Origin of the sequence: Salinigranum halophilum (genome assembly GCF_007004735.1) — an archaeon.
GTDB classification, from domain to species: Archaea; Halobacteriota; Halobacteria; order Halobacteriales; family Haloferacaceae; genus Salinigranum; species Salinigranum halophilum.
On sequence record NZ_SSNL01000005.1, the window covers coordinates 110558 to 223088 of the forward strand.

Below are 112531 nucleotides of genomic sequence, written 5' to 3' on the forward strand. Positions count from 1 at the left end.
CGACGCCGTCACCGCCAGGGAGGGCGCTGCGGGGTGGGCGGCCTACCAGCGGTCGAAGCTGGCGAACGTCCAGTTCAGCGCCGAACTCGCCCGGCGGCTGTCGGCCCGGGAGTCGACCGTGACCGCCAACTCGCTCCACCCGGGCGCGATTCCGGGCTCGGGCTTCACCAGGTTCCTCCCGACGCCGCTCTCACAGGGCGCGAAGCTCCTCAACGCCGTGCCCGGCGTCACCTCGGTGCGAGACGGGGCGGCGGCGCTCGTCTTCCTGGCGGCGTCGGACCGCCTCAACGGCGTGTCCGGGCGGTACTTCTCGAAGCAGCGCCAGGCCGAGCCCTCGGATGCTGCCCGGGACCGTACAGCGCAACAGCGGCTGTGGGAGCGGAGTGCGGAGCTGTTGGAGATGCAAGAGCCGCTGGCGTCGGATGCATCCCCCGACTAGCGACCCGTCCGAAGGGCGGGCCGTCCACCGAGCCTCGTAGCCCACACTCCGACGTCGACGTTCCCCACGACCCGATAGAGTGTGCCGCCGTGGTCGGCGGCGGCGTGGGCAGGCTGATTCGTCCCTCCTGGCGTCGCGTCCTCGTCTACGGGGGACGGGTCACTCGCCGTCGAGCGGACTGCCGCGCCGAGAGACGCGTGTCGCCGGGAGGCCGGCACGCTCTGCGTGTTCGCGGACGGCGTCCTCGTCCTCCGCCCGATAGTGACAGAAGGTCCCGGTGACCTGCCCCTCGTCGTTCGTCATCACCTCCGAGTCGACCCACGTGATACCGACGCCTTCCGCTCGGAGCGTGCGCAGCGTCTCACCGGACTGCTCGGCTGCGGCGTCGAGTTCGGCTTCCGAGATCGGTTCGTCGAGGTCGCGAAGAATCAGGAAGTCTTCCAGCTCTGTGTGAGCCATCGTGACACCTGTTCGAGTTCCCGTGTTGGAAGCGACATAAAAGTTGTCCGGCGCTCGGTCGCGAGTAAAGTATAAGACCTAAGATAGTTCATTATGTCACATGAACAACTACTATGTATTGAATGTGCTTAAACGGCCTAAAGCAGATAGAGACGGGGGGCGAAACTCGCTGCGAGGAGGCCTCGTTTGCCACTTGGGATGCGAGGACGGGATTCACGCGGTCGTGACGGACCCTCGTCTTGGTAGTTCGACGTACTGATGGACCTCAAACAGCTCGTATCCGAGTACTTCGGGCTCTGTCTCAGTCCCGTCTGCGTCCGGCGAATCGTTCTCACTGCGGTGTTTGCTGCAGTCTCGACCGTCATCTTCGGAGCCGAGATTCTCTTCTGGATCTTCCTCCCGATATTCGTCGTCGTACTCGTGGTATCGTGTCGGCTGACGAGCCTCCAACAACGATTTCTCGACAACATTGCCCACGAGGAAACAGAGCTGGACGCCTACGCGTTGACGCTGGAGCAACTCCGTAACAGGGAAGATACGAAATCGAATGTGGTCCTGATCGAACAGACGCTCCGCCACGTGAAAGGCGCGCTCAAAGAACTCGAGGAGGCGAAGGCGGCGACCTACCGGCGCGACAACGTGAGTGTACTGGAATCGCTGTACTCCGCGAGCCGACAGGAAGTGTGGGTATACCGGATACTGGAGCGAGAATACGACGAAGAGGCGAAGAGACACGAAACGCGTACTGTGAATCTGGCCCGCCGAATCCTGTCGGCGGCCGATGAGCTACCCGCTCGGAAACGACAGCTCGTCAGGGAGTATCTCACCACCGAAAGTGACGGCACATTGAATGAGGACGTCACCACAGCAGAGTTGTACTCCGCAGTCCGCGTGGTCCAAGAGTGGAACGTCGAAGTGTACGAGAGCGCCCAAGAGGTCAAGCAGTATCTACAACTCGCCATTATTTTCGCAGTCGCCATCCTGTTCACGTTGTACTCAGCATCCGTCATCACGGCGTTCTTTTTACCAGTACCGTCGACTGGGCTGGTGAGTTCAGCGGCGCAACAGTTTGCTCCCTCGATAGATCAAGTCTCGCTCTTTCTCGCCGTCAGCCTCCTCGGCGCTCTCGGCGCGACGTTCAGTATTCTCGTTAAGTTCTCCAGCGACTCCTATCAGGTAGAAACCGCGGACCCCGACATCCCGAACCCCAGTTACCTCGTCGAAGCCGTCACCGTTCGCGTGCTGATCGGAGTCGTCTCGGCACTGGTTCTCGTCGTGCTGTTCCAGTCAGAGATTGGTTTCCAAGTGTTCAAAGCGGACATACGCGATAACCCGCTGATGCCGCTGCTTCTCGCATTTGTCGGCGGGTTCTTCGAACGGCTCGCCAAAGAGCGGCTCGGCGGGTTCGCCGAGAGCATCAGTACGAGCGAATCGGATGCTGACGCAAATCGAGAAGCGACCGACAGATGAGACGAACGAGGGTGTACCTGTCGTGACCCCAGGATGTCTCGAGTCACCCGAGCGAGCGTTGATCTCACCGGTGATGAAGCAACGAATACCACCGGAGCCACCAGCCAGAAAGGCTAGTATATGAATGGTACTTAAACTGTGGAAATACCCGTATATACAACGAGTTTAGTTATTGGACAAATTTGGCAGTATGATAGTATTTCCCGATAGTATTATGTCTTATATCGCGGAATAGTTGAATATATGTTGGAAAGAGAGACCGACAGCAATTCGAGAACGTTCTCCGGAGAGGGCAGTTCTCGTGAACGAGCGACGCGCACGTGGGATGTACTGCGGAACCGGTGTGAGCGGTTCGGACAGAAAGTCGTCTTCGGTATTGTCGTTCTCAGCCTAGTCGCGGTGGAACCCGCCCTGGCACAGAACGCCGTCTGTGACGCAACGGGCCTCCCGAACATGGTTTCAGGCTTCTTCCAACTCACGACCGGAATCGGTCTCATCGGAGTGGTAGTGGTCTGGCAAGCGAACTCGCTCGCAGAGATGTTCACACTCGGCCCCGACCAGCGAGAGCGACTGAAGCAATATCGACGACAGGCACTCAAATCTGGGGTCGTCTTGGTCATCCTTGGGCCGCTGTACAGCGTTGCTGGTGCGATGATGGGACTGCCTCTCGCCTCCTGCATCGACCTTACGCCGTTATAATCGCCACCAGAAAGCCGTGACTGCGTCTCGTCTCATCAACGTCCTCGTCGCGCTGGGGGTTACTGCCAGCGTCCTCACTGCGGGAGTGACGCCCGTGGCCGGCCAGTTCCAGTCAGCGGAAGGGACGACTGTCGAAGATGGCGATGTACCAGTGACAACGTCGTCTGTTTGGGACACTTCACCGTCGTTGAACGAGACGAACACGTCGACAGGTCAGAGCTGTCAGGCAGCGTCAACGACGCAGCTGCACAACACCACACAGTTCCTCGCCGCGTTCGCGAATTGTACGAGTGTTTCATATCGCAACCCACCCGAAACAGCGGCCACAGCAACAGCAGCGCATTTCGAGACACTCGAACCGGGAGATCACTCCACGTCGCGATATCCACCGGGAGCGAACCTCACCCAGACATCACGTATCGCTGATGCACATGTGACGATTCACGGGGCACACCCGTCGACACGAGTGCAGACGACCGAGAACAATTCGACACTCCTCATCGCACCAGCCGGCGTACTGCGGGCGTTCATCGATTACCGCCTCACGGACACAGCGGTTCGCACTCACCGTGTCGACATAGTCCGTCTCCTACATAACGAAACGGTAATCGACGAACACCAAGCGGCTACTCAGACACCTCAGTTCAGATACAGTGACCTCCCCCCTGGGCCAGCTGTGCTGACTGTCGAAGCGACGATTCGGGTCGTCTACGAAGAGACATCAGCGTCGGTGTCACAGACGCTGAGCGAGACGAACGTGACCGTGGTTGACCAGCGTCGTGTCGTCGTCACGAACGTCTCTCGGGAGTCAATCCGAATCAGACAGGTCCGATACGATTCCGAAGAGATGGCGATCGCCGTCAGTCACCCGTACTGGAATCAGCTCTCGGTGACGTCGAGGACAACCGAGTCACAACCGCAAACGGCACACGTAGCCATACAAGCCAGCAACAACGCGACTGTCCGTGTCCAGAACAGCTGGCGATTCAAGATAGAGCCCGACGAGTCGTGGAGACACCTCACCACGGCGACAGCCGTGGAGGCCACATCCACGCGGATCGAGACGCCCCCGAAGTATGTTCATGCCGTACCGACGCGAGAGGGTACGGCCTCACTGTCTGCTGGTTCCACGTCTGTGGGCAGCGCGGACGTCTTGCGATGGGAAGAAGAACCATCTCAGTCTTCAGGAGACAGTCAGTCGAGTCACCACGCGGTCGATGCGAACTCGCCGTCGACCTCGGGGGTAACGTTCCGAATCCGAGAATCAGATGGAGAACGACTGCTCCACGTGGCTGGCCTCGTCCGGGGTACTAACACGAGTATCGATCTGCGGGAGTTACCGGTGGAAAAGAGCCGACGACCGAATCTCTCGGTGAGCGTTCTCTCCCAGAACGAATCCGTCGCGATACTCAGTGTCCGCCTTCGCGACCCGGAGGGCGACGCACCAATCGTAGTCTCAGACGCAGAGGGTGCTGAAGCGTCACCTTCGAGCGGTGCGGGGCCAGTCCTGGTTGTCAACGGGCAGCCGGTCACGACAGACGAGAACGGGCACGTGGCCATCGTCGTAAACGAGTATGGCCCCTACAGTGCACGGTTCCACCCAGGACCGGTGACCACGATGAGTGGACAGCCAGCCTACAGTGACGTCACTACAACCGTGTCGTGGCATCCACTGCTGACCGTCGCAGGTGTGACGACGTTCGCGACGACCCTGCTCAAATGGCTCGTGTTCAGCCTCTTGTTGCTGTACGCAGGCCGCCGCCTCGGCCGCTTCCTCCATCCAGGTAATCAGCTATGACGAATCACATCCCACAGAGAAGCAAGCATCGTTGGCCGTGTGTGTACCGGACGCTGCGGGCAGCACGAGACAGACACGAGCCGCCCCCGAACCCGAGTGGAAATGCGTCAATTCCGTCGCCCCAATCGAGGGGGTGGTGGTGTGGCTGAACTCTCACTCGGAGAACTGGGTGTCAAATGGTTCGAAGACGCGGTCCGGCTCGTGACGGGCTGGTTCCGAACGGGACTCAGTGAGGGGTATCAGACCATCACCCCGCTGTTGTTCGGCACGCCGACGCCGACGACGAAGGGAGCGCTCGTCTTCGGAATGCCGACGAACGCCCCATGGCCGATGCTACACGACGCGCTCGTCGGCGGCGAGATCACCATCCTCGCATTGCTCACACTCGTCGTCTGTGTCCAGGGCCGACACGCAGTCCGTATCTTCAACGTCGGGAGCGCCTACGAGGATCGGCGAACGAAGCGGACCGCATGGACTGGTGCATTCCTCATCGTCATCTGGTACTGGCTCGCTGCGGTCATTCTGATGCTCGTCGAAGGGTTCACACTCGCCCTCCTGCCCGACATCGAGGTGCTCATCGGGGCGATGCAGCAGTTCCTCACCGTCTCACTCGTCAATCCTGCGCTCGGCTTCCTCATGGCGAGTCTTGGCGGTGCAGCGATGTGGGTCCTCCAGGCGCTGTTCTTCGTCAGGAGTATCCTCATCCTCGTGTACGTGTACGGGATGCCGTTCGGCATTGCACTCGCGTTTGCGAACCTCCCCGTCATCTCACAGATCGCACGGGGACTGTGTCTCAGATTCGTTCCGCTGGCGATGCTCCCCCTGCCAATCGCGCTCTTGTTTGCGGGCTATGGGTTCCTGTTCGGCGGGGGTGAGATAGGACTCCTGGCGCTTCCGAGTGCATTCCTCCAACTCCTCGTGGCGACATCACTGCCTGTCCTTGCCGTGTGGGTCGCGTGGAAGACGTTCGGGTACGCGACACCGACTGTCGCACGCCTCACCGGGTCGATCGGCCGGACAGCTGTGACCGCAGGCGCGATAGCTGGTGTGAGCACGGTTGGGGGTCCGGCTCTCGCAGCGGCCGCGAGTCGTGAGGGCCCACGGACAGCAGTCCGAGCTGCCGCTGCGAGGCAACTTGCAGCGCAGACCTCGAACGAACCGACAGACGAACACGCGGTGCGCGACGCACACGGACAGACGGGCGTCCCCTCGTACCGACGAACCGAAAACGACCCAGGATACTACTGATGTCACGAGACACGAACAGCGCAGACCGGCGAATCATGGACATGATCGGTGAGCAGACACGCGTCCCGATCTTGAATATCGAAGAAGGGGACCTCTACGTCCTCATCGGACTCCCGATTGTAGGGCTTCTCATTGGAGGACTCAGTGAGTTCGATGCAATCGTGCTTCCACTCGCCGCAGCCGGGTTCGTACTCGGTGTCGCAATCGTCTTTGCAGCACCAAGTCACCTTCCGGCGACGACGTGGCTCGGGGACGTCTATCGATACTACCTCACCCGCCCGCGCCGAACCTACGCGTCACCGAAAGAGACAGCCGGGCTCAGTACCGAGGCCGTCCGACGAACCGACGGCGGACTCGCAGCATACCACCCTTTCTCGGTCGATGAGCGTACGCAGGACCTGACCAGTGTCGAGCGCGCCTGGCCTGGAGCGGGCGCAATCGAGCGGACGGACGGTGCAGTCGTGGGGATGCTCGAACTCGACCCAGCGAACATGGACTTCGCGATGTCAGGCGACTGGGCTCACCTCCAATCAGTCGGCGAGGCGTTCGCGAACAACGACCTCGACTTCCCGCTCACGGTCCACGCGACGACGCGTCGCTTCCCTGTCGATCGATTACTCGAGAGTATCTCCGACCGACTCGATGATTCCGACGTCACGCAAGCGCCCATCTTCCGTACGCTTCTCGAAGAGTATCGGGAGACGCGTCCCGAGGAGATCAGCGGCACGCAGCAACTCCGCTACTTTCTCGCCGTCGAGGTACACCCGAGAGACGTCTATCGGCGGCATCAAACAGAGCCGTCACCAGCTGAGCGCCTCACCAAGATTCCAGTCGTCGGCCTCTTGCTGACGCCGTTCGTGACGCGACGGACACCGTTGACCGAGGGCGACGTACGCGCGAAGCTGTTCGAAGAGCTCAACCGTCGCTGTCGGACTATCGACACCGGTCTCGTGACGAAGGCACCTGGCTGGACGGCACGCCGCGTCAGCACGACCGAGTTGTTCGTCCTCACGATGGAGTTCTGGAACGGCGAAGCACACGAGTATGGGAGACCAGATGCTGCGGTGCGGTCGCTTCCGGTACTCGGCTCGTCTCCGGACCAACTGAAGAGTTCATCGATGGGAGTCAGCCGGAACGGATCGGGTAACGTCACTAACGCCACCGCGGGGGAGAAGCGATGAACAGCATTGTTGGAACCCTTGGGAGGCGCTCGACAGCGAGCTCGTCCAGTCAGATCGCACAGCTCGACTGGCAGGTCTTCGAGACAGCTGCTGAGGCACCGCTCGAAGCGACTCTCATCGGTGTCGGCTTCATCATATTCGGTCTCGTCAGCCACGCCCTCTGGCGTCGCTACACCACCGAGGAACCAGAGTTCGATCTCTCGGCAGTGTTCGACGAAGCACTGCTCGATGCGGGAGAAACAGAACACGGCACACTGACGTCGCTTTCGGAGACGCACAAGCGTGCAGTTGCACCAGCCGCAATCGACTGGGAGACCCGCGCCGCCCAAGTTGGTGAGCAGTGGACGACGACACTCTATATCGCGGATTATCCGGACTACCCCGCAGATGGCTACCTCAACGAACTCTTCACGTTGACTGACATCGCCTTCGACTGCACAGTTCGGCTCCATCCGAAAGATCAGTCACGGGCACGGTCTGACCTACAGAAGGTCGCAGACGACCTGCAGGTCGACGCCGACCTCACCCAAACGGTTCGCGGTGCGTATCTCCAAGAGCGCGCACGAGAAGCCGCAGCGACGTATACGGCAGTCGAAGCCGGCCAGCGGGTGTTCTCTCAGTCGATGTTCATCACCGTTCGTGCCGAGACGAAGACAGACCTCCGTGAAGCCGTCCGAACGGTTCGGCGTCGCTTACGCGATTATCCGGCGAACCTCACACCGAAGACAGCGATCGCCCGTCAAGACCTCGCGCTGCAAGCTGCCGCACCGCTCGGTCCGAGTCGGTATGGCCGAGAAGCGATTGCACTCGGAGGAGCGGCCGGAGCACTGCTCGCATCGTTACACAATCCAACGATACTCGAGCCGGATGGCATCGAGTTCGGCGTGCATCGACAGACCGAGGGGCCAGTCGTCATCAACGCGTTCGCCCGTGAGAACGGCTATGCGATGTTCACTGTTGGCGACCCCGGCTCGGGGAAGTCGTTCGGAGCGAAGCAGAACTTCCTCCGGACGATTGCACAGTCGGAAGACCGGATTGGAATCATCCTCGAGCCGCTCAACGATTGGGCCGGTGTCGCTGAAGCACTCAATGCACAACGGATTACGGTGGGTGGGTCACTCGGATTGAACCCTCTCGAAATCAAGCCGATTCCAGCACACGTCCGTCGAACGCTCGGAGAGGACGCAAGTCCGTTCAACGAGAAGAAAGACAGCGTGTTGAGCTTCCTGACGAATTTCTTTGCCCTCCGTGGGGTGACACTCGATGATCGCCGCACGACGCTTGAAGCAGCGATTGCTGCGGCCTACCACCAGAAGGGAATCACGGAGGACGTAGAGACACACGCAAACGAGAGCCCAACGATGCGGGACGTTCTCGACGTCCTCGAAGCGATGGTCGAAGACCCTGAGCCGTATGTGGTTCGAACGGATGCAGAAGGGGAGAAGCTCAGTCACGATGCGATGTGGCTTATCGACCAGCTCCGCCCCTTCGCAGTGGGTGGTCGCTATGAGAATCTCGGGCGCTCCTCGGAGTTCGATATCCGTGATGAGAAGATCATCTATCTCGATCTCGGCCAGCAAGAGGGGTCACTCGGTGGCTCGACGAGTCTCCTGATGCAGTTGCTCATCTCGCTCGTGTACGAGCGGGCAAAGGAGACGACCAAGGAGGTCGTGTTCGTGATCGACGAAGCTCGGTACATCATGCAAGACGCGGCGAGTCTCTCCTTCTTGGAGACCGTGTTCAGACATCATCGCCATCACGACCTCTCGATTCGCCTCGTGACCCAGACGGTTGATGAGTTCTTCCGCCATCCTGAATCGGAAGCCATCCTCGACCAGTGTGCGATCAAGCAGTTCCATCGGCTCGACGGGATGGACGGACAGTGGGCAACGGAGTTTGGCCTGAATCACGCCCAGATGCGGTTCGTCCAGGAGGCGACGCCGGGGAACGACAAAGCAGGGTACTCGGAAGCGTTGATCGGCGTCGACGGAGAGTGGCGCGGGGTTGAGGTACGAGCGATGCCGAAAGAGAAAGCAGTTATCGATCACAATCCGAGTGGAGAGTTGAGAAAGCGGCCAGTCAGGCCAGAGACAACGAGTCAGAACCCGTGGACAGACCACCAAGAGCCAATCTGAGACAGGGGTTGTCCATCAGCTAGGTGGTGATTTAGGTGGTGGTTTTCCGGAAGAGATCGGCCAGGCACCCGGACAGCTGGTCTCTCGTGACGAGTTAGTACGGGTCGTACTTCGCAACTGGAAGGACAGATTGTACGTCCGGTTTCCAGAAGTGCTTTTCAGCAGTCGCGAATGTGCCCCCGTGTTCACGAGCGTTTGCGGCAATCAGTGCGTCCGGATGGTCAGCCGGGACGCCAACAGCCATCAACTCTTCTTGAAGCGATGCGGCTTCGTTCGCCGTCTGCTCTGTAACGTCAAGAACGTCCATCGACATCGTGATTGCCTGTCTGATGGTTGATGGAGAGCCACCGATGTATCCGTGAATACTCCCCATGTAGGCCTCATACAGAACGATTGAAGAGACAGCCCAGGATTCTTCTTCATACTGTTCGAGAAACGTCCGAGCCGCTTGTTTCCCATCGAGATAGTCGCTTAGGAGATTATTATCGAGGACGAGCATTCAGTTCTCGATGTCCTCGGTAACGCCCTCACGCATCGCTTCCCGCATTCGTCCTAGCCCCTCTCGCGTGTCCGTCGACGTCTCAGACTCAGAGAGAACGCCGAAGCCGGCCCACTTGTCGCGCTCGGTGAGTCGCAAGATGACGTCCTCGTAACTCTCTCCCTCTCGTTTGAACCGGTCGAGTCGAGCCTTGGCTTCTTTTGAAAGTCGAATCGAGGTACTCATAATGTATGCACATACGTATGCGTATGCAATAAGGTTCTCGCTAGGAGCACAGCGAACGGCTGTGAGTGAAGTACCTCGGGGGGACAAATCCCGAGGCACTCGCTTTGCACCACCTGTAGATTAGTCGTGATCGTGCCCGAAGCGCTCTCGGAGGAGTGCTTCACGTTCCTCGAACGACGCTGCCTTTGAGCGAACATCCGCACTCACACGCTCGATCTGTGCCAGTGCAGCCTGACTTTCTACACCCGTTTGGCCATCGCTGTTTGTCTCCGATACTGCCTGCCGTTCGTAGACTTGTTCCACAGTCGTGAGGGTCGCCTCCGGGTTGAACAGCAGGTCGTTCGCCGTCCGGACGTACCCATCGAGTGCGGACCCCTCCTTTCCGGTGAAGAAGTGCGTGAGCGCGTACGTCGCACCCGAATGCAGCGTCCAGAAGTCGATCTCGAACGGGTCTACTGCGTTCGCCTGTGCGTCACTCGCTGCTTGCTTCGAGAGATAGTCGGGGAAGTCCAGAAGTGAGTACAGTTCCTCAACGCTGAACGGCATCTGCGAGAAGTCAACCGTAATCTCCTGGGCGTCGGTGATGAACTCGTAGAGGTCGTTGGCGATGAATGCGAGTTGGTCCAGAGTGTCCTCCCACCAGCCTTCGAACTCACCGATATCGCCGACGTGCTTGATCGTCTCGCGGTCCGTCAGCGACCGAATCGAGTTCGCACAGGTGGTGTCCCGAGCGAACCCCTCGACGTAGACTGCGTGGCCACCGAAGAAGTCATACCCTGAGGAGAAGCCCATCGTGATTGGGTCGCGTCTATCGGGAAGCTCGACAGAGAGCCCATCGAACATGAGGTCCATATGAACCTCGCCGCCGCCTCTGTACTGCCGTATCTCGCCGAAGACCACGTCGCCGAGTGTACGGTCATCGATTGTCGTCTCACGAAGGACGTTCTCCAAGGGTCCGAAGGCATCGACCGGGTTGATCACCGAATACGATCTGGTCGGGATGTGGAAGAGCGCATCCGTAGCCGTCGTGGGTGAGGCGTCTGTGGTCTCGACAGCCTCGACCCCACCATCGGGCTCGATGCAGTCAGGTCCACTCGTTGGTGCGAGTCGTGATGGCTCGACGAGGGCGTTGAACCGCGAGGTTTCGACCCACTCATGTCGATACGGATTGTAGTATGCGACTGCTGTTTCGACCGCCCGCGGGAGCGACCGAATCGCTTCTGCGAACGAGACGGTTTCTGTCGAGTCTACGGATGTCTGTCGTGCGTACCAGTCTGGGAGCTGTGTGTCTGAGCGCCCGTCGACGCCTGCGAACACGGTCGTTGTTTCGAGTTGTGACATAGGTCTCTACGAGGCACATCTCTCTGCGCCCCGCACCCCACAGGGGGCGATAAAACGCACTCTTCGACGCATGGGCTCAGAACTCCCACGTTGGCCTCGTCAGTTGTGTCGACGACGAACGCCCGTTTACAATCAGCCAGAGGAGTCCGATTGGCCACCGGTCTCGGCACGCGAGTCGGGTTGCTCTGCCGTAGCAAACGCCTGGACACGCCGTTCGTGTTCCGCAGAGAGACCAGTCTGTCGAGCGCTTTCCAGTTGCGAATCGACGAGACGGCTCTGCTGAGGACCCCATACTTCTGGTGGTTGTTCTCGAATATACGCGACCCACCGTTTGATACCAGCTAATCGGTCCTGACGGTTCTGCCCATGCTTTTGTTTCAGCCGATCAGAGCGATGTATCTCCGAGGCCGTTCACCCATGATTCAAGCTCTACAGTGCTATGGTTTTCTTGACAGAGCAGATTCAGATGAGCTGTATCTTCCAAGTCTTTCTGTCCGCTTAGGTGACATCCTCCCCGTCGTAAAAGTAGATGCCAAATCAAATCGAGGCCGGAAGAGGTTCGTTTCCTTCGACAGCTCCGCGTCGAGTTGTCGAAGGTTGTAGAGCAGCGATTTCGCGAGTGGGTTCCGATCCGTCGACGTCACGTCGACCGACTCGGACCGGTCCAGTTGGACGGTCTTGCCGCCCGTGTTCGCGAACTCTTGATTGAAGGCGATTCGAGAGAGGACTTGCTCGAAGTCCTCTCTCGTATAGGTTCCACACGGGGTGGTCCCGAAGTCTAGTGCCGGATAAAGAAGGGTTGAGGCGGTGCGTTCAGTCTGCCGTGTGCGCTCGAAGCTCCTCACATCGCGCCCGAATGGTTGTTGGCGTCGTTCCAGCCATTTCCGCGAGGTCCGTCTGTCTCACTGGACGATTCGACTCCTTTAGCGCCACATAGAGGCACGCTGCCGCCACCCCCGAGGGACGACGGCCGTTGGCGATTCCGGTCGATTCTGCTCGACAGACCAGTTCCTCCGCACGTCGTCGCACCATCGGCGAGAGCGGGAAGTCGAGGTCCGAGATGAGTCGAGGCAGAAGCGTTCGCGGACGGATGATTGCAGTCTCCAGGCCGAGTTCAGTGTTGATGACTCGATAGGCGTTCTTCACTCTGGACTCGCTAACGCGAGCGTTCGAGGCGACCTCTGCGAGCGTCCGCCTGCTTCCCGTACACCGACAGACAGCATACACACTTGCTGCAGCCATCGCCTCGATGGACCGCCCACGAATCAGGTCGTCGGACATCGCCTGACGATAGAGCGTACACGCTTGTTCGCGCACGTCCCAGCCGAAATCGAGGGCGCTCGCCAATCGGGCGATCTCCCCACAGGCGAACGCGAGGTTCTGTCTCTGCTTCGTCGTGTATCGCGCTCTGTTCTGATGATGACGAAGCCGACGAAACTGCCGTCGAGTCCGCCCGGAAAGCGCGTTCCCATATCCGTCTCGCTTGTAGCCTATCTCGGTCGAGAGGCCACGGTCGTGACGCGTTGCCGTCAGCGGTGCGCCCGTCTGCGCTGACGCAGTCTCTGCATCGGGATACGACTGTGCGGTCGCCGCGTGGTCGATCCAGTACTCGTTCACGATGAGTCCGCAGTCACCGCAGGTGACCTCACCGCCGTCAGTCTCGATTCGGCCACTGCATTCGGGGCACTCGGTGGCCGACATCGTCTTTCCACACGCTTCGTCGAAGCTCGTTTCGTAGGTATCTCTGAGCGACATCGGTTCTCCACGAGACGCGTCTGCTCACGCCCCGCACCCCCTCAGGGGGCAATAAAATCTGGCTGGCGTCGACAGAGAGTCGGTAGCGATTTGCTGTTCGGCCGGCTCTCACAATCGTGTCTCGCCGCTCGATACTCGGACCGCTCATGCTTGTCTTCGTCATGTTACTCGCAGGGTGTACCACAGGGGTAGCTCCGAGTGATTCGTCGACAGAAGGAGCAGCGACAAGTGGAAGCCTCGAGCAGGGTCTCTCCGTCACCGTCGTCAAGGTCACTGACGGCGACACGATGGATGTCCGCTTTTCCAACGGGCGCACAGAGACCGTCCGACTCCTCGGTGTCGACACACCGGAGGTCTACGCAGAGAATCGACCGTCAGAGTGGGATGGGGTTCCACAAACAACCGCGGGGTCGGAGTGGCTCCACTCCTGGGGAACACGGGCCAGCGAGTTCGCAACTGAGAAACTCAGCGGTGAAACAGTGACGATTCGAACCGATCCGCGTGCGGACCGACGTGGTAGCTACGGGAGACTGCTCGTGTATCTCTCTGTACCGGATGAGAGCCAGTCGTTCAATTGGCAGCTTCTCAACCGCGGCTACGCCCGCCTGTACGACACACCCTTCACACAGCGCGATGAGTTTGCAGCGACAGAGCGGCGCGCACGGGACAGCGGAACTGGCGTCTGGGGGTTCAGCGGGGAAGCGTCTGACGAGCCCACAGTAGCCACCGAAACAGTCTCACTCGCGCTCGTCGAGGTCAACGCCGACGCTGCAGGCAACGATAACGAGAACCTCGACGACGAGTTCCTCGTGTTCGAGAACACCGGGACAGAGCCACTCGACCTCTCAGGGTGGACGGTCTCAGATTCGGCAGGGCATACGTACAGGCTGCCAGAAGGGCTCGTCCTCAACCCCGGCGACCGCCTCCGACTGACGACCGGGCCGGGAACGACCACTGAGACGACCCTCTACTGGGGACGCACGAGCGCAGTCTGGAACAACGGTGGCGATACGATCATCGTACGGACGTCCGGTGGCGAACTCGTCCTTCGCGAGTCGTACTGAGCTGGGACGAGTGCGCCTCGCTTGATTGAGAGACGAGAGTATGTTGGCTGGAAGCGAAGGGGTCCTTATCCGTCCAACCGCCGAAAGCACTCCCAACACGGGGGATCGTCGAGTACACCGTCGCAGTCACACGGGTCCTCGGAGTCGTCATCTATTCTATGTGGGTCCACTTGCCCGTCACCCGGAGCGAGTTCATACTGTTTGATGTCTGCTGAAGGCAGCGTCGGTGAGTGACTACCGTCACTCTGAGTATCCATATCAGCCGGTTGGCCACCATCGGTGACCGCCTGCATCCGACGAACAGTCTCGAGGAGGACATGCCGCATCGCAACTGCAACACGGTGTTTACAAGCCCCCGCAAATCGCTCATCGGCAGGGCAGGTACAGCTGAGGGGGACGCCGCTTCTGACAGTCACTGTGTATTCGTGGTTCTCGGGGTCGGCGTAACTCCTGTTTCGAACACTGACGCCCTCGGGGACGAGTGTAAACTCGAACGCTTCGTACTGGGCGCGCTTTCGGACGCGACTCGAGAACTCAAGCTGAGCAAGTGGGTGAATCGTCTGTCTTGGTTCGGGCATGGTGGTTCCGCGAGACTCCCACGCTCACCGTCAATAACGGGAAACCGCACGTGGAGCCCCGCACCCCCTGTGGGGCGCATAAACTGTCCATGGACGCGAGGAGACGCCACTTCATCTGCACTGATTCGGGTCCAGTTAGCGCATACGAGGACTGGGAAGTTTGGCCGACTGGTTCTTCGCCCAGAGAATATTGAACGCGTTCAAGTACGAATGAAGCTTGATTACAAGGTATGGACCAACAAAGAGAGCATAGAGGCTTACAACCCAGAGGCTAGGAAGTGCAGGCGGTGTTTTTATTCAGCCAATATAATTTTAGACAAAAGTCGTCGGGGGGCAGAGTCAGAGCCGGCCCAATCACAGAGCAAAACATCGAGATGTATTGGAATTTGAACACTTCAATGTATTATGAGTACTATCCTCTGGCCTTGATGTGAGATAACTGATTACGCTGGGCGAATTTCTGGTCAATTTGTTTTGACCACCCTAGATTAACAGCAACAAACAACGCTACCAAATCCACTGAAACTGCACACCATTACTAACTTTGCCCACGTTTGAATCTACAGAATCGCGTGAGAGCGTTGACTCGCGGTACGAAGCGTACCGAACTCTCCGGCACGAAAGGCCACCCGTTTAAAAGAAACCCGATGCTGTCTGTTGAGTTCGGAACGATACGAAATGGGACGGACCCGACGGGAATTCATCATAGTGTATGACGATCCTGAATTAATCGCCGCGCTGTCCGGCGATTACGAATTCAGAATTGGGTCGTCGTTGACGCCGGTTTGCATCGACACAGAGCCATGGCACTCGAACCCATCCGACCCGACAAAGCCGTCGAACTGTACCTCGAAGACCGCAAGAGCGAACTAGCGAAAGCAACCCAATACGCGCACTCCTCCCGACTGGGACATTTCATCAGATGGTGTGACGAACAGGGTATCAACAATCTGAACGACTTGACCGGACGCACGCTGCACCGCTACCGGCTGTGGCGTCGTGCAGATGGCGGCCTCGCGCCACCCTCCGAGAAGTCACAGATGGACACGCTCCACGTGTTTATCCGATGGTGCGGAACCATCGACGCCGTTCCGACCGACCTCTGGTCCAAGGTCGTTTCACCGAGCCTGTCTGATGGTGAAAACTCTCGTGACGTCATGTTGGACTCTGAAGTTGCTGACGGGATTCTCGACTACCTCTCTACCTACGAGTACGCATCTGAACGCCACGTCACCTTTCTCTTGATATAGCACGCACTCCTCCGACGTGGGGCTATCCACGCACTGGATGTAGGTGACTATGATCCACAGGAGATGTCACTAGATGTGTGGCATCGTCCAGAGACAGAGACCCTGATTAAGAACAAATTCAATGGAGAGCGATTTGTTGCACTCTCGCCAGAGACGTGTTCTGTGCTGGACGCGTGGGTTGCGGACCGCCGACCGGATTCAGTCGATGAGTACGGTCGGAACCCCCTCGTTTCCACTGCCCAAGGTCGGGCACATCTCACCACGATTCAGAGCCACGTGTACTCAATGACCCGACCCTGTGAGTTCACTGGCGGGTGTCCACACGACCGAGAGATTTCAGACTGTCAGGCTGCAATCGACAGGAGTCAGTCGTTCGCCTGCCCATCATCAGTATCACCGCACGCTGTTCGCCGCGGAGCGATTACGCACTGGCTGAGCTCTGATGTTCCAGAACAGGCGGTGAGTGCGAGAGCGAACGTCTCGACAGCGGTCTTAGATGAACACTACGACCGACGGACGGAACGTGAGAAGATGGAACAGCGGCGAAAGTATCTTGACGACGTCTAGTTAGTCGTCATCTCTCTTGGTTTCATCTCCATCGACTGTCGATCATATCTGTGAGCGGGCGTTAATTATATTGACTCTAATCTCGTGCTAGTCTGTATGAACACCTCCGACGACGAACGTGGCCCGTCCCCCTCAGACTTCTCGGAAGACCTCGGTGAGCGACTCGAGAACGCTCCGGCGGACGAACGAGTGTACCGGACCGCACTCGAACTCTACACGCCGACCCGTGTCGTGGAGGTTGCAGAGCGAGCAGACTGCTCGAAGAATTCGGCCCGGAGACACCTGCGACGACTTGCAGACATCGGCGTGTTGACGCGGGTGACAGAAAACCCAGAGACCTTCGAGCGGAACGAGTCGTACTTCGAGTGGCGGCGACTCAATCGACTCTCGGAACTGGACGACGACGAATACCGGGACCGGCTCGGTGAACTGCTCTCCGAAGACGAAGCGTATCGTGAGACGTACGATGTCGAGACACCGGACGAGATTGACCCACTAGAGTACGGTGAGTACGGCGACGTGGAGACCGTCTGGCTGGACCTGAACAACTGGGCTGCGGTTCGGAGAGAGATCCGTGACCTCCGGCGCTCCCGACAAGATAACCCCGTCGGCGAAGGAGTCGCCTGACGGTGAACGGCCAGCACGACCGAACACCGAACCGGGCGCTCCTCCGAGAACTCGCGTCGTTGTTGGCGTCCGAATCCTGGGTCGACAACACGACGGTGTTTCCGGTGAACCGTCCCGACTCGATTGTCATATCCCTCGAACGGCAATACTACCCTCACAAGTACGTCTCGGAAGCGTACATCGAGGTGCAGTCGTACACGAACGGCGACTTTCACATCTCGTACGTTGAAGATCATCATGGCGAGAGGTGGTTGTGCCGATGGGATAGACACGACAGTGAAGACTACACGCGAGACCATTTTCACGCACCGCCGGAGGCTCGTCACGAAGACGGTGAGAATCGGGAGTACCCGACTTCGGTGTGGAGAGTGATTTCTCGAGTGGTTGCACCATGGGTGTACGAACGAATGGGAGCGGTCTGGGACGAGTTTGACTCCTAACGAATCAGCAGTCCCGTGACGTGCGTTCGTGAGATATTCTCCGAAACGCGTACAGGGAGGATACCGTGACGAACACAAAGTGAATTCGTCATTCGTGCGGCTCGTTTCTGCATTAGGCAGCAAATCGGGCCGATTTTACGCTCCTCAGTAGGAGAGTTCGTCATAGTTCATGACGAACCCGAATTAAAATTTCGAGCTAATTCCGCCGCCTTCTTGCGATTAGAAGCCACGGACCCGACGGGATTTGAACCCGCGACGTCTTTGTACGGGTCCACATCAGCTGCTTGGTTAAGTTTGGTACACAGCACGTTGCATTTCATCCAATCTAACGGGTAAGGTTGTGGCTGCGCGCGCAACGAAGTGAGCACGGAGCGGTGGGTGGGGAGGTGGGGTGGGGCTGGCCCGGCACACAGCAAAAAAGCCCGCGACGACTAACTCTGTTACTCCCACCACCGACCGCGCTCAGGGAACCTCACGTCCGACCAGCCCGTCACGGCCAGGGATACACGGCCCTGGTACCAGTTTCGCGCTGCCCCGTGAATCCGCACGAGTTCGCCCTCTCGAATCCGAGGTGCCTCCGACCGCTTCCAGATGGTCACGCGCGTCCGTCCACTGTCATCCGCGACCAACCCCACCTGGGCGATACTCGGGTGGGAGGGCACCCACAGCGTCTCGACGCGACCTTCGATACTCACCTCTCGACGACGCACGTCCTCCAGCGCTCCGATTGGCACGACCCGACCCGGCTCGGTCTGTAACTCCTCGAACGTCCCGACGACGGCCGTCATCATCTCCTGTCCGCTCACGACCTTCTCAGCCAGCCGCCGACTGATCGCCGCTCGCGACCATTGCTTCAATCGCCCGGCCATCCGCATCGACTCTCGGTTCACTATCGCCAGATCGTCTCGAGAGAGTTCTTCACGGGGGTCCACCTTCTGACCGAACAGCGAATCCACAGCCGCCGCCCGTTCGTCGAACTCATCACGTCGCCGCGCACTCATCGCACCCACCACATCGGACGTCCGCTGTGCTCGCCCCTCCTGGGTTCCGAGCGTCGCCTTCGCACTGATGTACGCCAGTTCCGCCTCTCTTGCGTTGATGCGCTCTTCTTGAGCCAGGGTCGCACCGTAGATTCGCTCTTGGCCAGTTTCGACCATCCCCTCGGGGTGGTTCGCATCAACCTTCGCCTGGATCTCCATCTGCACCGTCGCTCTGAGTTCGGGCGTCTCGTCGACGACCTCAAAGCCGTCTTCGTCGACCACCGGCTCGTTCACCTGTTCGTACGCCTGTTCGTCAACCGAAACTTCTTGTCCGAAAACGTTCGTACTAGACATTGCGTTAGCTCTGAAGGCGCTCACTCGGCGTCTTCACTACCCACTCCACGACTCTCCAGCCGCGGCTCTGCTCTCATCGACAGACAACCACTCAACGCGCTCTCGCTCGCGCCTTCGTGAGCGCCCCTTGGGGCGCGAGCGAGAGCGCTCAGAAGGGGAGAAGAAACCAGCCGCGCGCGCCGCGGGCGGGGACCTGAGCGGCCAGCGCCAAGGTGGTTCGCGGTCCGTCCCGTTCTGCGGGTTCGTGTCCAGGCCGACTGTCGCGAGCACGGTGGCGCGCCGACGAAGGAGGTGCGCCAGCGCGCACAGCGGCACCAAGGGCTGGAACGCGAAAGCCCGCAAGGGGCGAAAACCGCAACCACACTTGGCTGCTGGCGCACCGGGAGGGTGCGAGCGAAGTGAGACGCGAGCACCGCGAGCGTCTCAGTAGTCCCCGCCCCGGGGAGGCGATGCGCGGCGAGGCGTCACAGGAACAAAAAAGAACGCGGCGACGGCAGGAACAGCCGTGAGACGAACACTCGGTCAGCCGGGCACAGTGACAGCCAACACAGATTGGGTGGGAGTGAACGGGGCCGGGCGGTCGTGAGGCGAGACGACGCAAGGACCGCAGCCGGAGGCGAGGACCGCAGCGAGTCGCAGTCCACGAGCGCCCGGGGGCGTTCGAGACGCATGGAGACGGTGACACAGGGTCCACACGACAGTCGATGATGAATACGTTCACAAGAGTTAACCAACAAACGCCGACAGTAAGCTTCACTTGTTGGTTAACCCAGCTGGGTCGGTGGGACGCTGATGCCCACGAGAGAGCAACTGGTGAGACTCGTGAAGCGTTCCCTGCCAGCGTGTTCCATCCACGATATTTCCTTCCGTCGATAATTCTCAAAAACAATACCATATAGTTATCGTACTGTTTTTCGTCACAAGAAACAGCAGGCGAGCAGCATGACGGGCGATGACGCACACCGAAACAGAGAGAGATCAGATGAGAGAACGGCGGCATCAGAGGCCGCGGAGACAGCCGACACCACATCGACGCAATCGAACCAGCGAGTCGGACGGGAGTACATCCAACTCACACCGACGGCGACCGATCTCACTCACCAGTCGGTCGAGTCGCAGTTCGTCCGGCTCTTCGACCTCGCCAGGTATCACCCACCGGAGCCGAACGGGTTCACAGAGCGGCTGTTCCGAGCGGTCGGTGGGCCATCGGGACCCGCACAGTCGATCGAGTGGTACGTCGTCACCGAGGGAAAGGCCGACCGACCAGTGCGGTACTACGTCGGCCTCGACGGGGCTGAAGACACCAGCGGAGATGCCCATGGCGAGGCTGGCCGTACAGATGGTGGGACGAGTGCCTCCACAGCGTCGCCGTCGGTAGGCGCACACGCCGAGGCGATAGACGAACTGTCTCGACTGATTCGGGCAGTGTTCCCGAACGATTACCGTATCGAGTGCGTCCGCTGGGACCCCGCGTGGGTCATTGGTGACGACCGCTCCGCCTCGACGGCGCCATCCGACGATACCACGGCCGCGCCACCGGTCGAACACGAACACGAACCGGAACACGAACAGGACGACAGTTCAAACAGCCCATCTCCTGAAAATACGTACAACGCCGTCGAGTACGTCGCCCAGGCCACACGCCGTCGTGACTGGCAGACGGGACTCAAGCCGATCGAGACGTGGCTTGCAGGAGACGGTGAGGCGCGACCGCCGCTCAACGACGTCGTGGCGGCGTTCGCGGACAGTGACGTCCCGATGGTGTATCAGGTGCTCCTCAAGCCCCACGCGTCGTGGGCGGAGGCAGCCGCAGACCGCCGCTTCGACCTGCTCGAGGGCCGGGACACGCTGGCTGCGACGGTCGCACGCGAGATGGGCCTCGGCAGTGCGGAGTACGCGACGAAGAACCGCGAGAAACTCGAGAAACGACGCGGCGACGATGACGACCTCTTAGCACGTGCGAAGGGAGGCAGGGGCTCGCCGATCCATCGAATCCGTACCATCGAGGCGCGTGACACAGCACACTCGTTCGTCGTGAACGCCCGCGTCATCGCCTGCGGCCCGGCAAACGTCGTCGAGACGCGCTGTCGGAATCTCACGGGCGTCCTCGGTGGGCTCTCTGGGCCGTATCACCGCATCGTCGGTCGTCACCGCATGGGGAAGGCCGCACAGACGGTTCGCGACGACCTCTGTACACGGCAGCTTCACGAACCCGCATACGAACGCACGCGGACACGGATTCCCGGCGTCGCGAGCACGAGTCGGGGAATCGTCGCCGACGCGCGGGAAGCGCCCGGGTTCTGTCTCGTCGATGGCGGGAGTCTCACACCCGAGGCGATGGAGGGGGTCGCATCGACGCCCGGTGAGCGGGCACGACCGTACGGTCCACCGCCATCGCGCGACCTCCTGGCGCGCTATCGGGTGCCAGGGCTGACGCTCGGTCGATTCAAGCCGGGGTGGACGACAGGTATCGACCGAAATGGGGTCGGCTATCACGCAGACAGCCGCCAGGAGGATTCGTTCATCGTTCGGCTCCCGCCGGATCTCCAGCGGTTGCACATCGCGTGGTTCGGCAAGACGGGGGCGGGGAAGACCACGGCTGGCATCATTGGTCGGCTCGATGATCACGAGGCGACAGCGGGTGCGACGATTATCCTTGACCAGAAAGGCGATGGGATGGCCACAGAGTTGAGCCATGTCCACTACGCCCGCACGGGAAGTCTCGATGATGTCATCCACTTCGATTGCTCGCAACTGCTTCCGGCGGTCTCTTTCTTCGATATTCGCGACCAGCTCGCCGCAGGTGTGCCACGTGAGACCGCCATCGAAGACGTGGCCGCTCATTATGCCGAGATTCTCGCCCACCTCCACGAAGACTATCACGCGGCAGGCGTCTCAGTGAAGGTCATCGAGGCGACGGTGAAAGCGCTGTTCGACCCTGTGCATGGCCAAGACGCGTTCACGCATCGCCACGTCCGCGAGACCCTGTCGTGGATGGCCGAACATCAAACCACACCTGCGGTCGCGGATGACGACCTCGAGGCCGTGCTCACCGAAACCATCACCGGGTCGGCCCGAGACTTCGGGAACGTCATGAGGGGGGTGACGAACCGTATCCACGAGGTCACGTTGCAAAAGCAGCTTTCGACGATGCTGAATCACGTGCATCCGGAGGCGTCGACCGAGGCCACACAGAAGAGTGAGAGGGGAGATGAGAGCGAGTCGATGAACGAGGCGATGATGGACGAAAGAGAGACGGGTAACGTGGAGGACACGGTGTCATCGGCGCCACGGTTCGATCTCCTCGACCTTCTCGACGAGGATGTCATCATCGTCTTCGATATGGGTGGGCTTCGTGAGAAGGCCCAGCACGCAACGACACTGCTTCTCCTCTCGAGTCTCTGGACGGCGCTTCGCCGTCGAGTTCACCACCGTCAGCAACTGTATGGGCGAGCCGAATCAGGGTCAGGGTCGGGACCGAGAACCGACGCAATAGATGATGCGTCACGAACCGGAGGGGAGGACACTGACACTGACACTGACACTGACACTGACACTGACACGGATATCGACGTCGACGTCGACGCCAACACACTCCCGCTCGTAACGCTCCACGTTGAAGAGGCGTCGAAAGTAGCGGTTTCGGGGGTGTTCAGCGATCTGTTGAAGCAGGCGCGGTCGTTTGGCTGTTCAGTCACGCTCTCGATGCAGTACCCCGCCCAACTCAAGCAGGTCGATACAAAGGCGTATCATGAGGTGCTGAACAACGTCTCGACCATCGTCACGGGCAACGTCCCGCTCGACCGTGACCTTGCCGCACGCCTCGCGACCGAAGATATGGAGCCACAGGAGGTGGCGAATCGACTCCGAGCACTCTCACGCGGGGAGTGGTTGTGTTCGCTTCCAGCGGGATTCGGTGAGCCTGAGCCACGACCGTTCGTCGTCGAGTCCGCGCCGTTGCCGCCAGGACATCCGGAGGGCCCACAGCCGTTGACTGTGTCGGAGGAACTCCACTATGAGGTCGCCCGCGTTCGCAGTCAGGATCGGGTCCGACGGGAATACGGCCTCACAGTTTCAGAGCCCAGTACAGCCGACCGCGATGATGAGACCGGGCACGAAGACGAAGCAGGAAATGGAGAAGGAGATGGGGTCGGTGACGGAGACAAGCCTGGAGCGACTGACGAGGAGGTGGTTCGACGTTCGCGCGTCGATTCGGCGCTTCCCTACACGCTGCGGCTTCCTGAGACGGTTGCGTATGCACCAGCACAACACGCACTCGACTGCACCGAGTGTGGGAACCGGTACAATCCGTCTCCCGAGGGAATGATTCGTGCGATCAACTGCTGTGCGTCGCTCTCGGACGTCGATCCAGATGATATCCCGGTGACGGGGGTGAACCTCAAGCTCTCGAAAGAGGAGAGAGTCGAGACGGGGCTCTCTGATATTCGGTTGATGCTGTTGCAGGTGATCTACAACGCACAGCAACTGCGCTACAACGCCCCGGAGTATGACCTGCTGTTCGACTCGATGATCCGTCTCTTGGAGTACGTGGGGGCAACGAGTGAGGACACGCAGGCGCTCATCGATGCGGGCTATCTGACCCACGATTCTGACCACCCGCATCGGCTATACTCTGTCACCCCTGCTGGTCGGAAGGTGCTGGGAGAAAGCTATCGCGAGGGGGTCGATTTCGGGCATGGCCAGGGCGATCTTGAGGAGACGAGCGCCCACGTGCTGATGATCGAGGCGGCACGCCGCTATCTCGTCGAGAGCTACGTCCCTGATCCAGATTCTCCCGTGGTGCGTGTCGTTCCGTATTTCGAGACCAGTGATGGCTCTCGGCTCGACCTTGCAGGTCTTGACGCCGATGGCGAGGTCGTCGTCGCAGTCGAGGCCGAGCGGGTGAATCACGATATCGCCCGTGCTGTCCCGAGTGATTACGACAAGATGGCGGCGTGTAACCCAGAGGAGGCTCTCTGGGTCGTCATGACGACCGGTGCGACACATGACGTTATCGAGGCGCTTGCCGACCCGATCGAGGGTGCCCCGCGTGTTGAGAAGTCGTACAGCCGAACGACGGCACCGACAGAGTTCCGATTCGACGCCCTAGGGCTCACGGATATCTTCCCGGTCAAGCACCTGCTCAACGAGCTCAAGTCTGATACCACTGAGTGAACCGGTCGGGCTTCGACTCGAACCGGTGTCCGTTCCTCGATTCGAACCGATATGCGGTGGCTCACGGGTGCGGGTGGAGGCGGGAATGTCACCAGAGGTGTGGGCAGATATATCAGAATGCATAGAGAGGCATTGAGGCGATAGACAGGAGTACCTGACAGAGAGTGCGGCGAAATCCGTGAGTGGTGGAGGGGCGGGCGTGAATTCGAGGGCCAAACTCGGCTCTACTGGCTCTCTGTGGTCGATACGGGGTGTCGAGTGGTCTCGGGGTGTCCTGTAGCTTCCAAACATGGCGTTTTCAACCGCAAGAACACCCCTCTGTAGCGTTTGTGAGGTGAGTTTGGGGTGCGCTGCAAGAGATGGCTCTCTGTGTGTGCAATGGTCGACATCGAGGAAGGGTGGCCAGGTGTGGTCGAAATCACGAGACGGCAGCGGTGTCAGTGTGCTAGTGAGGGCTTACTGGCATCGACGACGAACCCCGTGTTCGGCACTGGTTCCTGTTTCGAAAATCGCATGACTGCACCCATGTTTGGATGGATTCTCCCCCCGTCGAGACCCCCGTTTTGGCTCACCGTCTCGCCCTCGATTCGTCTCTCACAACCCCTCTCGACTCCGATTTTCGACGTTTAGCCCGGTGTTTACTACCTCGCGTGTCCGACCCTAACTCTGTTCGTCAATCCCTGTACAGTGTCTTCTTGCGGATGTTGAGTCCGATTTTGGAACCGCCGTAAGTGTCTCAGAATTTCTTAGAAGACCTTAAATTTTCATAGAACCGTTTTTGGTGCGTTTGGAAACCGTGTTTGGAATCGTGACGCCTCAGTGACTCATCTCCAATAGGTTATTGCAGTTGTTCAATTGACTAATATGGAAGTGATGAATCACAAACGTGTCTGTTTTGGTGCCAAAACAGTAGCGGGTCCAGAGAGCTCGGGTGAGGCGGTTGCAAGCAGCCCCACCCAACCCCCGAAGTTTCGAATCAGCTACCGTTTTTCGTCGGCATGATTATGTGCAGTTCTCGCATAGCGAGTATACAGAGTGCGGTGATAAGGACGCGAGTGTATGAGTGAAGAATTGACTACAGATGACCTCCCAGCGGCCCTCCTCGACTACGACCAATGGGTGTGCTGGCAGACCGAAGAACGAGACGACAAGCAGACAAAAATCCCGATCAATCCGACGTCGGGCCGGTACGCGTCGACAACCGATTCCACCACGTGGGCCGCGTTTGAGGAGGCCCGTCAATATGCTGTCGGCACAGACAACATCGAAGGCCTCGGATTCGTCTTCACCGACAACGACCCCTTCGTCGGCGTCGACCTAGACAACTGCCGAGACGACAGTGGCTCACCCAAATGGGCGACAGACATCATCGAGCAGCTCGATGCCTATACGGAGATAAGCCCTTCTGGGACAGGATACCACCTCATCGTCACAGGTAAACTGCCCTCAGGTCCGAACCGTCGGGATGACGTGGAATGCTACGAAACAGCGCGATACTTCACCGTGACTGGCAACAGCGTCCACGATCCCCCACGCCCAGTCGCCGAACGAACGGCCGAGCTTGCAGCAGTCCACGCCGAGTACGTCGCGGGCGATGAGTCGAAGAACGAGCGAGATGTATCGAAGCCACCCCAGCGAGCGTCAATGCAGGCCACAGTGAGGACGAGCACGCTGGACGACGAGACAATCATCGAGAAGGCACGGGCAGCGTTGAACGGGTCGAAGTTCGAGCGCCTGTGGAACGGCTCGACGAGCGGGTACGACAGTCACTCGGAGGCCGATATGGCACTGTGTTTCATGCTGGCGTTCTGGACCGGTGGCGATGTGGTGCAGATGGACCGGCTCTTCCGTCAGTCTGGGTTACTCCGTGGGAAATGGGACGAAGTACATTTTGCCGATGGGAGCACGTACGGCGAGAAGACGCTCGAGCGTGCAGTCGCACGCGTCGACGAGTTCTACGAGCCACCAACACAAGACGCACAGCGAACGGAGTCCGCGAAGCCGCCCACGCCTGATCCAGCCGTCGGTGCGGACAGGAAACACACCCCTCAAGCACAGGATTCGGGAAGAGAGCAACACGAGCGGCGACTGATGGCTACAATCGACCGGTTAGAGGCCCGTGTAGACGAGCTGGAAGCAGAGAATGACGCTCTCCGGGACGCCCTTGACGAAGCGCGTGAAGCGCGTGAGAGACCGCAGGGGACGTCCAAGGAGAAGCAAGCGGAAACGCCGTCGCTGTGGACACGGGTGACGGCACGGTTCGGTAGCGGCCGTGACGATTGATTGGGGGAGAGAGGAGGTTTATCAGCGAAAACGGAGCCAACCCCTCGTAGCAGCCATGTCCGAGCCATCGTCTCACACGGTCGCGAGTCCAAGTTTTAGTTCCAGTTCCAGTGATACTGATGCGGGTGGGTTCACCCCAGACACCGAAGTGCTCACCACGAAAGGCCCGGTGAAAATCGCTGACCTCTCCGTTGGAGACCGAGTGTATGCACTCAACGAAGCAGTCGGTCTGGTGAAACCGAAACTCGTCCGTCGCATCGACACGGCGCCGTTCGAAGGTGAGCTCGTCACGATTACAGGGAAGCGCATCGACTTCCGGTTACACCCGGCACATCGAGTCCTGTTCCAGACGAAAGGACTGCCAATTCCGCGCACCAGACCGGCTGGTGAATTACATGAGACTGAGTACTATCGGTTCGTCAATACGTGGGAGACTTCAGGAGGGGCGCGCCTCGAGACAGTCGACATCACCGACTTCGTAGACGAGTTCGAGGCGAGAGCGACGACGGATGTCCATGGGCACACGTTCCGCGCTGCACTTCCCGATGGGTGTGACCCCTCGTACGTCAACAGCCACTCAGGGTATCACTTCGACCCGGCAGTGTTCAAACGATACCAAGCAGCAATCGAATCAGTCGCCGATGAGGTGTCGATTCGACGACGGCGAAGACAGCGGACACAGCCATATCGTTTTGATGGCGATGACTTTATCGAGTTAATCGGCTGGTTCGTCACCGAAGGAAGCGTGTACTGGGGGTCAGCAAAGCAGACAGCAACGGTGCAGATCGCACAAGAAACATCGGTTAATCGGCGTCGGATCACATCGCTCTTCGAGCGGATGGGAATCAGCGTGAGCGTCAACGACCGAAAATTCCGGTTCAGCTCGGAACTGTTCGGCATTCTGTTGGAATCGCTGTGTGGGTCGTCCAGCCAGACGAAGCGACTCCCAACCTTTGTCTGGCGGCTCCCAACAGATCAACAGCGCCTTCTCTTGGAGACCCTCTTGCGTGGTGATGGAAACGAGCATCGTACCTACGTTACAGCGAGCGAACGCCTCGCCCGAGACGTCCTTCGGCTCTGCGTCGAAGTCGGCGTGAAACCCCGATATTCGCGCCGATTCAAAATGTGGCGTCTCTTTTTGAGTCGAGGGAACGACGGGTTTCGAGCGTCGGTGAACGTCTCAACCACACCGACACAGACCGTTCTCTATCGGCTCACAGTGGCGGATTACGGGACTGTACTGGCCGGCCGAAACGGTCGCTTCCAGTGGATTGGTGTGAGTAACATCTCGTAGTGGTTTGCCGTCTCGGGAGTCTTCAAACATGCCGTCGACTAGAATAAGAAAAGTAGCCATAAAAACCGGCGAAAATATCTTTAAGCTACTGAATTATGTTTTCTTCCACCAAAGCATTGAATAGTATCGAGATAATGCAGATATATGTGCGAAACTCATGAGCGTCATCGGAAAGCTCCTCTGTGACCACCAGTTCGAGCCGATGGCACTGTACGACGAGGAGAACCTCTTCATCAAGCAGTGCCGAAAGTGCGGTCGACAGATCGAAGAACAGCTCTCACACGAGCCGACAGCGTAGCCCCACAGCGACAGCGGTCCAGCAGTTCCCCCACCCCCGCCACCACGTCACCGTTCCCGTCCCTGCCCTCGCTTCCGGTCCCCGCCCTCGCTTCCGGTCCCCGCCCTCGCCTCCGGTCCCCGTCTCCGACCTCGTCTCGTCGCCATCACAGACACCAGCGGAGACGACGCTGTCCTCACCTCGGGTCGACGACTGCTCACTCCAGCAACACGGAGAACCCCCACGTCGCCGACTCCTGTTGCTCGGCCGCCTCCGAGACGACCGAGATGGTCGTCTCGAAGCGGAACTCACCGACGGGGAGGCAGGCGTCCTCGCCAGGAGTGGCGTAGAGGTCGACGAGACGCGTACTGGGCTCGTCGGCCGAGACTTCGAGTATCTGGTACTCCTCGGTCACGGCGATGCCGTCGGTGAGTCGCCAGCAGCCGGGTTCGGCGGGCCACGCCTCGCCGCTCGGGAGCAAGAGGAGCTGGGTCATGTCGTCGTAGACGTACTGGAAGTGGACGGCGCGGCCCTCACCCACCTGCACGGGTGCGTCGGTCGTGTTCGTGAGCGTCGTCCGCAGCTGGGGTGGGTGGTCCGCCGTCGCCGCCTCGCGAGTGAGTTCGACGCTCGGCTCGACAGGGAGGTCGGGCGCGTCGTCGACGGAGACGATGGTCACGCCGGGGCCGCCCGTACCTTCGGGACGCGTGCCGCCCGCATCCGAATCCGTGCCGTTGTCGGGGAGGCCGCCGTCGCCGTCGCCGTCGCTGTCGCCGTCGCCGTCGCCCGCACCGTCGTCACTCTCGCCGCCGTCTGCTCGCGGAGCCGCGCCGGTACAGCCGGCGAGCGCGCCGGCGAGCGTGAGACCACCGAGGCCGAGGACCGTTCGTCGTGTCAGGGTCATAGCCAGTACGTGGTCAGCGACGGACATATCGGTAGCGGAGACACAAGCGCCCGTTTGTGTGATTCGGCGTGAGGGACGAGGTGGCGGGCGGGTCAGTTCCGACGCACTCGACCGCCACGGACGGGGGTGCGCTCGCTGACAGGGTGGGAGTTGCGGGGAGCGAACACACCGGGAATCGGTCGAAAGGCGCTGTTGAAACCCTCAGGAATAGACAGCCACACTGTCTCGAATGAATTGGCTCGAGTGGCTCTGGACGACGATTCCAATCGACTTGCGCCCTCTGTTCGGTTCGGTCGAGATGAGCTACCTGAAATCGGTCAGGGGGTCAATTGCCCTCTCGTTGCTGTTGTAGTGTTGCTTTTGCGCGTGCGACGTATGAGTTTGCAGACCAACTTCGGGCGTCGCTCATCTTCTCGAGAAACTGCTCCGCAGAATCGGGAGAGAGCACGTCGTTCCGCACGAGGGCAGTGAGTAGGATTGGCGTCGTCACGAGACGAGTGTCAACGAGTGATGCATGGATCACTGCGAGCCGGTTGAACTCGTCGCAGAGGAGTTGAACCGCGTTCACTTCGTTCGCCAACGTGACTGCCGCGTTCTCGCCATCGTCCAGTGGAAACGTTTCGTCCAATTCGACAGGACGGGTATCGAACGCGTTCTTACGGTCAAGCACGGCTTGTGCTGCCTCTCCAGAGGCATCGTCGTAAGATGCTGTTTCAGCCAATTCTTCGAGAACGTGCTTGGGAAGCAGGAGTTTGTGTGACTCGAGAAGTATGTCGAGTGGGTTTGTCGTGGCGTCCGCAGCGGTTCCCAGACTAACGAGAGCGGAAGCATCAGCGACGATGCGCATCATCTATGTGTCGGCTAACTCTTCTGCCACGTCGTCAACGAATGCCTCGCTCAACTGCTGTTTCAGGAGACGAAAATTTGCGGCCTCCTCGTGACCGACGAGAGATTGTAACTCCTCAAAGGTAATGGCGTCGTCGTAGTACGCTTCTGCGACCTCCTGCTTTACTTCGTCAGAGTGCGCTGCGTCCCGAAGATACTCACGGAGAGCTGAGATGAGAATGTCCGTCCGGTCTGTCTCGAACACCGCTGCGAGAGTGTCAGCCCGATCCACCAGCCCTCTCGGTGCTCGGAACTGCACTCGCTTCTTCTCCGATTCGGAACTCATGTGTGTACATTGTGAGTGCGATTGTAAAATACTTGTCTCGCACAGCCGTCTGACCGTGTTCAATTCACCAGACCGTTTTGACCGACTCGCGCTGTGTATCCAGCACGGCTCAGACAAACTATCAGCAACCGAGGATTGCAACACGGCCGGTCGAAAAAACGTGGCCCGCTGGGGTGACGAGCGTTCAGAACGGCGGGTCGTAGTCCTCGTACTCTTCCATCTCCTCCATCTCGTCGATCTTCGACGGCATCACCGCGGCACGGGGGCCACCTGCGCGGACGACCTCCACCTCGGAGAGTTCGTCGATGCTCTCGGGGAGACGGCGCTCGATGGCTTTCATCGTCATCGGGGCGATGCCACAGCCGGAGCACGCACCGCCGATGGCGACGGTCACCCGTCCAGCCTCCTCGTCGACGTCGCGAATCTCGAAGTTGCCACCGTGCTGTTGGATCTGTGGGACGTTGTTGCTGAGGTAGTTCCGCGTTCGTCGTTCGAGGCCTTGAGCGCTCATTACAGGTTCACCTATGGCCCAATATATCATAAATCTGTTTGTTTAGGTGGTCCTAAAATCAGCGTCTACAGGCCACGAGACGACATATCTATATATCTATATCTAACTCGTACCTGATTTCTGGTATTTTTTCGTACGGCCTAAAACTCCGACGCGACCGGGTGCCGTGAGACGGCACGCGTGCGTGGGCGTCACCCCCATCCAGCGCGCAGGCCGCCCGAGTCCCGACGCACAGTGACACCGAACGACCACAGCCGTCGGTCCGCGGTCGTCAGGGCCGGCCCGAACAGCACCACCTCGCTCCGCCGCTCGAATCGCCTCGGCCGTCGTTTTTAGGAGTGCCTAAAAAATCGGTGGAACTATATTGTTTTAGGTGCGCCTAAAGTGCATGAGCCCGAGGACACGCGAGCACCGTGTCGCCACGTCGACGACGCTCGTCATCGGCTGTGCCGACCGGGACGTCGCGGGCAGCGCACGGATAGACGAGTCGCCCCCGCCAACAGCGCGACCTGTTGGGGCCGTCGACGGCGCGGTGGCTCCACGTCGCGGTCGAGTCCCCGGCCGTCCACCCGTCGTCGATGGCGACCGCCATCGCCCCGACGGCCGGGCCTCGACCTGCCGAGCGTTCGGTACCCCGGAGGAGTTGCGGTAAGATGGCGCTCGAAACACACGTCCATCAGGCTCGGACGCGCGCGCAGGCGGAGTGGGAAGCGGTCGACGCGAAGGTCGACGCGTACGACGCGTTCATCGGTCGAGTGACGAACCTCCCCACGGCCCCCGCGCCATCGGCCACACCGAGAGCCACGGCCGCTGCGGGGACGCTCGCTCGGGGTGGGTCCGCGACCGACGACCGGTGTCGCAGGGTCCGGAAGGCGTTCGCCGAGACGGTGCGGCCCCACAGCATCGACGACGTGGACGGCCCCGAATCCGTCCTCGAGACCGTACAGTCAGAGTTCTCGGATTCGGTCGCGGCCGCGCTTGCACCGACGACCGAGACGTCGTTCACTCCCGAGCTCAAACGGGTTGTCGTCTCGGTCGCCAGCACCCGCCGGACGGAGACCAAAGTCCTCCGCCGGGCGCTCGCTCGGGAGGACGACCGACTCGAGCGTGCCGGCGAGACGGTGGACGGCGTCGTCGAGTGGATCACCCGTGCGAACGAGACGCCGTTGAGCGACCTCGGGTTCGCGGCGCTTCGGCGACGCCACGAGTCGCTCGCCCAGCACCGCGAGCGGTGTGAGCAACTCGCCCGTCGCCGTCAGGAGTTCGTCCGGGGGACGACGAACGAGGGCGTCGACGCCGGCATCCGCCACCAGCGTCTCGTCTCGTACCTCTACGAGGACTTCCCCGTCGCGTTCCCCGTCTTGGCGACGGTCGCCCGGCTCGACACGGTGTGTGCAACGTGCCAGCGGGCGGTTCGACAGCATCTGGTGCGGAGGGTCTGAGACGGTGAGACGACCGTCACGCCAGCGACCTGGGCGTCCAAAGGCGAACGACCGTCTCCCCCGCGTCGGCAGGGGCAGCGACGCGACGGGCGGGGCGGCGATTGCAGACGAGTCGGGCGGCCGGGACGGGCCGACCGGACAGGGTGAGTAGACGGTGGGCCGACGTCGCCGAGTCGTCCCCTCGACACGGACGAGCCGGTGTCCGAACCGACCGGATGGGGACCGATGAGTGGGGCACCGCAGTACCTCCTCGTGTTATACCTCGTCGAGCAGACCGACTCCGACCCGGTGGCACCGGGCGTCGTCGCGGACGCGCTCGACCGGTCTCCCGCCGCGACGACCGAGATGCTCCAGCGACTCGCAGCGCGCGGACTGGTCACGCACGAACCGTACGAGGGAGCGACGCTGACGCCCGACGGACGCGAGGACGCCGAAGAGCTATACGAGACGTACGTCACGCTGTCGCGGTTCTTCGACGAGGTGCTCGGACTCGACGACGCCGAGGAGGAGGCGATGCGACTCGCGGGGAACGTCAGTCCGGTCGTCGCCGACCGCCTGGCGACGAGCCTCCTCGAGGACCGCGACACCGCCCCCGAAGACACGGTGACCCGACCGTCGTTTCTCCACGTGAACGAGCGCTGAACCCGTCCGCTCCGCGACCGCTGTGGCCACTCGGTGCGAGGCGCGACAGCGGCGTCGACGGCTGGCCGGAACGGTTATGTCGAGACACCCCAACGGACATGAAATGCGAACGACACTCACGGTACTGGTTACCGCACTCGTCCTCCTGAGCGGCTGTTCCGGTATGGGCGGTACGACCACCGACGCGCCGTCGACGGCCGCGCCGACAGCCACGGAGGCCCCGACGGCGACGCCGACACCGATGGCAGAGACGACGGAGGCGTCGGACGAACAGACGGCGCACATGGGCTGTCAGCCCGGCGAGGTGAACAAGAACGGCACCTGCACGGTCGCGGTGTCCGGACAGAACGCCGAGATATTCAGCGCCGAGAACCTCTCGGCCATCACGGCCGAGGAGACGACCATCGGCGGGACGCCCGGCTACCTCGCGCGGCCGGCCGACAACGGCACCTACCCCGCGGTCGTGATGGTTCACGAGTGGTGGGGACTCAACGAGAACATCAAGCACATGGCGGACATCCTCGCGGGCCAGGGCTACGTCGTCTTCGCGGTCGACCTCTACGACGGCGAGGTGGCCATGAACTCCTCGGAGGCGGGCCGGCTGTCGGGGCAGGTCAGAGAGAACCCCGACGTGGCCGTCTCGAAGATGAGCGCCGCCGTCTCCGGACTCCGAGACCGGGCGGACACGACGAAGCAGGTCGCGAGTCTCGGCTGGTGCTTCGGCGGGGGCCAGAGCCTCCAGTTGAGCCTCAGTGAGGCCGAGTTGAACGCGACGGTCATCTACTACGGGACGCTCGCGACGGACGAGGAGACGCTCCAGCGCATCGACGGGCCCGTGCTGGGCATCTTCGGCTCCGAGGACCAGGTCGTCCCCGTCGAGGACGTCCGGGCGTTCAACCAGACGCTTGACGACCTCGGCGTCGAACACGAGGTGTACGTCTACGAGGGTGCGAACCACGCCTTCGCCAACCCGAGCGGACAGAGCTTCGAACCCGAGGCGACACGCGACGCGTGGTCGAAGACGCTCGACTTCCTCGACAGGACGCTGAAGCAGGAGTAGCCGACCCCACGCAGGATTAACCACGGCGACGGCGTCGGAGCGTGTCGACGACCTCACTCGGGTCGTCCGCAGCCGTGAACTCGTACTCGTAGCGCGTCGGCCACGGGAGCCCCCGGTCGATTCGGAGCACCCCCTCGACGGTGGAGACGCGTCGGACGCGACGCCAGGGGACGACACTCGCGCCGAGTCGCCGCTGTGGGACGACGACGAGGCCGCGGTCGAGGACGTAGACGTCCAGCGCCCGCGAGTCGACGAGGGCTAATCCGATTCCGGTCCCGACGAGGACGCCGACGAGCGTCGGTGCACCGATGGCGTCGCCGGCGAGGAACCGGACGACGACGACGCCGGAGAGCGCCGAAGCGAACGCGAGGACGGCGCGCCGACGGGCGGATTCGGTCACGACCAGATGAAGCCGGACCGTCTCGCGCGCTCGGAGGAGGCGACACCGGCGACTCCGTCCGGTCTCGGTGACCACCAGGCCGACGAGCGACAACGCGAGCAGCGGGAGCGTCAGTCGCTCCGGGAAGACGGCGCGGCCCAGCGCGTCGCCGACCAGCGAACCGACGAGCGGCAGCATCACGACGCCGCCCACGACGAGGTGCGCCCGTGCCTCGACGGCCCGGTCGACCGCGTCGGGAACCTGTTCGAGGAGCACCCACGTGAGGAGGGCGACGAGGACGGCCGCGCCCCCATCGACCGCGGTTTGGTCGACGAGCGGGAGGGCGACCGCGGCGATGCCACCGGCGAGGAGTGCAACGGTCAGGCTGAACGAGTCCGCCGAGGGGGTTCGGAATCGTGTCGGCATTCGCGTCTCCCTCAGGCCGCCCCCGGTCGAATCGCCCGATAGAACGCCGTCGAGAACGCGGCGAAGAAGCCACCGAAGAGCGCGGTGGCGACCACGAGGACGATGACGAGGCCGACGGTTCCGGCGATACCGACAGACGGGACCGCGACGGGGAGGTGACTGGCGGCCGGTGTCGAGGTGGGGACCGCCGCCCCGGGAGACGCCGGCGACGTGAGCAGCGAGAAGAGGCCGCCGACCAGTCCGAAGACGGCACCGCCGACGGCCGTGAGGAGCGTGTATCCGAGCACGGCCAGCAGGTTGTGGCGGACACACCACGCGCTGCGTTTGATACTCGCGACGGCGTCGAGGTCGTCGACGACGATGGCGTGGCCGAAGAACTGGATGGTGACGGCGACGAGGAGGTAACCGAGCAGGCCGAGTAGCGCGATTGCGCCGACGGCGACGAGGAGGGCGGTCGACTGCCCACCCGTGTAGACGACGACACCGCCGATGATCGCGCCGAAGACGAGGACGAAGCCCAGCACGAAGTTGACGGCGAACAGGCTGAAGTAGACCACGAGAATCGAGAGGTAGTGTGCGTTCCCCTCGCTGACGAGCGTCCCGAACGAGGTCCGTCCGTCGAGCGCCTCGTTCGCCATGCCGATGAGGCCGCCGAAGAGAAAGGGCATGACGAACAGCGAGACGGCGCTGAAGCCGAGCGAGATGACGCCCCCGACGAGTGGGGCGGCGAACTGTGCGAGTACTCCGGGGAGTTGCAGCAGGCTGGCCGCCGCGGCGACGACGAACAGGATCGGGTTGCGTTTCACTGCGGCAGCGGCTGAGTGGAGGGCTTGGAGGACGACCACACTGAGTGAGACGACGGGAGGCCCACAAAGAACTACTGGTCAGCGGGGTCGGCAGTCCGAAGCGTCGTCACGAGGAGGGCGAGAAACGGAGGCCGGCGGTGTGGACGACGCCGACCAGGAGCCCCACGCCGACCCACCGGAGGGAGGCGCGGACGTCGGCGGGGAAGGTGTGTGTGCAGTGTTATGAAATCTCGGGGAGCAGTCGCTTCGCTTCGAGGCGTACCCGCACCTCGGGGAGGAGCGACTGCCAGTCGTCGCCCCCGTCCTCGTCGCCGACGGCGTACTCGAGGATGGGCGGGTCGAACTCGCCGCGGACGAACTGCACGCCGGTGTCGGTGCCGCCGAGGCTGTCGCCGTGAAGTTCGTATGTCTCGCGGACCCGCTCGCCGGCGTCGAGTGTGCGGACGAGCGGCGTCGACGTGGTGCCGTAGTCGCGGCGACTCGTGGCGTCGACGTGTGGGCTCTCGGCGTATCGGGGCGTCCAGAGGATGGTACCGGCGGCGGTCACCGCATCCACGGTGTCGACGAGTTCGAGGAGGCCGAACGGCCAGATGCCCGTGTTCCGCACCCGGACGGGTGCGTCCCGCTCGTTCGTGAGCGAGAACGTGAGCCGCGCGGGGTGCTCGACGACCGCGTCGGGGTCGGTGACCGTGACCGAGAGGGCAAGCGGTGCCGGGACGTCGCCGACGGTGGCGTCGACGACCGTGTACTCCGTCGCCCCCATGCAGCCGGCCAACCCGACCAGCGACGCGCTCGCCGCACCCAGGAGGGTCCGCCGTCTCATCGGTCGGCCTCCCGAGAGAGTGCCGAGGCATCGCCGTCGGTGAGCGAGACGAATATGGACTCCATCGTCGCGTCCGGGCCGACGTCTGCCGTCTCCCGGAGGGCGTCGACGCTGCCGCTGGCGACGAGTCGACCCTCGTGGAGCACGCCGACGCGGTCACAGACGAGTTCGACCTGTCCGAGGACGTGACTGGAGAAGAACACCGTCGCCCCGCGGTCGTGCTCCGCGTGGACGATCTCGCGGACGGTCCGGACGCCGTGGGGGTCGAGCCCGGTGAACGGCTCGTCGAGGACGAGCAGGTCGGGCGAGCCGACGAGCGCCATCGCGAGGGCGAGCCGTTGCTCCATCCCCTGTGAGAAGGTCTCGACCGGCTGAGACCGCGCGTCGCCGAGGCCGACGCGGGAGAGGACCGACGCGGGGTCGTCGTCGGCCCCCTTCGTGTCGATGACGAACGCGAGATGCTGTGTCGCGGTGAGCCCCGGGTAGAGACCGTACCGGTCGGGGAGGACGCCGAGTCGGTCGTGGACCGCCACGACGTCCGCCCGTGGGTCGCGACCGAAGACCCGCACCCGGCCGCTGGTCGGGCGGACGTAGTCGAGGAGCAAGCCGATGGTCGTCGACTTCCCGGCACCGTTGGGGCCGAGGAGACCGAACACCTCCCCGCGGTCGACGACGAGGTCGAGGGCGTCGACGACGGCGGTCTGCCCGTACCGCTTCGTGAGGCGCTCGGCGCGGACGGCGGGCGCGCTCACACCACGTCACCCCGAACGAACCGAGAGCGAGCAACGGCGAGCGGCACGACGAGCCACCCGAGGAGGACGACGAGCCCGAGCGACTCGTGGAGATACCACGGGACCGCGCCGGACGGGAACGTCGCCTCGACGACGAACGCGTTCGTCGAGACGTTCGGTCGGAGCTGTGTCAGGACCTGACTGTACAGTTCGGCGGCGTTGCCGACCCCGAGGAGCCAGTTGGTGACGACGTGGTACGCACCCCCCGGAGAGAGACGGAGGAGGACGAACAGCGGTCCCGACGCCGGCGGGTTGAACGCGTCGACGGGGACGCCGGTCACGCGGGTGAAGACGCCCGTGACGAGCGGCGTCCAAAAGAGCACGAACGGGAGGAAGACCCCGCCGAAGACCGCGCCGGCCGCGGTCACCGTCCGGTCGGCGAGCGCGGAGATGGCGACCGCGACCGAGACCAGCGCGCAGACGTAGACGAGCGTCACGGCGACGACGCCGACGAACAGGAGGGGGTCGAAGACGCCGTGGTCGAGCAGTCCGATGACACCGAGCGCGGCGAAGGCGACACAGAGCGGCCCGGCGAGGCCCGCCGTTCGCCCCACGACCTTCCCCACGAGCACGTCCGTCCGCGTCAGCGGGAGGCTGAGGACGAACCGGAGGCTGTTCGAGGACCGTTCGCCGACGACAGCCTGGTAGCTCAACAGAAGCACGCCGAGCGGGAGGAGGGCGGTCGCGGCGGTCTGTACGTAACCGACGGTCATGTTCGCGCCGAGTGCGTCCCAGCCGACGTAGCTGGGGCGATACCCCCAGCCGACGAGGAGGACGGCGAGCAGCCAGACGCCCTTCGACGTCGCCACTGCTCGGCACTCTTTGCGTGCAAGCGGGGACCAGCGCATCGAGTCCACGCTCACGTGTCAGGTGTTTAGCCGTTGTGGCTGGTCCGGGCGGCCGCCGAGAGCTCACCGGCGTCCCCGTGTCGTGGGCGGTCGAAAGCTATACCAAACAGTTGTGAAAACGACAGTACCACCGATGCCCTCCACCTCGTCTGCCGTCGCCGTCGAGGCGACGGACCTCCGAAAGACGTACGGCTCCGACGTCGCCCTCGACGGACTCTCGCTGTCGATTCCGCACGGGACGGTCTACGGCTTTCTCGGCCCGAACGGCGCGGGGAAGACGACCACGATGCGGCTGTTGACCGGCCTGTCGGACGCGACCACCGGCGAGGTCAGCGTCTGCGGTGTCCCCGTCGACGACCGCCGGCAACTCGTCGCGCGCGTCGGCTACCTCCCCGAGACGCCGCCGCTGTACGAGGAGTTCAGCGCCCGTGAGCAACTCGACTACGTCGCCGACCTTCGCGACATCCCGCCCGAGACGGCGACCTCCCGAATCGACGCGTTCCTCGACCGCTTCGACCTCGCCGCCGACGCCGGAAAGCGCATCAGCACCTACTCGAAGGGGATGCGGCAGAAGACGGCGTTCGTCCAGAGCGTCCTCCACGACCCGGACGTCCTCTTCTTGGACGAGCCGACGAGCGGCCTCGACCCGCGCGCGGCCCGCGAGATACGCGAGTCCATCGCGGAGTTCGCCGACGCGGGGACGACCGTGTTCCTCTCGACACACATCCTCCCGGTCGTCGAGGCCGTCGCCGACGAGGTGGGCGTGCTCTTCGAGGGACGCCTCGTCGCGGAAGGGACGCCCGACGAACTGCGGTCGCGCGCGGAGACGGGCGCGGGGACGCTCGAGGACGCGTTCCTCGCGGTCACCAGCGGTGACGGCGCCGCCGCGACCGCGACGTCCGGTGAGTCCGGAGCCGACCGCGACACCGACCACGACCGTGACCACGAGTCTGGGCGGGGCGAATGACGCTCGCCCGCGACGTGCGACACGGGCTTCGCATCTGCCGGGCGGAGTTCGTCAGGAGCGTCAGAGGATATCTGCGCGACGGCCGACGCGTGCTCGGGCTCGTCCTCCTCGCGCTGTTCTTCGGCGGCAGTCTCCTGTTCACGCTCCCGGGCGTCTTCCTCGTCGGGCAGCGCGTCCGCACCGCCGCGGCGATTCCGTTCCTCGACCAGGTCGCCGTCGCGCTCCCCGTCGGACTCGCGCTCGTCGCCGTCGTGCGGACGCTCGAACGCATCGGCGGGGCCGAGGCCGAAGCCCTCCTCCTGACGACGGTCCACCCCAGGGCCGTCGTGGTCGGCCTCGTCACGGCCGAGCTGTCGCGACTGGCGCTGTGGTTCGGACTGCCCATCGCCGCCGTCGCCGGCGCGTTCGCGTTCGGCGTGGGCGCGCCGACGCTCCTCCTGACGGCCGGGCTCGTCGTCGTTCCACTCGTCTGTTCGACGGCGGTCTGGGGCTACGCGGCCGGGCTCGGCCTCCTCCGGGTGTTCCGTCGGCTCCCGACCCTTCGACGCGTGCTCAAGCTGGGCGGCATCGCGGCGCTGGTCGGTGCCGTCGTCGGCTCACAGTTCGTCGGCCAGTACCTCGTCACCGAGGGGTTGGCGCTCGGTCGGGGGCTGTCCGTCGTCGGCGTCGGCCCGCTGACGGCGTACGTCAGTCTGGCGTTCGTCGGGACGCCGCTCGCACGGCCCATCGACCCGAGTGCGCTCGGCGTGCTCGTCGTGAGTCTCGCGCTCACGCCGGTCGGTGTCGTCGCCGCCGAACGGCAGGCGGTCGCCCTCTGGTTCACCGACGGTGTGACCCGCCGGAGCACGGAGTCGCCGGACGCAGGGGGAGACACGGGACGGTTCAGCCCGCCGCGACCCTACGCGTGGACGAAAGCCGGCCGCGTCGCGTGGGGGTTCGTCCTCCGGGCCGTCCGACAGCCACAGCAGCTCGTCCACCTGCTCGTCGTCGTGTTCTTCCTCGGCCCCTTCGGCGGACTGTTGCAGAGTTCGAGCGGCGATGGGCTCCTGGCGGTAATCGCGGGGCTCGGCGTCGTGCTCGGGGCGTACGTCTCGGGGGCGGCGTTCGGGCTGAACCCGCTCGGCGACGACCGCCCGCAACTCCCGCTGGTGTTGCTCACCCGGACCGACCCGGCGACGTACCTCCGGGGGCGGGTCGGTGCGGGCCTCACCATCGGCCTCCCGTTCGCCGTCCTCGTTCCGGTCGGGGCGCTCGCGGCGAGCGCCACACCCCGCTACGGGGTCGCGTTCGCCGTCGCCGGCGTCGGGTGGTGTGTCGCCAGCGCGCTCCTCGCGCTCGGCCTCGGCTGTGCCTACCCCATCTACGAGGAGCGCGAGATGTGGGGGGTCGAGACCGTCTCGCCGTCGATGCTCGTCACGATGGCGTACGCGGCCGTCGTCGTGTTCGGGACGGGCATCGGCCTCGTCGTCCTCTGGTACTTCGTGACGGGACACCTCGCGCCGACGGGCCTCGCACTCGCCGGCGTCACGCTGTACCTCCTCGCGACGCTGGGGGTGCCGGCGGTGTCGTACGGATACGCGACGCGACGATACCGTCGACACACGCTCGACTCGTCGTAGCGGCTGGGCCGCGATTCGTCGGGAAACAGACGCGCCGGAATCGACTGGCAAGTATTTCAGAAGTGATTACTCGTGACTTTACGCCGTGGGCTCGGGAAGAGCGCGGCCCCTCCGGGTGGGCGGTATCTTTATCCGGGTGACAGGAGCAGTCGAGACACACTCGATGGAGGGGGCAGAAACCGACAGCCGCGTCGAGGGGGCGAACCGGGCCGGAGAGACGCCGGAGCAGGTGGTCGAACCGACGGCGACCACCGACGAGACCTCCGTCACCGAACAGGGGACCGAACTCGAACGCTCTATCGGTCTCGTCGGTGGCCTCTCCATCGGCGTCGGGACGATGATCGGCGCGGGTATCTTCGTCTTCCCCGGGTTGGCCGCCGGACGGGCCGGCGCTGCGGCGGCCGGGTCGTTCGCCATCGGAGCCCTCATCGCCTTGCTCGTCGCACTGCCGACGTCCGAGTTGGCGACGGCGATGCCGCGCTCCGGCGGGGGCTACTACTTCATCTCCCGCTCGCTCGGCGCGCTTCCGGGGGCCGTCGTCGGACTCAGCATCTGGCTCGGACTGGTGTTCGCGACCGCGTTCTACCTGGTCGGGTTCGGCAACTACGCGGCGGCCGTCCTCGCCGAAGCCGGGGTCGAACTGGGTGGGGCCACCGTGGTCGTCCCGCTCGCGCTGGTGTTCGGAGTGTTCCTCACGGCGTTGAACCTCCTCGGAACCGAGAACGCGGCCACGGTGCAGAAGTACGTCGTCGGGGTGTTACTGAGCATCCTGGTGGTCTTTCTGGGGTACGGCAGCCTCGACGCGGTTGGCATCTTCGGGGGCGTCAGAACCCCCGAGCCGTTCCTGCGGTTCGGGCTCGCGCCGGTGTTCACGACCGCCGCGCTCGTCTTCACCTCCTATCTCGGGTTCGCACAGGTGGCGACCGTCGCGGGCGACATCAAACAGCCGGGGCGGAACCTCCCGCTGGCGATGGTCGGGTCGGTCCTCGTCGTCGGCGTCCTGTACGTCGCGACGGTGTTCGTCACGACCAGCGCCTTCGGCAGTGCGACGCTGTCGGAACTCGGCGAGACGGCCATCGTCGAGGTCGCACGCGCCTTCGGCGGGCGAGTCGGGGCGGTCGCCATCCTCCTCGCGGGGCTACTCGCGACCGTCTCCAGCGCGAACGCCTCCATCCTCTCGACCTCGCGGGCGGTGTTCGCGGTGAGCAAAGACGCCATCTTGCCCCGGGCGGCCAGCCGGATGAACCTCAGATACGGGACGCCGCACGTGGCGCTCGCGATGGGCGGCGGTCCCGTGTTGGTGCTGGTCGCGCTCGGGCGCGTCGAAGTGCTCGCGGAGGTCGCCTCCTTCTTGCACCTCGTCATGTACGGACTCATCTGCGTGGCGCTCATCGTCCTCCGGCGGAACGAGCCGGAGTGGTACGACCCCGACTTCCGAGTGCCGGCACACCGACTCGTCGCCGGACTCGGCGCGCTCGCCAGCTTCGGCCTCATCACGTTCATGCAGTTCACCTCACAGCTCATCGGCGTCGCGGTCATGCTCGTATCCGCCGGCTGGTACGTCTACTACGCGAACGACGTCTCGCTCAAGGGGGCCCTGTGATGACTGACACCGACACGACACCCGACCTCTCGATCCGTGAACCGCCGAAGGTACTGATTCCGGTCCGCGTCTTAGAGGGACAGGCGGTCCCGGAACCGCTGGTCGACTTCCTCGCCCCTTCGGACGTGGTCGTCCTCGGCTACCACGTCCTGCCCGAGCAGACGCCGACGGAGCAGGCGAGCATGCAGTTCGAAGACCGCGCCCGAACGGCCGTCGAGGACATCGCCGAGCGCTTCGCGGCGGCCGGCCGGAGAGTGGAGACACGCGTCGTCTTCACCCACGACAGAGACCAGACCGTCGAGCGGGTCGCGAGCGAGGTGGACGCGACGGCGCTGTTGCTGCCGAACCCCACCGGGCAGATCGAAGACGTCCTCGTGGCGGTTCGCGGCGCAATCGACGTCAGTCGGCTCGCGGACCTCGTGGCGACCCTCTGTGCGTCGCGGGGGAATCACGTGAGCGTGACCGTCTGGGGGCTCGCGCACGACGCCGCCGACTTCGACGCCGAGGCCGCGGCCGACCGCGTGTACGAGACGCTCCAGACCCGGGGGCTCCCCACGGGCCAACTCACCGTGGAGACGAGCACCGCGGAGCGGCCGGTGGTCGATATCGTCGACCGGTCCGACGAGTTCGACGTCATCGTGATGGGCGAGGGCGGGCAGTCGCTGTTGTCGGTGCTGTTCGGCGACGACGCCGAACGGGTGGCCGAAGGCGCGGTCGCGCCGGTCCTGGTCGTCCGCGCCCGGCCGGTCGCGGACGACCCGAGTGGTTAGAATCGAGTAATTACTTGTGAAGTTAGGTCACCACGCCGCCTCGAGGACCTCGACGATTTCGTCCTCACTCGGGTCGACCCCGGCGGGCGTGAGCGTCATGAAGCCGTCCTCGTGGATGACCGCGGCAATCGACTCGAAGTCCGTACGGGCGAGGCCGTCGACCTCGCGGAGCCGCGTCGGGAGGCCCAGGTCGTCGCGGACGGCCGCGACAGCGTCGATGACGCCCGCGGCGAGTTCGTCGTCCGTCGCGCCCGCGCCGTCGAGGCCGAACCCCCGTGCCAGGAGGTCGCGCCGACCGTGGGCGTGGTCGAACACGAGTCCGAGCACGTGTGGCGCGAGGATGCCGTGGACGGTCCCCTGATGGACGTCGTAGTCGTGTGAGAAGCCGTGGCCGAACGCGTGGATGATCGAGGCCCGGTAGGCGTCGGGCGTCGAGAGGCCGTACTGCGCGAGGACGACCCCGGAGACGGCCTCGTACAGTCGCTCGTCGTCCATCTCCTCGGACGGGAGCGTCTCGAACCCCGACTGCATCAGCGTCAGCGCCCGCATCGCGGTGGCGTCGGTCACCGGCGTGTTCGAAGGCGAGTACAGACACTCGACGGCCTTGTCGAAGCCGTTCATCGCCGAGGCGCACAGAACCGATTTCGGGGTGGTATCGAACAGCGCTAGGTCGTAACAGAGCGCGGTCGGCATGAGCCGTCGGTCGCTGAGCGAGCCGCTCGGCACCTCGTGGTCCGGCCGCGCGCCGGGCGTAAGGGTGAGGTTGACGCCCGCGACGATCGAGAGGTCCGCCCCGGCGAGCGTCGTCGGGACAGCGACGATGGGGACCGCGTCACCGTCGTCGGCGACGGGGACGGTCCTCGTGTCGAGAGCGCGTTCGGCCGCGGTGTCGAGGTCGGGATGGCTACAGAGCGCGCTCACCACCTTCGCGGTGTCGAGGCTGCTCCCGCTGCCGACGGCGACGAGCGCTTCGATGCCTTCGTCGCGGAGACGGTGGGCGGCATCGAGCCCCGTCTTGAGGCACTTCTGTGGACTGGTCTCGGCGAACACACCTGCGAGTCGGTCGCCGAGGCCGGCCTCGACGGGGTCCATCACCCGGTGGTTCGACCCCACGTTCGTCCCGGTGACGACGAGTGCGCTGTCGAGGTCGTGTCGGGCGAGGACCTCGTCGAGGTCGGCGACGCAGCCGCGACCGCAACGGAGTTCCCCGGGCGCGTAGTCGAACCGGAACTGTCGGGCGGACGCTGGAGTTGACATACACCCTGTACCGGCGTCTCTCACATAAGCCCAACCCCGACCCCGGTGTCGCGGCGGCACGTTCGACTATCCGAGGCCGGCGACGAACGCGCGGAGTTCTCGGTTGAATCGCTCGGGCCGTTCCCAGAAGGGCGCGTGCCCGCTGTCGGGATACGTCGAACACGTCGCGTTCGGGAGCAGCCGTTCGGCCTCACGGGCCGCGTCGACCGAGACGACAGCGTCGTGGACGCCGTGGCTGAGGAGCGTCTGTGCGGAGAGCGAGTCGAGGAGGTCGAGGTACGAGACGGTCCGGTCACGCATCCCGTCACGGGCGGCCGGCGGGACGACGACGTTCCACCCGAGCATTCGATAGCGGTCCGCGGGGGCCAACTCCGTGTGGATGCACAGATCGACCAGCCGTTCGAGCGCCGCCACGCTCGTCTCGACGTCCGTCGAAACGATGTCGGGGAAGAGGTCGACGTATCCCGGGGTGAGCCAGTCGTTCGTCCGTTCGGTACCGATACCGCAGACGATGCCGACGAGATTCAACCCGGCCACGCGGTCGGTCCCGTAGTGAGCGAGATAGTCGAGCGTGACGAGCGAGCCGTACGACCAGCCGACGATGACGACGTCGTCGAGTCCCAGCGTGTCACAGACGGCGTCGACGTCGTCGGCCCACACTCGGGCGTCGTTGTACGCGTCCCCCGCAGGCGGCTTCTCCGAGGAGCCGTGACCGCGGAGGTCCATCGCGACGAGGCGGAACTCGCCGGCGAGGTCGGCGTCGAGTTGCGCCTCCCACGAGAGATGGCTCTGGGAGTAACCGTGGACGAAAAGGACGGGACGGGCGTCTCGCGGTCCCGTCTCGACGACGTGCAGATTGGGGTCGTCGTCGCGGGCGACGGTGTGTTCGCGCATACCGCTCCTTGCGCCCGGAGTGACGTGACTGTTGGGCCGCCCACACCGCGCCACGGGGGCGACACTTTATATGTCGGGGCGGAATCTGGTCGGCATGGCTTCGGCACCGGAGTACGACGTTCACGCTGCGTTCGACGTGATGGTCGAGATGCGCGACGGGGTTCGGCTGGCGACGGATATCTACCGACCCGCGGACCCCGGGACGGGCGAGGTAGTCGACGAGCCGTTGCCCGCGCTGCTCGACCGGACCCCCTACGACAAGCGAAGCAACCTCGAGCGACACGGCGAGTGGTTCGCCTCGCGGGGCTACGTCGTCGCCATCCAGGACGTGCGGGGGCGGTTCGAGAGCGAAGGCGACTTCTTCATCTTCGTCGACGAGGCCGAAGACGGCTACGACACCGTCGAGTGGCTGGCCGAGCAGCCGTACTGCGACGGGCAGGTTGGCACGCTCGGGACGTCGTACGGCGCGTGGGTCCAGTCGGCGCTGGCGACACAGGACCCCCCGCATCTCGAGGCGATGTTCGTCAACCAGGGCGCTTCGAACGGGTGGGAGGCGACGTTCCGGCACAACGGGGCCTTCGAACTCCGGTGGCTCTGCTGGGCGTTCGTCCACGGCGCCGGCTTCGGGGCGGAGTCGCTCGCCGACCTCGAGACACAGGCACACTTCGCGAACGTCGACACGCGCGACGTACTCGCGAACGGGCCGCTCCGTCGGGGGCAGTCGCCGCTCCGACGCGCACCGTCGTACGAACGGTGGCTGTTCGACGTCATGACCACCGAGGGGGACTCGGAGCTGTGGGACGAACCCGGCCTCGACTTCGCGGCGCACTACGACGCGTCGGCCGACGTGCCGACGGTGTACGCGGGCGGCTGGTACGACTCCTACGCGAAGGCGACGTGTGACGCCTTCGAGGCGCTGAACGCGCAGAAAGAGAGCGACCACTTCCTCCTCGTGGGGCCGTGGACGCACGGCTGGGAGTCGTATCCGCTCCCGTCGTGGTCCTCCCCGCACGCCGGCGAGGTCGCCTTCGGCGACGACTGTCTCCTCGAGTATCAACAGCTTCGCCTCCGCTTTTTCGACCACTACCTGAAGGGGAAGGCGACGTGGGCCGACCAGCCGACGGTCCAGTACTGGCGCATGGGCGGCGGCGACGGCCGTAAGACGGGGGCGGGTCGACTGTTCCACGGCGGCGAGTGGACGACAGCGGAGGAGTGGCCGCCGTCGGGAACCACCCTCACGAGCTACTACGCACACCCCGACGGGACGCTCCGAACGGAGCGGCCGAGCATCCCCGAGGGATCCGAAGACGCCTCGACGACGTATCGGTTCGACCCGACCGACCCCGTACCCACGCTCGGCGGCAACTGCTCGTCGTACTCGGCGTTCGAACAGCGGTCGGAGACGCTCGTGCAGTATCCGCTCGCGGAGCGAGAGACCGTGAACATCACCGGGAGCGGCGGGTACGACCAGCGGACGCGACCGGAGACGTTCGGGGCCACAGAACCGTACAGTCCAGTGGAAGAGCGCGATGACGTGCTCGTCTTCCGGACGCCGCCGCTCGACCGCCCGGTCGAGGTCGTCGGCCCCATCCGCGTTCGAGTGTACGGCGAGACCGACGCGCCCGACACCGACTTCACGGCGATGCTCCTCGACGAATACCCCCCCTCGGAAGCGTTCCCGAACGGCTTCGCGCTGAACCTCTCCGACTCCATCTGTCGGGCGCGCTACCGTGGCTATCGGCGGGAACCCGACCCGATCACTCCCGGCGAAGTGTACGCGTTCGACATGGAGCCGTATCCGACAGCCACCGTGTTCGAGAGGGGGCATTCGATCCGTCTTGACGTGTCCTCGTCGAACTTCCCCCGGTACGACGTCAACCGCAACACGGGCGAACTGTACGGCGGGCGGGCGTACCGCGTGGCGCACAACACGGTCCACCACAGCCACGCCCACCCGACCCACGTCGAGTTACCCGTCCAACCGGTCGAATAAGGGACGCGGCCGCATCAGAACAGGCCGACGTTGACGGCGTACGCCCACGGCTCGCTCGCCGACGCGAGGAGGACGAGAGCCCCGCCGAGCAGGCCGACGTTCTTGAGGAAGTGGTTGAACTCGTTCTGTCGGTCCTCGTCGGAGGCCGCCCAGAAATCGTGCATCTTGGGCGAGGAGACGAGGAGGAACACGGCGATGGCGCCGACAGAGACGACGGGGAACGCCCCGAGGATGATGCCGAGGCCCCCGAGCAGCATCATCACGCCGGAGGCGACGACCATGAACCCGGCCGCAGGGACGCCCTTGAACTCCGCGTAGCCCGTCACGGCCTCGTTGTTCGCGAAATGGTTGTACCCGTTGTACAGGAACAGGAGACCGAAAAGGACGCGCCCGAGCAGCAGGAACTCTCCTTCGAGCGCCATCAGCGACCCTCCCGTGAGAGGGCGAGCGAGACGCTGTACTGACCGCTGGGATACGTGTTCGAGTGCATCATCGTATCAGTCACGACCCACGACGAAAACGGTTTCTATCACCGGGGCGACGCGGGACGGTGTCGGTCGGACACACCCCCGTACACACCAGCGGGGATTATATACGAGCGACCGATACTGGTTCTCACGATGCGCTTAGGACAGTTCAGTGCGACAGCGGACGGCCCAGCGTGGTGTGGTGCGGTCGTCGACGATTCGGTGGTGAACCTCTCGGTCGCCGGTGAGGCGGCGGGTGTCTCGCTTCCCGAGGAAACGGCGGCGGTACTCGGCCAGTGGAACTGGGAGGAGAAGGTCTCGATGGCTGTCGAGTACGCCACGGAGCACGGCGTCGGTGTCGAGGCACGCGACGATCTCGTCCAGCACGAACCGGTCTCGAACCCCCAGAAGATCGTCTGCGTCGGGCTGAACTACATCGACCACGCCGAGGAGAGCGGCCAGGACGTCCCCGAGGAGCCGATGCTGTTCTCGAAGTTCCCGACGTGTGTCAACGGCCCCGGCGGCGCGATCACATGGGACCCCGAGTACACCGAGCAGGTCGACTACGAGGCCGAACTCGTGCTCGTCGTCGGCCGAGAGGCACGCGACGTCGACGCCGACGACGCCCGCGACTACATCGCCGGCCTCACCGTCGGAAACGACGTCTCCGCGCGCGACCTCCAGTTGAGCGACGAGCAGTGGGTCCGCGGGAAGAGTCTGGACACCTTCGCGCCCATCGGGCCGGAGCTCGTCACGCTGGACGAGGTCGACGACCCTCACGACCTCGACGTCTGGACGGAACTGGACGGCGAGCGCCTGCAGGACTCGTCGACGTCGAACCTCATCTTCGGCATCGACGAGCTCGTCGCGTTCTGTAGCCGAGCGTTCACCCTCGAACCGGGCGACCTCGTCTTCACCGGGACGCCGCCCGGCGTCGGCGTCTTCCGCGACCCGAAGGTCCTCCTCAACGACGGCGACGAGATCACCGTCGGCGTCGAGGGCGTAGGCGAACTGACCAACGTCTGTCGACACCGCTAGTGCGGTCGGGCCTGGGTCGCCCCGGGCTCAGTCGTCGAGCCCGAAGACCCGCATCGGGTTCTCCAGCACCACTTTTCGGATCGCGTCCACGTCGATACCGAGCCGGTAGAGCTCGAAGATGGCCTTCTTGACCGAGAAGACGTCCGTCCGGAGGATGTTCGCACAGTCGGTGTCCATCATCACCCGGTCGGGGCCGTACTCGCGAATCGCGTCCGCGACGTCGGTGGCGTCGACGCCCGTCAGCCACGGGTACCCCACAGTGAAGCTGACGTGGCAGTCGGTCTCACCGAGCAGGTAGTCGACGTTGTTCGGGTCGGCGTGAGAGGCGACGACCCGCTCCTCGGGAAGCCCGGCGGCGGCGGCCGCGGCGACGTCGATCTTCACCGCCTCCAGCGCGGGGTTCTCTCCCGTGAGGACCGGCTCCCGTGCGAGCGAGACGTTGCTCTCGAAGCCGGGGAGGCCGACGCCGTCGCGGTAGCGCGGACCGTCGTCGATGTCGTTCGGGGTGTGGAGGATGACGGGAAGGTCGTGGTCGGCGGCGAGTTCCATCTGCGCCTGGACGACCGCCCGCTGTTCGTCGAGCGCCCACGCCTCCGCGTGCTGTGCAGGGGTGACGCCCGTCTCGCCGAGGGCGACGACGTCGTCCAGTCGGCAGTACTCGGCCATCGCCGCCAACAGGTCGTCGGGGTCTTCGATTCGGACGCCCGTGTGGATACCGAGCGCCAGGTTGGTCTCGAAGAAGTGCTGGCGCTCGATAGCGCGCTTGCGGTTGATGACGTCGTCCCACAGGTAGCGGATATCCTCGCACCGGACCGGCTTGTACGGCGTCCAGTGATAGCCCGAGGCGACCATCACCATCGACCGACAACCGGCGACGGCGTATCGTTCGCGGTCGGCGAACGAGAGGGTGTGCGCGTGGTTGTGACAGTCGACCCACGGGAGCGTGAGCAGCGACGTGGGCGGGTCGAACGACGCGTCGTCGAGATACGCCTCGTCTGTCGGGCGACGGGTGGGGTAGTTCGAGGACATACTGCACGCACAGGCCACGAGAACTTGAACGTTCACCCTCCAGCGCACGTGCCGTCCGGTTCGGACAGGGCGACGGGACGTTGTACTCAAAAAACAAAACTATTTTTAGTGAGTCACCCAAGTGCACGTTGTAGTATACCATGCCAGACGTAAACGGTATCCACCACGTGACGGCGTTCTGTGACGATCCGCAGGAGAACTACGACTTCTTCACGAACGTGCTCGGACTGCGCTTCGTCAAGCGAACCGTCCGCTTCGACGTGCCGGAGAAGATCTATCACCTCTACTACGGCGACGAGATGGGCACCCCCGGAACCGTCATCACCTACTTCCCGATGACGAACATGCCGATGGAGGAGGGGATGGTCGGCAAGGGGATGATGAGCGCCGTCGGACTGACGATTCCCGCGGGGTCCGTCGGCTACTGGACGGACCGGTTCGAGGACCACGACGTTGAGTACACCGTCGAAGAGCGATTCGGCGAGACGGTCGTCGGCTTCACCGACCCCGACGGGCTCCCGTACGAACTCGTCACGGGTGAGTCCGACATCGAGCCGTGGGACGGTGGCGACGTGCCCGCCGAACACGGGATCAGAGGGATGTACAACGTGACGCTCCACTCGTCGGACCCCGCGGGGACGATGGACGTCCTCGAGACGCTCGGCTGGGACCGCATCGGCGAGGCGACGCATCCACAGGCCGGCGACCGCATTCGGTACGAGGCACCGGAAGGTGGCCCGTGCGCGCGGAAGGTCGACGTCCTCATCCGCCCGAACGCGCCGACCGGCGTCATGGGCATCGGGACGTACCTCCACGTCGCGTTCCAGGTCGAGAACGACTGGGAGCAAGACCGCGTGAGCGACATCCTCCGGGAGAACGGTTACATCACCACCTCGACGAAGGACCGCGACTACTTCCACTCGCGGTACATCACCGAGCCCGGCGGAGCCGTCTTCGAGTTCGCGACGATGGGGCCCGGCTTCACCCTGGACCAAGAGCCCGCGGAGTTCGGCGAGGAGTTGAAGGTTCCCGACTGGCTCGACGTCGACGTCGAACGCATCGAGGAGATGCTCCCGCCGCTAAAGACGAACTGAGCCGCCACCGAGGGCGCGACTCGCCCCGGCGTGGCTACTCGCGCGGGCAGAACTTCCCGACCGGACCGTGCGAGTGAGTGATGTTCAGTTCGAGTTCGGTGACGACGCTCGATAACAGGTCGACGAGTTCGCCCTCGATGCGGTCGTCACTCATCCGGTGTCGCGGACCGGCAACCGAACACGCGCCGACGACTGTGTCGTCCGGGGCGAGCGGGACGGCGACGGCGACGACGCCGCTGGTGCTCTCTTCTCTGTTGACGGCGAAGCCGCGTTCACGAACGGTTTCCAGCTCCGCGAACAGCTCCGCCTCGTCGGTGATGGTGTTCTCCGTCGCGCTCGGGAGCCCCTCGGACGCGACGATCGATTCGGCCTCCGAGGGAGGGAGGTGTGCGAGGAGCGTCTTCCCTCCCGCGGTCTGATGGAGGTGGAGCCGCCGACCCAGCCGGGTCCGCGTGAAGACGCCCTGCGTCCCGTTCTCGCGGAACAGCGTGATGACCCGACCCTTCTCTCGAATCGCGAAGTGTGCGACCTCGCCGGTCTCGTCGGCCAGCTCTCGCATCTGTGGTTTGATCAGCTCCGACCCGACGTACCGCGACCGGAGCCACCCGCCGTAGTCCAGAAAGCGGAAGCCGAGGTGGTAGTCGTTCCCCTCTTTCACAACGAGGTCGTGCGCCGTGAGCGTCGTGAGGTGTTTGTACACCGCTCCCTTCGAGAGCCCCGTCCGGTCGACGACGTCCGTCACGCGACCCCCACCCATCTCCCGGAGGGCCTCGACGATCGTGAGCGACGTCTCGACTGCTTTGACTCCCCCAGTCGACGGGGAGTCCGTCCGGGTGTCGGCGTCTTCGGTCATGAACACACCTACGAACGCTCGTCGGTAAGTAATTTACTCCTGAGAAACGAAATGTCTTATTCGTTTCTTACTCGTAGAATATACGGAGGTGAACGACTGACACCGAGGGGGGTGTCGGTCGTGGACCACGTCGCGAACGAACCGGCATCGCCGACGTGTGTGCGTGACACGGTCAGCTCCGAATCCCGAGAGCGAAGCCAACGGAGACACTCCAGCCGAAGCGGGTCGTCGGACAGCGTCTTGACGAGTCGACCGCGGCGTCCAGGGGTGGGTTTCTATCGATAGAATCACAGAGACGAACGCGTTGGCGCATTTTTATTCGAACTAGTCTATTCAATTCCGATTTTATTAGAGAGAAACACGAGTTTCGACCGAGGTGCGCCAAGATTCGTGTTAACTGAGCTACTGGAGACGGTACTCACCGTACAACGCTGTCGAGTCACCTGGTCAGCGAGCGACTCTCCCGCGGGGGCGAGACGAGCAGCCGCTCACGACGAACGACATGGCGGTCGGGGGGCGAGAAGGACCAGTCTGAATTACACTGCTATTGCTGTAATATCTTAGTTCTGCTGGGAGGACGAACATCGGACGAGCTGGACGTGACGAATAAAAATAATTGTATAAAATGGAGACGTGAGACACGCGTTGTCTCGAACCACGGAGGGTCGTGGCTGCACAGCGAACGTGTGGAGTCGAGGGAGCCGCGTGATGGATGTCGGGGTGGACATCGTTATGACAATGGCACGGATACAAAACCTAGAAGGGACGATATAGCGTGTTTTCAGTGCCTCATCGTGAAGAAACACGGAGCGGCGTGGGGAGGGAAAACTCACATTCGAGCGAGCGGCCGACGGTTCGTCGGCGAGTGAGTCATGTCGGCAAGAAAACTGCTGATTCGGGGCGTCACGCGTCTAGAATCGACCATCGACGCAACAGGAGAGCGGCGACGTGAGAGGTCACACGTGCTTCGAGGAGAGTGGCACTCAAAGCGTGGCCGCGACGCCGATTCGTGTCCCGAGTCCACAGAGACGAACACGACGAGCGGGTGCGCGAGAGTACAAGAAAAAATATTTTAAGTGCTATCGCCGACGGCAGCGGGAGATATACAGACTCAAACGCCCGCCCACCCGAGCGAGCGTGTGGAGCGTCACACCCGAGCGTCGAGGTCGAGCGAGGAACGCCTGACCGGTGGGCAGGCCGGCCGACTGCTCATGACGCTCTCTGTCGGCTGGGCGGTCCTCCAGGCCGGTCGGTTCGTCCTCTCGCCGCTCCTCCCGACCATCATCACCGACCTCGGAATCACGGAGGCGACGGCGGGGCTCGCGTTCACGGCGCTCGGGGGCGTCTACGCGGTCGCACAGTATCCGAGCGGACGGCTCTCGGACCGGTGGACGCGGACCACCCTCATCGTCCCTGGGCTCGGAGTCCTCGTCGGGGGCTTCCTCCTCTACGGGGTGGCCGCGTCGTACCTCCTCTTCGTCGTCGCGTGTGTCGTCGTCGGCCTCGGCAAGGGGCTCTTCGCCATCCCCTCGCGGGCGCTGGTGTCGGACCGCTACGTCGAGCGGCGCGGGCGGGCGCTGGGTGTGTTTGCCGCTGGCACCGACGTCGGCGGCCTCCTCGCCTCTGGCGTCGCGGTGGTCGTCCTGTCGTCGGCGACGTGGCACGCGCCGTTCGTTCCCATCGCCGTCGCGCTCGGCCTCGTGACCCTGCTGTTCGTGCGGTGGACCGACGAGCCGTATCGGGTCGAGCGCACCGACCTCGAACTCGCGACGACGGTCCGGCGGCTCGTCGCCTCCAGCGGCCAGCGCCGGACGCTCGTCGCGTACGCCCTGTTTTATTTCATGGTCGGCGGCTTCATCACCTTCTTCCCGACGTATCTCGCGGGGGCGAAGGGGTTCTCCGCGAGCCTCGCCTCGGTGGCGTTCGCCGTCGTCTTCGCCGTCGGATTCGGTGTCAAGCCCCTCGCGGGCGACCTCTCGGATCGCTTCCGACGGCAGGACGTCGCCGCCGCCGGACTCGGCGTGGCGGCGCTGGCGCTCGTGACGCTCGTCTTCGTCGAGTCCACCGTCCTGACCTGGGTGACCACGCTCGTCCTCGCCATCGGCTACAAGACGCAGTTCCCGCTCGCGGACGCCATCGTGATGGACGCAGCACCCGACGGCGGGATGGGTGCGGACCTCGGCGCGGCGCGAGCGCTCTTCCTCGCGGCGAGCGCCGTCGGCCCCGCCTACGTCGGTATCGTCGCGACGTACGCGGGCTACGCCGTCGCGTTCGGGAGCCTCGCGGGGTGTCTCCTCGTGGCGGCGCTGCTCGTGTGGCGGTGAGGACGAGACGGCCGGCGGGAGGTGCTCCGGCGAGCGGTGCTTCGACGAGCGGCGCTTCAGTGGGGTGACCCGCCCCGGTCAGTGGGTCAGCGGGTGCCACTCCGTCTCGCCCTTCTCGCGCTCGAGCCGACAGCCGTCGCCACACTGCGGACAGGTGAAGAGTCGGTACTCGACGTGCGGGCTGAACAGCCCGCCCGTCCGTCGCGTCCCGGAGATGAACAGCTCCATCTCGGCCCCACAGTCGCACAGAGGAGCGCCGTGTTCCCCCAGTTCGACCTCCTCCGAGGTGTGAATCTGGGCCATATGGTACTAGACAACACATATCATATATAATTCCGACGCCCCTGCCGGCCGACGGCCACGAGGACCGCGGGTCGACGTCGTGAGGTGCGAGGTGTGAGGAGTGCGAGGTACGAGAAGCGAGGTTCGAGCGGGCGAACGTGCGAGAATCGCGACTCTTACTCGGCCGCGTGCTCGTCGCCGACGAGCCACCGCAGGGCGTCGACACGGCAGTCGAGGAGGGTCCCGAGGTGGTCGGCAGGGAGCGTCCGGAGCGTCCCGTCCACCGCGCGGACGGCTTCCGCGACAGGTTCGAGCGGGGCGTTCTCGTCCCGTGTCCCGTGCCACGCACGGAGCGACACGTCGGGGAGCGACGCGACGCGGTTCGTCGCGAACAGCCGGTTCTCGCGGGCGGGGGCTCGCGCCCTCTGACGGAGCGCCTCGTCGAACTCCACGCCGACCGCCTCGGCGACGCCGTCGGTGACGTCTCGGTCGGTGTACTGGCCGACGACGAGGTCCGGGCCCGCGACGGCGGCGAGCACGGCCGAGACGCCGAAGACGAGCCGGAGGGCGAACGGCACCCGCGCGAGCGTCGCGAGGCCGCCCTCGAACGGTGGGACGACGGTCCCGACGAGACCGACCCGCGTCACCCGGTCGCTTCGGGCGGCCGCGAGCGCGAAGGGCCCGCCGCCGGAGAACCCGAGCGTCGAGACGGTGTCGAGCGACTCGGCGTCGAGCAGCGCCGTACAGTCCGCTCGCCAGTCCGCCCAGTCCCAGCCGGTCGGTGGCGGCGACGACTGCCCGTAGCCGGGGCGGTCGGGGACGACGAGGCGTGCGCCGACCGCGTGGGCGGTGTCGGCCAGAAGCGCCGCGAACAGCCGAGAGCCGGGCGTCCCGTGGTGGACGAGCACCGGAGCGCCGGTCGGGTCGCCGGCGACGGCGTACGCGAGCGTTCGGTCGTCGGGGAGCCGGTGCGTCTCCGTCGTCAGCGACGCGTGCGGGCTGGTGGAGGGCACGACGTGTCGGCGTCCGTCCACCGGCATCATAACGGCTGTGTCTCGCGCTGGGCTGCGGAGGCTTGTCGACGTGGTGCCGTCTCCGACCACCTCCGGGAAACAGCCGCCGCAGGCTGCCGTCACGGGGAAGGGCGGGACGAGATGGGCGACTCGGTTAAGCGGTCTCGTCGCCTCTCAGACGGTGTGCTCATCGTGGAACTCACCCTGCACTCACCCGTCTTTGTCGGGACGTTCGAGCGATGTCCCGAGGCCGAACTAACGGTCGACTCGCAGAACCTCCTCGAAGACGGGACGATACAGATGCTCGTCTGGGTCGTCGGTCCCGCTCTCGACGCGTTCGAGACAGCGCTGGACGACGACTGGACCATCCGCGAGTACCACCAGCTGGCGGTCGAGTCCGGCCGCGCCCTCTACCGCGTGCGGTTCAGCGACGGCGCGGCCGAGTTCTCGGTCCACCACCGCTGGATCGAACTCGGCGGGCGACTCCTCGACGCAGTCGGCACGGACGAGGGATGGGAGCTCCGGATGCGGTTCCCCAGCAGGGACGCGGTGCAGGCGTTCTACGAGGCGTGTGGCGAACGAGGCGTCGACACGGAGATACGAGCGTTGTACGCGGCACTCGACGACACCGGCAACGGGTTCGGGCTGACCGAGAAACAGCGTGATGCGCTCACGCTCGCGTTCGAGGAGGGATACTTCGACGTCCCCAGACGCGTGAACCTGACGGAACTCGCCGCACACGTCGACGTCTCGCGGCAGTCGTTCTCGCGGCGACTCACTCGCGGTCTGCACACCCTCGTCGAGAACACGGTCGCCGACGCGACGGACTCTTAAACGGAGTGCATGCGAAACCCGCCATCTCATCACCGTCCGTCGGCACCGTTCGAACGTGGTGGGAGCGGGGGGAGACGAGTCCACTACGTTTCAGCCGGCTGTCGCCGCCCGCCTGCACGGCGGGGAGCGACACCCGGACACACCCGGCCGGGGTGGCCGCGACGGTCTCAGCCGAACCGCTTCGCGAGTGCCGCGTAGAGCGCGTCGGTGTTCTCGCCGGTGAGTCCCGAGACGGGGACGACGTCGTGTCGGGGGAACGCGTCGGCCACGGCCTCGGCGTCGGCGTCGGCGTGGTCGACTTTGTTCGCGACCAGGACCACGGGGAGCCCCTGGTTCTCGACGATACCGAGAAGCATGTCGTTGACCTGGGCGCGTGGGTCCTGCGTCGCGTCGAGGACGTAGACGACGCCACCGACCTCCTCGCGGAGGGTTCGCATCGACTCGCCGATGCCACGGGTCGCACCGCGGGCGCGTGCCTGTGCCGCCTCGTCGTCGAGGCCGTGGTCGAAGAAGGCGGCGTGGTCGACCTCCGTCGCGACGCCAGGCGTGTCGACCACGCTGACGGTGACGCTCCCCTCCTCGTGGTCGATCTCGATTCCCTCGGCGCGCTGTGCGCGCTGGGTCTCGTGGGGGACCTCGCTCGCCTCGCCGACGGTGACGTCGGCCCAGTCGGTGGCGATACAGTTCGCGAGCGTCGTCTTCCCGGCGTTCGGCGGCCCGTACAGTCCGATGACCGCCGGTGCCGAGTCCGGAAACAGGAAGGATTTGAGTCGTGTGAGGATGCCCATCGTCTGTCGTGTCGCGTCCAGAACGCGTGTCCGTCAGTAGCGCCCACCGGTACTTGAACATCCGTCAGACGCACGAACGACGCACGGGGAGCCCGGACGACCCCGGTCGTGTCATTCGGGTTCACCGAACGTTATCATCGCGTGTGAACAACGCACGATACGAGTGGAGAGGACTCGTCCGGACAGGTCCTCGCACGCCTGACGCGCTCGAACGCGTCAGGGACGGGGTCGTCGCGCTGGACACGGACTTCGTGTGTCCGTACGTCAACGACGCTGCCGCGGCGTTTTTCGGTCGGCCACGAGCGGACCACCTGGAAACGAGCGTCTGAGAGGTGCTGGGGGACGGTGGACGTGGCGGAGGCGACCCTCGACATCGAAGACGAGTTCACGCTCCACGGCGACAGGGACCGACTCGGACACGTCTTCGAGAACCTGTTCAGCAACAGCGTCGAACACGGTGGGCCGACCGTGACCGTCCGCGTCGGCCGCCTGGGTGACGACGGCATCTACGTCGCCGACGACGGCCCCAGCATCCCCACAGCGGAGCGTGCGACCGTGTTCGAGCCGGGACACGAGTCGTCGGCCGGGGGGACGGGATTCGGGCTGACCATCGTCCGCCGTATCGTCGAAGCCCACGGGTGGACGGTCACGGCGACGGAGAGCGACACGGGAGGTGCGCGCTTCGAGTTCACGGGCGTCGACGTCCGCTCGTGACGAACCCGAAACCGCGAGCGAGCCGAGTCACCCGCCCGTGGCGCGAGTCACACCGGTGAACTCGAACCGGGCACCGCCGTCGGCGCTGTCGGTGAGCGTCACGTCCCAGCCGTGGACGGTGGCGATGCGCTCGACGATGTCGAGGCCGAGCCCCGTCCCCTCACGCCGTGACGAGTAGCCGCTCTCGAACACGTGGTCGCGTTCGTCGGGCGGAACGCCGGGGCCGTCGTCGGCGACGAAGAAGCCCTCGTCGAGGTCGCCGACGGTGACGGTGAGGGGGACGCTGGCCTGGTCGCTCGTGGTGCCGTGCTCGACCGCGTTCCGAAAGAGGTTCTCCAGCAGCTGCTGGAGACGCGTCTCGTCGGCGCGAACGACGGCCGCCGTCTCGACGCAGAGCGTGGCGTGAGACGTCGGAACCGTCTCCCAACAGCGTGTCGCGAGCATGCCGAGGTCGACCGCCGTCGTCTCGCCGAGTTCCATCCCCGCGCGGGCGAGGACGAGGAGGTCGGCGACGAGCGTGTCCATGCGGTCGATCGCGCGGCGGCACCGGTCGAACTGTTCGGGCTCGCCCGTCTCCTCGGCGAGGTCGAGCGAGCCCTGCATGACGTTCAGCGGGTTGCGAAGGTCGTGAGAGACCATCGACGCGAACCGGTCCAGTGTCTCGTTCTGTCGCTGGAGGCGCTCACTGGCCGACTGCCGCTGGAGTTCGTAGCTGACCCACCGGCTCATCAGGTCGATAAGTGTCACCTCCCACTCGGAGAACTGTACGCTGTCGGGCGTCGTCCCGTACACACAGAGCGTCCCGTACACCTCGTCGTCGACGAAGACGGGCGCGCCCAGATACCGACTGATTCCCCACTCCGTGTAACCGGCCCGCTCGGCCCCGCCGGGGACGTCACGGGCGACGTCGCTGGCGACGAGCGTCTCGGCCCTCGTGGCGACGAGTTCGCAGTTCGTCGCGGAGACGGGGACGACGTCGCCGGCCTCGATGGCGTCGTCGTCCGCACTCACCACCTCGAAGTGGTACGCCTCGCCACGAATCCGCGAGAGCGTCCCGTACTCGGCCCCGAGGACCGCGCGTCCGAGTTCGAGCAGCGCCTCGACCTGCTCGGTGAAGGGGCAGTCGCGGTCGGCGATGATCTCGTGCATCGCACGCAGCGTCTGCTCGCGGCGGTGCAGCCGCTCGCGCTCTCGTCGTTCCTCGGTGAAGTCGCGACCGATTCCCGCGAACCCGATGGGGACGCCCCGCTCGTCCGTCAGCTTCGACACGCTGAACTCGTAGGGGATCCGTTCGCCGTCGGCAGTGAGGAGCGCCGCTTCGACGGTCGCCTCGCCCGTCTCGAGAACCTCCTGAATCGCACGCTCGACGGCCTCGACGTCGGTTCCCTCGAAGAACTCGGCCGGTGTCATCGAACGGAGTTCGGCGTCGGTGTATCCGGTTACCTCGACGGCGGCCTCGTTCCACTCGACGAGCCGGCTGTCCGCGTCGAAGACGAAGAAGAGGTCCGTGAGCACGTCGAGGAGCGAGCGGGTCGTCGCAACACTCATCGTAGCGCTCCGTGCGGCCGCGCGTCACCGGAGCCAGGGCGTTCCGCGTGCACAGTGCCGTGGGTACGAGTGCCGCGCATATATATGCTCCAGTACACCTCACGCGCGGCCGTACGGTGTCGCGACGGAGACAGGGGAGACCACGCCACCGACGCGGGGACGGCTGCATCGTCAGTCGAGGACGGCGTCGGCGCGCCTTCGCCGAACGATTTATATCCTGGTATTGAATAATCAATCGTTATAGAGGGTTGTTTACATGGCACAATCGATGGTCCTCATCAGCGTCCTGACCGGGGTGGTACTCGTCGCGACGGTCGTGTTCCTGAGCGGCCGCGGGTGGCGACAGTACACGCCCGCACCGCTCGGGGCGGCCCCGGAGCGGGGGCGGTCGAGCGTGACCGCGTTGGCGGAGAACCCGACCGTGTGGGTGCTCGCGTTCGTCGCGGCGGTCGCCGTCTTCGGCGGGGCGACAGTCGCGTTCGTCGGTGGCGGCGTCTCCGAGTCCGCGGTCCAGTTGGGTGGCTTGGTCCTCCTGGTCGGCGGCGGACTGGTGGCCGTCGGCTACCTCTTCTTCGGGACGTTCATCGCGGCGAAGGGGCGCGGCCTCGGGAACGCCGCCGCCGCCGCGCTCGGGTCGTGGGTCCTCGGGCTCGCGTTCATCCTGATCGTCGTCGTCAAACTCATGGGGCTGTTCTGAGCCGCCCGAGATGCGACACCAGACGCGCGTCTCTACGGGGGGAGACTGGCTTCGTCGACCCGAGCTGTGGTGGCTCACGCTTCTCGTCACCGTCGAGACCGTCGGCCTCGGCGGCTACCTGCTGCTCTCGAACACCGACGTGCAGTCGCTTCGATACGTCCTCTACCCGTTCGTCTGGATCAACGCGGGCGTGGTGGGTGTCGTCCACGTCACGCCTCGACCCACGAGTCGCCGCGTACAGGTCGCCGCCGGCCTCCTCGCGGCCGGCTACTTCCTCGTGCTCGCCGTCCTCGCGGGGCTCGTGAGCGTCGACTTCGCGGGCCTCGTCGGCGCGACGGGACACGGTCACAGCCACGCGCACGTCCACGGCCTCCAGGTGGCGATGACCACGCCGGGGTGGGGTCCGCGGGTCGGCTACGCCGGGTCGGTGCTGACGGTGAACCTCGTCCCCTTCCGCGTCATCGGCTACCTCGCGCTGTCGTATCTGGTGTACGCCGCTCTCTGTGACCTCACCGGTGCCGTCGTCTCGGGCGTCCTCGGCCTCGGGTCGTGTCTGAGCTGTACGCTGCCCATCGTGGGGTCGCTCTCGGCTGGTCTCGCCGGCGGGGCCGCCGGCTTCGCCGCGCTGTCGACGCTCTCGGTGGACCTCTCGACGGCCGTCTTCGTCGGGAGCGTCCTCCTGCTCACCCTCCGGCCGACCCTCGGTGACGCGTCGTGAACACCGTTCCACTCGACCGATGACAGCAGTTCGACGCACCGTCCACGCACGCACCGTCGGCGTCCTCGTCGGGTGCCTCGTGCTCTGTGCCGGCTTCGCCCGGCCGGCACTGGCACACGCGGGGTCGCTCAGCGGCGCGCTCCGCTCCGCGCAGGCCCCGTTCTGGCTCGTCCTCGTCACCGGCGGGGGCGTCGTCGCCGCCTCCTTCCTCTTCGCGACGCTCGTGACCGACCACGAGACCATCCGGGAGGTCAACGACCGGCGACTCGCGCTCCCCGTGGGGGGACTTCGCTCGCTCGTGCCCGTCGTTCGAGGCGTCGGCGTCGGCGGCCTGCTCGTCGTCCTCGTCGTCGGCCTCCTCGGCCCCCGGGACCCGCTGTTGAACCTCGCGGTCCTCACGGTCTGGGTCGGCTGGTGGGCCGGCTACACCATGTCGACGTACCTCGTCGCCGACAGCTGGCCGCTGTTGAACCCCTGGCGAACGCTCTCGTCGCTCCTCGAACGGCTGCGCGGGTCGGTCCTGGGGGGCGCTTCCGGGACACGGACGCTTCCGGCGTCGGTGGGGGCGTGGCCGAGCGTCGCCGGCCTCCTCGCGCTGGTCTGGCTCGAAGTCGTCAGCCCCGTCGGCGAACGTCCGACGACGCTCGTCGCCGTCGTCGCCGGCTACACCGTCGTCACGCTCGCCGGGACTGCCCTGTACGGCGGCGCGTGGTTCGACCGCGTCGACCCCATCGCACGCGTGTTCCGACTCTACGGCCTCATGGCACCGCTCCGACGCGCAGGGTTCGACGTGCCGCCGGCCGCTCGCGCGTCCCCGCAACCGAGACACGACGGTGGCGTCGCGGTCGGCGAGCAGGAGGGGGCGGGCGGGCGCGACACGGTCGAAGCATCGACGGAGCCGACACCGTCGACGGGGCGACGCGAGGACGGGGCCACCGACGCGACGCTGTCGCTCCCGGGGACCGCACTCGTCCGATACCCGGGTGCGATGGGACGCGACGACGTCGCGTTCGTCGTCGCGCTCCTCTGGGTGACGACGTACGACGGCCTCGTCTCGACGCCCGCGTGGAACGGCGTCGTGCGCGCGCTCTCGGTCGTGGTGCCGCCGCTTCTCACCCACCTCGTCACTGCCGTCGTCGGTTTCGGGCTCTTCCTGTCCGTCTATCGGGTCTCGACGCGGTTCGTGAGCCAGACCGCCGAGACGTACGTCACCACCCGATTCGTCGCCGGCTGGTTCGCCCCCGCGCTCGTCCCCATCGCCGCGGGCTACCACGTCGCGCACTTCCTCGGGTACTTCCTCTCGCTCGCGCCGGCGCTCGGGACGCTTCTCAGCGCACCCCTGGCGGCCCCCGTGAGCGTCCCGCTCCTCTCGCTGCCGGGGTGGTTCGGGAGCCTCCAACTGGGCTTCGTCGTCGCCGGACACCTGCTGGCCGTCTGGGTCGCGCACGCTCGCGCGTTCGAACTCTTCTCGGGACGCCTCCAGCCCATCCGCAGTCAGTACCCGTTCGTCGTCGTGATGGTCGTCTACACGATGACGAGCCTCTGGATCGTCGCCCAGCCGTTCACCGCACCCGTCACCTGACATCACGAGAGACACCCATGACCACGTCCCGACGCGTCCATCCCGAGACCGCCGTTCCGGACGGGGAGACCCCCAAAGCGACCTGTCCGTACTGCGAGCGGCCGTTCCGCCGCGAACGCTTTCAGGTACTGCACGTCGTCGAAGCCCACCCCGACCGGGCGGCGGCGCGCGAGCGCGAGGCCTACGAGCGCGTGCGTGACGAGGAGTCGGACGACCTGTTCATCTACCACCTGAAGGTGCTGTTCGCGCTGGGTGCGCTCTACGCGGCGTTCGTCATCTCCTCGATCGTGGCGTTCAGCATCGCCGGGTGAGCGTTCGAACGAGGGGGTCACCGAGGTGCGAGAGAACGGACCGACGGACGCTCGTCAGTGAGCGGACTCCACCTCACCGTCGGGGTGGGGGACCATCGCGACGATGCCGGTGAGGAGAGCGACGCCGACGAGCGCGACGACGCCGCCCACGTAGACGAGCATCCCGGCACCGTGGGCCGCCTCGCCGACCAGGAGGACGCCCACGCCGGCGACGATGGTGAGGATGGCGACGCCGGCAGCGAGCGGACCTCGCATCACGGCGGGGCGGCGCCGACTGTACAGCGCGAAGAGGACGGTCACCAGCCCGATTGCCCCCGCTGTCGCGCCGACGAGCGGGACGAAGACGGTCTCGGCCATATGGTAAATGATACCATGAGCCATAATAAACGTTCGGCGCGGTCCCGTTCACTCCGTCGCGTACCCGCCGCGCGTGGCGAGGACGACGAACGCGAAGACCGCGCCACCGACCACGAGCCCCGGCGCGAGGACGAGCGCGAGGGGTCGGCCACCCGTCACCTTCAGCATCATCACCGTGATGCCGACCCAGACCGGAACCGAGAACAGGAGGGCGTAGCCGAGCGCGGTGCGGTCCAGTCCCGCTCGGCCGCCAGACGTCGACTCGGCCGCCTCGACCGTCTCGTCCATACCGCCGCGTCGTGCGCAGACGGTTTCAATCCTCGCCCGGAGCACGAGCCGACCGAACACACGTTTTCCCGAGAACGTTTCAGTTCAAAATCTATACTCCAGTGAGATAATACTACGCGAGATGGATAGAATTTAATATACGAACTTGCAAGACGATACCACACATGAAGTTAGAACGGCCTGCGGGAATCCCCCCCAAACACTGCCCGTCCTGTGACACGGAGATGCTGTTCAGTGGTACCCAACCGGCTGGTCTCGCGCAGTTCTTCTGTGAGGTGTGCGACTACCGACACGACACGCTCATCGACCGGTAGGCCGTTCCTGCCTGGGCCCGTCGAACACACGGACGTCCGCGTCGACTATTTTTTCCAGTAGGGCGAACGTTTATACGTGACTAGATGAAGTGTGACACGGTAGCATATTTGATGGTTACACTCGAACGTCCCTCGTCGGTCTCTGCGGAGTACTGTCCCTCGTGCGACACCGAGATGCTGTTCAGCGGAACGCAGCCAGCGGGCCTCGCGCAGTTCTTCTGTGAGGTGTGTGACTACCGGTACGACCGACTCATCGACGCGTAAGCGCCGTCCGTCGGAGCGGGTTTTGCACAATCGGAAACCGTTATGTGTCCCCAGGGCAACGGCTACCCTACAGAGTCTATAATGATTGTTCCTGAGCGTCCTTCGGAAATCGCCCCGGAGGACTGTCCCTCGTGTGGTACCGAGATGCTGTTCAGCGGGACACAACCGGCTGGTCTCGCGCAGTTCTTCTGTGAGCCGTGCCAGTACCGGCACGACCGGTTCGTCGGAGCGGAGGTCGTAGCGGGGTCGACTGCCCGCAGGCGCGGGCAGCCCAGCGACGACTGATTGCGCCGGTCGGGGTGTGTGTTCGAGCGTCGTGTCGTCCAGCGTCGACTGATTGCGCCGGTCGGTGCTGTGGTTCGGGCGGGACAGGACCGCGTCGGCAAGACGGCGCGCGGACGACTCGCGCGTCAGAGAATGGAGTACGACGCGGCGAGCGTGAGCGCCAGCGCCGCCGCGAGGCCGATGCCGACGAGGTAGGTAATCGAACGGGGCTCCCACCGCAGGTGCTGGAAGTACGCCGCGACGATGACGGCCTTCACGGCCGACAGCACCATGATGAGACCGAACGCCGTCCAGTAGGCGAGGCCGGCGAACTCGACGAGGACCTGTACCGTCGCCGAGACGAACAACACCGCGAATATCACCGTGTACAGTTTGGTTGATGTCATTGTGTGGTCACCTCACAGGATGTAGAAGAGCGGGAACAAGAACAGCCAGACGATGTCGACGAAGTGCCAGTAGAGGCCGAAGTACTCCAGCGAGCGGTTGTCCTCCAGGTACGCGCCCCGCCAGGCGCGGGCGACGAGGAAGAGGGCGATGAACAGGCCGACGACGACGTGCGCCGCGTGCAGCCCCGTCGTGAGGAAGAACGTCGACGTGCGGGCGTTCGTCGACAGCCACAACCCCTCGTGGAACAGGTGGTTCCACTCGATGCCCTTGTTGACGAGGAAGCCCACGCCGAGGAGGAACGTCGTCACGAGGCTCGCGACGACCCCCCACCGGTGTTTCTTCTCCGCGGCGACGAGCGCGAGGACGACCGTGAAACTGCTCGTCAACAGGAGGTAGGTGTTCATCAGCCCCGGGATGGGGTTGGTGGGGACCGGTTCCCAGGCGGTCCAGCCGAAGGCCACCCGGGTGAAGACGTACGCGCCGATGAAGCCGCCGAAGAGGACGACGTCGCTGGCCAGGAATATCCACATCCCGACCTTGCCGTTCTCGACGCCGTCGAACGGCCACGCCTCCCCTTCACCGCCGGGGAACGCCGTGAAGGGTTCGAGCCCCCACGAGAGCAACGAGCCGACGGTGAGGGCGCCGCCGAGGGCCGCCGAGGCCATGTAGACGTTCGCCATCATTCCCTCGCCGAACGAGGCGTCCTGGACGCCGGAGAGCCCGAGGAAGAGGAAGAACAGCCCCACGCTGAGGACGAGCGGCCAGACGCTCGCGTGGTCCGCGTGGAAGTCGTCCTCGGCGGTCTCGACCTCGCGGACGGGAATCAGCGCCGAGCTCGCTCCTGCGGCGAGTCCGCCGTCGGTCTGTGCGCCCGCCCCGGACGAGGAGGAAGACCGCAGGAACTCCAGTTTCCCGTTCTCGTACGTGGGCATCCCGGGGAAGTTCTCCAGGATGGGCGGCGAGGAGACGGCCCACTCGGCCGTCGTGGCGTACTCCCAGGGGTTACCGTCGGCCGGTTCGCCCGAGAACGCGCTCTTGCCCAGGTTGTAGAACATGATGAGGAACGACAGGCCGAGGACGAACGCCCCGACGGTCGCGACCTTGTGCCACGGTTCGAGACCGGGTGCGTAGTCGAACACCCGTCTGGGGGTTTCCCACGCGACGAACAGCGGGAAGTACAGGAGGTTGAACCCGACGAAGTAGACGCCGAAGTGAAGTTTCCCCAGGAACTCGTCGTACATCCGTCCCGTCATCTTCGGGAACCAGTAGTACAGGCCACCGACGAGTGCCGTGATGCCGCCGACCATCACGTAGTGGAAGTGCGCGACCACCCAGTACGTGCCTCTGAACTCGTAGTCGAGCACCACGGCACCGAGGAAGACGCCGGTGATGCCGCCGATGATGAACAACAGCAGGGCACCGAACGAGAACAGGAAGGGAGTGGTGAAGCGAATCCGCCCCTTGAGCATGGTGTAGATGAGCGCGAACACCATCAGGTCGAACGGGAGCGAGATGCCGATGGTGGTGATCATGAAGAGCGTCTTGATCTGGAGGTTGATCGTCGTGAGGAACATGTGGTGCATCCAGACGACGAACGACTGCAGGGCCACGAGCACCATCGCCGCGATGAACCACTTGCGGCCGACGATGCGTCTCCCCGTGAAGGTCTGGAAACACTCGGCCATCACGCCCAGCGCCGGGAAGAAGACGATGTACACCTCCGGATGTCCGAAGAACCAGAACAGGTGCGTCCACAGGAGCGAGCCCGCGGGCGACTCCATGGCGAAGTAGGTCGTTCCCAGCAGTCGGTCCGACGAGAGGATGACGAGCGCCGCGAGCAAGGCGGCGAAGGCGAAGAGCATCATCCAGACGGTCAGGAGAATAGACCACGTGAAGAGCGGGAGGTTCCGGAGGGTCAGCCCCTTCGCCCGCATGCGGTGCATGGTCGTCAGGAAGTTCACCGACGAGACGGTGACGCTCGCGACGAAGAGCGTGAGCGCCAGCACTGCCGTCGATGCGCCCACGTCGGGGGTGAACGTCGGGACGTTGAGCGGCGCGTACATCGTCCACCCGCCCGCGAAGGTGCCGCCCTGGAAGAACGAGACCATGAAGAGGAGCCCCGAGGCGAGATAGAGCCAGTAGCTGAGCGCGTTCAGCCGGGGGAACGCGAGGTCCTTCGCGCCGATCTGTAGCGGAACGACGTAGTTCGCGAAGCCGAAGGCGAACGGGGAGAGGAACCAGAAGACCATCAGCAGGCCGTGCGCCGAGACCGCCTGGTTGTACGCGCCCGCGCTGATGACGGTCTCGGTCGCCGCCCGGGGTGCCCACAGCTGGATACGCATCAGCCACGCGAGAACCCCTCCCAGGACGAGGAAGAACAGCGAGGTGACCACGTAGAGGATGCCGATGTCCTTGTGGTTGGTCGTGACGAGCCACCGTTTTATCGAGTGGGTTCCCGGGAACTCGTGGTCGTGTGCGTCGTCGTGGCCCGCCTCGGCCCCGGGCACCGCGAGTTCGCCGCCCCCGCTCACGGTGCCGCCGTCGGTCTGTCCACCGTCTGTCGCTTTTCTGTCGTCCGTGTTCGCGTCGGGTTCGTGTTCACTCATGATGCGCTCTCGTTGAGATTCTCGTACCACTCGCGGTACTCGTCCGGTTCCATCACGACCACCTGGGCGGTCATGTACGAGTGGCCGGCCCCGCAGAGTTCGTAACAGTTTGCCGTGTACGTGCCCGTCTCCTCGGCCTGGAACCAGGTCTCGGAGGTCTGTCCGGGGATGGCGTCGGTCTTGACCTTCTGCTCGGGGATGCCGAAGTTGTGGAAGACGTCGGCGGAGGTCACGCGCAACCGGACCGCCCGGTCCTCGGGGACGCGCAGGACGCCGCCGGCCGTCGAGTCCTCGACGTGTCCGTTGGGGTAAGTGAAGCGCCAGCCGAACTGATACCCCTCGACGTCGATCTCCAGCGACTCGGCCTGTGACGGGCCTTCCTCGACGTAGAGAAGCGTGCCGTACGTCCAGGCGACGAGCGAGATGACGACGACGGCGCTCAGGGCGAACGACGTGAAGAGCTTCTTCCCCTTCCCGCCGCCCGTCGGGAGTTCACCCAGAGCCGGCCGGTCGGCGTCGGTCGGTTCCTGCCCGTCGTCGCGGTACTTGTACGCGTTGTACAGCATATAGCCGATGACCACCACCCCGACGAGCGTGCCGAGGACGAGGAACACGGCGAAGATGCGCTCGAAGACGAACACCCGCGTGCCGCGGGGGACGAGCCCGGACTGTGCGAGGAGTCCAGCCAAACCGTGTGGGACGAGCATGGACATTGGTAACACACAACCTTCAATAATAATCATTAGGTCTATACTTAGCGGTTTCGGGACGACTAGGGGGACGAGAATCGGCGAGAAGGGCGACAGCGGGCGGTGCCGGGGCTACACTTCGTGTTGAGGGATACCGGTCGTCCGGTGGATGACGTAGCCGAGTGCCGCACCGTACACCCAGTGGGCCAGGAGCGAGACGACGAGGAAGACGCCGATGGCGAGCGCACCCGTCCCCGGCCAGAACGCCGGGGCGAACCCGGTCCAGAAGAACGTCGCGAACGTCATCCCGCGCAGGTACCGGGGCTCGCGCGGCGGGAGGAACGACCCGACGACGAGGAAGATCAGCGGCAGGACGAACGTCCCGCCGAGGCCGAAGACGACCATCCCGAGCATGGCCGTCGGCTCGATGCCGAAGAAGGCCGCGAAGCCGGCGAACTGGGTGATCGGTTCGGTCCGAAAGAGCCCCAGTGCCTGTGGAATCCCCACCAGCACGGGGAGCATCAACACCGTCCCGACCAACCCGCCGGCCATCGAGGCGAGCACGACCTTCGCCGAGATGGGAAGCCCGAGTTCGGCGATTCCGGGTTGTTCGAGCGCCACCGTGTCGGCCTCGGAGGTCTCACTGCTCATGGTCGACTCTATTGTCGCTCCTCAATGATAAATGGTGACATTACTCACAGTGGGCGACGAGGAGGGGGACACGGTGGGTCCCGTGAGCGGACGGGGGTCGCCGCAGACGGCCCCGAACGACCGTCACGCGGTCACTCGCGCTCGAGCACCTCGCGTCGTCGTTCGTACTCGTCGTCGTCGAGGTCACCGCGGGCGTACGCCAGCCGCAACTCGGCGAGCGCGTCGTCCTCGTCGGCGTCGCGGGTCAGCGCTCGGTAGAGCAGGTACCCCCCGACGGCGACGAGCGCGAGGAACGCCAGTCGCAGCACGACGTTGACGACGAGTAGCCAGCCGGGTGCCGTCCCGGCGGTCCACATCCCCCCCTGGCCGCCCATCATCGGGCCGAAACCCATCGGCCCCGAGCCCATCGGACCCGTCCCCATCATCCCACCGCCCACGAACAGGAGCGGCAGGAGGACGACGACCGCGAGCGCGGCGAGGACGACGGTCACGATTCGTGCGTTCGTTGTCGTTGTCACGTGTCTTCACCTCTGTTGCGTCGAACTCCCAGACTGCACGAAGAGATACGCGCGCGTGACTCAATGCAGTTGCTGTTCACGAAGTTCGGTCGAGCGGAGAGAAAACCTTCGAATCGAAGGTTCGATGGAGATACTTCGAACTACGTGAACTCGTCGATGGTCGAGGTGATTCGGCGGGCGATCATCTCCGGGTTGGCGTAGGTGACCGTCACCGACAGTTCCTGCTCGTTGAAGTCCTGGCCGACCGCGTCGGCGACCTGGTCGCGCGTGTCCACCTGGATGTAGAGTCGGAGGTCGTCGTCGCGCGGGATGGTCGTGAGGACGAGCGCCTCCACCTGGCGCTCGAAGCGTTCTCCCGGCGTGAAGACGAGACGCTGAGCGAACGGCCGGTCGTCGAGCCACGGCGTCTCCTCCATCGTCGAGGAGGCGAACTCGAAGCCGAGGTCGGCGGCGGCCTCGAATAGCGCCGCGACGTACGAGCCGGGTTCGACCACGACGTCGTCGGTGTCGGTCGGGTCGACGGCCCAGTCGATCTCCAAGCCCGTCTCCAGCCAGACCCGCGGACCGCCGCGCGTGATCGGCGTCCACGACGGGACGAAGATGCTCACCGGCTCGGTCCGCTCCTCGCCGGGTTCGATGACGAACGAGCCGTCGAAGCTGTACCGGTCGACGACCCACTCGTCACCGCCGGACTCGGCCTTCAGGGTGAAGTAGAGCCCGTCGATGCGCTGGGCGACGTCGCCGCCGGCGAGGTCGACGGCGAGTTCGACCTGCTCGCCGGGGCGGACAGCCGCCTGCGAAAGGACCGTATCGACGGTCGCCGCACCGATGCCGATACTCGAGAGCAGCCGCTTCATACCCCATACAGAGGGGGAGGGGCGTAAAAGGGTTCGACCCTGGAGCGAGGGCGTCACATCCGACGACAACCCCTATACCTGCGCGGTCCCTAGCGCGCGTGATGGAGACGCTGCCGGCGAACGCGCCCGCCCCGGAGGCGTTCACCGACTACTTCCACGTCTACGAAGTGAGCGTCGACGACGACGAGATCAGATACTACGGCGAGCCGCTGGCCCCACAGGAGGCCGTGGTCCAGCGACTCGCCCCGGCCTTCCGCGAGCGCGGCTACCGCGTCCGCGTCGAGCGGACGCTGGGCGAGCACGTCCTCGTCGCCGAGAGGCGCTCTCCCGGCGTCGACGGCGTCCCGTGGACGAACGTCGCCCTGTTCGTCGCCACTGTCGTCACGACGCTGCTGGCGGGGGCAGGCTGGTACGGCATCCCGATAACCGAGACGCCGCTCCGGGCTGTCGAGGCGTGGCCGTTCGCCGCGTCGGTCCTCGGCGTGCTCGCGATACACGAACTCGGCCACTACGTCATGAGCCGATACCACGACGTTGAGGCGTCGCTCCCCTACTTCATCCCCGTTCCCACGCTGCTCGGGACGCTCGGCGCGGTCATCCGGATGAACGACCACATCCCCAGCCGTCGCGCGCTGTTCGACATCGGCGTCGCCGGCCCGCTCGCCGGACTGGTCGCGACCGTCGTCGTCACGGCCGTGGGCGTGTCACTGCCGCCGATCCAGACCGCTTCGATGGTCGGCGGGGGTGCGGCGGCGACGGCCGCGACGCAGGTCCAACTCGGCTATCCGCCGCTCATCCAGCTGGTGGCGTGGGCGGTCGGTCAACCCCTCTCGTACGCGGAGCCGGGAGTGGTGGTCAACCCCGTCGTCGTCGGCGGGTGGGTCGGCGCGTTCGTCACCTTCCTCAACCTCCTCCCGGTGGGCCAACTCGACGGCGCGCACGTCACCCGCGCGCTCGTCGGCGACGCGCTCTCCAGGGTCCAACAGCTCGTCCCCGTCGCGCTGTTCGGCCTCGCGGGCTACCTCTACGTGTTCGAGGGAGGGCAGGCGGTGGGCATCTGGGTGTTGTGGGGCTTCATCGCCCTCATCTTCGGCCGGGTCAGCGGCGTGACGCCGCTCGACAGGTCACCCGTGGGGAAGGGTCGCTGGGCGCTCGGACTCCTCACGCTCGTGCTCGGCGTGCTCTCGTTCACCCCGATTCCGCTCGTGGTCGGGGCGTGAGCGGTCGGCGGGCCGAACGCGGACGCGAGACGTCGTGAGAGCGCCGGACGGCGAGTCGAGCCGGCGTCGCTGTGCGAGCCCCCTCCCTTCCGGCGTGCCAATTCTTATCAGCCGGGCCCGAGAGCGGGGTGATATGGAGGATATCTTCGTCGGCCGACTCATGTCCGCGCCCGTCGAGACCGTCAGACCGAACGCGACCCTCGGGGAGGCGGCCGCACAGCTGTTAGAACACAACATCGGCTCGGTGGTAGTCGTCGACGACGACGGCCACCTCGAGGGAATCTTGACCGCGACGGACTTCGTCCGCCTCGCCGCCGAGGACGCCGTCGCCAGCGACGTACGCGTCGAGGAGTACATGTCGACCGACGTCGTCACGACGACGGCGAACGACCCCATCACGAGCGTCGCGGACACGATGATCGACAACCGCTTCCACCACGTCCCGGTCGTCGACGACGAGGAGGGCGTCGTCGGTATCATCACCACGACGGACCTCACCGCCTACGTCTCCGGGCGCTGAGCGGGCCGTTCAGCGTCGAGACAGCGTCGTCTCGTCTCCCGACGCGGCGTTCGGGTCATCGTCGTCGTCGCCGGCGACGGCGAGCGGGTCGCGGGTCGGGGGCGTCGCCTCCGAGAGGACAGGTGCCTCGACGGTGACGACCGACCCGGTCGGGTCGTTCTCCGCGAACGTGACCGTCCCGCCGGCGATCTGTGACCCCCAGGCGATGAGCCAGAGACCGAGCCCGCTGCCGTGTTCCAGCGGCGTCTCCGTCCCCCGTTCGAGGACCGAGCGTTCGTACTCGTCTATCGTCGGGCCGTTGTCGCGGACGACGACGTGCACCACGTCGCCGTCGCGGTCGACGTCGATTCGGACCCACGGGTTCGCGCTGGTGTTGTGCTCGGCGGCGTTCTCGATAGCGTTCGAGAAGACCGGCGCGAGGACGTTCGAGACGCTGACACCCGGAAGCTCGCCACACTCGAGAGTGACCTCGGGGTAGTCGGCCCGGACGGCGGCGAGACTCTGGTCGAGGAGTTCCGCGAGCGGGACGGCCGTGACGGGTCGGCGGGCGTTCTCGAAGACGTCGAGGATGTCGCGGGCCTTCCGACTCATCGCGTCGATAGACAGCGCACGCTCTTTGATGATGTCCGCCTCGTGGCTGCCGGCGGTGTCACCCACGAGGTCGGCGTAGCCGTAGATGACGTTCGTCTCGTTGCGGATGTTGTGTCTGAGGACCCGGTTCAGCACCTCGAGACGCTGCTGCTGGCGGAGGTAGTCGCTGATGTCGTGGAAGGTGATGACCCGACCGATAGTGCGGCCGCGGGAGTCGGTGATACGCGTCGCCGTGACGTCGTACTGGTTGTCGTCGGCGGGCAGCGTGAGCGTCCCTTCCGCGGGCCCGTCCATCGGCAGGGTCTCGTACTGCGGGATGACGGACGCGGCCGGGCGGCCGAGCGCCTCGTGCGGGGCAGTGTCGAGCGCCGCCGCGGCGCTCTCGTTCAGGTCGACCACGTAGTCGTGGCTGTCGACGACGACCGCCCGCTCGTGCATGCGTTCGAAGACGAGACGGCGCGCCCGGTGGTTCGGTGACGGGCTCGTGCCGAGGAGGCGAAAGCGCGTGAGCGCGCCGAGATACGCGACACCGGAGACGGCGAAGGCGACGGGCGTCGGGTCGAGACCCGGGAGCGGGCTCCCGCCGACGAGAAAGAGCACGTTGCTCGCCCACGGCGCCACCGTCCCGATGAGGAGCGCGGCGCTCTGCCCACGGAACGCGAGCGCGTCGCTCCGGACGAACTGGAGGATCGGAATCGACCCGAGCAGTCCGAGGAGGTACGTGTAGCCCGCGATGACCCAGAACCAGACGCCCGGCGTCCGGCTGAGGACGGCCATCCCCCCCTCGACGACGAGGGTGGAGTCGAGATAGAGGACGGTGTGGAGGTCGTCGGTCGCGGCGAACACGACTGTGAGGACGGGAACGACCGAGAGCGCCACGAGCGAGCGCCGCGTGAGATAGCGGTCGTATCCGGTGTACTCGAGTGCGAACGCCAGCCAGGCGACGGGAATGACGACGACGCCGGCCCACTGGACGTCCGACCAGAAGACCTTCGCCCCGAGCGTCATCGCCTGGAGTTCGAAGACGAAGAAGACCGACCACCAACACTGCCCGACGAGGAGTGCGACGAGCGCCGTCGCTCCCGGTTCCGGTCGCTCACGCCACGCGAGGAACGCGGCCGTCGTGCCGACGAAGACGGTGACCAGTAGCACCGCCGTCAGGAGACTGGCGGAAGACACCTCTACCGGGGGGAGTCCCCGTACGCATATTAAACCGGACGTACTGCTATCAAAAAAGAGAACTCGAGCCGGACGGGTTCGGTCAGGCGCCGAGCGCCGTGAACAGCGTCAGCGCGACGAACACGTACTCACACTCCGGCAGCTTCGCCAGCAGTTCCTCGTCTTCGAACCGGCCGACGAACGTGGTGATGCCGACCGAGTACAGCAGTCCCACGACGAGTGCGGTCGAGAGGCCGAGGGGAACGATACCCGCGACGGCGGCGTAGCCGACGAGCACGAGCGTTCCCACGTCGACGCCGTACAGCACGTGTCGCGTCCGGCGCACGCCGAGGACGACGGGAAGCGTCGCCACGTCGGTCTGTCGGTCGGCGTCGACGTCGCGGACGTTCGGAATCTCCGTGTCGACGAACGACCGAAGGAAGAAGTACCCGAAGACGACGAGCGTCGCGGGCGTGACGGGCGCGTCGGCGAACGCGAGTGGGAGGAAGGTCAGCGTCACCGCCCACGCGAGGGCGACGACGGCCGAGTTGAGGACGACGACCTGCTTGAGCCGGCGGACGCGCAGGCCGGTGTCGGGCATCCAGTCGGTCGCGTAGAGCACCCAGAAGACGCCCGGAATCATCGCGAGCGCGAACGCCAGCGGCCCGCCGAGGACCGAGAGCGTCACCGCGAGCGCGTACGACACGGCCACGAGGACGTACATCACGTCCCCGTGCCGGCGCATGAACGCGGCCTGTCCCGGGTTCGACACCGCGTCGGTGTCGGCGTCGGCGAGACGGTCACCACCGTACACCGCGAAGGTGACCAGACCCACCACGACCGGAGCGATGTTCAGTGGGAGCGACAGCAGCACCATGGCGATGGCGACCTCCGTCATCGCGATGAGCGCGATGTACACGGAGCTGTACACCAGGGTCTGTCCCAGGCGGCAGCCGTGCGCGTACACCTTCGTAGTCAGTTGTCGGTACAACGAGTTCGGTCGATCAGTCCGTTCGGACTGAGCGTCGGGTTCGTGTGCCATATCGAGACCGGCGACGAGGACGCGACGGAGCGCGCACACGTGTGTGGACAGCGCCAGCCACACGCCGACGTCCGACCGGCACAGTGACCACGAGCACGGGCGGCACCCCCCGTCGCCGCCCCCACCACCGTACCGCGGGCTTCCGAGTCGGGAACCAAGGCCGTTGACGTGAAATTCCGACGTCTGAGAATCAGAACCGCAACACGTCGGCCTCGCGGGCGCGGAACGCGGTCAGTCGTGGGCGTCGACGAGTGCGCGACGGTCGCCCCACACCTGCTGGTCGAGTTCGTGGTCCGCCGCGCCGGCGTCGAGCAGGTCGGCGAACTCCGTCGTGTAGCGGTAGTTCACGCGGCGGGCCGCCTCCCGCGCCGTCAGCAGTCGGGCGAGGCGTTCGACCACCGCCCGGGGGACGTCGGCGTCGGCCGCGACGGCGTCGACGGCGGCACCCCCACGGAGGCGACGGACCAGCGGGTCGAGTTCCGGCGGAGCGTCCGTCGGCGCGAACAGGTGGAGGTTCATCCGTGCGCGGAACACCGTGGCCGTCGAGACGCCGAGGGCGGCGGCGAGCGCCGTGTCGGAGCGCCCCGCGTAGAAGCCGCGGACGACGGACACGAGGTCGGCGTCGGAGAGCGTCGTGCGGAAGCCGCTCCGCTCGCGCAGTTCGTCGATGACCGCGAGGACGTCTCGGTCGACGTCGGCGTCGGCACGGACGGTCCCGCGGGGCGTCTGTTGGGCCTCGGTGAACGACGGAGCGCCCCCGAGGCGAGAGTAGATGTCTCTGAGGTGGTCGATCCGGTCAGTCATGACCCCTTCTCTAGGCGCCGAGACGATATCACGGTTTCTCGTCGTCGTCCCGCCATCAGCCCGGGGACCGAGACGCGGAGTCGACCGCGTCCGCCGGCAAGAGGGTGTGCGCGACGAGGCTGGCGATGCCGCGACGGGGTCGCTCGGTGACCGCCCGGTCGGAGATGCCGGACTCGTCGGCGAGGTCCTGCGTCGATATCCGGCGGCGGATGTCGTAGTAGCCGCCGCGTACCGCGCTCGCGAGTGCCGTGTACGGCGGTCGAGCCGGCTCAGAGTCGCTCACGTTCGCGCGTGAGCAGACGCTCCCAGAGGCCGAACAGGGCGCTGTCGAGGTCGTAGGCGTCGTCGATGTCGCGCACCCACTCGTCGTCCGCGAAGAGGAGTCGCTGGAAGTGACGGACGTCGTCGGAGAGTTCGCCGTGTCCGGTGTAGTAGGCGACGGTCTCCTCGCGGGCGCGCTCGACGAACCCGCTCGGGACGCGGATGCCCGACTCGCGGGCGACGTGGGCGTACCACTCGAGGTGGAGGACGGCGTCGGCGAGGACGAAGCGACGGGCGAACCCCGAGACGTACGACACCGCCGGTCGGCCCCCGACGAGGACGTCCTGCGGCCGTGAGAACCGAGGCACGGAGACGTGGGCGAGGTCGCGGGTGTACCGGCGGGCGACCCGCCGCAGACGGAGTTCGGCGTAACTCACCGGTCCGACGAGGGCGAGTTCGTACCACAGCGGCATCCACTCGAGATACGGCGCGGAGAAGGTCGCGTCGGCGAGGAGGTCGGCGGCGATCGAACGTGCGATTTCGGGAGGGACCTCGGTTCGGCCCGCGCGGAGGGCCGCCGTCGCCTCCTCCGCACGGAGCGGGAAGTCACCGACTCCGAACCCCATCCCCTCGGAGACGGTGAGGACGTACTCGGCACCGATGCGGTACCAGTCGGCGAAGTGTTCGGGGCGAAAGAGTCCGAACAGGCGCAGCAGTGACACGGTTTCCCGTCGGGGGGTGGCGGCTAAAGCCCAGCGGTCCGGCCGTTGGCGTCGGCGGAACCGACGGGTCAGGCGGTGTGCGGTGCGTCCGACTCGTCGGCGTCCGTCGACCCGTTCGACTCACTCGACCCGTTCGACTCACTCGACTCACTCGACTCACTCGACTCGTCGGCGAGCGCGTCCGTGAGCCCCCACTCCGCGGCTCGGTGCTGTGCCTCCTCACGCGCCTGGGTGCGGATGGCGTCGATCTTCGCCTCGTCGGCGAGGAACGCCTCGACGGCACTCGCGGTGCCCCCGGTCGAAGAGTCGTCGAGCCGGTCGTCGGGGGCGGCCTCACGCGTCCGGGCAGCGAGGTCGGGGTCGCCGGCGAGACGCTCGGCGGGCATGTCGGGTGGCACCCGGAGCGTCCGCTGTTCGTGGAGGGATGAGAGGTCCGCGACCGGGAGCTCGTAGAGTTCGACGTGCGAGGGACCGGGTGAGGCGAGGGTCGCGAGCGCGTCGGGACCGCCGCGGTCCGTCGTCGCGTCGTAGACGAGGACGGGCACGCCGGCCTCGAACGTCACGACACAGCGCGCGCCGTCGTCGAACAGGAGGGCGTCCTGGGGTTCGAAGACGGCGTACCCGGTCAGGGCGTCGTCGAGCGCCGCGCCGAGGACGGTTCCGGGTTCGTCGACCACACGGGAACGAACGAGCCGTCCGCGTGGGACGTTCATGGGCGCTCGGGGATGACGGCGCTCCGGAATCGGTCGGCGACGGCCTCACTGTCACCCGGTCGGACGTCGAGTCGGCGGGCGGCCTCCCGGTACGCTGTCGCCGCCGCGGAGTCGGGCGCGTGCGCCAAGAGCGGTTCGCCGGCGCGACGGGCCGCCCGCACGAGGTCGCTCTCGGGCACCATCGCGAGCGTCTCGCCGCCGAAGTACCGCTCGGCCTGCCGGGCGATGGCCTCGGTCTCCTCGTCGTCGCGCACGCGATTGAAGACCGTCCCCGCCGTCTCCGTCCCGTACGACCGGGCGTACTCCTGGGCCTTGAGTCCGTCCGAGAGCGCCGGAATCGTGGGCTGGAGGACGACGACGATCCGGTCGGCGAGCACGATGGGGAGGATGGCCGACTTCGAGTCGAGCGCCGCCGGCGAATCGAGGAGCAGGACGTCCGCGTCGGCGGCGAGGTCGGCGACGACCTCCCGGAGACGAGTGGGGTCCGCCCGCTCGAACGCCCCGAGGCTCGTCCCACAGGGGACGACGCGCATCCCGAACCGGTCGTAAGTCGCCTCCGCGACGTCGGTCCCGGTTTCGTCGAGGAGAAGGTCGTGTAAGGTGACCTCGACGTCGTCGAGGCCCGCGTGAAACAGCAGGTTCGCCATCCCCGTGTCCGCATCGACCACGGTGACGTCGTAGCTCTCCGCGAGTGCCATCCCGAGTGCGAGGGTGCTCGTCGTCTTCCCGGTTCCCCCCTTCCCGCTGGCGACGGCGAAGGCCTCTACCATGGCGCTTCTGTGCCGGTGGGACGAATAAGCGTTTGGGGACGGTTCTCGACAGCGAGATTCAGCGTCGCGGGAGGGGGCAGTCGGTGACGGGGCATCCTGGGCGGCGGGGCCGGGACTACGAGACTAGCTGGAGCGCCTGTCGGAGGTGGAACCGAACCTCGGGTTCGGTCGACTCAGCCAGTGCGACCTCCAGGTGCCGCCGGACCGTGCTGTGGTTCGGGGAGGGAACAGAGGAACTGTTCATACACGGAACGTGGCGTACGATGTATATAAAACTCCGTTTCAAAATACAAATTCCGATATTTTGACTGCGTTTCTCCCTACATTTTCCAAGATTTTCAAATAATCAGGACAATCAGACGGGAGAGAACGATTCGCTCGCCGGCATGGTCCGCCGTCGGGGGCGATGGGGGACGCTACAGAGACGGGGACGAGAACGGACCCGACCGTCAGGCCGACAGGTCGTCGATGTCGTCGGCCAGGTCGTCGAGCGCGGCGGAGTCGTCGCTGTCGACGCGGAACGCGTCGACGAGTTCGTGGAGGCTCTCACCGCGAGAGCTGAGTCGGAGCGCCGTGTTCGATATCTGTTCCATCGCCGTCGACTGCTCGTCGACGCTGGCGGACACCTGCTGAATCGAGGCGCTCATCTCCTCGGCGAGCGCCGACGATTCCTCGACGACGCTCGACACCCGCTCGGTGTTGTGCGCCTGCGTCTCGACGGCGTCGGATATCTCCTCGACGCCCCGGTCGGTCTGTTCGACTCGCTCGCGGATCTGGGTCAGCGTCGAGACGACGTCCTCGACCGCGTCCGCACCCTCTTCTACCTCCGTGTTGGCGCTCCGGATGCTCTCGACGACCTCCTCGGACTGGCTCTGCAGTTCGGTGATGATGTCGGCGATGTCGTCGGCGGAGTCCTGTGACTCTCTGGCGAGTGACTTCACCTCGTCGGCGACGACGGCGAAGCCTTCACCCGCGTCGCCCGCACGCGCGGCCTCGATGTTCGCGTTGAGCGCCAGGAGGTTCGTCTGGTCCGCGATGGAGACGATGAGGTCGACGATGTTGTTCACCTCCGACATCCGCTCTTCCAGGGCGTCCATCTCCTGGGCCACCTCGCGCGAGGCCTGGGTCGCCGAGCGGATTCGGTCGAGTGCGCGGCGTGTGTCGTCAGCGCCCCCTTCGACGAGCGCCGTCGCCTCCTCCGAGCGCGCGCGAATCTCCTGTGACGAGGCGGTTATCTGTTCGATGGACGCCGAGAGGTCGTCGACGTTCTGACTCGCCGTCTGCGTCTGCGTGGCGAGTCGCTCCGACCCGTCGGCGACCTCTGCCGTCGACGACTCGATCGATTCGACGGCGGAGGTCACCTCCTCCGTGGAGGCGCTGACGTCCTGGCTGGTGTCGGAGAGGTCGTCGGAGACGTTCGTCGCCTCGTCGACGACCACACGGATGTTCGTCGTCGCCCGGGTGAGGTTCGCCGAGAGTTGGCCGAACTCCTCGTACGCCGTGTGGAGTTCCGGGTAGTCGGCGTGCGGTTCGGGGACGTCCGCCGTGACCGTGAGGTCACCGTCGGCGAGGCGAGCGACCTTGTCCTGGAGGTCGTCGAGCACCGTGCGCTGGTACGCCTCGAGTGCCGCCGTGCGCTCGGCCGCTGCAGCCTCTTCGTCGGCCAATCCCGCCCGTGGCCCGTCGTCCGTGCTGTCGTGTGCGTTCTCGTGTCCCGTCGTCGAGAGCACCGAGAGGTGTGGGGTGAGTCTCATGGGTCGCTGCACCTGTCGAGTCGTGCTACGTCTCTACACGATAGCGTCCAGCATCACTGCCGTCACACAGCTATCGGGCCCCGATTACCACGCATGAGAGACGAGAGCCGGTGGCATGCCCCCGCAGCGTCGTGGCGTCACGGGGCGGCGTCCTCTCCGCCGCTGGTCAGTCCTCGGGGCGGCCGAGTCGCCACAGCGCCCGATACAGCGTGGGCAGGGCGCAGTCGAACGCGTCGGCGAGTCGTCGGCAGGTCTCGAGGTAGGAGTGGTAGTCAGCGGGCGACGGGGGGTCGGGGTACGGGTCGGCGAGTTCTCCGGCCTCGTGGAGCACCGACCACTCGCGCGCTCCGACGACGATGTACGCGTCGGGGGCGGAGAACTGGAGGAAGGCGGTTGCGACGGGGACGTCGACACCGTCGAGCGCCGTGAGTCGGTCGAGCGCGTCCGCGGCGTCGAGTGACCGGAGGTCCACGAGGACGTCCCGAACCGTCCCGAAGTCGTTCGTCCGAAACGCCTCCTCTCGGCGGCGGCGCTCGGCGTCGGGGTACGCACCGAGGAACCGACGGAAGTACCACCTGACGACCCACTCCGCGTCGCGGCGGCCGAACTCGCCATCGGCGAACATCCCCGGGAGGATGTCGAGGTGCTGGTCCTCGACGGTGACGAGCGGTTCGGACTCGCGGTACGCCTCGGCCTCGTCCGTGATCACCGACCGAGAGAGTTCCATCACACGCGATTCCGCCGCCATCTCCCTGAACGTTTCCCCCCGGTGAGACCCGACAGGCCGACAGGCCGTATCCGAGACGTCGTCCCCGGAAAAGACACTCCAGCAAACGTGAGAAACTTTCATGAAACTGGAGGAGAACGTTTCACACGATTACTATGACTCACAGGACGGAGGACCCTGAGAATGTCGACTGACGAGAGCGAGCCCGTCAAGACCATCTGTCCGTACTGTGGCGTCGGCTGTGGGATCCAGATCGCACAGGACGACGAGGGCGAGGTGAGCTTTCGGCCGTGGGGTGATGCCCCCGTCAACGAGGGGAGCATCTGTATCAAGGGCGGTGCCGCCACGCAGTCGGTCAACCACGAGGACCGGCTGACAGACCCGCTGATCCGCGGCGACGACGGCGAACTCCACGAGGCCACGTGGGAGGAGGCGTACGACCTCGTCGTCTCGGAGATGGAGCGAATCCGGGACGACTACAGCCCCCAGGCGATGGGGTTTTACGGCTGTTCGAAGGCGATGAACGAGGAGAACTACCTCATCCAGAAGCTCGCCCGTCACTACGGCACCAACAGCGTCGACACCTGCACCCGGATGTGTCACGCCTCGACGGTGTACGCGCTCAAGAACAGCCTCGGCGAGGGTGCGATGACCAACAGCATGGAGGACCTGGAGGCGGCCGCGGACGTGTTCTGGATCCAGGGCGCCAACCCCGGCGAGCAGCACCCCATCGCCAACAGCCAGTACTTCCGGCAGGCGGTGCTGGAGGGTGCGACGGTCATCCAGGTCGACCCACACGCCAACAAGACGACCCGGTCGTTCGATATAAGCGAGACCGACCGGCACATGCATCTCCAGCTCGAGCCGGGGACGGACATCCCGCTTTTGAACGTCGTCATCAAGACCATCCTGGAGAACGACTGGGTCGACGAGGAGTTCGTCGCCGAGCGGACGGAGGGGTTCGACCATCTGAAGGAGACGCTGGCGGACTTCGACAAGGAGGAGGCCGCCGAGCAGTGCGGCGTCCCGCTGGAGGACATCGAACTGGCCGCAGAGAAGTACGCGATGGCGAACAACGCCGCCATCTTCACCGGGATGGGGATGAGCCAGCACACCTGTGGGGTCGACAACGTCCAAAACGAGATCAACCTCGCGCTGATCACGGGCAACCTCGGCCGACCCGGGACGGGCGTCAACCCGCTCCGCGGACAGAACAACGTCCAGGGCGCCTCCGACGTCGGTGCGATGCCGAACGTCCTGCCCGGGTACCGTGACGTCTCCGACCCCGAGGTTCGCGCGGACGTCGAGGCGGTGTGGGGCTTCGAGATCCCCGCCGAGCCCGGCCTGACGAACGTCGAACTCTCCCACGAGATCGGCGAATCGATCCACGGCCTCTACGTCATGGGGGAGAACCCGGCCATGAGCGAGCCCGATACCAACCGCGTCGAGGAGCGCCTCGAGGAGATCGAGTTCCTGGTGGTCCAGGACATCTTCCCGACCGAGACGACCGAGTACGCCGACGTCGTCCTCCCGGCTACCTCGTGGGCCGAACGCGACGGGACGGTCGTCAACACCGACCGCCGCACACAGCGGATGCGCGGCGTCGACAAGGTGTACCCCAACACGAAAGACGACCTCGAGATCCTCTGTGACGTCGGTACCCGTCTGTTCGGCGACGAGAGCTTCGACTTCGACGGCCCAGAGGTGGTGTTCGAGGAACTCCGCCAGGTCGCCCCCATCTTCCACGGCATGACCTACGACCGGCTGGGTGAGGAAGGCATCCACTGGCCCTGTTACGAGCCCGGCGACGAGGGTGACTCCTTCCTCTACGCGGACGGCTTCACGACCGAGAGCGGCCGCGGGCAGATCGAAGGCGTGCGCCATCAGCCGCCGAAGGAAGTCCCCGACGAGGAGTACCCACTCATCCTCACCACGGGCCGCATCATCGAACACTACAACACGGGGACGATGAGCCGCCGGTCCGACACGCTCACCCGCGTCGAGCCGGAGAACTTCGTCGACGTCCATCCGAACGACGCCGCGACGTACGGCATCGAGGACGGCGACTACGTGACGCTCAAATCCCGGCGCGGCGAGATCGAGGTGGAGGCGCGCGTCACCGAGGACATCAAGGAGGGGACGGTGTGGACGACCCCGCACTTCGCCGATGCCGCGGGCAACCGTCTCACGAACGACGTGCTGGACGAGCGGGCGAAGATTCCCGAGTACAAGGCTGCGGCCGCCGAGATAGAGGTCAGTATCGACACCGACGCCGACGCCGACGCGCCCGCCGACGACTGAGACGTCGGGTCGCGGCTCCGCCCCGTGCGGTCTCTCTCGTTCGGTCCGGACGTGTCCGACTCGTCCCGCCGGCGTCTCTCGACCGTGACCTACGCGTCACGTCCCGGTTCGTCGTCCGTCGTCCCGGTCCCGTCGTCCCTGTCGGCGTCGGCCGCCGTCTCGGTCGGGACGGGCGTCGCGTCGTCGACGAGGGCTGCGAGGTCGAGCCGCTCGAGGAGTGCCCGGGTCGGTCGACCCTCGGTGTCCCACTCGCGGACCCGGTAGTACGTCGACAGCAGGTCGTCGAACGTGGCGGGGTCGACCCCCTCACGGACGTCGTCCGCGGAGGGCTGTCGCACGGGCGTGGGGAGGCGGTCCTCGTCGCGGGTGAACCCTTCACGGACGTTGAACAGGCGCGTGAGCGTCCAGACGCGCTCGCCGAGGTCGAGCAACTCGTTCGGCTCGTACTCCAGTCCCACTGCCGCCAGCAGGTCGGCCCCGTAGTCCGAGAGCGTCTCGCCGACGAAGTCGTCGGCGACGAGACACCAGAGCGCAGAGCGCAGCGTCTGCTCGGCGGTGACCGCCTCCGCACGCTCGGCGTGAGACCACGTCTCCGTCGCGAACACTTCCGCGATGACCGGCCGGGCGCGGCGGTGACAGGCCCCCCGGTCGCTCGTGGCGTACGCGAGCGCCATCGCCAGCGAACCACGGGGGTCGTACGCGGGGAGGGCGACCGACTTCACCGTGGGGACGAGGTCGTCGCCGCCGAATCGGGCGGCCGCAGCGTCGACGCCATCGGCGAGCGCGTCGGCGAGTTCGCCGTCGCGAGTGGCGAGACGGGTGAGGAGCGCCTCGGCCGCCCCGGGGTCACCGAACGCGAGCGGCGGCGTCTCTACGTCGTCGAGGTGCCCGGCGTCCGACGCGCGGACCGCCCAGGCGACCGCGTTAGCGGCGCTGATGACGTCCATCCCGAGCCGGTCACAGCGGTCACCGAGTGCGACGACGGCCTCGAAGTCGTCGATACCGAGGCCGGCCCCGAGCACCATCGGTGTCGCCCCACGCGGGACAGTGGAGTGCCCGTCGTCGCTGACGGCGTCCTCGTGGTCGTCAGTGACGGCGGAGTCGGAGCGGGACGTCGAGACGCGGAAGTCGCCGTCACGCTCGCGGGCGGTCGCCGCGGCACGAACTGCGTCGATGCCGATGCGTTCGCTCCCCTCGAACCGGTCCGCCTGCCAGCCGCGGGTCGGGAGCACTCCGACCTCGTTGGCGAAGTCGAGCGTCTCCATCGTCCCGCTCGCGTCGAGCCAGCGCCCGGTGTCGCTCTCGTGGAACGCCCGGTCGTAGGTCTCGGCGACCGACACAGCCTCGGCCCCGACACTCGCCGGAGTGCGTGGGTCGCCGTCGGCGACGACCGCCTTGAGCCGCTTCGACCCCGCGACGGCACCGACGCCGCCCCGTCCGGCCTGGTGGTCGCCGCCGTCGGTGCCCAGCGTCGCGTAGCGGACGCGGTGTTCACCGGCGGGGCCGATACAGGCGGTCGACCCGTCGAGCGCGCGGTTCGTCTCGGAGATGGACCGACCCCACTGGTCGGTGGAGTGGAGCGTCGCCGCTCCATCGGAGAGTCGAACGACCGTCGGCTCCGTCGCCCGTCCTTCGACGACGACGGCGACGTGGTCTCCGAGCGCGTTCGGGAGGCGTGCGGCGAACGAACCGCCGACGTACGAGTCGGTGAAGGTCCCCGACAGCGGCGACTTCGTGACGGCGACACAGCGGGGTTCGCCCGGCAGGAGTCCGGTGAGCGGGCCGACGGCGAGAACGAGCACGTTGGCGGGCGAGAGCGGGTCGGTTCCTGGCGCCAGTTCACGATAGAGGGTGTAGGCTCCGATACCCTTCCCTCCGAGGAACCGACGACGGACCGACGGCGGGAGCGAGTCGCTCGTCACGGTGCCGGTGGAGAGGTCGACGCGAAGCACTCGCGTCGGTGGGCCCGAAGACATCGGCGGACGTTGGAGACGGGGAGAGATTAAAGCCGCGCTCGAACGAGGACCCGTAGCCTCTTGAGGTGGACGCCGCTACACCGACCATGCGCAGTGCCGTCATCGTCGCCGGGGGCCGCTCGACTCGCTTCGGCGACCGCGACAAGGCCGTCGCCGACCTCGGCGGCGTCCCGATGATTCGCCGGGTCGCCGAGCGACTCGCCGAGACGTGTGACCGCTTCGTCGTCAACTGTCGGGCGGACCAGCGCGACGCCATCGAAACCGCGATGGCGGGGCTGGACCCGACGGTCGCGCTCGACACCGACCCCGACAGGGGGCCCGTCGCCGGAATCGCGAGGGGGCTCCGCGCCGTCGACGCCGAGTACGCCGCCGTCGTCGCCTGCGACATGCCGTTCGTCGACCCCGCTTTCGTCGCGTACCTGTTCGACCGCGCGGCCGGCCACGACGCCGCCGTCCCGCGACCGGGGGAGTGGTACGAGCCGATGCAGGCCGTCTACCGGACGGGGGCGATGGCCGACGCCTGCGACGCCGCGCTCGCCGCAGCCGACGGGCAGGAGCCACGCATCCTCACACCCATCGAGGCCCTCGACTGCGTCGTCGTCGGGGGCGACGAGGTGGCCGCACACGCCACGAGCGACACCTTCGACAACCTCAACACCGCGGCGGAGTTCCACGCGGCGAACGAGCGATTCACGCCGGGCGAGTGAAGACGACGCGGGGCGACTCAGGCGAACACCTCGACGACGGGGTCGGGGGAGAGCAGTTGGGTGAGGACGACCCGGTCGAGCCTGTCCGAGTGTGCGAGCGCCTCGGCGGCGATTCGCTCGCCGGTCGCGCGGAGCGCGTCGTCGTCGACCATGTTCACGACGGCGACGACGCGGGCGTCGTCGGGGACGTCTTTCAGTCCCCCCTCGGGGTTGACGAGGACGCGGGCGACCGCTGTGGCGTCGAGGTCGTCACCGACGGCGACGCCGGTGAGCGCGGAGACGCGTTCGGGGCGGTGGACGCACGCTGTGGACAGCGGTTCGCCGACGACGCGCGCGCTGGCGATAGGGAGCACCGTGTCGGCCCGTGAGGGGAGCTGTGGCTCGCGGTCGTCGGGAGCCTTCAACAGCCGGTTCCGCGCCCCGTCGGCCTTCACGAGCACCGGCCCGTCGTGTGTGGTCGCGAGGTCGTCGACGACGGCAGGGTCGTAGCCGCGGTAGCGGTCGTCGCGCTCGCGTTCGGGGACGAGCCCGAGCGGCCACGCGTCGTCACCGTCCCCGTGTGCGGCGAGTGCCGCGACGGGGTCGTCCGTGACGACGACGTCGGACACCTGCTCGTCGAAGATGGGGATTCGTACGGTCGACGTCACGACGGCGCGGTCGAGCGCCGAACCGAGCCGGTAGAGCGTCGTCTTCTTGCCGCCAGCACCGACGACCGCGACGCACTGTCTCCGGTCCGCGGCGAGCGCCGAGGGGAGGTCCATCGTCGGAGTATGCGTCGTCGGCACAAAGAAGGTACGGGCTCAGTCGGCGTCCACACCGACCGCGTCGAGCAGTGCGTCGACGTCCATCCGAGCGACCAGCGCGGCCGCGCGGTCGTACGGCGTCTCCACCTCGTCGCTCGCGTCCACCCACGTCTCGCCGTTCGATTCGAAGAGCGACCCGACGAACGACTCACGGACCGCTCGGTTCTCGAACAGGCCGTGGAGGTACGTGCCCACGACGCGCCCCCGGGCAGCGCCGAGTGCCGCCGTGGGGTCGCCGTCGACGGGCGCGAAGGGGGTCTCGACCGGCTCGGTCGCCCGTGTTCGGCCCTGGTGGATCTCGTAGCCGTCGACGGTGTCCCGGACGCGACCCAGCGGCCCGTCCGCGGCGTCGATTCGCAGTCGCGTCGCGACGACGCGCTTCTCCTCGTCGAACCGCGTCTCGACGGGGAGCAGCCCGAGTCCCTCGACCACGTCGTCGTCGCCGGTCCCTTCGAGCGCCGCGTTCGTGAGCCGCTCGCCGAGGAGCTGGTAGCCGCCGCAGAGTCCGACGACGGGGCCCGAGAAGTCGCGCAGCCGGCCGCCGAAGTCGTGTGCGTGCAGCGCGAGCAGGTCGTCGACGGAGTTCTTCGTCCCCGGGATGACGACCGCGTCGGCGTCGTCGAGCGACGCGTCGAGCGCGCGGTAGGCGACCCGGACACCGGGCAACGACTCGAGCGGACCGAGGTCGGTGTAGTTGGCGATGTGGGGGAGACGCGGGACGACCACGAGCACGCCCGTCTCGTCGGCGCGGCCGTCGTCGTCACCGCGGACCGTCCCCGACCGGGGAAGCGAGACGCTGTCCTCCTCTGGGAGCCCGGGGTCGTCGTAGGGGAGGACGCCGAGGACGGGGACCCCGGTGCGCGACTCGAGGGCGTCGAGTCCGGAGTCGAGCAGCGACGGGTCACCGCGGAACTTCGTGATGACGACGCCACAGACCAGTTCCTGGAGGTCGTCGGGGACGAGTTCGAGTGTGCCGACGACGGCGGCGAACACCCCACCGCGCTCGATGTCGGCGACGATGACGATACCGACGGCGTCCGACTCGCGCGCGAAGCGCGGCGTCTCGACGTTCGAGAGGTCGCGGTGGTGGAGGTTGATCTCGGCGATGGAGCCGGCACCCTCGGCGACGACGAGGTCGTGGTCGGCGGCGAGTCGTGCGTGCGCCGCGGCCGCGACGTCGCGTGCGCGGTGCCAGTGGTCGTCGTAGTACCTCCCGGCGGCGACGTCCGCGACGGCGCGGCCGTCGAGGAGTAGTTGGGACTCGCCGCCGCCCTGTGGCTTGAGGAGGACGGGGTTGTGGTCGGTCGTCGGGGCGACCCGGGCGGCCCGCGCCTGGACGTACTGCGAGACGCCGACCTCGCCGAAGCCGTCGCCCGTCGCGCGGGGGACGGCGCGGGCGTTCGTGCTCATGTTCTGCGCCTTGAACGGGGCAACGTCAACCCCGCGGTCGGCGAGGAGTCGACAGAGGCCGGCGGCGACCGTGGACTTCCCCGCGTGGCTCGCGGTCCCGGCGACGAGGAGCGTCGGCATACCAGACGAGGCGCGCCCGGGGTACAAAGCCGTAGTGCCGGCGTGGCGGGCGCGCGGTCGCCTACCGCGTCGCGCGGGGGGTCGGCTCGGTCGTTCGGCGGACGCTCTCGGTCGCGTCGCGTCCGGGGTCGCCACGGCCCGTCGGCCCGACGCTCGTCACCCGCCAGCAGTTCCCGCGTGCGTGGAGCCGTTCCATCCCGACCGGAAGCGTCGTCCCCTCGGGCAGGTCCGCGAACACCGCGCGGAGGTCCGCGGCGAACGCGACCACCTGTCGACACTCGTTCGAGCCGTGCACTTCGACGGTCATCGTCCCGTGCTCGTTTACGCTCCGCTGGACGGTGACGACGTCGCGGGCGCGCTCGGCGGCAGTGGTAGCAGTCACGTGTGCACGAGACGGCGCGAGCCGTAGGGCACTGGTGCTTGTCCACTCAGGCCATTCAAGTGCGGGGGCGGGTCCAACGCTGACGACCCGCCTCAGTACTCGGTGCCGCGGCGCGCGCGCTGGCCGACGTCCATCGGATGCTTCGATTTTCGAACCTCAGTGACGAGGTCGGCGTGCTCCAGCAGGTAGGTCGGTTCCTCGTGGCCCCCCGTCAGGACGAGTTCGAGGTCGTCGGGGGCGTCCTCGACCAGCGCGACGAGGTCGTCGGGGTCGAGAAGGCCCATCGAGACGGCGTACAGTACCTCGTCGAGGACGAGCAGGTGGACGCCCTCCTCTGGCGGGGCGTCGAAGTCGAAGGGCGTCGAGAGGTCCGCCTCGACCGCGCAGTCGACGAGTTCACGGGTTCGCTCGAAGCCCGCTTCGACCTGCGCAGCGTGGTCGGCGTCGTCGCTCCCATCGGCCATGCCGGCCCACCCGTAGTGCCCGAGGTTCTCGTAGGTGAGCCCGGGGAGGGCGGCGATGGCGTTGTACTCCCCGCGGACCGCCTCGACGGAGTCCGCCCCGCCCTTCAGGAACTGAAGGAGGTGGACACGGAAGCCGTGTCCCGCCGCGCGGGCCGCCATGCCGAGTGCGGCCGTCGTCTTCCCCTTACCGTCGCCCCACCACACCTGGACGAGACCGAACTCCTCCGGCGCGTCTGGCGTGATGGGTCGTGCGTCGGGGCTGACTCCCCGTCCGGGGGTGTTGCGACGGACCGTCTCGGGCGTGACCGAGCTGTCAGAATCGGTATCAGAGGTCGTGCTCTCTCGTTCAGTATCGTGCTCGATACTCTCGTCCGCCTGTGCTGTGTCGGTCGGGTCCTCGCTCGCGTGACCGTCGTTCATCGGTTGGCATCGGCACCGAGAGAGCAAAAAGCCGGTCCTCAGCGGGAACTCAGTGAGAGTCCATCGTCATCGACGCGGACCTGAGTGTCGAAGATGGACGCGAAGGTGGAGACCGTCTGGCTGTCGTGTGCCATCGGGTCGAGGTGGAAGTGCGCGCGGACGCCGGCGTCGCTGAGGCGGGTCGTGAGGACGTGGAGGAACCGGGCGAGTCCCTCCCGACTGACGTACTGCGAGAGCGTCGTCAGCGAATCGAACCGCAGACAGAGGTCGACGTCCTCGTCGGTCTCGAGCGTCGCGAGCGCGTTCAACACGCGGACGCCGAGCGTCGTGAGGTCGGCCGGGTCGTCGACGGTGTGGGCGCCGACGGCCGGGTCGTCGACGGTGTCGGTGACCGAGAGGCCGCCGCCGACGATGACGACGCGGAGTCTGTCGGGGCGGACCGAACAGTAGCTATCCCAGATGTCGACGACCTCCCGCGGCGTGTTGAGAAGCGTGACCCACAGGACGCGCGTCCGCTCGGGTGGAGAGGCAGTGAGAAGCGAGAAGCCGGTGTCGAGCGTGCGGGAGTCCATCGGTGAGCCCATCAGAAGCACGTTTGAGGGGCCGTCGAGCACGTCGCTCGGCAGTGCTCGACCGTTCCCCAGACGGCTGTCCCTCTCGTCTCCCACGGTGGAGTTATCGTCTGTGATACTTATTATTAAACGTATCGGATTGATAATATTTCAGGAGCGTTCGGGGGCGGAGAGCGAGTCGAGCGCCGGCCGCCGACGGGTCAGGAGTTCGTCGCCGTCGATAGCGAGCCACACGTCACAGCTCGCGAGGAACGTGTGGACGGTCCGGACCTCGTGGACGGTCGGGTCGAGATGGTAACAGACCGCCGCGTCCGTGCCCGCGAGTCGACGGTGGAGCGCGTGGACGAACTGGAACGCGTCGGCGAGCGGAACGTACTGCAGCAGCGTCGAGAGCGACTCGAGCCACAGTCGGCGCGTCTCCCCCGTCGCCGGCGGCGCCCGACCCTCGGTGAGCCTGATGCCGAGCGTCGTCAGGTCTGACGGCGACGCGACGTGGGCCCGTGAGTGTGGAGGTCCGTCGACGGGGGCGGACCCCGACCCGCGTCTGGTCTCGCCGACCTCGACGAGCGTCAGTGACGCGGGTGCGTCGCCGACGTGGGTCGACCACGCCCGGAGCATCGCGTCGGGAGGGCGGAGCATCGTCGCCCAGTGGGCGTGCGTCGCCGCCGGGACCGGTGACGAGAGGAACGAGAGCCCCGTCTCGGTCACCCGGTCGTCGCCACTAGGCCCGGTGAGGAGCACGCTGGTGGCGTCGCCGAGCGACTCACGGGACGTCGACGGGACTACCGGAGATTCGAAGCAGACCACAGAGACACCTGGTTCCGAGGTTATCGAGCTCGAAAATCAACGTGTCGGTATCGGACGCTTCGAATCGAGGTGGCCGCAGCCTCTACCAAGAATCGACAGCTCTAGCCGTATCTTTCGTCTTCGAATACCCGGTCGAAGACGGGGCGTCGACGGACGAGCCAGAGACGTTCAGACTCAGTCTCGAGACTCAGGCGGTCGTCCACTCGAGGTACAGCGCCGCGCTCCAGGCGAAGTCGTCGCTCCCGCGGCCCTCGCCCGAACGAGGGTTGAAGTACTCGCGGAAGCCCTCGCGGTCGAGGAGCGCGAGGCTGTCGGCGCGGACCCTGTCGGCCGCGTCGGTCGCGTCGTACCGGCGGAGCCCCCGTTCGAGGAGCCAGTTGGTGTTCATCCAGACCGGCCCCCGCCAGTACCGGTCGGGGTCGAAGTCGTCACCCACGTAGGTCGGCACCGCGTACGCGAGGTCGAAGAACTCGGCCGTGAGCGTCTCGGAGAGCCGTTCGAACTGCGCGGTGGTGGGAACCCCGCCGAGAACGGGGACGAGCCCGGCGACCGTCCGCTCGAGAAGCGGTTCGTCGGCGACGCGGTCGTAGGAGACGAACAGGCCCAACTCGTCCGACCAGAGCCGGTCGCGCATCACCGCCCGCGTCGCTGCGGCTTGGTCGCGCCACGTCGTGGCCGCGGCGTCGTCGCCGGCGCTCGCGTAGAGTGCGGCGAGGTCCTCGCACGCGCGCACGTAGACGCTATTGGTGAGGACGTCCTCGACGCGGAAGGGACAGCAGTCTCGCAGCGCCGACTCGTCCCAGCCGACCGCACGGCCCTGCTGGAGGAGCGCGACGTAGCGGTCGTAGTCCCAGTCGGTCGGCCGCTGGTCGGCGAGTTCCGCGGACTTCCTGTCGGCGCGCTCGTACTCGACCGGCCCGGGGTCGAAGCGTTCGAGCGGGCCGCGCCACGCGGGCGAGTCGTCCATCCCCGTCTCCCAGGGGTGGCGGGTGTAGACGACGCCGTCGGTCGAGCGCTCGCGCCGCCACCACGACAGGTGGTCGTCGAGCGGGTCGAGGACCCGGTCGCGGAAGTCGTCGTCGCCGGTCACCTCGTACACGTGGCGCGCGGCAGTCGCGACGACGGGCGGCTGTGAGATACCGCTGGTCTCCACGTCGTCGAAGCCCGCGTCCCACTCGGCCGGGCCGGGGAAGTAGCCCTCGGCGTCGGCCCAGAAGACGATCTGCGGGAGCATCCCGTTGGGCCACGTCGCCGAGAGGAGCGTCTCGACCTCCGCCTTCGCCGCGTCGGGGTCGACGCCGGCGAGGCCGATAGCGATGAACGCCGAGTCCCAGCTCCACTGGAACGGATAGAGCGTCGACGATGGAATCGTGTAACCGTCGCGGCGGTTCGCGTCGAGCACGTCGATGGCTTCGGCGCGTCGCTCGGCGCGCGACGGCACGTCGGCGTCTTCGGTGTCGCCGTGGTCGGTCATGAGACGAAGCGACGCGGACGGAGCGAAAGGGGTTTCGGTTCGCCGGGAGCGCTCACAGCCGCGTCACCGTCGCTCGGACGTCCGTGACGACGCCGTACGGCGCGCTCTCGACCGTCGGAAGTGCCTCGCCCGCGTACCGCGAGCGGAGGCTGGCGAGGACGGCGTCGCGGACGCACGCGCGCGTCGCTCGACCGACCGGCGTCGCGCTCCCCGAGAAGGGGGCCCGAGCGCCATCGGGGTCGCACGCGGCGACGACGGCGTCGGTGGTCGTCCCGGGCACGCCGACGACAGCGAGCAGGGTCGCGGCCTTCGCCTCGGCGGCGACGGTGAGCAGGTTCGGCAGCGCGCCCGGGGCCAGCGCCCGCGTGGTGCCCACGAGGACGTTGACCGTGCCGAGGTGACCCTCCTCGTCGGCGAGGGCGGGGTCGTCGTCGACGGCCTCGTCACCGACGGCCCGCTCGACCGGCAACGACGCCGGGTTGGAGACGCCCGCGGTCGCGACCGCCGCCACACCGTCGAGCCGTGCGCGGCGAGCGTGTGCCTGGTCGACACCCGTCAGCAGTGTCGGTCCCGGGCGGTCGAAGCCGGCCTCGTCCCGCCGCGCGGCGACGTACGTCTCGAGGTCGGTCTCGGGCCAGCCCTCTGGGACGGTGATGTTGTACGCGACGTCGCCGACGGAGTCGCCGCCGTCCCAGCCGGTCGAGAGCCACCGGGTCTCGGGGCGGAACAGTCGGCAGACGCCCGCACGGACCGTCGTCTCGAACACGCCGTCGGGGCCCTGCGGGTCGTCCGGGTCAGACACGGGCGAGCGCCTCCAGCAGCCTGTCGTTCTCCGCGCTGCGCTTGACGGCGACGCGGACGTGGTTCGCCAGCCCGAAGCTCCGACAGTCGCGGACGGCGATGTCCTCCGCGGCGAGGTGTTCGACCACCGAGTCGACGGACCGCGCGCCGACGTCGAGGAGGCAGAACGGCGCGTCGGAGTCGAACACCTCGTACCCCGCCTCGACGAGCGCCTCGCACATCCGCTCGCGCTCGCGGGCGACCCGCTCGCGCGTGCGCTCGACGAACGCGTCCTGTCGGAGGCAGTGCGCGCCGACGGCGGCGGCGGGCGTCGAGAGGTTCCACGCGGGGCGGGCCGTCTCGAGTCGCTCGTACGGGTCACCCGTCGCACACGCGAACCCCATCCGAAGGCCGGGGAGGCCGAACAGCTTGGTCAGCGAGCGGCAGACGACGGTACCCGGAGTGCCTGCGAGCGACTCGGTCGTCGTGAAGTCGAGGAACGCCTCGTCGACGACCAGGAGCGTCCCTGCCCGACGACAGCGGGCGGCGAAGTCGGCGAGTGCCTCGGGGTCGACCAGTTCGCCCGTGGGGTTGTTCGGCGTGCAGACGACGGCGGCAGTGTGGTGCTCCGGGGTGGAGTCGAGCACCTCGTCGTGCGGGACGAACGCGGGAGTGGCCCCCTGGAGTCGGACCTCGCGGGCGTACTCGCCGAAGCTCGGGGTCGGGACGAGGACGGAGTCGCCCGGCGAGACGTGCGTCGCGAGCGCCAGTCGGATGGCCTCGGTACCGCCCGACGTCGGCACCACCTCCTCGGCCGCACAGTCGACGTAGTCGGCGGCCGCCGCCCGGTAGTCGGCGTAGGCCTCGTCGGGGTATCGTGTCGAGGCGTCGAACGCCGCCTCGTACACCTGTCTGACCCCCGGCGGACGCTCGGGGTTGGTGTTGGCACTGAAGTCGAGCCGAAGCGACGACCCGCCGTGGACCGCCCGCCCGGCGTCGGGAAGTGAATCAGGGTCCACGGCCGTCCTCCCCGCCCGTCTCCTCCGTGCCGTGTTCGGGTGCGGAGAGCCCCTCGAGCAGCGCGAGCGTTCGGTCCTCGACGGCGTCGAGTTCGCCCGCGCGGTCGGCGAGCGCGAGCGCCCCACCCATCGCCGCCCCCTCCCTGCCGACGGTAGCGTACTGGGCGAGTCGGGCGTCCTCGAATCCGGGGTCGGTGACCGTGAGGTCGAGGTCGAGCCCCGCCACCGCCGGTTCGAGGTCGACGCTCTCGGCCAGATACGACGTCGTCGCGAGTTCGAGCGTGTCGAGACAGCCCGCGTGGCGGACGAGCGCGGCCGCCGCGACCAGTTGCGTCCCGCCGGCGAGCGTCACCCGAGTGCCTGACGCCCGCGCGCCGACACAGAGGCCGGCCACGACGGCGAGGACCGGGTCGCCGGCGAAGCGGACGGCGAGTTCCGGCCGGTGGGCCGCCTGTCCGGGTGCGATGTCCGACGCCTCGAACGCCGCCTCGACGACCGTCTCCTTCCGTGCGAGCGGGTTGTCGGGGAGCGACGACGACACCGGGTAGGGCTCGCCGAGCGCGCGCAGGACACCGAGCGCCGTCGTCGTTCCACCAGGGATGGTCTCGCCGACGACGAGGTGGTCGTCGGCCACTCGCTCACCGAAGGCCTTCGCGGCGGCGAACACGCCCGGGGCGGTTCGAACGGGGTCGGGTTCGCGGATGTCGTGTCCGGGTTTCGCGCCGAAGTCGACCGTCGGCGCACCCGTGGGCTTCGCCATCCCGCCGTCACAGACGAGGGTGTCGAGGCCGAGCAGGTCGACGACGGCACGCGTCACCAGCGCGGGTGTCGGACAACCCGTCGGACTGACGGGAAGCACGGGCGCGCGGACGAGCCGACCGTATCGGACGAGTTCGGCGTCGGCGCTCGGGGTGTGCAAGCGGAGGGCGGCGCTGGCCCCCGCGGCGCTGAGGCCGTCGATGGCCGCCGTGCGGGTCGAGCCCGCGACGAGCATCAGTCGCATCGTTCCTCGGCCACCTCTCTGTCACGCGGGTGATTGACGTTCACGGCGAGGCGTTCGTCGTCGACTACCGACACCGTTTCGGTCCCCCCGGCGACGACGTTCAGTCCCGTCGGCGCGAGCTCCCGTCCCTCGTGGTCGAAGGCAGTGTCGACACTCACACCCAGCCGGTGCTTCAGGTCGACGGGGACACAGACCGTGAGCGACGTCGGCGTCCCGCCGGCGCACGCGTCCGCGAGCGCGCGGTCGACGTGCTCGGGAGCGAGGTGCGGGAGGTCGGCGACGACGGTGAGTACGGGCTCTGCCACGTGGTCGAGCGCGTATCGGAGGTCCTCGACGTACCCCTCGCCAGGCGCGTCGATGGTGTCGACGCCGAGGACGTCCGCCGCGCGGGCGCGCGTCTCGGGGGTGTGCGGAGAGGTGACGGCGTGGGTGGTCGAGACGCGGCTGCCCTCGAGCGCGCGGACCACCCGGTCGACCATCGGCTCGTCGCACACCGTGACGAGGGGTTTCTCGGTCGAGCCCCCGAGTCGGGTCCCCCGCCCGCCACAGAGGACGAGCGCGGGGACGGGAGTCAGAGGAGCGTCCACGCGACCACCCCGGCGTGGACGCCGACGACGCGCCCGAGTTCGTTCGTCGCGCCGAAGACGTCGCCGCTGACGCCGCCGAGCGTCGACCGAGCCCAGCGGAGGACGAGCAGCGCGACGCACGGCCCGCCGAGGAACGCCGCGACGACGGCCGGCGTGCCGAGCGGCGCGGCGAGCGCGACGACCGGGAGACCGGCGAGGAACACGGGGACGAGCGCCGTCGCGTCGGCGTGTTCGGTCAGCGCGGAGCCGAGCCCCTCGTGCGCCGCGTCGCCGAGACAGACGAGCGTCGCCATCCCCGCCTTCGAACCCACCTCCGCGGCGATGGCGAGAGAGAGGGCGACCCGCGGGCCCGCGCCCGCCATGCCGAGGGTGCCGAGCGCCAGCGTCGCGAGGACGAGCGCGACGGCGAGGGTGCCGCCGACGCCCGTCTCGGAGTCTTTCAACACGGACCGGCGGCGCTCGCGGTCGGTCGACTCGTCGTGGACCACGCTCGCGTCGGCCGTGTCGGCGAGTCCATCGACGTGCGTGACGCCCGTGAGCAGGTAGAGCGTGCCCAGATAGAGCGCCGCAGTCGTCGGGAGAGGCAGGGGAAGCGCGAGCGGGAGTGCCGCGATGCCGCCGACGACGTACCCCGCGAGGACGAACGCGACGGGCGTCCGCCGGAACGCCTCCCACGAGCGTTCGGTCCCCTGCACCGGAAGGCGCGTCAGGAACCCGAGCGCGCCCCGCAGGGCGCTCAGAACCACACGACCACCCCCGAGATGACGAGCGCGAGCCACCCGGTGCGGCCGACGAGCGTCCGTGCGCGCCGTGCGTCGCTCGCACTCGGCGGCGCGCCGAAGTCGAGGACGTAGACGCCGGGCTTCTCGAGTCGGAGGGAGAGGCCGGCCGCGAGCGTCGCCATCGGCCATCCGGAGTTGGGAGAGGGTGGATTCGACGTCTGTTCGCGCGCACGCGAGAGCGCGCGGAGGTCGCGGGCGCTCAGGGCGAGGAGAACGGCGGTGACTCTGGCGGGGAGCCACATCGTCAGGTCGTCGAGGCGGGCGCTCGCGGTCCCGTGTGGCTTGTGTGGATAGCCGAGCATGGAGTCGAGCGTGTTGACCGCCTTGACCCACGTCGCGGCGGCCGCGCCGCCAGCGAGTGAGACGGGCGCGACGAGCGTGAACGCGAGGAGCGGGGCGACGAACCCGTCGGCGAGGTTCTCGGCGAGGCTCTCGACCGCGGCGCTTCGAACCTCGGGGGCAGAGAGCGACGCCGCGTCGCGGCCGGCGAGCGACAGGAGTCGCGTCCGAGCGGCGGGGAGGTCCTCGGTCGTGAGAGAGACGACGTCCCGGGCCTCGTCGAGGAGCATACGGAGACTGACCGTCGAGAAGAGCACGAGTCCGGCGGCGAGCGCGGCGAGCGGCGGGACGGGCGCGAGCGCCGAGACGACGCCGAAGACGACGCCACTCGCGAGGAGCGGGAGACCGAGCGCGACGCCGACACCGACGAGCGATGGATGCGCCCAGGTCCTGTCGAGAGGTGCGACGACCCGGCCGAACAGCGCGACGGGGTGGATTCGCCCGGGCGGTTCGGCGACGAGGCGGTCCAGGAGCGCCGCGAACCCGACGGCGGCGGTCGCGGTGGCGGGCATCTAGCGCTCCCCGTTCGCGTGGTCGACGAGCCACGTCGGAAACTCGGCGAGCGAGACGTCGGTCACGTCGACGAACGTCCCCCCGAGCGCCTCGATTCCTCCGTCAGTCGCGGGTGAGTCGCCGACGTGGACGAGCGCCTCCACCGCGACGCCGAGGCCGTCGGCGACGACCTCGAACGCCTGTGGGGCGGGCTTGCGCCAGCCGCACCCGACGCTGGTGACGACGCTGTCGAACTCGCGGTAGTCGAACGCCGAGCGGACGAAGGTCCGACCGACGAGTTCGGGGACGCTACAGTTCGAGAGGACGCCGACGGGTCCGCGGTCGCGGGCGGCCTCGACGGCCTCGACCGCCCCCTCGCGGGTGCGGACGGTGGGGTCGAAAGCGGCGATGACCGCTCGACGGGCGGCGTTCTGGGTGACCGAGACGCCCCGGGACTGAAGGGCGGCACTGACGTGTGCCGGCAGGGGGACTTCGGCACCCTCGGGCGCGTCGATGTGCGGTTCGCGGTAGGCGGCGGCGAAGTCGTCGGGGACGGAGACGTCACGGGCGCGGAGTTCGTCGGCGACGACCGCCGCGGGGTCAGACGGGATGTCGACGTCGACGAGCGTACCGAAGAGATCGAACGAGACTGCCACGACCGAACTGCGGCGAACGTGGACTTGAAACTTTACCTTACCAGCGGTGGTGAACGTGGTCGCGCACGTACTCGTCGTAGACGTCGGCGACGATGCCGTGCTGTTCGTTCGAGAGGGGGTCGGCTTCGCTGGCGGCGACGTTCTCGTGGATGTGGTCGGGGCTCGTCGAGCCGGGGATGACCGCGCTCACGGCGTCGTGGTCGAGGATCCACCGGAGGGTGAACTGCGCGAGCGTCAACTCGTCGGGGACGGCGCGTTCGAGCGCGTCGACCGCGTCGAGGCCCGTCTCAAACGGAACGCCCGAGAAAGTCTCCCCGACGTCGAACGCGTCGCCCTCGCGGTTGTAGTTGCGGTGGTCGTCTTCGGGGAACGTCGAGTCTCGTGACAGGGCCCCGGTGAGGAGACCAGAAGCGAGCGGCACCCGGACGATGACGCCGACATCTCTCCGACGTGCCTCGCGGAAGAACAGTTCTGCGGGGCGCTGGCGGAACGGGTTGAAGATGATCTGGACCGTCTCGACGCCGGGGTACTCGATGGCCTTCAGCGCCTCCTCGCAACGTTCGACGCTGACGCCGTAGGTGTCGACGCGTCCCTCCGCTTTCAGACGTGCGAGCGCGTCGAACGTCTCGGGCTGGTAGTACGCGTCGGTGGGCGGACAGTGCAACTGGACGAGGTCGAGACTGTCCACCGCGAGGTTCTCGCGGGAACGGTCGACGAACGACGAGAGGTGGTCGTAGTCGTAATCCGCCGCGACGTGGGGGTCGAGCCGTCGGCCCGCCTTGGTCGCGACGACGACGTCGGACGCGTCGCGTTCGTCCAGCACGTGCGCGATGTGTTTCTCACTCCGCCCGTCGCCGTAGACGTCGGCCGTGTCGATGAAGGAGATGCCGGCGTCGAGGGCGGCTCTGACGGCCGCGCGACCCTCCTCGTCGGACACCTCGCCCCAGTCCGACCCGATGTTCCACGTGCCGAGTCCGACCTCGCTCACCTCGTACGGACCGAGTTGACGTGTCTGCATGCGCGTGCGTAGACGGCGGCTCCCCGTAAGTGCGGCCCCGGAGGCAGGCTGTGCCGGTTGACACGAGCGACAGACGTCTGTCTGACACGCGGGTAACGTTCAAGTGCCCTCAGCGCGCACCGAAGAGTCGATGAGCAAGATCACGTTCCGTGCCGACGACGACCTCGTCCGACGCCTCGAGGAGTTCGACTCCTCGAAGAGCGAGGTCATGCGCGAGGCGCTCCGTGCGTACCTCGACGGCACAGGGCGTGAGACGGAGACGACGGCGTCGGCGTCGGTGGGAGACAGCATCGACGACGCGCTCACAGCGCGGGTCGACGCGCTGATCGACGAACGCCTCGACGAGCGTTTACGCGCGAGAGAGCCCGCGAGCGGCGCGCAAGACGTCAACGTCAACATCACCGTCGAGGGCGCAGCGGGGACGCGTGAGACGGCGGTGTCCGACGACGACCGCGAGGCGGACCGTCGTAAGACACCGGACGCATACACCGGGGACGACGTGCAAACGGCGGTCGAGTCGTGTGACCAGTGTGGCGAAAACATCTCTCCGGACCACGTTTACTGCCCGAACTGCGGCGAATTAGCGACCCAGCCGACGTGTGGCGAGTGCGGCGACGAGCTCCGGTCTGACTGGGCGTTCTGCCCCGGTTGCGGCCGACGAACACCCGCAGCGGACGTTCTCGACCAGCCGTAAACGCCGTATTCGACCGTCTGACGGCTTCGGAAGCCGCATCGGACATATTGTCTTACGGCCGCCGGTAGATTTATAATGTAGTGGTCAGTCCTTACGTTCGCGTAAGACGGCCGTCTTACAGCCGAGAGGGAGGGTGGCACGGTGTGCCGCCGTCCGTCGGTTTTACGGTGTAAGACGGTGACACGGACCTCACGTCCGGTCCGTCTTACCGGGGGAATGCAAAACCATGGAGCGTGTGACACTACGGATTCCGAAGGAGCAGATCGAAAAGGTCGAGCGAATGGTCGAGACGGGAGAGTTCCCGAACCGGAGCGAAGCGATCCGGGCTGCCGTTCGCGAGATGATTAACGAACAAGGCGAGACCCGCGAGTCGGCGTCGGGTAAGCGCACCTGGGCGAGAGTGTAACGATGCAGGACATCGTTCAGGAAGCGATGCAGCGCGACGAGGCCGAGCGCAAAGCGCAGGCCGAATCGAACGGCGACGACACGTTCGGTGACCCGCGAATCGTCATCGTCGGCTGTGGTGGTGCCGGGAACAACACCATCAACCGGCTGTACAACATCGGCGTCGACGGGGCCGAGACGGTCGCCATCAACACCGACAAACAGCATCTGAAGATGATCGAAGCCGACACCAAGATCCTCGTGGGCAAGTCGCTCACGCAGGGGCTCGGTGCCGGCGGCGACCCCTCGATGGGCGAGCGCGCCACGGAGATGGCGCAGGGCACCGTCAAGGAAGTCCTCGGCAACGCGGACCTCGTGTTCGTGACGGCCGGGATGGGTGGCGGCACCGGGACCGGTGCGGCCCCCGTCGTCTCGAAGATCGCCAAAGAGCAGGGTGCGATCGTCGTCGGCATGGTGTCGACGCCGTTCAACGTCGAGCGCGCCCGCACGGTGAAAGCCGAGGAGGGACTGGAGAAACTCCGCAACGAGGCGGACTCCATCATCGTCCTCGACAACAACCGCTTGCTCGATTACGTCCCGAACCTGCCCATCGGCAAGGCGTTCTCGGTGATGGACCAGATCATCGCCGAGACCGTCAAGGGCATCTCCGAGACCATCACCCAGCCCTCGCTCATCAACCTGGACTACGCGGACATGTCCACCATCATGAACCAGGGCGGCGTCGCGGTGATGCTCGTCGGCGAGACACAGGACAAGAACAAGACCCAGGAAGTGGTGAACGACGCGATGAACCACCCGCTCTTGGACGTCGACTACCGCGGCGCGTCCGGTGGTCTCGTCCACATCACGGGCGGCCCCGACCTCACACTCAAAGAGGCCGAGGGCATCGCGAACAACATCACCGAGCGACTCGAAGCGAGTGCGAACGTCATCTGGGGCGCGCGCATCCAGGACGAGTACAAGGGCAAGGTCCGCGTCATGGCCATCATGACCGGCGTCCAGTCCGCGCAGGTGCTCGGCCCGACGACACAGAAGCAGGCCGACCGCTCGCGACAGAGCATCGAGGCGCAGTCCGCGGGCCAGTCGAACGACCAGCAGTTCGACGCCCGCCAGAACGCCCAGGCCGGCTGGCAGTCCGACGGCGGCCGCGACGAACTCGAGAAGAACAACGGCCTCGACGTCATCCGCTGAGCGGGACGCGAGATTCGTCGACGCCGGCTGTTTTCGCGGTCGTTTCGAAAGCTCTTATTAGAAACTTCCGCACAAACTATATACAATATAGAGTAAATAGCGTATGACGCCGTTCGGGCGTATATAGAATATATAGAAACCCGGCTCGTGAGCGTTCTGCGAGCGATACTCAGAATTCCGTCGCGTTGGGCCGTCTCGATACTGTTTGCGTCGGCGGACGAAGCACCCCACACGCTGTCTCACACCGCGTCACCTCCCGGAGCCGGCGCGAACGGCGGCCGCCGAGGAGGTCACCCGACAGCGAGACCAGACGAAGGCGGCCCCGAGCCCGAACCGAAATCCGAACGCCGTCAGGCCTCGGTGACCGCCTCGACGAGATAGCACTTCCGACAGATGTCGCGTGCCGTCGGCGCACCACAGCGGTCACACTCGCCGAACTCGCTGTCGTCGTCCCCGTTCTCGCGGTGCCGCAGCGCCGCGAGTTCGGCGAGTTCCTCGTACCCCGAGAGGATGGAGTGGCGCGTTCCGGGGTGGGACTCTTCCATCTCCAAGAGGAGCTGTTGAATCTCGCCGCGGTAGGCCTCGCTTGCGTGGGGACACTCGGTGATGTGTGCGGGGAGGTCCATGAGGTGTGCGTAGAGGGCGACTTCTTTCTCGGGGACGTCGCGGAGCGGTTTCGCGCGCGGAACGAACCGGTCTGTCTCCGCGCGGTCGGGGAACGGGCCGAGGGAGGCATCGAAGTGCTTGGCCATCTGCTTTACGTCCCCGGAGAAGAAGTTCATCAGTGCGGTCTGGGCCTCGTCGTCGAGGTTGTGGCCGGTGAGCAGTTTGTCCGCTCCGAGGTCGGCGGCGTACCGTTCGAGGATATCCCGTCGGAAGACGCCGCAGTACGCACACGGGGCCATCCCCTCGGGGTCGTCCTCGGCGACCTGGTCCATGCGGAGGCCGAACTCCTCGGCGTAGGTGACGACCTCGTGGCGGATGTCTAACTCCCTGGTGAGTTCCTCGCTCGCGTCGAGGGAGGCGTCGCGGTAGCCTTCGATCCCCTCGTGAATCGAGAGGGCGACGAGGTCGATGCGAGGGTCCTTGCCGAACGTCTCGGCGAGGATGTGAGTGAGGACCACCGAGTCCTTTCCGCCCGAGAGACCGACGACCCACGTCTCGGGGTCGTCGGGCGTCGCCGCCGCCGAGAGCAGGCCGTCCTCGCGAATCCGCCGGCGGACGCGCTTTTCGACCGAGACACAGAGGTGGGTCTTACAGAGGTGTAACCCGGAGTAGGCCGCGTGCATGACCGCCTCGCGACCGCACTTGTCGCACTCCATCACTCCCGCCTTGCCCGGCGGCGCTGATGACGGTTTCGTCTACGCGCTCGGTCGGCGTCGACGGGAGCAAGATGACACGCGCCGGGCGTGCGAAAACCGTTTCCGGGGCCCCCACCGAGTGAGGGTAATGGACCGAGACGTCGCTCTCGACTACGTGGAGCAGATACTCGAGACGGTCGAGACCGAGGAGATGGCGGTACCCGTCCGCGAGGTGTGGGTGTACGGCGACGTCGCCCTCGGTCTCGATCCGATCGACCGACTCGACGTCTACGTGACGAAGGACATGCTCATGCGCGGTGACCGCTCTCGGGCCGACGAGTTCGAGTCCGACTACGGCGTCAAGGGCGTCGGCTCCTCGGTCAGGACGACGTGGGCCGACGCCTTCCCCGAGTACCTCCGGACGAGTGACAACGGCTACGCCGCCCCCGAGAAGTGTCTCGCCGCGCACCTCCTGGACGGATTGGACGGCGAGATCCACCTGGAGGTGTGTAACGCGAGCTTCGACCAGAACGTCACCCAGCGGCTGAAGGGCGCGGTGGCCCGCGAGGCGTACGAGGAGATACTCGACCCCCGCGGCGTCCAGTTATGGGTCGACGGCCGACGCGACGAAGAGGCGCTCTCGAAGGTGCGAGCAGGGAGCCTCGCGTTCCCGACGCTCCCAGCCGCACTGGAGATGCTCGGCCTCGACGAGGACCAGGCGAGAGAAGCGAGCGACGCGCTCTGCGAGCACCGCACCGCGCAGTCGGGGACGACCGTCCGGGGCGACGTGGTCTGACGACGCGCGACTCACCCGCGCTCGTCGCGCCTGCTGTCCTCGCGTCCGCGCCCCTGCTCGTCTCCCTCCCCGTACCGGTCGCTCGCGCGGTCGCGTGCGTACGCCTCCGCGTCGGTCCGGTGCATCTCCTGCCTGTCGCGAGTCTCGTCACGGATGAACAGGTACAGTACCAGCGGCGCGGCGAGGCCGACCAGGAGGACCACGACGAGGGCGACTTCGGCCATGTCTTTCGGTTCCAGCGCCACGAGTGTCAGTCTTCACGTGTCGGTCCGCCTCGCCGACGGGTTTTTCACCCATCCGACACGACCTCGGGGCGATGAGCCCTCCAGCACATCGCGCAGACGACGACTCGGGCTGTCCGAAGTGCGGTCACACGGAGACCGAACTCGACGACATCGCCACCTCCGGAACCGGCCTGTCGAAGATGTTCGACATCCAGAACCGGACGTTCACCGTCGTCACGTGTACGAACTGCGGCTACTCCGAGCTGTACCGTGGCGAGTCGAGCGGGAACCTCGTCGACCTGTTCTTGGGGTGAGTTCCCGGCGGACTCGGTCGGGAGCGCCGGCTTCGACGGGGTCTATCGCTCCGCCACCCGACCGACGACGACGTCGAACGGGACCACCTCGGCACGGCGGTACTCCTCGGCGTGCATCTGCTCGGCGACGGTTCGTCCCATCGACCGCCACTCCCGGCGGAGCGCATCGTACGCGTCCGCAGAGAGCACCCGGCGGAGTTCGGTCTCGTGGGCGTCGAGCCCTTCGCCCGTCGCCTTGCGTTTCGCGTCCTCGACGTCGCCCGCGTCGTAGGGCGGTTCGACGCGTTTGTCGTGGTGGTACCGACTGGTCCGAACGTCGCGGAGGCCACACCGCTCGAACAGCGCGGGGAGCGTGTCGCCGAGGGCGACGTCGGTCGCGACCCCGTCCAGATACGCCGACCGCACGCGCCGTTCGAGTTCGACCTCGCGTTCGACGGTGGAGTCGACGCCGACGGCGGCGTTGTCGGGTTCGACGGCGGCGACGGAGTCCGAGGAGACACGGGCGAACTCACAGAGCGCGTCGGCGGGCGTCGGGAGGTTCACCAGCAGTGCCTGACAGACGACGAGGTCGAACGCGTCGGTCTCGAAGGGGAGTCGCGTGGCGTCGCCCGCGACGACCGGGAGACCGGTTTCGTCGCGGGCGACACCGAGCAGGCGAGGGTCGGCGTCGAGGCAGACGACCTCGGCGTCGGACTCCGCCGCGAGGACCCGAGAGAGCTCTCCCGTCCCCGCACCGACGTCGAGGATGCGCGTCCGGGTCGGGAGCGCCAGCGCTGAGAGGGCCGCGCGCGACCCGTCCCACATCCCCTCACGCGTCCGTCGGAGGTACTCGGCAGTGAACCTGCGCACAGGCCTGGTTGTCGAGAGGAGGTCAAAAACCGCGTGGATTCGTCGGGCGAGCCGCCCCCTTCAGACCTCGGCGGCCTCGGCCGCGAGTTCGCGCACGCGCTCGATGTTCCACGCGAAGCCGCGGCCGTCTTCGGTCGGCGTCTCGAGGACGAGCGGGACGTCCACCAGGTCGGGGTGGCTGACGATGCGACGCATCCCTTCGACGCCGATGTGCCCCTCGCCGATGTGGGCGTGTTCGTCCTTGTTCGTCCCGCAGGCGTGCTTGGAGTCGTTGAGGTGGATGCACGCGAGATGCTCGAGACCGACCACGTCGTCGAACTCCGCGACGGCGTCGTCGACGGCATCGGCGCTCGAGAGGTCGTAACCCGCGGCGAACGCGTGGGCGGTGTCGACGCAGACGTCGAGGTCCTGTTCCGACTCCCGGAGGACGTACGCGAGGTGCTCGAAGTCGCCGCCGAGTTTCGTGCCCGACCCCGCGTCGCTCTCGAGGAGGACGGTGACCTCGTCGGGAATCGAGAGGTCGTCGAGGACGCTCACGGCGTTGTCGAGTCCCCCTTCGACCCCCGCGCCCGTGTGGGCACCGAGGTGGACGTTCACGTACTCGATGCCGAGTTGCGAGGCAGCGTCGACCTCCTTCTGCATCGAGTCGAGAGACTTCTGCCGGAGGCCGTCTTTCGGCGTGCAGAGGTTCACGAGGTACGACGAGTGGATGACCCACGGCCCATCGAGCTGGTCCGCCGTGGCGGTCCGGAACTTCTCGGCCTCGTCGGCGTCGATGTCAGGGTCCTGCCAGACCTGTGGTGAGTGGGTGAATATCTGTCCGCAGTTGCCGCCGAACGTGACCTGCCGGTGGACGGCGTTGCGGAGGTCGCCGTACGGGGGTTTCTCGTCGTCGTTCGGCCGGGGGCTCTTGGAGATAGAGACGTGGGCGCCTACTCGCATGTGCAAGGGCAAGTGGTTGGGGGAGAAAGGCGCTTCGGAGCGACCCGACCCTCGCTTTCGGTGTCGGTGTCTCGGGTGGGTCGACTCGGAGAAGCGCGGCTTCTGAGCAGTCGCGACCCCCGTTCGAACTCAGGAGCGCGCGCGCGACTGCCGGCGCACCCACTCGTCTGCGGCGTACTTGTCTTCCACTCGCTCGCGTGCGAGCGCGAGTTCGTCGTCGGTCCACGACCCCTCGCTCGCGTCACACCACGCCGCCAGTTCGTCCTCGAACGCCGTGACCACCTCCGCCCGAGCGGCGTCGGTGTGTTCGTCGAGTCCCGTCACGCGCTCTGTGAACGCCGCCGTCGTCACGCCGCTGTCGACGAACGACGCGAGGTGGCTGTCGGGACGCGTCGAGAAGGTGACCGAGCCGTGCTGGACCACGGCGTCGCGCTGGCGGTACTGGGCGTTCCCGCTCACCTTCCGCCCCGTCCCCGAGACGACGAGGTCGTGAGCGGGGTTCAACGCCCGGAGGTAACACGCCGGGTCGTACAGTGCGGGGACCTCCTGGTCGACGAAGTCGACGGGGACGCCCACCGCCGCGAAGGCGTCCAGGACGGGGTCGAGCAGATAGTGGTAACAGTCCATGAGGTTTCCGGGGAGTTCCGCGCGGGGAGCCGTGATGGAGTAGGAGATGTCGCCGAACGAGTCGTGGTAGATGCCGCCGCCACCGGTCGGCCGGCGGGTGACGTCCACTCCCTCGCGGGCGCACCACTCCCAGTCGACGGTCGTCGGGTCCTGGTGGTACCCGAGCGAGAGACACGACGGCTCCCAGCGGTAGAGCCGAACGGTTCGGGGGCCGCCGTCGGCGGCCGTCTCCGCGGCGACCTCGTCGAGCGCCATCTGCATCGGTCCGGGCCGCGACTCCTCGCGGATGAGCCGCCACTCGCGGTCGGCGGGCGGGGATGTGTCCATGGGGGAGACTGGACCGACGCGGGGAAATCGATTGTGCCTCTCGCCCGGCAACGGTGTGCGTCGAACCCGCGGCCGTACGAGTTCGACTCGTGAGAGACCGTCACGGACACAAGGTTATATCGCTCGGCGTATACGTTCACCCGAGCCACACGAGTGGCCAGGAAGACAATCATGGATCTCGATCAGTTCATCAGCGAGAACGCACCGCAAGAGGGAGGCGAAGGCTTCCAACTCGAAAATTCGAAGCTGCTCGACGTCTCGCTGGACGGAACCGTCATGGCGAAGGCCGGCTCGATGGTCGCGTACACGGGCGACATCTCGTTCGAGCGGAAGACCGAAGGCGGCATCTCGGGGATGCTGAAGAAGAAGGTAACCGGTGAAGGGAGTGTGATGATGCAAGCTTCGGGGACCGGTCACGTGTACCTCGCCGACCAGGGCAAGGAAGTGCAGGTACTCGAACTCGACGCCGGCGAGGAACTCAGTGTCAACGGGAACGACATCCTCGCCTTCGAGAGCGACGTGGAGTGGGACATCAAGATGATGGACAGCGTCGCCGGCGCGTCGACGGGTGGCCTGTTCAACGTCTACCTCAAGGGCCCGGGCCACGTCGCCATCACGACGCACGGCAAGCCCATCGTCGTGCCGACCCCGGTTCGAACGGACCCGCAGGCGACCGTCGCGTGGAGCGGTAACGTCTCGCCGGGGACGAAGCGCGACCTCAACCTCAAGAGCTTCATCGGGAAGTCCTCGGGCGAGACGTATCAGCTCGACTTCTCACAGGAGGGCGGATTCGTCATCATCCAGCCGTTCGAGGAGCGGAACCCCGCCCAGTGAACGGCTGACCCCTGCGTGCGGGTCGGCCCCGACAGCCCGAACCACCTGCGAATCGGCCCGGAGACCGCTGACGCGGATTCGTTGTCGGATTCCTCCGTTATCACTCACCCGTGAGCGCGCCGTCTCGTGCGTATCGGCCCGGATTCTGTATCGCGATATAAGATTTATCGGCTCGCATCCGACGGATAGACGTCCCATCTGTGGGCCGCACGCGACACGGGGGGCTTTTACCGCGTCGTCGCTCACTCTCGCGTATGGTGCGGAACGTGGCCGGGTTGATGACCGAGCTCGAACCCGAGGACTTCTACCTGCTCTCGGGCGTCGAGCAGGGGATGCGCTTCTCCGAGTGGGTGAACCGGGAGAAGCTCCCCACGCTCGCCAACCTCACGGCCGAGAACGTCGACTACCGGCTCGACAGATGTATGAGCCGCGACCTCGTCAAGCGGAAGACCATCCAGTACGAGGGGTATCAGCTCACCTTCGAGGGGTACGACGTCCTGGCGCTGCGGACGTTCGCCCAGCGCGACACCGTCGAGGGGGTGGGCGCACCCCTGGGGGTCGGCAAGGAGAGCGACGTCGTCGAGGTGCAGTCGTACAAGCCCCTCGCCCTGAAGTTCCACCGCGAGGGGTACACCAACTTCCGGGAGGTGAACAAAGAACGGGAGTACACGGCCGACCACCACCACGTCTCGTGGCTCTACACCGCGCGCAAGGCGGCCGAGCGCGAGTACGAGACGCTCACCGACCTCTACCCCGACGTCAGCGTGCCGAGGCCGGTCGACCACAACCGCCACGCCATCGTGATGGAGAAGTTCGCCGGCGTCGAACTCGGGCGGGCGAAACTCGACCCGGCCCAGGCGGTGGGCGTCCTCGACCTCGTCCTCCGCGAGGTGCAGGAAGCGTACGAGGCCGGCTACGTCCACGCCGACATGTCCGAGTACAACGTCGCCGTGAGCGAGGAGGGGATCACGGTCTTCGACTGGCCCCAGGCCGTCTCGACCGACCACGACAACGCCCGCGAACTCCTCGAGCGCGACGTGCAGAACGTGACCGGCTTCTTCCGCCGGAAGTATCCCCGTCCGATGCCCGAGGTCGACGTCGGGCAGGTGGCCGACCACATCTCGGACGGGACGTTCGAGAGCGTCCGCGACGACTGATCACGACTGCGGCGTCGACAGACTGTTTTGCGGGCGTTTGTGAGCGTCTTGACCGCGAGGGTGGTCCGTCTCCGACGCAGCATAAATGGTATGTTGCGATACAGAATTGGCTCAGCCGGCCGCCGGGCGAGCGCCCACAGCAGTGAGACGGTCGCCACAGACCGGTTGAAACACGTGAGAGACAGAGCCACGCTGGCCAGCACGACGACTCGATTTATGATGCGAGGTGTGGTCAGAGCATCATGGAGGAGTCGCGACGAACCTCGAAGACCGGCCTGAACGGGATGTCGCCCGAAGAGGCGTTCGCCGTTCTGGGTGACCAGACCCGGTTGAACATCGTCCGGGTGCTCTGGACGGCCGGCGTCGTGCACGAGTACGACGACCTCGACGACAGCGCATCGACCATGTCGTTCTCCGAACTCCGTCGTCGCGTGGATGTGCGCGACAACGGTCGATTCAACTACCACCTCTCGAAGCTCGTCCCGCACTTCGTGTGGAAGACAGAGGAGGGGTACCGATTGAGCGGCGCGGGGAAGAAGCTCGCTCGGACGGTCGTCGCGGTCGCGGGAGGACACGACGTCGACCTCTCCGGCGAGATGGACACGGAGTGTCCGGTGTGTGGGGCCGAAATAAGCGCCACCTACGAGGACCAGTGGCTCCGATTCACCTGCACCGAGTGTGGGGGGCTGTTCGGGGACGCGGCCCCCAGCGGAGCGCTTTTGAACGCACCGTTTCCGGCACCGGGGCTGGTCGGTCGGACACCGGACGGTGCGCTCAGGACGGAGCTCTACCGGTGCATGTTGGACATGACATCGATGATGCAGGGAGTGTGTCCCGAGTGCGCCAGCGTCGTCGAGGGCACTTTGTCGGCGTGTGACGACCACGACACGCACGGCGGGCACTGCCGAGCCTGCGGGACGCCGTTCGTCGCCTGGGGGGAGCTTCGGTGCGACAGCTGTCGGTACGCCAAACGGCTTCCAGTCGAGTTGTGCGTGATGGGTCTCGCACCCGTGATTGGCTTCCTGTACGCCCGGGACGTCAACGTGCTCACGCCCTCGCTCGACGAACTCGTCGAACTGATTCAGACGCAGATGAGGACCACTGTTACGGAGAACCCCCTCAGAGTGGTCACGGTCATCGGTGCGACTGACCGCCTGTCGCTGACTCTCGACGAGCATCTGACCGTCGTCGACTGCTCGGAGTCGTAAGCATCAACAGGGACGAGCAGACCGTCGTGCGGTCGACGAACTGGTGCCTCGTGGCTGATACTACCGGTTCTCCGAGAGAAGTGTTGTTCTCCGAATATTTAATCGAAAACGCGACGTAGAGCCGTCCGAACATGTCGCTTGTAACAGACCACTACGACGTGACCCTCGGCAAGCTCGGTGCACGACTCGACGTTGCCCCGACGGAGAACGAGGCGAACGTCGCCGTGGTCGAACACACGCTCCCGCCACACACGCTGGCGGCACCGCTACACCGCCACAGCCGCGAGGACGAGATATCGTACGTGCTGGACGGGGAGATGACGGTGCTCGCGGACGACACGCTCTCGACCGTCTCGGCGGGCGAACCGGTCGTCAAGGGTCGGAACGTCTGGCACACGTTCTGGAACGCGGGCGACGACCCGCTCCGGTTCCTCGAAATCATCGCGCCAGGCGAGTTCTCGGAGTTCTTCGAGGAGGTCGCTCCGCTCACCCCGCTCGACCCCTCGGACCGAGAAGCAGTCGCGGAGTTCCTGCGGATCGGTGAGCGTTACGGCTTCGAAGCCGACCTCGAGAGCGTCCCGAGACTCTGTGAGGAACACGACCTCCAGATGTAGTCGGAACCCGCGTTCGTCAGCCGGACCGACACCCCCTGGAACTCATCGACCACCGGCGTCGCCTCCCACGGGATGAGACGCGGCCCAAACTATATCTTCACCCGGTCGCGAGTAAAATTCATGGAGCGCCGGAGAACGCGCGGGAAGGTCGCCGTCGTCGGCGTCGGTAGCGTCGGTGCCGCCACGGCCTTCTCGCTGATGAGCAGCGGGGTCACGAGCGAACTCGTGCTCGTGGACATCGACGAGGAGAAAGCAGAGGGCGAGCGGATGGACCTCAGTCACGGGGCGTACTTCACCCCGCCCGTCGACATCTCGACGGGCGGGTACGAGGACTGCTGGGACGCCGACGTCGTGGTCGTGACGGCGGGGACGAACCAGCGTCCCGGCGAGTCACGCCTCGACCTCCTCGAGCGCAACGCGGGAATCTTCGAGGAGATGATTCCCCAGATCACCGAGGGACTCGCCGACGACAGCATCCTGCTCGTGGTCACCAACCCGGTCGACGTGCTCTCGTACGTCTCGTGGGCGGTGTCGGACCTCCCCGCAGCGCGGGTCATCGGGTCGGGGACCGTCCTCGACACCTCGCGGTTCAGGCACGTCCTGAGCCGGGAGTGCGACGTCGACCCGAAGAACGTCCACGGCTACGTCGTGGGGGAGCACGGCGACAGCGAGGTGCTGTTGTGGAGTTCGACGAACGTCGCGGGCGTGCCGTACGAGACGTACGCCGAGTCGCACTGCGGCGGACTCTCGGCGACGGACAGGGAGGCGATCGGAGAGGAGGTGAGAGAGGCGGCCTACGAGATTATCGAGCGCAAAGGGGCGACGAACTACGCCATCGCGCTGGCGACCACCGAAATCGTCGAGACCATCCTCCGCGACGAGAACTCCATCCTCACCGTGTCGACGCACTTAGAAGGCGAGTACGGCATCGAAGACGTCTACGCGAGCGTCCCGTGTGTCGTCAATCGTGACGGCATCAGGAACGTCGTCGAGCACGACCTCCCCGAGGCGGAGCAGGAGGCGCTCGAAGCCTCCGCGAACGTGCTCGCGGAGAACCTGGCCGACCTCGACTACCGGGAGTGACGACCCACGACCGTCACAGCAGCGCTCACGACTCCACGCGGAGGACGAGGACGTGCTGGTGGACCATCGACGGGACGAACGCGAAGGGGTAGCCGTAGACGTGCAGCGATTTCGTCGGGTCGTACCAGATGAGGTCGGCCTTCAACACGAGGCCGGTCGATTCGAGGCTCGACGCGAGGTCGGCCGAGAGGAAGTGAAACGACGAATCCCGGTACATGTCTCCGATGAACACGAGGACGTACGCCCCCGGCTTGAGCACACGAGTGAAAAGTTCGAATTTCGAAGTCATGTCGGAGAGCCACGCGTCTTTCGACTCGAAGCCGTCGCCGCGACCAGCCGCGTCGAACCGGCCGAGTTTACTCGCCCGCGTCCGGCGTGGGTTCCGCGTCTGTGAGACGGCGTCCATCGACCAGTACGGGACGTCGGTGAGGAGGAGGTCGACGCTGTCGGTCTCGAGGTCGCGGACGAGTCGCGCACAGTCGCCGTGGCGCATGTCCTGTGTCGACAACGGCGCTCGTCCGCGCGCCGTGCGCTCGCGGTTCTCCCTGTCGAGGACGGTGTGATAGAGGTCGACCCACCGTCTCGTTCGTTCGAAGCCGACGGCGTGCCTGAGACCGGTGCCCTCGTGCTCGGCGAGGCTCGCTCCGAGCAGCGTCCCGCCGACGCCGGCGAAGGGGTCGAGGACGCAGTCGCCGGCCTTGCTGAACCGTTCGACGAGGTCCAGACAGAGCCGCGGCGGTTTCTGGCCGCCGTGTTCGCTCCGCAGGTCGTGCTGGAGGTCGGGCGGGTACGGTTCGGTGATGACCGACTTGGTGGCGAACTTCCACTCGCGGCCGGTGAGGTCGTTGACGCGGTTTCGTTCGTCGTAGATTCCGCGGCCGTCGACGAGTCGCTGGTGCGGTTTGAGCCCCTCGTGTCGTCCGGAAGCGTCTTCCGGCTCGTCAGTCATTCTCTCACGTACACTTCGGAAGTGAATAAGCGCCGCGGTGAGTAGTGTTCCGTTGAGGGAACACTTACGTGGGTAGTCACCCACCGGGTCGTATGGACCGCGACGTTGGTGAGGCGGTGTATCGACACCTCCGGACGCGGCCGGGAGAGCCGATGACGGCGAGCGAGGTCGCCGAGGCCGTCGGCTGTGTCCGACGGACCGCCCACAAACACCTCTCGCGACTGGCCGAGGGAAGCAGCGTCGAGACGAAGAAGGTCGGCGCGCGGGCGCGTGTCTGGTGGCTCTCCGAGGACGTGTTCGACCGCATCACCGACGCGGTGTTCGGTCTCGACAGCGCCTGGGAGCTCACGTACCTCAACGAGCAGGCCGAACGACTGCTCGGCCGGACCGAAGCGGAACTGGTGGGCCGGAACATCTGGGAGGCGTTTCCCGAGGCCGTCGGGTCGGTGTTCCACGACGAGTACCACCGGGCGATGGCACACCAGGAGCCGGTGTCGTTCGAGGAGTACTATCCGCCGCTCGATGCCGTCTTCGCGGTGAAGGCGTACCCCTCACAGACGGGGCTGTCCGTCTACTTCCACGACGTGACCGAACGGGTACACCGAGAGCGAGAGCTCCGCGACCGGATTCGCCAGCAGCAGGTCATCTCGGACCTCGGACAGCAAGCGCTGGCGACCGGCGACGTGGACCGGTTCATCGACCACGTGTGCGAGACGGTGCGGGACACGCTCGACGCGACGTGCTGTAAGGTGCTCGAACTCGACCCCGAAGGCGAGCGGCTCGACCTCCGCGCGGGCGTCGGCTGGGACCAGGGCGTCGTCGGGAGCGCCACCGTTCCCGCGAACACGAACTCGCAGGCGGGGTACACCCTCCAGCGGCGCGAACCCGTCCGCGTCGAGCAACTGTCGGCGGAGACGCGCTTCTCCGGGCCGGACCTGCTCACGGACCACGGCGTCGAGAGCGGAGTCAGCGTCATCATCGGCTCCGTCGACGACCCGTGGGGGATCATCGGGGTGCACGACACGGCCGTCCGGGAGTTCACCGAGCAGGACGCGGACTTCGTTCGCAGT

Annotated in this window: 115 protein-coding genes (2 of these 115 cut by a window edge); 50 read left to right on the top strand and 65 right to left on the bottom strand. The window is 65.9% G+C overall.

Going from position 1 to position 112531, the window contains the following annotated elements:
* Window positions 1–439 carry the 3' portion of an SDR family NAD(P)-dependent oxidoreductase gene (locus E6N53_RS12730; protein WP_142859820.1) on the top strand. It extends 479 nt beyond the left edge of the window, so the window shows 439 of its 918 coding nt (coding positions 480–918); its start codon lies beyond the left edge, outside the window; its stop codon occupies window positions 437–439.
* A gap of 159 nt (window positions 440–598) precedes the next feature.
* Here E6N53_RS12730 and E6N53_RS12735 read toward each other — a convergent pair whose 3' ends face one another.
* Entirely contained in the window at window positions 599–898 is a 300-nt protein-coding gene (locus E6N53_RS12735; protein WP_136603471.1) for a DUF4242 domain-containing protein, read from the bottom strand.
* A gap of 258 nt (window positions 899–1156) precedes the next feature.
* Here E6N53_RS12735 and E6N53_RS12740 point away from each other — a divergent pair, with 258 nt between their 5' ends.
* The 6 genes from E6N53_RS12740 (at window position 1157) to E6N53_RS12765 (ending at window position 9429) form a co-directional block, all read left to right on the top strand.
* Window positions 1157–2368, top strand: coding sequence for a hypothetical protein (locus tag E6N53_RS12740; protein WP_142859822.1), 1212 nt, complete (start codon window positions 1157–1159; stop codon window positions 2366–2368).
* Window positions 2369–2611: 243 nt separating this feature from the next.
* The gene (locus E6N53_RS12745; protein WP_236642355.1) at window positions 2612–3067 is read left to right on the top strand and encodes a DUF7985 family protein; all 456 of its coding nucleotides are present in this window, start codon (window positions 2612–2614) and stop codon (window positions 3065–3067) included.
* Window positions 3068–3533: 466 nt separating this feature from the next.
* On the top strand, window positions 3534–4865 hold the full coding sequence (locus E6N53_RS12750; protein ID WP_142859824.1) for a DUF8186 domain-containing protein: 1332 nt from the start codon (window positions 3534–3536) through the stop codon (window positions 4863–4865).
* Between the two features lie 141 nt (window positions 4866–5006).
* The gene (locus tag E6N53_RS12755) at window positions 5007–6113 is read left to right on the top strand and encodes a TrbL/VirB6 family protein (RefSeq protein ID WP_236642356.1); all 1107 of its coding nucleotides are present in this window, start codon (window positions 5007–5009) and stop codon (window positions 6111–6113) included.
* On the top strand, window positions 6113–7294 hold the full coding sequence (locus E6N53_RS12760; RefSeq protein ID WP_236642357.1) for a TraC-like domain-containing protein: 1182 nt from the start codon (window positions 6113–6115) through the stop codon (window positions 7292–7294). Before E6N53_RS12755 ends, E6N53_RS12760 begins: the two co-directional genes overlap by 1 nt.
* Window positions 7291–9429, top strand: coding sequence for a VirB4 family type IV secretion system protein (locus E6N53_RS12765; RefSeq protein WP_236642358.1), 2139 nt, complete (start codon window positions 7291–7293; stop codon window positions 9427–9429). Before E6N53_RS12760 ends, E6N53_RS12765 begins: the two co-directional genes overlap by 4 nt.
* A 94-nt stretch (window positions 9430–9523) precedes the next feature.
* Here E6N53_RS12765 and E6N53_RS12770 read toward each other — a convergent pair whose 3' ends face one another.
* The 4 genes from E6N53_RS12770 to E6N53_RS12795 all read right to left on the bottom strand — a co-directional run bounded on the left by E6N53_RS12770 (window position 9524) and on the right by E6N53_RS12795 (window position 13249).
* Window positions 9524–9928, bottom strand: coding sequence for a PIN domain-containing protein (locus E6N53_RS12770; RefSeq protein ID WP_142859829.1), 405 nt, complete (start codon window positions 9926–9928; stop codon window positions 9524–9526).
* Window positions 9929–10153, bottom strand: a complete 225-nt coding sequence (locus E6N53_RS12775) for a DUF7557 family protein (RefSeq protein ID WP_201741148.1) — start codon at window positions 10151–10153, stop codon at window positions 9929–9931.
* Window positions 10154–10273: 120 nt separating this feature from the next.
* Complete coding sequence (locus tag E6N53_RS12780) at window positions 10274–11494, bottom strand: hypothetical protein (protein ID WP_142859831.1); 1221 nt, start codon at window positions 11492–11494, stop codon at window positions 10274–10276.
* An 813-nt stretch (window positions 11495–12307) separates the two neighbouring features.
* A complete protein-coding gene (locus tag E6N53_RS12795) occupies window positions 12308–13249 on the bottom strand; it encodes a transcription initiation factor IIB (protein ID WP_142859834.1) in 942 nt (313 codons plus the stop codon).
* Window positions 13250–13536: 287 nt separating this feature from the next.
* Between E6N53_RS12795 and E6N53_RS12800 the strand changes: the two genes are divergently transcribed.
* Window positions 13537–14313: a lamin tail domain-containing protein gene (locus E6N53_RS12800; RefSeq protein ID WP_161596563.1), complete on the top strand. Its 777-nt coding sequence runs from the start codon at window positions 13537–13539 to the stop codon at window positions 14311–14313.
* A gap of 65 nt (window positions 14314–14378) precedes the next feature.
* Here the strand turns inward: E6N53_RS12800 and E6N53_RS12805 are convergent, their stop codons facing one another.
* The gene (locus E6N53_RS12805) at window positions 14379–14891 is read right to left on the bottom strand and encodes an SWIM zinc finger family protein (RefSeq protein WP_142859839.1); all 513 of its coding nucleotides are present in this window, start codon (window positions 14889–14891) and stop codon (window positions 14379–14381) included.
* 803 nt (window positions 14892–15694) lie between these two features.
* Here E6N53_RS12805 and E6N53_RS21560 point away from each other — a divergent pair.
* The 3 genes from E6N53_RS21560 to E6N53_RS12820 all read left to right on the top strand — a co-directional run bounded on the left by E6N53_RS21560 (window position 15695) and on the right by E6N53_RS12820 (window position 17775).
* On the top strand, window positions 15695–16141 hold the full coding sequence (locus E6N53_RS21560; RefSeq protein ID WP_321167802.1) for a hypothetical protein: 447 nt from the start codon (window positions 15695–15697) through the stop codon (window positions 16139–16141).
* A 663-nt stretch (window positions 16142–16804) separates the two neighbouring features.
* Window positions 16805–17335 carry a DUF7342 family protein gene (locus E6N53_RS12815; RefSeq protein WP_142859841.1) on the top strand — a complete coding sequence of 177 codons (531 nt, stop codon included), beginning with the start codon at window positions 16805–16807 and terminating at the stop codon, window positions 17333–17335.
* A 2-nt stretch (window positions 17336–17337) separates the two neighbouring features.
* Window positions 17338–17775 (top strand): toxin-antitoxin system TumE family protein, encoded by a 438-nt coding sequence (locus tag E6N53_RS12820; RefSeq protein WP_142859843.1) that lies wholly within the window; start codon window positions 17338–17340, stop codon window positions 17773–17775.
* Between the two features lie 440 nt (window positions 17776–18215).
* Here the strand turns inward: E6N53_RS12820 and E6N53_RS12825 are convergent, their stop codons facing one another.
* On the bottom strand, window positions 18216–19109 hold the full coding sequence (locus E6N53_RS12825) for an SOSS complex subunit B family protein (protein WP_142859845.1): 894 nt from the start codon (window positions 19107–19109) through the stop codon (window positions 18216–18218).
* 2154 nt (window positions 19110–21263) lie between these two features.
* Between E6N53_RS12825 and E6N53_RS12830 the strand changes: the two genes are divergently transcribed.
* The 4 genes from E6N53_RS12830 (at window position 21264) to E6N53_RS20765 (ending at window position 28159) form a co-directional block, all read left to right on the top strand.
* Window positions 21264–24284 (top strand): ATP-binding protein, encoded by a 3021-nt coding sequence (locus E6N53_RS12830; protein WP_142859848.1) that lies wholly within the window; start codon window positions 21264–21266, stop codon window positions 24282–24284.
* Window positions 24285–25343: 1059 nt separating this feature from the next.
* On the top strand, window positions 25344–26567 hold the full coding sequence (locus tag E6N53_RS12835) for a phage NrS-1 polymerase family protein (protein ID WP_142859850.1): 1224 nt from the start codon (window positions 25344–25346) through the stop codon (window positions 26565–26567).
* A 148-nt stretch (window positions 26568–26715) separates the two neighbouring features.
* Window positions 26716–27861: a Hint domain-containing protein gene (locus E6N53_RS12840; protein ID WP_142859852.1), complete on the top strand. Its 1146-nt coding sequence runs from the start codon at window positions 26716–26718 to the stop codon at window positions 27859–27861.
* Window positions 27862–28018: 157 nt separating this feature from the next.
* A complete protein-coding gene (locus tag E6N53_RS20765) occupies window positions 28019–28159 on the top strand; it encodes a hypothetical protein (protein ID WP_161569907.1) in 141 nt (46 codons plus the stop codon).
* 196 nt (window positions 28160–28355) lie between these two features.
* Here E6N53_RS20765 and E6N53_RS12845 read toward each other — a convergent pair whose 3' ends face one another.
* The 4 genes from E6N53_RS12845 to E6N53_RS12860 form a co-directional block, all read right to left on the bottom strand.
* A complete protein-coding gene (locus E6N53_RS12845; RefSeq protein ID WP_142859854.1) occupies window positions 28356–29042 on the bottom strand; it encodes a hypothetical protein in 687 nt (228 codons plus the stop codon).
* 325 nt (window positions 29043–29367) lie between these two features.
* The gene (locus E6N53_RS12850) at window positions 29368–29892 is read right to left on the bottom strand and encodes a PIN domain-containing protein (RefSeq protein WP_142859856.1); all 525 of its coding nucleotides are present in this window, start codon (window positions 29890–29892) and stop codon (window positions 29368–29370) included.
* Entirely contained in the window at window positions 29893–30213 is a 321-nt protein-coding gene (locus E6N53_RS12855) for a hypothetical protein (protein WP_201741149.1), read from the bottom strand.
* A gap of 184 nt (window positions 30214–30397) precedes the next feature.
* Complete coding sequence (locus E6N53_RS12860) at window positions 30398–30724, bottom strand: NifU family protein (RefSeq protein ID WP_136602963.1); 327 nt, start codon at window positions 30722–30724, stop codon at window positions 30398–30400.
* 653 nt (window positions 30725–31377) lie between these two features.
* On the opposite strand from E6N53_RS12860, the gene E6N53_RS12870 reads away from it, so the two are divergent.
* From E6N53_RS12870 to E6N53_RS12880, 3 genes are all read left to right on the top strand, one after another.
* On the top strand, window positions 31378–32166 hold the full coding sequence (locus E6N53_RS12870; protein ID WP_142859860.1) for a DUF7260 family protein: 789 nt from the start codon (window positions 31378–31380) through the stop codon (window positions 32164–32166).
* Between the two features lie 225 nt (window positions 32167–32391).
* Window positions 32392–32808: a metal-dependent transcriptional regulator gene (locus tag E6N53_RS12875; protein ID WP_142859862.1), complete on the top strand. Its 417-nt coding sequence runs from the start codon at window positions 32392–32394 to the stop codon at window positions 32806–32808.
* A 103-nt stretch (window positions 32809–32911) separates the two neighbouring features.
* On the top strand, window positions 32912–33868 hold the full coding sequence (locus E6N53_RS12880) for a dienelactone hydrolase family protein (protein ID WP_142859864.1): 957 nt from the start codon (window positions 32912–32914) through the stop codon (window positions 33866–33868).
* A gap of 16 nt (window positions 33869–33884) precedes the next feature.
* On the opposite strand, the gene E6N53_RS12885 is transcribed toward E6N53_RS12880, so the two are convergent.
* From E6N53_RS12885 to E6N53_RS12905, 5 genes are all read right to left on the bottom strand, one after another.
* Window positions 33885–34673 (bottom strand): hypothetical protein, encoded by a 789-nt coding sequence (locus E6N53_RS12885; protein WP_142859866.1) that lies wholly within the window; start codon window positions 34671–34673, stop codon window positions 33885–33887.
* A gap of 11 nt (window positions 34674–34684) precedes the next feature.
* The gene (locus E6N53_RS12890) at window positions 34685–35518 is read right to left on the bottom strand and encodes a DUF7847 domain-containing protein (protein WP_142859868.1); all 834 of its coding nucleotides are present in this window, start codon (window positions 35516–35518) and stop codon (window positions 34685–34687) included.
* Between the two features lie 181 nt (window positions 35519–35699).
* Complete coding sequence (locus tag E6N53_RS12895) at window positions 35700–36302, bottom strand: DUF8130 domain-containing protein (RefSeq protein WP_136602978.1); 603 nt, start codon at window positions 36300–36302, stop codon at window positions 35700–35702.
* Complete coding sequence (locus tag E6N53_RS12900; protein ID WP_142859870.1) at window positions 36299–37054, bottom strand: ABC transporter ATP-binding protein; 756 nt, start codon at window positions 37052–37054, stop codon at window positions 36299–36301. Before E6N53_RS12900 ends, E6N53_RS12895 begins: the two co-directional genes overlap by 4 nt.
* Complete coding sequence (locus tag E6N53_RS12905; protein ID WP_142859872.1) at window positions 37051–37941, bottom strand: ABC transporter permease; 891 nt, start codon at window positions 37939–37941, stop codon at window positions 37051–37053. The genes E6N53_RS12900 and E6N53_RS12905 overlap by 4 nt, the downstream gene beginning before the upstream one ends.
* A 133-nt stretch (window positions 37942–38074) precedes the next feature.
* Between E6N53_RS12905 and E6N53_RS12910 the strand changes: the two genes are divergently transcribed.
* The 4 genes from E6N53_RS12910 to E6N53_RS12925 all read left to right on the top strand — a co-directional run bounded on the left by E6N53_RS12910 (window position 38075) and on the right by E6N53_RS12925 (window position 42900).
* The gene (locus tag E6N53_RS12910; RefSeq protein ID WP_142859874.1) at window positions 38075–38908 is read left to right on the top strand and encodes an ABC transporter ATP-binding protein; all 834 of its coding nucleotides are present in this window, start codon (window positions 38075–38077) and stop codon (window positions 38906–38908) included.
* Window positions 38905–40527 (top strand): hypothetical protein, encoded by a 1623-nt coding sequence (locus tag E6N53_RS12915; RefSeq protein ID WP_142859876.1) that lies wholly within the window; start codon window positions 38905–38907, stop codon window positions 40525–40527. The genes E6N53_RS12910 and E6N53_RS12915 overlap by 4 nt, the downstream gene beginning before the upstream one ends.
* Before the next feature lie 163 nt (window positions 40528–40690).
* Window positions 40691–42130: an APC family permease gene (locus E6N53_RS12920; RefSeq protein ID WP_142859879.1), complete on the top strand. Its 1440-nt coding sequence runs from the start codon at window positions 40691–40693 to the stop codon at window positions 42128–42130.
* Complete coding sequence (locus E6N53_RS12925; RefSeq protein ID WP_142859881.1) at window positions 42130–42900, top strand: universal stress protein; 771 nt, start codon at window positions 42130–42132, stop codon at window positions 42898–42900. Before E6N53_RS12920 ends, E6N53_RS12925 begins: the two co-directional genes overlap by 1 nt.
* A 27-nt stretch (window positions 42901–42927) precedes the next feature.
* On the opposite strand, the gene E6N53_RS12930 is transcribed toward E6N53_RS12925, so the two are convergent.
* Both E6N53_RS12930 and E6N53_RS12935 read right to left on the bottom strand, forming a co-directional pair.
* Window positions 42928–44157: an iron-containing alcohol dehydrogenase family protein gene (locus E6N53_RS12930; protein WP_142859883.1), complete on the bottom strand. Its 1230-nt coding sequence runs from the start codon at window positions 44155–44157 to the stop codon at window positions 42928–42930.
* A gap of 66 nt (window positions 44158–44223) precedes the next feature.
* Window positions 44224–45051 (bottom strand): alpha/beta fold hydrolase, encoded by an 828-nt coding sequence (locus tag E6N53_RS12935; RefSeq protein WP_142859886.1) that lies wholly within the window; start codon window positions 45049–45051, stop codon window positions 44224–44226.
* Window positions 45052–45145: 94 nt separating this feature from the next.
* Here E6N53_RS12935 and E6N53_RS12940 point away from each other — a divergent pair, with 94 nt between their 5' ends.
* Complete coding sequence (locus E6N53_RS12940; RefSeq protein WP_142859888.1) at window positions 45146–47044, top strand: CocE/NonD family hydrolase; 1899 nt, start codon at window positions 45146–45148, stop codon at window positions 47042–47044.
* Between the two features lie 14 nt (window positions 47045–47058).
* Here E6N53_RS12940 and E6N53_RS12945 read toward each other — a convergent pair whose 3' ends face one another.
* Entirely contained in the window at window positions 47059–47466 is a 408-nt protein-coding gene (locus E6N53_RS12945) for a DoxX family protein (protein WP_142859890.1), read from the bottom strand.
* Window positions 47467–47664: 198 nt separating this feature from the next.
* Between E6N53_RS12945 and E6N53_RS12950 the strand changes: the two genes are divergently transcribed.
* Complete coding sequence (locus E6N53_RS12950) at window positions 47665–48549, top strand: fumarylacetoacetate hydrolase family protein (protein WP_142859892.1); 885 nt, start codon at window positions 47665–47667, stop codon at window positions 48547–48549.
* A 27-nt stretch (window positions 48550–48576) separates the two neighbouring features.
* Here the strand turns inward: E6N53_RS12950 and E6N53_RS12955 are convergent, their stop codons facing one another.
* Window positions 48577–49578, bottom strand: coding sequence for a TatD family hydrolase (locus E6N53_RS12955; RefSeq protein WP_142859894.1), 1002 nt, complete (start codon window positions 49576–49578; stop codon window positions 48577–48579).
* A gap of 140 nt (window positions 49579–49718) precedes the next feature.
* Between E6N53_RS12955 and E6N53_RS12960 the strand changes: the two genes are divergently transcribed.
* Window positions 49719–50672, top strand: coding sequence for a VOC family protein (locus E6N53_RS12960; protein ID WP_142859896.1), 954 nt, complete (start codon window positions 49719–49721; stop codon window positions 50670–50672).
* A 34-nt stretch (window positions 50673–50706) separates the two neighbouring features.
* On the opposite strand, the gene E6N53_RS12965 is transcribed toward E6N53_RS12960, so the two are convergent.
* Window positions 50707–51525, bottom strand: coding sequence for an IclR family transcriptional regulator (locus E6N53_RS12965; RefSeq protein WP_142859898.1), 819 nt, complete (start codon window positions 51523–51525; stop codon window positions 50707–50709).
* A gap of 1205 nt (window positions 51526–52730) precedes the next feature.
* Between E6N53_RS12965 and E6N53_RS12970 the strand changes: the two genes are divergently transcribed.
* Window positions 52731–53849, top strand: coding sequence for an MFS transporter (locus E6N53_RS12970; protein WP_142860432.1), 1119 nt, complete (start codon window positions 52731–52733; stop codon window positions 53847–53849).
* A gap of 78 nt (window positions 53850–53927) precedes the next feature.
* On the opposite strand, the gene E6N53_RS12975 is transcribed toward E6N53_RS12970, so the two are convergent.
* Window positions 53928–54152, bottom strand: coding sequence for a hypothetical protein (locus tag E6N53_RS12975; protein WP_136602993.1), 225 nt, complete (start codon window positions 54150–54152; stop codon window positions 53928–53930).
* 155 nt (window positions 54153–54307) lie between these two features.
* Window positions 54308–55144: an alpha/beta fold hydrolase gene (locus E6N53_RS12980; RefSeq protein ID WP_236642360.1), complete on the bottom strand. Its 837-nt coding sequence runs from the start codon at window positions 55142–55144 to the stop codon at window positions 54308–54310.
* Window positions 55145–55327: 183 nt separating this feature from the next.
* On the opposite strand from E6N53_RS12980, the gene E6N53_RS12985 reads away from it, so the two are divergent.
* Window positions 55328–55978, top strand: coding sequence for a helix-turn-helix domain-containing protein (locus E6N53_RS12985; RefSeq protein WP_161596564.1), 651 nt, complete (start codon window positions 55328–55330; stop codon window positions 55976–55978).
* Window positions 55979–56145: 167 nt separating this feature from the next.
* Here the strand turns inward: E6N53_RS12985 and E6N53_RS12990 are convergent, their stop codons facing one another.
* Window positions 56146–56766, bottom strand: coding sequence for a GTPase (locus tag E6N53_RS12990; protein WP_142859902.1), 621 nt, complete (start codon window positions 56764–56766; stop codon window positions 56146–56148).
* Window positions 56767–57117: 351 nt separating this feature from the next.
* On the opposite strand from E6N53_RS12990, the gene E6N53_RS12995 reads away from it, so the two are divergent.
* Window positions 57118–57480 carry a sensor histidine kinase gene (locus E6N53_RS12995; protein WP_236642361.1) on the top strand — a complete coding sequence of 121 codons (363 nt, stop codon included), beginning with the start codon at window positions 57118–57120 and terminating at the stop codon, window positions 57478–57480.
* Between the two features lie 27 nt (window positions 57481–57507).
* Here E6N53_RS12995 and E6N53_RS13000 read toward each other — a convergent pair whose 3' ends face one another.
* Window positions 57508–59028, bottom strand: a complete 1521-nt coding sequence (locus E6N53_RS13000; protein ID WP_142859905.1) for a sensor histidine kinase — start codon at window positions 59026–59028, stop codon at window positions 57508–57510.
* Window positions 59029–59296: 268 nt separating this feature from the next.
* Between E6N53_RS13000 and E6N53_RS13005 the strand changes: the two genes are divergently transcribed.
* The 4 genes from E6N53_RS13005 to E6N53_RS13020 are packed head-to-tail and all read left to right on the top strand — an operon-like array spanning window position 59297 to window position 62336.
* The gene (locus tag E6N53_RS13005; protein WP_142859907.1) at window positions 59297–59725 is read left to right on the top strand and encodes a hypothetical protein; all 429 of its coding nucleotides are present in this window, start codon (window positions 59297–59299) and stop codon (window positions 59723–59725) included.
* A 10-nt stretch (window positions 59726–59735) separates the two neighbouring features.
* Window positions 59736–60443 carry a DUF7546 family protein gene (locus tag E6N53_RS13010; RefSeq protein WP_142859909.1) on the top strand — a complete coding sequence of 236 codons (708 nt, stop codon included), beginning with the start codon at window positions 59736–59738 and terminating at the stop codon, window positions 60441–60443.
* 19 nt (window positions 60444–60462) lie between these two features.
* On the top strand, window positions 60463–62025 hold the full coding sequence (locus E6N53_RS13015) for a hypothetical protein (protein WP_142859911.1): 1563 nt from the start codon (window positions 60463–60465) through the stop codon (window positions 62023–62025).
* A 17-nt stretch (window positions 62026–62042) separates the two neighbouring features.
* A complete protein-coding gene (locus E6N53_RS13020) occupies window positions 62043–62336 on the top strand; it encodes a DUF7410 domain-containing protein (RefSeq protein ID WP_142859913.1) in 294 nt (97 codons plus the stop codon).
* A 54-nt stretch (window positions 62337–62390) separates the two neighbouring features.
* Here the strand turns inward: E6N53_RS13020 and E6N53_RS13025 are convergent, their stop codons facing one another.
* On the bottom strand, window positions 62391–62693 hold the full coding sequence (locus E6N53_RS13025) for a hypothetical protein (RefSeq protein ID WP_236639842.1): 303 nt from the start codon (window positions 62691–62693) through the stop codon (window positions 62391–62393).
* Window positions 62694–62741: 48 nt separating this feature from the next.
* Window positions 62742–62981, bottom strand: a complete 240-nt coding sequence (locus tag E6N53_RS13030; RefSeq protein ID WP_136590531.1) for a hypothetical protein — start codon at window positions 62979–62981, stop codon at window positions 62742–62744.
* A 164-nt stretch (window positions 62982–63145) separates the two neighbouring features.
* Here E6N53_RS13030 and E6N53_RS20770 point away from each other — a divergent pair, with 164 nt between their 5' ends.
* The 3 genes from E6N53_RS20770 (at window position 63146) to E6N53_RS21530 (ending at window position 63844) form a co-directional block, all read left to right on the top strand.
* Window positions 63146–63295: an HVO_2142 family zinc finger protein gene (locus tag E6N53_RS20770; protein WP_161596565.1), complete on the top strand. Its 150-nt coding sequence runs from the start codon at window positions 63146–63148 to the stop codon at window positions 63293–63295.
* A gap of 84 nt (window positions 63296–63379) precedes the next feature.
* Window positions 63380–63559 carry an HVO_2142 family zinc finger protein gene (locus tag E6N53_RS13035; protein WP_142859915.1) on the top strand — a complete coding sequence of 60 codons (180 nt, stop codon included), beginning with the start codon at window positions 63380–63382 and terminating at the stop codon, window positions 63557–63559.
* A gap of 81 nt (window positions 63560–63640) precedes the next feature.
* Window positions 63641–63844: an HVO_2142 family zinc finger protein gene (locus E6N53_RS21530; protein WP_303645102.1), complete on the top strand. Its 204-nt coding sequence runs from the start codon at window positions 63641–63643 to the stop codon at window positions 63842–63844.
* A gap of 125 nt (window positions 63845–63969) precedes the next feature.
* On the opposite strand, the gene E6N53_RS13040 is transcribed toward E6N53_RS21530, so the two are convergent.
* The 6 genes from E6N53_RS13040 to E6N53_RS13065 all read right to left on the bottom strand — a co-directional run bounded on the left by E6N53_RS13040 (window position 63970) and on the right by E6N53_RS13065 (window position 69552).
* Window positions 63970–64230, bottom strand: a complete 261-nt coding sequence (locus E6N53_RS13040; RefSeq protein ID WP_136590532.1) for a cytochrome C oxidase subunit IV family protein — start codon at window positions 64228–64230, stop codon at window positions 63970–63972.
* A gap of 12 nt (window positions 64231–64242) precedes the next feature.
* Window positions 64243–66837: a cbb3-type cytochrome c oxidase subunit I gene (locus E6N53_RS13045; RefSeq protein ID WP_142859917.1), complete on the bottom strand. Its 2595-nt coding sequence runs from the start codon at window positions 66835–66837 to the stop codon at window positions 64243–64245.
* Complete coding sequence (gene coxB / locus E6N53_RS13050; RefSeq protein WP_142859919.1) at window positions 66834–67544, bottom strand: cytochrome c oxidase subunit II; 711 nt, start codon at window positions 67542–67544, stop codon at window positions 66834–66836. The genes E6N53_RS13045 and coxB overlap by 4 nt, the downstream gene beginning before the upstream one ends.
* A 114-nt stretch (window positions 67545–67658) precedes the next feature.
* Window positions 67659–68177, bottom strand: coding sequence for a DUF6789 family protein (locus E6N53_RS13055; protein WP_142859921.1), 519 nt, complete (start codon window positions 68175–68177; stop codon window positions 67659–67661).
* Between the two features lie 131 nt (window positions 68178–68308).
* Window positions 68309–68695 (bottom strand): SHOCT domain-containing protein, encoded by a 387-nt coding sequence (locus E6N53_RS13060; RefSeq protein ID WP_136590536.1) that lies wholly within the window; start codon window positions 68693–68695, stop codon window positions 68309–68311.
* Window positions 68696–68835: 140 nt separating this feature from the next.
* Window positions 68836–69552 carry a sporulation protein gene (locus E6N53_RS13065; protein WP_142859923.1) on the bottom strand — a complete coding sequence of 239 codons (717 nt, stop codon included), beginning with the start codon at window positions 69550–69552 and terminating at the stop codon, window positions 68836–68838.
* Window positions 69553–69653: 101 nt separating this feature from the next.
* Between E6N53_RS13065 and E6N53_RS13070 the strand changes: the two genes are divergently transcribed.
* Both E6N53_RS13070 and E6N53_RS13075 read left to right on the top strand, forming a co-directional pair.
* Window positions 69654–70772 (top strand): site-2 protease family protein, encoded by a 1119-nt coding sequence (locus tag E6N53_RS13070; protein ID WP_142859926.1) that lies wholly within the window; start codon window positions 69654–69656, stop codon window positions 70770–70772.
* 133 nt (window positions 70773–70905) lie between these two features.
* A complete protein-coding gene (locus E6N53_RS13075; RefSeq protein ID WP_142859928.1) occupies window positions 70906–71292 on the top strand; it encodes a CBS domain-containing protein in 387 nt (128 codons plus the stop codon).
* A 9-nt stretch (window positions 71293–71301) separates the two neighbouring features.
* Here E6N53_RS13075 and E6N53_RS13080 read toward each other — a convergent pair whose 3' ends face one another.
* From E6N53_RS13080 to E6N53_RS13120, 10 genes are all read right to left on the bottom strand, one after another.
* Window positions 71302–73062, bottom strand: coding sequence for a histidine kinase N-terminal 7TM domain-containing protein (locus E6N53_RS13080; protein WP_142859930.1), 1761 nt, complete (start codon window positions 73060–73062; stop codon window positions 71302–71304).
* A gap of 82 nt (window positions 73063–73144) precedes the next feature.
* Window positions 73145–73972 (bottom strand): UbiA family prenyltransferase, encoded by an 828-nt coding sequence (locus E6N53_RS13085; RefSeq protein ID WP_201741150.1) that lies wholly within the window; start codon window positions 73970–73972, stop codon window positions 73145–73147.
* Window positions 73973–74314: 342 nt separating this feature from the next.
* The gene (locus E6N53_RS13090) at window positions 74315–74887 is read right to left on the bottom strand and encodes a conditioned medium-induced protein 4 (protein ID WP_142859934.1); all 573 of its coding nucleotides are present in this window, start codon (window positions 74885–74887) and stop codon (window positions 74315–74317) included.
* 55 nt (window positions 74888–74942) lie between these two features.
* Window positions 74943–75170: a helix-turn-helix domain-containing protein gene (locus tag E6N53_RS13095; protein WP_142859936.1), complete on the bottom strand. Its 228-nt coding sequence runs from the start codon at window positions 75168–75170 to the stop codon at window positions 74943–74945.
* Entirely contained in the window at window positions 75157–75870 is a 714-nt protein-coding gene (locus E6N53_RS13100) for a DUF8116 family protein (RefSeq protein WP_142859938.1), read from the bottom strand. Before E6N53_RS13100 ends, E6N53_RS13095 begins: the two co-directional genes overlap by 14 nt.
* Window positions 75871–75938: 68 nt before the next feature.
* Window positions 75939–76583 (bottom strand): DUF8054 family protein, encoded by a 645-nt coding sequence (locus E6N53_RS13105; RefSeq protein WP_236642362.1) that lies wholly within the window; start codon window positions 76581–76583, stop codon window positions 75939–75941.
* A complete protein-coding gene (locus E6N53_RS13110; RefSeq protein ID WP_142859940.1) occupies window positions 76580–77353 on the bottom strand; it encodes a nucleotide-binding protein in 774 nt (257 codons plus the stop codon). Before E6N53_RS13110 ends, E6N53_RS13105 begins: the two co-directional genes overlap by 4 nt.
* Before the next feature lie 115 nt (window positions 77354–77468).
* Window positions 77469–77597 carry a hypothetical protein gene (locus E6N53_RS21465; protein ID WP_268951708.1) on the bottom strand — a complete coding sequence of 43 codons (129 nt, stop codon included), beginning with the start codon at window positions 77595–77597 and terminating at the stop codon, window positions 77469–77471.
* A gap of 205 nt (window positions 77598–77802) precedes the next feature.
* Window positions 77803–79107, bottom strand: coding sequence for a methyl-accepting chemotaxis protein (locus tag E6N53_RS13115; protein ID WP_142859942.1), 1305 nt, complete (start codon window positions 79105–79107; stop codon window positions 77803–77805).
* 166 nt (window positions 79108–79273) lie between these two features.
* Complete coding sequence (locus E6N53_RS13120; protein ID WP_142859944.1) at window positions 79274–79834, bottom strand: hypothetical protein; 561 nt, start codon at window positions 79832–79834, stop codon at window positions 79274–79276.
* A 183-nt stretch (window positions 79835–80017) separates the two neighbouring features.
* Between E6N53_RS13120 and fdhF the strand changes: the two genes are divergently transcribed.
* Entirely contained in the window at window positions 80018–82135 is a 2118-nt protein-coding gene (gene fdhF / locus E6N53_RS13125; RefSeq protein WP_142859946.1) for a formate dehydrogenase subunit alpha, read from the top strand.
* Between the two features lie 89 nt (window positions 82136–82224).
* On the opposite strand, the gene E6N53_RS13130 is transcribed toward fdhF, so the two are convergent.
* Complete coding sequence (locus tag E6N53_RS13130; protein ID WP_142859948.1) at window positions 82225–84111, bottom strand: aldehyde ferredoxin oxidoreductase family protein; 1887 nt, start codon at window positions 84109–84111, stop codon at window positions 82225–82227.
* A gap of 86 nt (window positions 84112–84197) precedes the next feature.
* On the opposite strand from E6N53_RS13130, the gene mobA reads away from it, so the two are divergent.
* Complete coding sequence (gene mobA, locus E6N53_RS13135; protein WP_142859950.1) at window positions 84198–84818, top strand: molybdenum cofactor guanylyltransferase; 621 nt, start codon at window positions 84198–84200, stop codon at window positions 84816–84818.
* 17 nt (window positions 84819–84835) lie between these two features.
* Here mobA and yqeC read toward each other — a convergent pair whose 3' ends face one another.
* The 15 genes from yqeC to E6N53_RS13210 form a co-directional block, all read right to left on the bottom strand.
* Complete coding sequence (gene yqeC, locus E6N53_RS13140) at window positions 84836–85579, bottom strand: selenium cofactor biosynthesis protein YqeC (RefSeq protein WP_142859952.1); 744 nt, start codon at window positions 85577–85579, stop codon at window positions 84836–84838.
* Between the two features lie 39 nt (window positions 85580–85618).
* On the bottom strand, window positions 85619–87151 hold the full coding sequence (locus E6N53_RS13145) for a cobyric acid synthase (RefSeq protein ID WP_142859955.1): 1533 nt from the start codon (window positions 87149–87151) through the stop codon (window positions 85619–85621).
* 61 nt (window positions 87152–87212) lie between these two features.
* Entirely contained in the window at window positions 87213–87533 is a 321-nt protein-coding gene (locus tag E6N53_RS13150) for a DUF7999 family protein (RefSeq protein WP_201741151.1), read from the bottom strand.
* A gap of 92 nt (window positions 87534–87625) precedes the next feature.
* The gene (locus E6N53_RS13155; RefSeq protein WP_142859957.1) at window positions 87626–88417 is read right to left on the bottom strand and encodes a cob(I)yrinic acid a,c-diamide adenosyltransferase; all 792 of its coding nucleotides are present in this window, start codon (window positions 88415–88417) and stop codon (window positions 87626–87628) included.
* Between the two features lie 38 nt (window positions 88418–88455).
* A complete protein-coding gene (locus tag E6N53_RS13160; RefSeq protein ID WP_142859959.1) occupies window positions 88456–89085 on the bottom strand; it encodes a DUF7504 family protein in 630 nt (209 codons plus the stop codon).
* Window positions 89086–89139: 54 nt separating this feature from the next.
* Entirely contained in the window at window positions 89140–89796 is a 657-nt protein-coding gene (locus E6N53_RS13165; protein WP_142859962.1) for a DUF7504 family protein, read from the bottom strand.
* Between the two features lie 187 nt (window positions 89797–89983).
* Window positions 89984–91270 (bottom strand): amylo-alpha-1,6-glucosidase, encoded by a 1287-nt coding sequence (locus E6N53_RS13170; RefSeq protein WP_142859964.1) that lies wholly within the window; start codon window positions 91268–91270, stop codon window positions 89984–89986.
* 52 nt (window positions 91271–91322) lie between these two features.
* Window positions 91323–92036 (bottom strand): adenosylcobinamide amidohydrolase, encoded by a 714-nt coding sequence (locus tag E6N53_RS13175; RefSeq protein WP_136603272.1) that lies wholly within the window; start codon window positions 92034–92036, stop codon window positions 91323–91325.
* Window positions 92037–92064: 28 nt separating this feature from the next.
* Window positions 92065–93069 (bottom strand): threonine-phosphate decarboxylase CobD, encoded by a 1005-nt coding sequence (cobD, locus tag E6N53_RS13180; RefSeq protein WP_142859966.1) that lies wholly within the window; start codon window positions 93067–93069, stop codon window positions 92065–92067.
* Window positions 93059–94072, bottom strand: a complete 1014-nt coding sequence (locus tag E6N53_RS13185) for a nicotinate-nucleotide--dimethylbenzimidazole phosphoribosyltransferase (RefSeq protein WP_142859968.1) — start codon at window positions 94070–94072, stop codon at window positions 93059–93061. Before E6N53_RS13185 ends, cobD begins: the two co-directional genes overlap by 11 nt.
* Window positions 94063–94659: an NTP transferase domain-containing protein gene (locus tag E6N53_RS13190; RefSeq protein WP_236642363.1), complete on the bottom strand. Its 597-nt coding sequence runs from the start codon at window positions 94657–94659 to the stop codon at window positions 94063–94065. The genes E6N53_RS13185 and E6N53_RS13190 overlap by 10 nt, the downstream gene beginning before the upstream one ends.
* Entirely contained in the window at window positions 94644–95405 is a 762-nt protein-coding gene (cobS, locus tag E6N53_RS13195; RefSeq protein ID WP_136603020.1) for an adenosylcobinamide-GDP ribazoletransferase, read from the bottom strand. Before cobS ends, E6N53_RS13190 begins: the two co-directional genes overlap by 16 nt.
* On the bottom strand, window positions 95396–96292 hold the full coding sequence (cbiB, locus tag E6N53_RS13200) for an adenosylcobinamide-phosphate synthase CbiB (protein ID WP_142859971.1): 897 nt from the start codon (window positions 96290–96292) through the stop codon (window positions 95396–95398). The genes cobS and cbiB overlap by 10 nt, the downstream gene beginning before the upstream one ends.
* The gene (locus E6N53_RS13205; RefSeq protein ID WP_142859973.1) at window positions 96293–96928 is read right to left on the bottom strand and encodes an HAD family hydrolase; all 636 of its coding nucleotides are present in this window, start codon (window positions 96926–96928) and stop codon (window positions 96293–96295) included. It abuts the gene before it with no gap.
* Between the two features lie 37 nt (window positions 96929–96965).
* Window positions 96966–97946, bottom strand: a complete 981-nt coding sequence (locus tag E6N53_RS13210; RefSeq protein WP_142859975.1) for an aldo/keto reductase — start codon at window positions 97944–97946, stop codon at window positions 96966–96968.
* Window positions 97947–98076: 130 nt separating this feature from the next.
* On the opposite strand from E6N53_RS13210, the gene E6N53_RS13215 reads away from it, so the two are divergent.
* The 3 genes from E6N53_RS13215 to ftsZ all read left to right on the top strand — a co-directional run bounded on the left by E6N53_RS13215 (window position 98077) and on the right by ftsZ (window position 100236).
* The gene (locus E6N53_RS13215; RefSeq protein WP_142859977.1) at window positions 98077–98640 is read left to right on the top strand and encodes a double zinc ribbon domain-containing protein; all 564 of its coding nucleotides are present in this window, start codon (window positions 98077–98079) and stop codon (window positions 98638–98640) included.
* A gap of 226 nt (window positions 98641–98866) precedes the next feature.
* Entirely contained in the window at window positions 98867–99046 is a 180-nt protein-coding gene (locus tag E6N53_RS13220) for a ribbon-helix-helix domain-containing protein (RefSeq protein WP_136590566.1), read from the top strand.
* Between the two features lie 2 nt (window positions 99047–99048).
* On the top strand, window positions 99049–100236 hold the full coding sequence (ftsZ, locus tag E6N53_RS13225; protein WP_136590567.1) for a cell division protein FtsZ: 1188 nt from the start codon (window positions 99049–99051) through the stop codon (window positions 100234–100236).
* 350 nt (window positions 100237–100586) lie between these two features.
* Here ftsZ and ncsA read toward each other — a convergent pair whose 3' ends face one another.
* Window positions 100587–101558 (bottom strand): tRNA 2-thiolation protein NcsA, encoded by a 972-nt coding sequence (gene ncsA, locus E6N53_RS13230; RefSeq protein WP_142859979.1) that lies wholly within the window; start codon window positions 101556–101558, stop codon window positions 100587–100589.
* Between the two features lie 127 nt (window positions 101559–101685).
* On the opposite strand from ncsA, the gene E6N53_RS13235 reads away from it, so the two are divergent.
* A complete protein-coding gene (locus E6N53_RS13235) occupies window positions 101686–102333 on the top strand; it encodes a DUF7095 family protein (RefSeq protein WP_142859981.1) in 648 nt (215 codons plus the stop codon).
* A gap of 11 nt (window positions 102334–102344) precedes the next feature.
* Here E6N53_RS13235 and E6N53_RS13240 read toward each other — a convergent pair whose 3' ends face one another.
* Window positions 102345–102557 (bottom strand): DUF8143 family protein, encoded by a 213-nt coding sequence (locus E6N53_RS13240; RefSeq protein WP_142859983.1) that lies wholly within the window; start codon window positions 102555–102557, stop codon window positions 102345–102347.
* Window positions 102558–102649: 92 nt separating this feature from the next.
* Here E6N53_RS13240 and E6N53_RS13245 point away from each other — a divergent pair, with 92 nt between their 5' ends.
* Window positions 102650–102871, top strand: coding sequence for a zinc ribbon domain-containing protein (locus tag E6N53_RS13245; RefSeq protein WP_136590571.1), 222 nt, complete (start codon window positions 102650–102652; stop codon window positions 102869–102871).
* A gap of 42 nt (window positions 102872–102913) precedes the next feature.
* Here E6N53_RS13245 and E6N53_RS13250 read toward each other — a convergent pair whose 3' ends face one another.
* The 3 genes from E6N53_RS13250 to E6N53_RS13260 form a co-directional block, all read right to left on the bottom strand.
* Window positions 102914–103720, bottom strand: a complete 807-nt coding sequence (locus E6N53_RS13250) for a class I SAM-dependent methyltransferase (protein ID WP_142859985.1) — start codon at window positions 103718–103720, stop codon at window positions 102914–102916.
* A gap of 60 nt (window positions 103721–103780) precedes the next feature.
* Entirely contained in the window at window positions 103781–104662 is an 882-nt protein-coding gene (locus E6N53_RS13255) for a deoxyribonuclease IV (protein ID WP_136603026.1), read from the bottom strand.
* A gap of 129 nt (window positions 104663–104791) precedes the next feature.
* Complete coding sequence (locus tag E6N53_RS13260) at window positions 104792–105616, bottom strand: lipoate--protein ligase family protein (RefSeq protein ID WP_142859987.1); 825 nt, start codon at window positions 105614–105616, stop codon at window positions 104792–104794.
* Between the two features lie 171 nt (window positions 105617–105787).
* Between E6N53_RS13260 and E6N53_RS13265 the strand changes: the two genes are divergently transcribed.
* The 5 genes from E6N53_RS13265 (at window position 105788) to E6N53_RS13285 (ending at window position 110512) form a co-directional block, all read left to right on the top strand.
* The gene (locus tag E6N53_RS13265) at window positions 105788–106450 is read left to right on the top strand and encodes an AIM24 family protein (RefSeq protein ID WP_142859989.1); all 663 of its coding nucleotides are present in this window, start codon (window positions 105788–105790) and stop codon (window positions 106448–106450) included.
* A gap of 254 nt (window positions 106451–106704) precedes the next feature.
* Complete coding sequence (locus tag E6N53_RS13270) at window positions 106705–107607, top strand: serine/threonine-protein kinase RIO2 (RefSeq protein WP_142859991.1); 903 nt, start codon at window positions 106705–106707, stop codon at window positions 107605–107607.
* Between the two features lie 242 nt (window positions 107608–107849).
* Window positions 107850–108815, top strand: a complete 966-nt coding sequence (locus E6N53_RS13275; RefSeq protein WP_142859994.1) for a DUF7351 domain-containing protein — start codon at window positions 107850–107852, stop codon at window positions 108813–108815.
* Window positions 108816–108946: 131 nt separating this feature from the next.
* Entirely contained in the window at window positions 108947–109429 is a 483-nt protein-coding gene (locus E6N53_RS13280; protein ID WP_142859996.1) for a cupin domain-containing protein, read from the top strand.
* A gap of 120 nt (window positions 109430–109549) precedes the next feature.
* Entirely contained in the window at window positions 109550–110512 is a 963-nt protein-coding gene (locus tag E6N53_RS13285; RefSeq protein WP_136603030.1) for an L-lactate dehydrogenase, read from the top strand.
* Window positions 110513–110537: 25 nt separating this feature from the next.
* Here E6N53_RS13285 and E6N53_RS13290 read toward each other — a convergent pair whose 3' ends face one another.
* A complete protein-coding gene (locus E6N53_RS13290; RefSeq protein ID WP_142859998.1) occupies window positions 110538–111461 on the bottom strand; it encodes a DNA methyltransferase in 924 nt (307 codons plus the stop codon).
* A gap of 92 nt (window positions 111462–111553) precedes the next feature.
* Between E6N53_RS13290 and E6N53_RS13295 the strand changes: the two genes are divergently transcribed.
* Window positions 111554–112531, top strand: partial view of a PAS domain S-box protein gene (locus tag E6N53_RS13295; protein ID WP_142860001.1) — the beginning only. Its footprint extends 1542 nt past the window's final position; the window shows 978 of its 2520 coding nt (coding positions 1–978); it begins with the start codon at window positions 111554–111556; its stop codon lies off the right edge, out of view.

Bases quoted from the DNA above. Each gene is read 5' to 3' on its own strand.
- E6N53_RS12815 (WP_142859841.1), top strand. From the start codon at position 16,805: ATGAACACCTCCGACGACGAACGTGGCCCGTCCCCCTCAGACTTCTCG.
- E6N53_RS13105 (WP_236642362.1), bottom strand. From the start codon at position 76,583: ATGAACGTCCCACGCGGACGGCTCGTTCGTTCCCGTGTGGTCGACGAA.
- ncsA (WP_142859979.1), bottom strand. From the start codon at position 101,558: ATGGAGTGCGACAAGTGCGGTCGCGAGGCGGTCATGCACGCGGCCTAC.
- E6N53_RS13005 (WP_142859907.1), top strand. From the start codon at position 59,297: ATGGTCCTCATCAGCGTCCTGACCGGGGTGGTACTCGTCGCGACGGTC.
- mobA (WP_142859950.1), top strand. From the start codon at position 84,198: ATGCGCAGTGCCGTCATCGTCGCCGGGGGCCGCTCGACTCGCTTCGGC.
- E6N53_RS13025 (WP_236639842.1), bottom strand. From the start codon at position 62,693: ATGGCCGAGACCGTCTTCGTCCCGCTCGTCGGCGCGACAGCGGGGGCA.
- E6N53_RS13260 (WP_142859987.1), bottom strand. From the start codon at position 105,616: ATGGACACATCCCCGCCCGCCGACCGCGAGTGGCGGCTCATCCGCGAG.
- E6N53_RS12950 (WP_142859892.1), top strand. From the start codon at position 47,665: ATGCGCTTAGGACAGTTCAGTGCGACAGCGGACGGCCCAGCGTGGTGT.
- yqeC (WP_142859952.1), bottom strand. From the start codon at position 85,579: ATGGACCTCCCCTCGGCGCTCGCCGCGGACCGGAGACAGTGCGTCGCG.
- E6N53_RS12830 (WP_142859848.1), top strand. From the start codon at position 21,264: ATGGGGAAGGCCGCACAGACGGTTCGCGACGACCTCTGTACACGGCAG.
- E6N53_RS13075 (WP_142859928.1), top strand. From the start codon at position 70,906: ATGGAGGATATCTTCGTCGGCCGACTCATGTCCGCGCCCGTCGAGACC.
- E6N53_RS13265 (WP_142859989.1), top strand. From the start codon at position 105,788: ATGGATCTCGATCAGTTCATCAGCGAGAACGCACCGCAAGAGGGAGGC.
- E6N53_RS12960 (WP_142859896.1), top strand. From the start codon at position 49,719: ATGCCAGACGTAAACGGTATCCACCACGTGACGGCGTTCTGTGACGAT.
- E6N53_RS12910 (WP_142859874.1), top strand. From the start codon at position 38,075: ATGCCCTCCACCTCGTCTGCCGTCGCCGTCGAGGCGACGGACCTCCGA.
- E6N53_RS20770 (WP_161596565.1), top strand. From the start codon at position 63,146: ATGAAGTTAGAACGGCCTGCGGGAATCCCCCCCAAACACTGCCCGTCC.
- E6N53_RS13270 (WP_142859991.1), top strand. From the start codon at position 106,705: ATGGTGCGGAACGTGGCCGGGTTGATGACCGAGCTCGAACCCGAGGAC.
- E6N53_RS13045 (WP_142859917.1), bottom strand. From the start codon at position 66,837: ATGAGTGAACACGAACCCGACGCGAACACGGACGACAGAAAAGCGACA.
- E6N53_RS13115 (WP_142859942.1), bottom strand. From the start codon at position 79,107: ATGAGACTCACCCCACACCTCTCGGTGCTCTCGACGACGGGACACGAG.
- E6N53_RS13255 (WP_136603026.1), bottom strand. From the start codon at position 104,662: ATGCGAGTAGGCGCCCACGTCTCTATCTCCAAGAGCCCCCGGCCGAAC.
- E6N53_RS13280 (WP_142859996.1), top strand. From the start codon at position 108,947: ATGTCGCTTGTAACAGACCACTACGACGTGACCCTCGGCAAGCTCGGT.
- E6N53_RS12955 (WP_142859894.1), bottom strand. From the start codon at position 49,578: ATGTCCTCGAACTACCCCACCCGTCGCCCGACAGACGAGGCGTATCTC.
- E6N53_RS13220 (WP_136590566.1), top strand. From the start codon at position 98,867: ATGGAGCGTGTGACACTACGGATTCCGAAGGAGCAGATCGAAAAGGTC.
- E6N53_RS12760 (WP_236642357.1), top strand. From the start codon at position 6,113: ATGTCACGAGACACGAACAGCGCAGACCGGCGAATCATGGACATGATC.
- E6N53_RS13120 (WP_142859944.1), bottom strand. From the start codon at position 79,834: ATGGAACTCTCTCGGTCGGTGATCACGGACGAGGCCGAGGCGTACCGC.
- E6N53_RS12825 (WP_142859845.1), bottom strand. From the start codon at position 19,109: ATGTCTAGTACGAACGTTTTCGGACAAGAAGTTTCGGTTGACGAACAG.
- E6N53_RS13290 (WP_142859998.1), bottom strand. From the start codon at position 111,461: ATGACTGACGAGCCGGAAGACGCTTCCGGACGACACGAGGGGCTCAAA.
- E6N53_RS12850 (WP_142859856.1), bottom strand. From the start codon at position 29,892: ATGATGCGCATCGTCGCTGATGCTTCCGCTCTCGTTAGTCTGGGAACC.
- E6N53_RS12775 (WP_201741148.1), bottom strand. From the start codon at position 10,153: ATGAGTACCTCGATTCGACTTTCAAAAGAAGCCAAGGCTCGACTCGAC.
- E6N53_RS12780 (WP_142859831.1), bottom strand. From the start codon at position 11,494: ATGTCACAACTCGAAACAACGACCGTGTTCGCAGGCGTCGACGGGCGC.
- E6N53_RS12875 (WP_142859862.1), top strand. From the start codon at position 32,392: ATGAGTGGGGCACCGCAGTACCTCCTCGTGTTATACCTCGTCGAGCAG.
- E6N53_RS13090 (WP_142859934.1), bottom strand. From the start codon at position 74,887: ATGACTGACCGGATCGACCACCTCAGAGACATCTACTCTCGCCTCGGG.
- E6N53_RS12870 (WP_142859860.1), top strand. From the start codon at position 31,378: ATGGCGCTCGAAACACACGTCCATCAGGCTCGGACGCGCGCGCAGGCG.
- E6N53_RS12965 (WP_142859898.1), bottom strand. From the start codon at position 51,525: ATGACCGAAGACGCCGACACCCGGACGGACTCCCCGTCGACTGGGGGA.
- ftsZ (WP_136590567.1), top strand. From the start codon at position 99,049: ATGCAGGACATCGTTCAGGAAGCGATGCAGCGCGACGAGGCCGAGCGC.
- E6N53_RS21465 (WP_268951708.1), bottom strand. From the start codon at position 77,597: ATGAACAGTTCCTCTGTTCCCTCCCCGAACCACAGCACGGTCCGGCGG.
- E6N53_RS13215 (WP_142859977.1), top strand. From the start codon at position 98,077: ATGAGCAAGATCACGTTCCGTGCCGACGACGACCTCGTCCGACGCCTC.
- E6N53_RS12990 (WP_142859902.1), bottom strand. From the start codon at position 56,766: ATGGGCATCCTCACACGACTCAAATCCTTCCTGTTTCCGGACTCGGCA.
- coxB (WP_142859919.1), bottom strand. From the start codon at position 67,544: ATGCTCGTCCCACACGGTTTGGCTGGACTCCTCGCACAGTCCGGGCTC.
- E6N53_RS13065 (WP_142859923.1), bottom strand. From the start codon at position 69,552: ATGAAGCGGCTGCTCTCGAGTATCGGCATCGGTGCGGCGACCGTCGAT.
- E6N53_RS21530 (WP_303645102.1), top strand. From the start codon at position 63,641: ATGATTGTTCCTGAGCGTCCTTCGGAAATCGCCCCGGAGGACTGTCCC.
- E6N53_RS12945 (WP_142859890.1), bottom strand. From the start codon at position 47,466: ATGGCGCTCGAAGGAGAGTTCCTGCTGCTCGGGCGCGTCCTTTTCGGT.
- E6N53_RS21560 (WP_321167802.1), top strand. From the start codon at position 15,695: ATGGCACTCGAACCCATCCGACCCGACAAAGCCGTCGAACTGTACCTC.
- E6N53_RS13155 (WP_142859957.1), bottom strand. From the start codon at position 88,417: ATGAACGACGGTCACGCGAGCGAGGACCCGACCGACACAGCACAGGCG.
- E6N53_RS12920 (WP_142859879.1), top strand. From the start codon at position 40,691: ATGGAGGGGGCAGAAACCGACAGCCGCGTCGAGGGGGCGAACCGGGCC.
- E6N53_RS12740 (WP_142859822.1), top strand. From the start codon at position 1,157: ATGGACCTCAAACAGCTCGTATCCGAGTACTTCGGGCTCTGTCTCAGT.
- E6N53_RS13235 (WP_142859981.1), top strand. From the start codon at position 101,686: ATGGACCGAGACGTCGCTCTCGACTACGTGGAGCAGATACTCGAGACG.
- E6N53_RS13055 (WP_142859921.1), bottom strand. From the start codon at position 68,177: ATGAGCAGTGAGACCTCCGAGGCCGACACGGTGGCGCTCGAACAACCC.
- E6N53_RS12735 (WP_136603471.1), bottom strand. From the start codon at position 898: ATGGCTCACACAGAGCTGGAAGACTTCCTGATTCTTCGCGACCTCGAC.
- fdhF (WP_142859946.1), top strand. From the start codon at position 80,018: ATGTCGACTGACGAGAGCGAGCCCGTCAAGACCATCTGTCCGTACTGT.
- E6N53_RS13210 (WP_142859975.1), bottom strand. From the start codon at position 97,946: ATGCAGACACGTCAACTCGGTCCGTACGAGGTGAGCGAGGTCGGACTC.
- E6N53_RS13015 (WP_142859911.1), top strand. From the start codon at position 60,463: ATGACAGCAGTTCGACGCACCGTCCACGCACGCACCGTCGGCGTCCTC.
- E6N53_RS12975 (WP_136602993.1), bottom strand. From the start codon at position 54,152: ATGGCCCAGATTCACACCTCGGAGGAGGTCGAACTGGGGGAACACGGC.
- E6N53_RS12845 (WP_142859854.1), bottom strand. From the start codon at position 29,042: ATGACCCTGACACGACGAACGGTCCTCGGCCTCGGTGGTCTCACGCTC.
- E6N53_RS12925 (WP_142859881.1), top strand. From the start codon at position 42,130: ATGACTGACACCGACACGACACCCGACCTCTCGATCCGTGAACCGCCG.
- E6N53_RS13040 (WP_136590532.1), bottom strand. From the start codon at position 64,230: ATGACATCAACCAAACTGTACACGGTGATATTCGCGGTGTTGTTCGTC.
- E6N53_RS12765 (WP_236642358.1), top strand. From the start codon at position 7,291: ATGAACAGCATTGTTGGAACCCTTGGGAGGCGCTCGACAGCGAGCTCG.
- E6N53_RS12805 (WP_142859839.1), bottom strand. From the start codon at position 14,891: ATGCCCGAACCAAGACAGACGATTCACCCACTTGCTCAGCTTGAGTTC.
- E6N53_RS12935 (WP_142859886.1), bottom strand. From the start codon at position 45,051: ATGCGCGAACACACCGTCGCCCGCGACGACGACCCCAATCTGCACGTC.
- E6N53_RS12895 (WP_136602978.1), bottom strand. From the start codon at position 36,302: ATGAGACGGCGGACCCTCCTGGGTGCGGCGAGCGCGTCGCTGGTCGGG.
- E6N53_RS13285 (WP_136603030.1), top strand. From the start codon at position 109,550: ATGGAGCGCCGGAGAACGCGCGGGAAGGTCGCCGTCGTCGGCGTCGGT.
- E6N53_RS12795 (WP_142859834.1), bottom strand. From the start codon at position 13,249: ATGTCGCTCAGAGATACCTACGAAACGAGCTTCGACGAAGCGTGTGGA.
- E6N53_RS12940 (WP_142859888.1), top strand. From the start codon at position 45,146: ATGGCTTCGGCACCGGAGTACGACGTTCACGCTGCGTTCGACGTGATG.
- E6N53_RS12905 (WP_142859872.1), bottom strand. From the start codon at position 37,941: ATGCGCTGGTCCCCGCTTGCACGCAAAGAGTGCCGAGCAGTGGCGACG.
- E6N53_RS13245 (WP_136590571.1), top strand. From the start codon at position 102,650: ATGAGCCCTCCAGCACATCGCGCAGACGACGACTCGGGCTGTCCGAAG.
- E6N53_RS13145 (WP_142859955.1), bottom strand. From the start codon at position 87,151: ATGCCGACGCTCCTCGTCGCCGGGACCGCGAGCCACGCGGGGAAGTCC.
- E6N53_RS13070 (WP_142859926.1), top strand. From the start codon at position 69,654: ATGGAGACGCTGCCGGCGAACGCGCCCGCCCCGGAGGCGTTCACCGAC.
- E6N53_RS13030 (WP_136590531.1), bottom strand. From the start codon at position 62,981: ATGGACGAGACGGTCGAGGCGGCCGAGTCGACGTCTGGCGGCCGAGCG.
- E6N53_RS12885 (WP_142859866.1), bottom strand. From the start codon at position 34,673: ATGCCGACACGATTCCGAACCCCCTCGGCGGACTCGTTCAGCCTGACC.
- E6N53_RS13185 (WP_142859968.1), bottom strand. From the start codon at position 94,072: ATGCGACTGATGCTCGTCGCGGGCTCGACCCGCACGGCGGCCATCGAC.
- E6N53_RS13275 (WP_142859994.1), top strand. From the start codon at position 107,850: ATGGAGGAGTCGCGACGAACCTCGAAGACCGGCCTGAACGGGATGTCG.
- E6N53_RS12800 (WP_161596563.1), top strand. From the start codon at position 13,537: ATGGATGTCCGCTTTTCCAACGGGCGCACAGAGACCGTCCGACTCCTC.
- E6N53_RS13035 (WP_142859915.1), top strand. From the start codon at position 63,380: ATGAAGTGTGACACGGTAGCATATTTGATGGTTACACTCGAACGTCCC.
- E6N53_RS12835 (WP_142859850.1), top strand. From the start codon at position 25,344: ATGAGTGAAGAATTGACTACAGATGACCTCCCAGCGGCCCTCCTCGAC.
- E6N53_RS12745 (WP_236642355.1), top strand. From the start codon at position 2,612: ATGTTGGAAAGAGAGACCGACAGCAATTCGAGAACGTTCTCCGGAGAG.
- E6N53_RS13000 (WP_142859905.1), bottom strand. From the start codon at position 59,028: ATGAGTGTTGCGACGACCCGCTCGCTCCTCGACGTGCTCACGGACCTC.
- E6N53_RS13020 (WP_142859913.1), top strand. From the start codon at position 62,043: ATGACCACGTCCCGACGCGTCCATCCCGAGACCGCCGTTCCGGACGGG.
- E6N53_RS12915 (WP_142859876.1), top strand. From the start codon at position 38,905: ATGACGCTCGCCCGCGACGTGCGACACGGGCTTCGCATCTGCCGGGCG.
- E6N53_RS20765 (WP_161569907.1), top strand. From the start codon at position 28,019: ATGAGCGTCATCGGAAAGCTCCTCTGTGACCACCAGTTCGAGCCGATG.
- E6N53_RS13240 (WP_142859983.1), bottom strand. From the start codon at position 102,557: ATGGCCGAAGTCGCCCTCGTCGTGGTCCTCCTGGTCGGCCTCGCCGCG.
- E6N53_RS13130 (WP_142859948.1), bottom strand. From the start codon at position 84,111: ATGTCTTCGGGCCCACCGACGCGAGTGCTTCGCGTCGACCTCTCCACC.
- E6N53_RS12860 (WP_136602963.1), bottom strand. From the start codon at position 30,724: ATGAGCGCTCAAGGCCTCGAACGACGAACGCGGAACTACCTCAGCAAC.
- cbiB (WP_142859971.1), bottom strand. From the start codon at position 96,292: ATGCCCGCCACCGCGACCGCCGCCGTCGGGTTCGCGGCGCTCCTGGAC.
- E6N53_RS12880 (WP_142859864.1), top strand. From the start codon at position 32,912: ATGCGAACGACACTCACGGTACTGGTTACCGCACTCGTCCTCCTGAGC.
- E6N53_RS13170 (WP_142859964.1), bottom strand. From the start codon at position 91,270: ATGACCGACCACGGCGACACCGAAGACGCCGACGTGCCGTCGCGCGCC.
- E6N53_RS12930 (WP_142859883.1), bottom strand. From the start codon at position 44,157: ATGTCAACTCCAGCGTCCGCCCGACAGTTCCGGTTCGACTACGCGCCC.
- E6N53_RS12770 (WP_142859829.1), bottom strand. From the start codon at position 9,928: ATGCTCGTCCTCGATAATAATCTCCTAAGCGACTATCTCGATGGGAAA.
- E6N53_RS13110 (WP_142859940.1), bottom strand. From the start codon at position 77,353: ATGGTAGAGGCCTTCGCCGTCGCCAGCGGGAAGGGGGGAACCGGGAAG.
- E6N53_RS12855 (WP_201741149.1), bottom strand. From the start codon at position 30,213: ATGAGTTCCGAATCGGAGAAGAAGCGAGTGCAGTTCCGAGCACCGAGA.
- E6N53_RS13010 (WP_142859909.1), top strand. From the start codon at position 59,736: ATGCGACACCAGACGCGCGTCTCTACGGGGGGAGACTGGCTTCGTCGA.